Annotated in this window: 101 protein-coding genes (1 of these 101 running past the window's edge); 52 read left to right on the top strand and 49 right to left on the bottom strand. The window is 33.9% G+C overall.

Translation table 11 applies throughout. The features are described from left to right. The 3 genes from ERX46_RS07105 to ERX46_RS07095 all read left to right on the top strand — a co-directional run. Positions 1-930: the 3' portion of a lamin tail domain-containing protein gene (locus ERX46_RS07105; protein WP_130093146.1), read on the top strand. It extends 636 nt beyond the left edge of the window; 930 of the gene's 1566 nt are visible here — the last part of the coding sequence; its start codon lies beyond the left edge, outside the window; the stop codon is at positions 928-930. A gap of 352 nt (positions 931-1282) precedes the next feature. Beyond that, positions 1283-1909 (top strand): hypothetical protein, encoded by a 627-nt coding sequence (locus tag ERX46_RS07100; protein ID WP_130093145.1) that lies wholly within the window; start codon positions 1283-1285, stop codon positions 1907-1909. A 16-nt stretch (positions 1910-1925) separates the two neighbouring features. After that, complete coding sequence (locus tag ERX46_RS07095) at positions 1926-2516, top strand: hypothetical protein (protein ID WP_130093144.1); 591 nt, start codon at positions 1926-1928, stop codon at positions 2514-2516. 136 nt (positions 2517-2652) lie between these two features. Here the strand turns inward: ERX46_RS07095 and ERX46_RS07090 are convergent, their stop codons facing one another. From ERX46_RS07090 to ERX46_RS07060, 7 genes are all read right to left on the bottom strand, one after another. After that, the gene (locus ERX46_RS07090) at positions 2653-4086 is read right to left on the bottom strand and encodes a trypsin-like peptidase domain-containing protein (RefSeq protein WP_130093143.1); all 1434 of its coding nucleotides are present in this window, start codon (positions 4084-4086) and stop codon (positions 2653-2655) included. An 8-nt stretch (positions 4087-4094) separates the two neighbouring features. Beyond that, a complete protein-coding gene (locus ERX46_RS07085) occupies positions 4095-4880 on the bottom strand; it encodes a hypothetical protein (RefSeq protein WP_130093142.1) in 786 nt (261 codons plus the stop codon). A gap of 304 nt (positions 4881-5184) precedes the next feature. Then, entirely contained in the window at positions 5185-6396 is a 1212-nt protein-coding gene (locus tag ERX46_RS07080) for a hypothetical protein (protein ID WP_130093141.1), read from the bottom strand. 111 nt (positions 6397-6507) lie between these two features. After that, positions 6508-7230, bottom strand: a complete 723-nt coding sequence (locus ERX46_RS07075) for an SIMPL domain-containing protein (RefSeq protein ID WP_130093140.1) — start codon at positions 7228-7230, stop codon at positions 6508-6510. Between the two features lie 189 nt (positions 7231-7419). Further along, positions 7420-9300, bottom strand: coding sequence for a WG repeat-containing protein (locus ERX46_RS07070; protein ID WP_130093139.1), 1881 nt, complete (start codon positions 9298-9300; stop codon positions 7420-7422). A gap of 117 nt (positions 9301-9417) precedes the next feature. Further along, the gene (locus ERX46_RS07065; protein ID WP_130093138.1) at positions 9418-10320 is read right to left on the bottom strand and encodes a T9SS type A sorting domain-containing protein; all 903 of its coding nucleotides are present in this window, start codon (positions 10318-10320) and stop codon (positions 9418-9420) included. A gap of 270 nt (positions 10321-10590) precedes the next feature. Continuing rightward, positions 10591-11070 (bottom strand): hypothetical protein, encoded by a 480-nt coding sequence (locus tag ERX46_RS07060; protein WP_130093137.1) that lies wholly within the window; start codon positions 11068-11070, stop codon positions 10591-10593. A 321-nt stretch (positions 11071-11391) separates the two neighbouring features. On the opposite strand from ERX46_RS07060, the gene ERX46_RS07055 reads away from it, so the two are divergent. The 7 genes from ERX46_RS07055 to ERX46_RS07025 all read left to right on the top strand — a co-directional run bounded on the left by ERX46_RS07055 (position 11392) and on the right by ERX46_RS07025 (position 17191). Then, entirely contained in the window at positions 11392-11790 is a 399-nt protein-coding gene (locus ERX46_RS07055; RefSeq protein ID WP_130093136.1) for an OsmC family protein, read from the top strand. 131 nt (positions 11791-11921) lie between these two features. Next, complete coding sequence (locus tag ERX46_RS07050; RefSeq protein ID WP_130093135.1) at positions 11922-12320, top strand: OsmC family protein; 399 nt, start codon at positions 11922-11924, stop codon at positions 12318-12320. Positions 12321-12409: 89 nt separating this feature from the next. Beyond that, positions 12410-12811: a hypothetical protein gene (locus ERX46_RS07045; protein WP_130093134.1), complete on the top strand. Its 402-nt coding sequence runs from the start codon at positions 12410-12412 to the stop codon at positions 12809-12811. A gap of 185 nt (positions 12812-12996) precedes the next feature. Continuing rightward, a complete protein-coding gene (locus ERX46_RS07040) occupies positions 12997-14637 on the top strand; it encodes a bifunctional metallophosphatase/5'-nucleotidase (RefSeq protein ID WP_130093133.1) in 1641 nt (546 codons plus the stop codon). Between the two features lie 56 nt (positions 14638-14693). Continuing rightward, positions 14694-15122 carry a DoxX family protein gene (locus tag ERX46_RS07035; RefSeq protein ID WP_242494544.1) on the top strand — a complete coding sequence of 143 codons (429 nt, stop codon included), beginning with the start codon at positions 14694-14696 and terminating at the stop codon, positions 15120-15122. A 4-nt stretch (positions 15123-15126) separates the two neighbouring features. Next, on the top strand, positions 15127-15555 hold the full coding sequence (locus tag ERX46_RS07030) for a DsrE family protein (protein WP_130093132.1): 429 nt from the start codon (positions 15127-15129) through the stop codon (positions 15553-15555). 340 nt (positions 15556-15895) lie between these two features. Then, a complete protein-coding gene (locus ERX46_RS07025; RefSeq protein ID WP_130093131.1) occupies positions 15896-17191 on the top strand; it encodes a glycosyltransferase in 1296 nt (431 codons plus the stop codon). 50 nt (positions 17192-17241) lie between these two features. Here ERX46_RS07025 and ERX46_RS07020 read toward each other — a convergent pair whose 3' ends face one another. From ERX46_RS07020 to ERX46_RS07005, 4 genes are read right to left on the bottom strand one after another with little or no spacing between them, the layout of a single operon-like run. Beyond that, complete coding sequence (locus ERX46_RS07020) at positions 17242-18549, bottom strand: TolC family protein (RefSeq protein ID WP_130093130.1); 1308 nt, start codon at positions 18547-18549, stop codon at positions 17242-17244. Beyond that, positions 18546-21638, bottom strand: coding sequence for an efflux RND transporter permease subunit (locus ERX46_RS07015; protein WP_130093129.1), 3093 nt, complete (start codon positions 21636-21638; stop codon positions 18546-18548). Before ERX46_RS07015 ends, ERX46_RS07020 begins: the two co-directional genes overlap by 4 nt. Then, the gene (locus ERX46_RS07010) at positions 21635-22678 is read right to left on the bottom strand and encodes an efflux RND transporter periplasmic adaptor subunit (protein ID WP_130093128.1); all 1044 of its coding nucleotides are present in this window, start codon (positions 22676-22678) and stop codon (positions 21635-21637) included. The genes ERX46_RS07015 and ERX46_RS07010 overlap by 4 nt, the downstream gene beginning before the upstream one ends. 7 nt (positions 22679-22685) lie before the next feature. After that, positions 22686-23171: a MarR family winged helix-turn-helix transcriptional regulator gene (locus tag ERX46_RS07005; RefSeq protein ID WP_130093127.1), complete on the bottom strand. Its 486-nt coding sequence runs from the start codon at positions 23169-23171 to the stop codon at positions 22686-22688. A 173-nt stretch (positions 23172-23344) separates the two neighbouring features. Here ERX46_RS07005 and ERX46_RS07000 point away from each other — a divergent pair, with 173 nt between their 5' ends. After that, positions 23345-24124: a S1/P1 nuclease gene (locus tag ERX46_RS07000; RefSeq protein ID WP_130093126.1), complete on the top strand. Its 780-nt coding sequence runs from the start codon at positions 23345-23347 to the stop codon at positions 24122-24124. Between the two features lie 402 nt (positions 24125-24526). Here the strand turns inward: ERX46_RS07000 and ERX46_RS06995 are convergent, their stop codons facing one another. The 6 genes from ERX46_RS06995 to ERX46_RS06970 form a co-directional block, all read right to left on the bottom strand. Further along, entirely contained in the window at positions 24527-25927 is a 1401-nt protein-coding gene (locus ERX46_RS06995; RefSeq protein WP_130093125.1) for a TolC family protein, read from the bottom strand. Next, the gene (locus ERX46_RS06990) at positions 25927-27279 is read right to left on the bottom strand and encodes an HlyD family secretion protein (RefSeq protein ID WP_130093124.1); all 1353 of its coding nucleotides are present in this window, start codon (positions 27277-27279) and stop codon (positions 25927-25929) included. The genes ERX46_RS06995 and ERX46_RS06990 overlap by 1 nt, the downstream gene beginning before the upstream one ends. A 1-nt stretch (position 27280) precedes the next feature. Further along, positions 27281-28987: a peptidase domain-containing ABC transporter gene (locus tag ERX46_RS06985; RefSeq protein ID WP_130093123.1), complete on the bottom strand. Its 1707-nt coding sequence runs from the start codon at positions 28985-28987 to the stop codon at positions 27281-27283. A 3-nt stretch (positions 28988-28990) separates the two neighbouring features. Beyond that, positions 28991-29674 (bottom strand): helix-turn-helix domain-containing protein, encoded by a 684-nt coding sequence (locus ERX46_RS06980; protein ID WP_130093122.1) that lies wholly within the window; start codon positions 29672-29674, stop codon positions 28991-28993. 1085 nt (positions 29675-30759) lie between these two features. Further along, positions 30760-31224 (bottom strand): hypothetical protein, encoded by a 465-nt coding sequence (locus ERX46_RS06975; protein WP_130093121.1) that lies wholly within the window; start codon positions 31222-31224, stop codon positions 30760-30762. Continuing rightward, on the bottom strand, positions 31187-31918 hold the full coding sequence (locus ERX46_RS06970; protein ID WP_130093120.1) for a 3'-5' exonuclease: 732 nt from the start codon (positions 31916-31918) through the stop codon (positions 31187-31189). The genes ERX46_RS06975 and ERX46_RS06970 overlap by 38 nt, the downstream gene beginning before the upstream one ends. A 388-nt stretch (positions 31919-32306) precedes the next feature. On the opposite strand from ERX46_RS06970, the gene ERX46_RS06965 reads away from it, so the two are divergent. From ERX46_RS06965 to rlmH, 9 genes are all read left to right on the top strand, one after another. Further along, positions 32307-32507: a hypothetical protein gene (locus ERX46_RS06965; protein ID WP_130093119.1), complete on the top strand. Its 201-nt coding sequence runs from the start codon at positions 32307-32309 to the stop codon at positions 32505-32507. 319 nt (positions 32508-32826) lie between these two features. Then, on the top strand, positions 32827-33015 hold the full coding sequence (locus ERX46_RS06960) for a hypothetical protein (protein ID WP_130093118.1): 189 nt from the start codon (positions 32827-32829) through the stop codon (positions 33013-33015). A gap of 141 nt (positions 33016-33156) precedes the next feature. After that, positions 33157-33363, top strand: a complete 207-nt coding sequence (locus ERX46_RS06955) for a hypothetical protein (RefSeq protein ID WP_130093117.1) — start codon at positions 33157-33159, stop codon at positions 33361-33363. 257 nt (positions 33364-33620) lie between these two features. Next, entirely contained in the window at positions 33621-33854 is a 234-nt protein-coding gene (locus tag ERX46_RS06950; protein ID WP_130093116.1) for a hypothetical protein, read from the top strand. 614 nt (positions 33855-34468) lie between these two features. Further along, positions 34469-34828: a YraN family protein gene (locus tag ERX46_RS06945; protein WP_165366174.1), complete on the top strand. Its 360-nt coding sequence runs from the start codon at positions 34469-34471 to the stop codon at positions 34826-34828. Positions 34829-35366: 538 nt separating this feature from the next. Beyond that, complete coding sequence (locus ERX46_RS06940; protein WP_130093114.1) at positions 35367-36260, top strand: pseudouridine synthase; 894 nt, start codon at positions 35367-35369, stop codon at positions 36258-36260. Then, the gene (locus ERX46_RS06935; protein WP_130093113.1) at positions 36261-36980 is read left to right on the top strand and encodes a hypothetical protein; all 720 of its coding nucleotides are present in this window, start codon (positions 36261-36263) and stop codon (positions 36978-36980) included. An 85-nt stretch (positions 36981-37065) separates the two neighbouring features. Beyond that, a complete protein-coding gene (locus tag ERX46_RS06930) occupies positions 37066-37449 on the top strand; it encodes a DUF4783 domain-containing protein (RefSeq protein ID WP_130093112.1) in 384 nt (127 codons plus the stop codon). Next, positions 37446-37919 carry a 23S rRNA (pseudouridine(1915)-N(3))-methyltransferase RlmH gene (rlmH, locus tag ERX46_RS06925; RefSeq protein ID WP_130093111.1) on the top strand — a complete coding sequence of 158 codons (474 nt, stop codon included), beginning with the start codon at positions 37446-37448 and terminating at the stop codon, positions 37917-37919. The genes ERX46_RS06930 and rlmH overlap by 4 nt, the downstream gene beginning before the upstream one ends. A 188-nt stretch (positions 37920-38107) precedes the next feature. Here rlmH and ERX46_RS06920 read toward each other — a convergent pair whose 3' ends face one another. The 4 genes from ERX46_RS06920 to ERX46_RS06905 form a co-directional block, all read right to left on the bottom strand. Continuing rightward, positions 38108-38497, bottom strand: a complete 390-nt coding sequence (locus ERX46_RS06920; RefSeq protein WP_130093110.1) for a hypothetical protein — start codon at positions 38495-38497, stop codon at positions 38108-38110. 515 nt (positions 38498-39012) lie between these two features. Then, on the bottom strand, positions 39013-39285 hold the full coding sequence (gene rpmA / locus ERX46_RS06915) for a 50S ribosomal protein L27 (protein WP_130093109.1): 273 nt from the start codon (positions 39283-39285) through the stop codon (positions 39013-39015). Between the two features lie 47 nt (positions 39286-39332). Beyond that, positions 39333-39644, bottom strand: coding sequence for a 50S ribosomal protein L21 (gene rplU, locus ERX46_RS06910; protein ID WP_130093108.1), 312 nt, complete (start codon positions 39642-39644; stop codon positions 39333-39335). Positions 39645-39714: 70 nt separating this feature from the next. Further along, entirely contained in the window at positions 39715-40641 is a 927-nt protein-coding gene (locus ERX46_RS06905; protein ID WP_130093107.1) for a DMT family transporter, read from the bottom strand. Between the two features lie 189 nt (positions 40642-40830). Between ERX46_RS06905 and ERX46_RS06900 the strand changes: the two genes are divergently transcribed. Then, positions 40831-41334, top strand: a complete 504-nt coding sequence (locus ERX46_RS06900) for a heavy-metal-associated domain-containing protein (RefSeq protein WP_130093106.1) — start codon at positions 40831-40833, stop codon at positions 41332-41334. A 743-nt stretch (positions 41335-42077) separates the two neighbouring features. On the opposite strand, the gene ERX46_RS06895 is transcribed toward ERX46_RS06900, so the two are convergent. The 3 genes from ERX46_RS06895 to ERX46_RS06885 form a co-directional block, all read right to left on the bottom strand. After that, entirely contained in the window at positions 42078-43670 is a 1593-nt protein-coding gene (locus ERX46_RS06895; protein ID WP_130093105.1) for a hypothetical protein, read from the bottom strand. 584 nt (positions 43671-44254) lie between these two features. Then, complete coding sequence (locus tag ERX46_RS06890) at positions 44255-44905, bottom strand: hypothetical protein (RefSeq protein ID WP_130093104.1); 651 nt, start codon at positions 44903-44905, stop codon at positions 44255-44257. A 238-nt stretch (positions 44906-45143) separates the two neighbouring features. After that, positions 45144-45809: a hypothetical protein gene (locus ERX46_RS06885; protein ID WP_130093103.1), complete on the bottom strand. Its 666-nt coding sequence runs from the start codon at positions 45807-45809 to the stop codon at positions 45144-45146. A gap of 370 nt (positions 45810-46179) precedes the next feature. Between ERX46_RS06885 and ERX46_RS06880 the strand changes: the two genes are divergently transcribed. After that, positions 46180-47721: a glycine--tRNA ligase gene (locus ERX46_RS06880; protein ID WP_130093102.1), complete on the top strand. Its 1542-nt coding sequence runs from the start codon at positions 46180-46182 to the stop codon at positions 47719-47721. A gap of 286 nt (positions 47722-48007) precedes the next feature. Here ERX46_RS06880 and ERX46_RS06875 read toward each other — a convergent pair whose 3' ends face one another. The 6 genes from ERX46_RS06875 to ERX46_RS06850 form a co-directional block, all read right to left on the bottom strand. Then, positions 48008-50647 carry an HYR-like domain-containing protein gene (locus tag ERX46_RS06875; protein ID WP_130093101.1) on the bottom strand — a complete coding sequence of 880 codons (2640 nt, stop codon included), beginning with the start codon at positions 50645-50647 and terminating at the stop codon, positions 48008-48010. Between the two features lie 2 nt (positions 50648-50649). Continuing rightward, positions 50650-50985 carry a hypothetical protein gene (locus ERX46_RS06870; protein ID WP_130093100.1) on the bottom strand — a complete coding sequence of 112 codons (336 nt, stop codon included), beginning with the start codon at positions 50983-50985 and terminating at the stop codon, positions 50650-50652. A gap of 146 nt (positions 50986-51131) precedes the next feature. Continuing rightward, positions 51132-51380, bottom strand: coding sequence for a hypothetical protein (locus ERX46_RS06865; protein ID WP_130093099.1), 249 nt, complete (start codon positions 51378-51380; stop codon positions 51132-51134). Between the two features lie 87 nt (positions 51381-51467). Further along, complete coding sequence (locus tag ERX46_RS06860) at positions 51468-52355, bottom strand: sterol desaturase family protein (RefSeq protein ID WP_130093098.1); 888 nt, start codon at positions 52353-52355, stop codon at positions 51468-51470. A 384-nt stretch (positions 52356-52739) separates the two neighbouring features. Continuing rightward, positions 52740-53579: a prohibitin family protein gene (locus ERX46_RS06855; RefSeq protein ID WP_130093097.1), complete on the bottom strand. Its 840-nt coding sequence runs from the start codon at positions 53577-53579 to the stop codon at positions 52740-52742. Between the two features lie 589 nt (positions 53580-54168). Further along, the gene (locus ERX46_RS06850) at positions 54169-55074 is read right to left on the bottom strand and encodes a hypothetical protein (protein ID WP_130093096.1); all 906 of its coding nucleotides are present in this window, start codon (positions 55072-55074) and stop codon (positions 54169-54171) included. Between the two features lie 377 nt (positions 55075-55451). Between ERX46_RS06850 and ERX46_RS06845 the strand changes: the two genes are divergently transcribed. Continuing rightward, on the top strand, positions 55452-61205 hold the full coding sequence (locus ERX46_RS06845) for a YDG domain-containing protein (protein ID WP_130093095.1): 5754 nt from the start codon (positions 55452-55454) through the stop codon (positions 61203-61205). A 199-nt stretch (positions 61206-61404) separates the two neighbouring features. Here ERX46_RS06845 and ERX46_RS06840 read toward each other — a convergent pair whose 3' ends face one another. The 4 genes from ERX46_RS06840 to ERX46_RS06825 form a co-directional block, all read right to left on the bottom strand. After that, complete coding sequence (locus ERX46_RS06840; RefSeq protein ID WP_130093094.1) at positions 61405-63561, bottom strand: lamin tail domain-containing protein; 2157 nt, start codon at positions 63559-63561, stop codon at positions 61405-61407. A gap of 382 nt (positions 63562-63943) precedes the next feature. Further along, on the bottom strand, positions 63944-64852 hold the full coding sequence (locus ERX46_RS06835; RefSeq protein WP_130093093.1) for a hypothetical protein: 909 nt from the start codon (positions 64850-64852) through the stop codon (positions 63944-63946). 173 nt (positions 64853-65025) lie between these two features. Then, the gene (locus tag ERX46_RS06830) at positions 65026-65940 is read right to left on the bottom strand and encodes a hypothetical protein (protein WP_130093092.1); all 915 of its coding nucleotides are present in this window, start codon (positions 65938-65940) and stop codon (positions 65026-65028) included. Positions 65941-66156: 216 nt separating this feature from the next. Beyond that, positions 66157-67695: a YifB family Mg chelatase-like AAA ATPase gene (locus ERX46_RS06825; protein ID WP_130093091.1), complete on the bottom strand. Its 1539-nt coding sequence runs from the start codon at positions 67693-67695 to the stop codon at positions 66157-66159. A 269-nt stretch (positions 67696-67964) separates the two neighbouring features. Between ERX46_RS06825 and ERX46_RS06820 the strand changes: the two genes are divergently transcribed. Then, the gene (locus tag ERX46_RS06820) at positions 67965-68225 is read left to right on the top strand and encodes a hypothetical protein (RefSeq protein WP_130093090.1); all 261 of its coding nucleotides are present in this window, start codon (positions 67965-67967) and stop codon (positions 68223-68225) included. 53 nt (positions 68226-68278) lie between these two features. Here ERX46_RS06820 and lpcA read toward each other — a convergent pair whose 3' ends face one another. Beyond that, positions 68279-68842 carry a D-sedoheptulose 7-phosphate isomerase gene (lpcA, locus tag ERX46_RS06815; protein WP_130093089.1) on the bottom strand — a complete coding sequence of 188 codons (564 nt, stop codon included), beginning with the start codon at positions 68840-68842 and terminating at the stop codon, positions 68279-68281. Positions 68843-68953: 111 nt separating this feature from the next. On the opposite strand from lpcA, the gene ERX46_RS06810 reads away from it, so the two are divergent. Further along, positions 68954-69403, top strand: a complete 450-nt coding sequence (locus ERX46_RS06810; protein ID WP_130093088.1) for a hypothetical protein — start codon at positions 68954-68956, stop codon at positions 69401-69403. A 152-nt stretch (positions 69404-69555) separates the two neighbouring features. Here ERX46_RS06810 and rsmG read toward each other — a convergent pair whose 3' ends face one another. From rsmG to ERX46_RS06795, 3 genes are all read right to left on the bottom strand, one after another. Continuing rightward, positions 69556-70179, bottom strand: a complete 624-nt coding sequence (gene rsmG, locus ERX46_RS06805; RefSeq protein ID WP_130093087.1) for a 16S rRNA (guanine(527)-N(7))-methyltransferase RsmG — start codon at positions 70177-70179, stop codon at positions 69556-69558. Between the two features lie 510 nt (positions 70180-70689). Beyond that, the gene (locus ERX46_RS06800; RefSeq protein WP_130093086.1) at positions 70690-71295 is read right to left on the bottom strand and encodes an RNA polymerase sigma factor; all 606 of its coding nucleotides are present in this window, start codon (positions 71293-71295) and stop codon (positions 70690-70692) included. Beyond that, positions 71286-72422, bottom strand: coding sequence for a glycosyltransferase (locus ERX46_RS06795; protein ID WP_130093085.1), 1137 nt, complete (start codon positions 72420-72422; stop codon positions 71286-71288). The genes ERX46_RS06800 and ERX46_RS06795 overlap by 10 nt, the downstream gene beginning before the upstream one ends. 76 nt (positions 72423-72498) lie before the next feature. Here ERX46_RS06795 and tgt point away from each other — a divergent pair, with 76 nt between their 5' ends. Further along, positions 72499-73629, top strand: coding sequence for a tRNA guanosine(34) transglycosylase Tgt (tgt, locus tag ERX46_RS06790; protein WP_130093084.1), 1131 nt, complete (start codon positions 72499-72501; stop codon positions 73627-73629). A 6-nt stretch (positions 73630-73635) separates the two neighbouring features. Continuing rightward, the gene (locus ERX46_RS06785; protein WP_130093083.1) at positions 73636-74724 is read left to right on the top strand and encodes an LptF/LptG family permease; all 1089 of its coding nucleotides are present in this window, start codon (positions 73636-73638) and stop codon (positions 74722-74724) included. Between the two features lie 184 nt (positions 74725-74908). On the opposite strand, the gene ERX46_RS06780 is transcribed toward ERX46_RS06785, so the two are convergent. Continuing rightward, a complete protein-coding gene (locus ERX46_RS06780; RefSeq protein ID WP_130093082.1) occupies positions 74909-75508 on the bottom strand; it encodes a NifU family protein in 600 nt (199 codons plus the stop codon). Positions 75509-76254: 746 nt separating this feature from the next. On the opposite strand from ERX46_RS06780, the gene ERX46_RS06775 reads away from it, so the two are divergent. The 16 genes from ERX46_RS06775 (at position 76255) to ERX46_RS06700 (ending at position 98041) form a co-directional block, all read left to right on the top strand. Next, positions 76255-76692, top strand: a complete 438-nt coding sequence (locus tag ERX46_RS06775) for an HYC_CC_PP family protein (protein WP_207214129.1) — start codon at positions 76255-76257, stop codon at positions 76690-76692. A gap of 84 nt (positions 76693-76776) precedes the next feature. Further along, entirely contained in the window at positions 76777-79017 is a 2241-nt protein-coding gene (locus ERX46_RS06770) for a TonB-dependent receptor (protein ID WP_130093080.1), read from the top strand. Positions 79018-79096: 79 nt separating this feature from the next. After that, positions 79097-79447 (top strand): heavy-metal-associated domain-containing protein, encoded by a 351-nt coding sequence (locus ERX46_RS06765; protein WP_130093079.1) that lies wholly within the window; start codon positions 79097-79099, stop codon positions 79445-79447. A gap of 200 nt (positions 79448-79647) precedes the next feature. Then, entirely contained in the window at positions 79648-81150 is a 1503-nt protein-coding gene (gene atpD / locus ERX46_RS06760; protein ID WP_130093078.1) for a F0F1 ATP synthase subunit beta, read from the top strand. 12 nt (positions 81151-81162) lie between these two features. Next, a complete protein-coding gene (locus tag ERX46_RS06755) occupies positions 81163-81453 on the top strand; it encodes a F0F1 ATP synthase subunit epsilon (protein WP_130093077.1) in 291 nt (96 codons plus the stop codon). Positions 81454-81865: 412 nt separating this feature from the next. After that, a complete protein-coding gene (locus ERX46_RS06750) occupies positions 81866-82609 on the top strand; it encodes an isoprenyl transferase (RefSeq protein ID WP_130093076.1) in 744 nt (247 codons plus the stop codon). A gap of 1 nt (position 82610) precedes the next feature. Continuing rightward, positions 82611-85118, top strand: coding sequence for an outer membrane protein assembly factor BamA (bamA, locus tag ERX46_RS06745; protein ID WP_130093075.1), 2508 nt, complete (start codon positions 82611-82613; stop codon positions 85116-85118). Between the two features lie 73 nt (positions 85119-85191). After that, a complete protein-coding gene (locus ERX46_RS06740; RefSeq protein WP_130093074.1) occupies positions 85192-85710 on the top strand; it encodes an OmpH family outer membrane protein in 519 nt (172 codons plus the stop codon). Positions 85711-85743: 33 nt separating this feature from the next. Then, positions 85744-86274: an OmpH family outer membrane protein gene (locus ERX46_RS06735; RefSeq protein ID WP_130093073.1), complete on the top strand. Its 531-nt coding sequence runs from the start codon at positions 85744-85746 to the stop codon at positions 86272-86274. A 208-nt stretch (positions 86275-86482) separates the two neighbouring features. Further along, positions 86483-87307, top strand: a complete 825-nt coding sequence (gene murI, locus ERX46_RS06730; RefSeq protein ID WP_130093072.1) for a glutamate racemase — start codon at positions 86483-86485, stop codon at positions 87305-87307. Next, complete coding sequence (locus tag ERX46_RS06725; protein WP_130093071.1) at positions 87307-87831, top strand: gamma carbonic anhydrase family protein; 525 nt, start codon at positions 87307-87309, stop codon at positions 87829-87831. The genes murI and ERX46_RS06725 overlap by 1 nt, the downstream gene beginning before the upstream one ends. A gap of 186 nt (positions 87832-88017) precedes the next feature. Continuing rightward, on the top strand, positions 88018-91785 hold the full coding sequence (locus ERX46_RS06720) for a carboxypeptidase regulatory-like domain-containing protein (RefSeq protein ID WP_130093070.1): 3768 nt from the start codon (positions 88018-88020) through the stop codon (positions 91783-91785). A gap of 20 nt (positions 91786-91805) precedes the next feature. Next, entirely contained in the window at positions 91806-96008 is a 4203-nt protein-coding gene (locus tag ERX46_RS06715; RefSeq protein ID WP_130093069.1) for a T9SS type A sorting domain-containing protein, read from the top strand. 33 nt (positions 96009-96041) lie between these two features. Continuing rightward, positions 96042-97100: a PorV/PorQ family protein gene (locus ERX46_RS06710; RefSeq protein ID WP_165366173.1), complete on the top strand. Its 1059-nt coding sequence runs from the start codon at positions 96042-96044 to the stop codon at positions 97098-97100. 78 nt (positions 97101-97178) lie between these two features. Further along, positions 97179-97655, top strand: coding sequence for a transcription elongation factor GreA (gene greA / locus ERX46_RS06705; protein WP_130093067.1), 477 nt, complete (start codon positions 97179-97181; stop codon positions 97653-97655). Beyond that, positions 97652-98041 carry an HIT family protein gene (locus ERX46_RS06700; RefSeq protein WP_130093066.1) on the top strand — a complete coding sequence of 130 codons (390 nt, stop codon included), beginning with the start codon at positions 97652-97654 and terminating at the stop codon, positions 98039-98041. Before greA ends, ERX46_RS06700 begins: the two co-directional genes overlap by 4 nt. A 2-nt stretch (positions 98042-98043) precedes the next feature. Here ERX46_RS06700 and ruvC read toward each other — a convergent pair whose 3' ends face one another. Continuing rightward, positions 98044-98619 (bottom strand): crossover junction endodeoxyribonuclease RuvC, encoded by a 576-nt coding sequence (gene ruvC, locus ERX46_RS06695; RefSeq protein WP_130093065.1) that lies wholly within the window; start codon positions 98617-98619, stop codon positions 98044-98046. Positions 98620-98684: 65 nt separating this feature from the next. On the opposite strand from ruvC, the gene ERX46_RS06690 reads away from it, so the two are divergent. Further along, positions 98685-99575: a lysylphosphatidylglycerol synthase domain-containing protein gene (locus ERX46_RS06690; protein ID WP_130093064.1), complete on the top strand. Its 891-nt coding sequence runs from the start codon at positions 98685-98687 to the stop codon at positions 99573-99575. After that, positions 99568-100677, top strand: coding sequence for a glycosyltransferase (locus ERX46_RS06685; RefSeq protein ID WP_130093063.1), 1110 nt, complete (start codon positions 99568-99570; stop codon positions 100675-100677). The genes ERX46_RS06690 and ERX46_RS06685 overlap by 8 nt, the downstream gene beginning before the upstream one ends. A 98-nt stretch (positions 100678-100775) precedes the next feature. Here ERX46_RS06685 and ERX46_RS06680 read toward each other — a convergent pair whose 3' ends face one another. The 9 genes from ERX46_RS06680 to ERX46_RS06640 form a co-directional block, all read right to left on the bottom strand. After that, entirely contained in the window at positions 100776-101993 is a 1218-nt protein-coding gene (locus ERX46_RS06680) for a hypothetical protein (RefSeq protein ID WP_130093062.1), read from the bottom strand. Between the two features lie 6 nt (positions 101994-101999). Further along, entirely contained in the window at positions 102000-102782 is a 783-nt protein-coding gene (locus ERX46_RS06675; protein WP_130093061.1) for an ABC transporter permease, read from the bottom strand. Further along, on the bottom strand, positions 102775-103482 hold the full coding sequence (locus ERX46_RS06670; RefSeq protein WP_130093060.1) for an ABC transporter ATP-binding protein: 708 nt from the start codon (positions 103480-103482) through the stop codon (positions 102775-102777). The genes ERX46_RS06675 and ERX46_RS06670 overlap by 8 nt, the downstream gene beginning before the upstream one ends. Continuing rightward, the gene (locus tag ERX46_RS06665) at positions 103479-104723 is read right to left on the bottom strand and encodes a nitrous oxide reductase family maturation protein NosD (RefSeq protein ID WP_130093059.1); all 1245 of its coding nucleotides are present in this window, start codon (positions 104721-104723) and stop codon (positions 103479-103481) included. Before ERX46_RS06665 ends, ERX46_RS06670 begins: the two co-directional genes overlap by 4 nt. Continuing rightward, positions 104724-105158, bottom strand: coding sequence for a nitrous oxide reductase accessory protein NosL (locus tag ERX46_RS06660; protein ID WP_130093058.1), 435 nt, complete (start codon positions 105156-105158; stop codon positions 104724-104726). Between the two features lie 27 nt (positions 105159-105185). Next, on the bottom strand, positions 105186-105800 hold the full coding sequence (locus ERX46_RS06655) for a hypothetical protein (RefSeq protein ID WP_130093057.1): 615 nt from the start codon (positions 105798-105800) through the stop codon (positions 105186-105188). A gap of 118 nt (positions 105801-105918) precedes the next feature. After that, complete coding sequence (gene nosZ, locus ERX46_RS06650) at positions 105919-107880, bottom strand: Sec-dependent nitrous-oxide reductase (protein WP_130093056.1); 1962 nt, start codon at positions 107878-107880, stop codon at positions 105919-105921. Positions 107881-107912: 32 nt separating this feature from the next. Continuing rightward, positions 107913-108443 (bottom strand): c-type cytochrome, encoded by a 531-nt coding sequence (locus ERX46_RS06645; protein WP_130093055.1) that lies wholly within the window; start codon positions 108441-108443, stop codon positions 107913-107915. 457 nt (positions 108444-108900) lie between these two features. Beyond that, a complete protein-coding gene (locus tag ERX46_RS06640) occupies positions 108901-109440 on the bottom strand; it encodes a c-type cytochrome (RefSeq protein WP_130093054.1) in 540 nt (179 codons plus the stop codon). A 286-nt stretch (positions 109441-109726) separates the two neighbouring features. Between ERX46_RS06640 and ERX46_RS06635 the strand changes: the two genes are divergently transcribed. The 7 genes from ERX46_RS06635 to ERX46_RS06605 all read left to right on the top strand — a co-directional run bounded on the left by ERX46_RS06635 (position 109727) and on the right by ERX46_RS06605 (position 115074). Continuing rightward, entirely contained in the window at positions 109727-110164 is a 438-nt protein-coding gene (locus ERX46_RS06635; protein ID WP_130093053.1) for an RrF2 family transcriptional regulator, read from the top strand. A 105-nt stretch (positions 110165-110269) separates the two neighbouring features. Further along, positions 110270-110626: a hypothetical protein gene (locus ERX46_RS06630; protein WP_130093052.1), complete on the top strand. Its 357-nt coding sequence runs from the start codon at positions 110270-110272 to the stop codon at positions 110624-110626. A gap of 7 nt (positions 110627-110633) precedes the next feature. After that, positions 110634-111536, top strand: coding sequence for a tryptophan 2,3-dioxygenase family protein (locus ERX46_RS06625; RefSeq protein ID WP_130093051.1), 903 nt, complete (start codon positions 110634-110636; stop codon positions 111534-111536). Positions 111537-111674: 138 nt separating this feature from the next. Next, positions 111675-112151: a hypothetical protein gene (locus tag ERX46_RS06620; protein ID WP_130093050.1), complete on the top strand. Its 477-nt coding sequence runs from the start codon at positions 111675-111677 to the stop codon at positions 112149-112151. Between the two features lie 99 nt (positions 112152-112250). Next, a complete protein-coding gene (gene lhgO, locus ERX46_RS06615) occupies positions 112251-113471 on the top strand; it encodes an L-2-hydroxyglutarate oxidase (RefSeq protein ID WP_130093049.1) in 1221 nt (406 codons plus the stop codon). A gap of 156 nt (positions 113472-113627) precedes the next feature. Then, a complete protein-coding gene (locus tag ERX46_RS06610; RefSeq protein WP_130093048.1) occupies positions 113628-114080 on the top strand; it encodes a DsrE family protein in 453 nt (150 codons plus the stop codon). A gap of 256 nt (positions 114081-114336) precedes the next feature. Then, on the top strand, positions 114337-115074 hold the full coding sequence (locus tag ERX46_RS06605; protein ID WP_165366172.1) for a DUF4294 domain-containing protein: 738 nt from the start codon (positions 114337-114339) through the stop codon (positions 115072-115074). Positions 115075-115343 lie beyond the last annotated feature (269 nt).

Raw genomic sequence — 115343 nt, 5'->3', positions numbered from 1 at the left:
GGGAATGATACGTATACTGCAAGCGGATCTTATATGGATACTATCTTGAATGCTGCGGGTTGCGATTCAGTTATTACAATTAATTTGACAATCAATAATTCGGTAACTGGAACAGATTTTCAAACTGCATGTGGAAGTTATACTTGGATTGATGGAATGACTTACACTTCATCAAACACAAATGCAATGCACACAATAGTTGGAGGAGCGGCAAATGGATGTGACTCAATTGTAACATTAGATTTAACGATTAACAACGTTGCAACAGGAACAGATGTTCAGGCAGCTTGTGGAAGTTATACTTGGATTGATGGAACGATTTATACTGCATCAAATAACAACGCAACTTTTACAATTTTAGCAGGAGCAGTAAATGGTTGTGACTCAATTGTAACTTTGGATTTAACAATTAACGCTTCAAATGATGCAGGTGTTGACTCTTCTCTTACTGTTTGTATGAACGAGCAAATAGATTTTGATACATTAAGTAGTTTAGGTACAGCAGGAAATTGGTTTGATTTTACGAATACACCAGTTTCTGGAGTAGTAGCACTTTCTTCAATTCCTGGTGATTATGAGTTTAGTTATATTATTTATACCTCTAGTAATTGTCCAGCAGATACAGCAACGTACACCATTACAGTTGATGGAACTTGTGATTATCTAGCTATAAACACAGAATCAATGATTGATGTTTCGGTTTACCCAAATCCAGCTTCAAGTATTTTAACAATTCAAAATTCTTCTAATACAACTTCATTAAAAGTTGAAATGTTAGATATGAATGGAAGAATAGTATTGGTTGAAAATGATGTATTCAAAAACTCAAGTAATGCGAATTTAGTAATCGATCACCTTAATAAAGGAATCTATACACTTCGTATTTATGATGAAACATCACAGAAATTATTCAAAATTGTAAAGCAATAAATAGAAGATATTTAAATATTTTTAGAAAAGCGTTTCTCGATTGGGGAACGCTTTTTTTGATTGTTATTTTTTTTAAAATAGATGAATGTTAGTTAGAGAATTCTAATCTATTCAATAGCGCCTCATTGCTCCTGATACCTATAGGAAATGCACTGTTAGGATCTTTGTTTTAAGAGAGAATTTGTTTTTAAGTTTGTTTATGAAATTTAATATTTATCAAATTAATTGTAGAAAAGCTGCCTTTGATAACGGTAGATGTCTACTTCTTTTGGAGAGGGATTAAGGGTGAGAACTTATGAATTCCGTTATTCTCATAATCAAAAACTTATATCTTTACAGAACACTATTTATAATGAGCAGAATAAAAAGCATCTTGGCATCCAAAGTAACTCGAAATATTGGGAAAGTTATTTTTATTTTACTTTGGATTATTGTAATTACTTTTTCTTTTAACTTCATTACAGAATCACTCAGTAATTATTTTGATCCAGAGCCTGACTGGGATAAAGTTGGAATCTCAACTATTGGAACTGTCAGCAGTATTAAAACGGGTCGACCAAACTACACAGATTTTACTTTCGAAGTAAATGGAGAAGAGTATATGGCTCCATCGTCATTTAGTCCCTATGGATTGACTTACACAGAGAAGTATGAGATACTATACAGTAAAGAAAATTACGAAAAGATCAAGGTGATAGAATGGAGACCTATTATATTAGAAGATGAAGAAATTGATTTTCTAGAAATAGAAGCAAAGGTGACAAAATTGATAAATTCTAATCCTTTTAGCTTAGACTCTGATTTTTCAGGTATAAGATTTGAATTTAACTTAAACGGGAAAACAGTCGATAAAACGCAAAGTCTACCTCCCTACTTTAGAGAGCTATATCCAAATATTGAAAAAGTTAAAACGTGTAAAGTTAAGTATTGGAAATATGATCCGCAAAGAGCTATACTGTTACTGGACGAATGTAGATAAGAAATATTAAAATGATATGAGTTTAATTATTAGAATAGGGTTACTACTGATTTTTGGCTTTTCTTTTTTTTCATGTTCAATTGAAAAAGATAAAACGGAAGTGGTTTTAAATGAATTAAAGCAGTCAAACATTTCAGGGTATATAGATTTTGAAAAGGAAATTACATTTATGGATTCCACTTGCTTAATTCAATTTCGAAATTCACTTCATAAAGTCATTTGGGATAAAGATAAGGTCAATTTAGAATATGGTATTTTATTCAGCCCGACAAAAGTTGAGAATAAATACTATTCTGAGGCTCATGAGAATAAATTTATTCTTTTCGAATTGAAAAAGATTACGAACAACTTAGATTCAACAGCCGATACAAATTACATGTTTGAAGCTTATTATTTAAGCTCTTATTCTGAATCAATGAAGCCATGTTATTTCACCGAAAACAATACTTTATTTGTAGATAGTATTGTGGATATTTCACCCAGAACTGAGTTTTTAAAAGGTAATTGTATTATGAAATTCACGAGACCGGATAATGTTCCAGGTGTATTTAAGTTGTATCAACCAGATTCAAATGAAATAAAATTAATTGATAGCCTTCTGCCTTGAATTTAGTTTGAGTTTTTGTAATCTAGTTGAAGGAATTACTTCATTATTTAAAATTCTCAATATTAAAATTTACAAGAACTTCGTCTAAATCAACATCCTGAAAATTCGTAATTCGTAATTTAAAATTCCTAATTGATTAATATACAATCCTCAAAACCTCCAAAATCTTCTCCGTAGGAACAGCAAATGCAATTCCTTCTATTCCTTCACCAATTAATTTTGATGAGATAATTCCAGTTACTTCTCCGTTTTCATTGAGTAATGGTCCGCCACTATTTCCTGGGCTCACAGATAAATTGAGTTGATTGAAAACCTTTCCATCAATTTCTCTCAATCCACTCACCACACCTTTCGATAAACTTTGACCGAGCTCAATGTCGGTTGGTGTTCCGATTGTTGAAACATCTTGTCCTAATTCAATAGGCAAACTATTTAGCTTTAAAGGTTGATATCCGCTCCCAGGAATTTTGATTATTGCAACATCAAAGGCTTTATCTTTAGAAATCACTTCAGCATCGAAAGTCATTCCGTTTTTTAAATGAATTTTTAGTTTGTTGGCATTTTCTATGACATGATAGGAAGTCATAATTAGTCCAGATTTATCAATGAAAAATCCGCTTCCATGTCCGTTTTCTGTTTCAATGGTAACACAAGATTTACTTGCATATTTTATCATTTCAGAAAAACTTGAGAATTCATTTGTCGCCAAAGAATCAATCGTTAATTCGTCTAAGACAGTAGCGATTTCTTTTTCAGGTTTGGTGCTTTTCAATAATTCATAAAATTCGTCATTGCTCACAAAATCAACCGTAGCATCTTCTAGCGCTGCATAATTTTCCTGACTTATTGAAAAGTATCTGCTTCTGCTTTCAATTTCTCCTGTATTTTTATAATCTAATACAATTTTATCTGTCGCTCTATCTTTGACTTTCCAATTGAATTCAATCACAATATTGTTGTCAAAGTATCCTTTCCCATTTATTATTTTTATATCCAAATCAATGATTTCAACACCTACCATAAATCGAGGATTTAATCTTTTGTTTTCATCATTAAAAAGCTTTGAAACTTGATGAATTGGCGTGTTTATTCCTGCATTGTTAGCAATTTCATAAAAGAGTTCTTCAACTTTTTCTGATCCAATTTTTGTTGATCCAGTCCAATTTATCGATTTTGTTTTGTCTGTTCTGTTTTTATAACTTCCAAGTTCCTGACCGTCTTTGAAGGTCACAATTAGTTTATCGAAAATTACCAAAGGAGTAAGCGTGTCAAACTTTAATTCTGGATAAATTCTTTTCAGTTTACTGTTATAGCTGAAATCAAAATCTCTTGGTTTCTTAGTCAGCGTATCGCTCCAAGGATAAAAACCTTCTTTTTCAACAGAAAACACCAATTGATTATTTTTGGCTTCCCTCCAGTAGAAATCATATTCGCAAGGAGTTTTACAAATCTCTTCATTGTTCATTTTTACTGAAGCATTAGAAGGGAAAGTTTCAAAAGTATATCGAAATTGAGAGAAATATTCTCCAGTAAAACTAATGATGAGTATAAAAGATAAAATGTATTTCATAATAGTATTTAAAAGTAAAAACCTATACCTAGACTTGTAGAAAATATTGTTTTTAATCCGCTCGCTTGACTTTCAAATATCACATATTGGTGAAGATTATCATAATTGCCATAATCATAAGGAACCCTGTATTCAAAACTAACTTTATCAAAAAGTATGAAGTTTACGCCTATTTTGAAATCGAGATATAAATGATCTGTAATGTGAGGTGATAAACCAAGTCTTAAACCCGGTGAAATAAGGCTGTACTCTTCAGTGTAATTTATATTTTCTGCTGGAATTTCAGGTATGAAATTGTTACCTGATCCATAAGAAGAATAATAAGGCCTAACAAATGTGAATGCTTCACTAACCTTTAAATTAGATACATTTACATCAGTATAAAAATTCAAATAACTATCAAAGTAAATCCTTCCGAACAACGATATTATACTTTGATAGGAAACATTATAATTATATTGATAAGCAAAATAGCGGTTAAATTCATCATTAATAAGAATATCTGTAACCTTTTTTTCAAAAAAAACACCGCTACTTGTTTCTGAATTTTTGAATGAAAAGTCAAAGTTTTGACTTATTGGTAATGAAAATTCAAAACCAACTCCAAAATGACGTTTAAAACGACTAATTGCAGAAACTGATGCTGTAAAAGACTTCACTCCCGTCAGGGTTGATCCAGCATTAGAATATAATGAAAGTCCTTCATAACCTCCGCTAACATTAATATAAGTGAATTGGCTTCTTGCGTTAAACAGGAGAAAAACAAAACATATAAATAAATAGAACTTTTTCAAAAGCTAAATTTTTAATGAGTATTTAATTGATATTCAAATTTATGAAAAAAATTAAAATAAGCCATGGTTATTTTCCTAGTGCTGTAACTCATAAATAGCGATGCTTAAATTTAGCTTAAATTTTTTCTTTAGACAAGGCAAAATTTTCAAGCATAGCCATAGTTACGGTTTAAAATTTTAACGAAGGATAAAGTAAAAAGAGGAGTGAACCGCAGCAAAGCAAGCTCATGAAACCCTTTTAAAATTTTTATGATTGAATAAATAAGCGATGGTATTTATGAATTAGAGCACGAGTCAAAAGCGCTTACCTATAAAATGTATATTCATATTTTTCAACTAAAGTGGTATTTATTTTTTCTTCAAAAATATATTTTCTCTTTTCCATAAAATAATCATCTGTGTTATAATTGTAGCTTGTTTTTTCCTTTAAGAGACCATTTTCATATTTTTTTTCAATCACTTTTTCTCCTTCATCTTTATAAAACCACAATCTGCTGATTTTGCCTGTTTGCAAATCTGTTTCTATAAAAGGTTTTCCATTTTCTAAGTATTCATAAGAATAATTATTTGTCACATATCCCTTTACTATGTGGTGATACTTTGTTGTTTTTAATTTATTATCAGGGTAATAAGTGAATTCCCTAATAAACCAATTTTCGGCATGTTTTAATAAATTCCCTTTATAATCGTAGGCTGTAAAATAACCATTAATCAATTCATTGCTGATTTTCGATTGGTATCCTTGCGTAACTTCATAATATGCTTTATGATAATCATGGATGTATGCATAAATTTCCACAGTATCTTTTTCTGAATATTTTAATAAAGATTTACTGATGAGATTACCTCTTTCGTCGTAAAGAAAAAACTTTTTATGTGGAGTGCCAAAATTATGTATTGGATAATCAATTAACACAATTTGATTTTGATCATTGTATTCATAAATGGCCTTAAAAACAATCTGTTCATCTCTTTTTCTTGTTCTACTGGTTAATAAGTTTTTATCATTGAAAGTCTGATAAACATAATGATAAGTTTTTTTTGAAAAAATGTTCAATTTATCTGTAGTAAATTCTTCAATTATATTGTCGTTAGAATCTCTAATGTAGTGGGTGAAATTCTTTCCATTCAGAATTGATTTATAGATTATTGAGCCTTTTTCATTGTATTTTAATGTAGATATAAGTTTACCATCAATATAATTGCGTCGTTTATTACCTTTTATTTTGTAGTTCAAAACTTGCGTTTCAGGTTCCCACTTGTAAATTGTATTTTCTATGGTGTCTCCAGATTTATCAAATTTTGTTTCTGATACCATCCTTCTTCTTATTAGTGAATCTCCATAATAGAGAATTTGCTCACATTTTACTTTTTTTACATTATCAAGTTTAAAATCAAAATCTGTTTTAACATAAGTGTTTTTTGGAAATTGAAAATAGCCATTAGGTTCATCTTGTGATAAGGAACTTCCGATAAATAGTGAGACAAAAAACGTAAGTACAATTAGTTTATTCATGTTTTATTGGTTATTAAATGGCTCTATTTTTTTAAAAATTATTAAAATAACTTTTAGCTATTATAAATTCAAATACTTTTCAATTCTATAAACCTCAAAAAATTCATTCATTTATTTTACCTCAAACTTTACGTAAATCGTTGATTCTAATTTGATTTTTCTAAACTGAATTGTTCCTAAGTATTTCTCCTGCTTAGGTTCTTCGTAAAGGTAATTGTTTGAACTTCTTGATCCTCGAAGTTGAATGGACTCACTTGCAAAATCGGGTGAATTTGAACCTCTGTCATTAATAATAAGTGCTGTTCCTGTCTTTTGTCCGATGGCCGTCAACAAATAATCTGCTTTAGATTTTGCATTTTGAATGGCTTCAATTTCGACTTCTTTTTTGAATTCTTTGATTTTTGAATTACTTACTTTTGAGATATAAGCATTGTCAATTTTTAAATCGTCCAGCTTTTCAAAAACGGAAGCTACTTGCTGAGCTGAAGCTAGTTTAAGTTCATATTCACTTTGAGAAATAACATCTTTCACTGTCCATTTAACTCTTATGTAGTCAGCTTGGGCGTCTGATACGGTTAGATTTTCAAGAGGGATTTTCAAATCTGTAAGTGCTTGTTTGAGTTCCTTTTCTTGTTGTTCTACAGAAATTTTATCACGACCTGACTCCCTTTCGCGAATAGTAATAGAAACATAAATTTCATCAGGAATTATTTTCTTTTCAGCATAACCAATTACTTCAATGTAAGGTTTCTCTTCAAAGTTCTTTTGCTCTTGTCCGTATAAAAAATGTGTTAGGAAAGTAACTGCTAAAAGGAGTGTTGAAATCAGTTTCATAGTTTTAGATATTTGAGTTTTAATTGTTTTTTAGCGTTCTTAAAGTTGTTAATAATCCTGATAGTTTACATTTCAGGTAATAGTCTTTATTTATCTTGTCACAATTATAAGTAATAATTGCAGAACCTGCTTAATTTAAACTTTAACATCAGTACTGAAATAACAAATGATCTCACATTTTTAAAATGATCAATTCTCAATTCTCTCCCCTTTTTTATCAATCATAAAAAACTCATTATCCAAAGTAACCCTCAACTTTCCATTCGTGAATGTTTGTTGACTTTCTTCATGGATGATTGAAATTACAATATTTCCAAGCGGATCAATGTAACCCCACTTTCCGTTTAGACTTATGCGATACATTCCACTTTGGTATAAACGGTTAAGGATTTCATCGTATTGACAAGGAACTTCTATTTGAGTTGATGAGTAATAAATCCCCCATAATCCATTTTTCATCACCTTATAAGAATTGAACCCCAATTGTATGAATTTTTCGTATCGAACAGGAACTATTTCTATACCATTCGTATCAATTAAACCATAAAGATATTCTTTTGATTCTTCAATTTTCTTTTTAACAGTAATGTGATTATAATAAGGTTCATCAATGATTAATCCGTCTGGAATAGCAATTTGATTTCCACGTTTATCTATTAACTTCCATTCATTGGCGTTTGGTAAAGGTGGATTGTTAGAATAAAATTCTTTTATCTTCTCCCTAGTAAGCATTCCTCTGGGTTTTGCAATTGTATCTCTCACGGCAAAAATATTTTCTCCAATCAATCGAAAATCGGTGAACTGTCCAAGAATCTTCTTGTTCTGCTGAAGGTCGAAAAGAGATCGATTTGTATAATAGATTGAATTGTCTTGTTTAATATTATCAAGTCCGATTTTTTGCCATTCATATTGTTCATATTTCCCTAAAAGTTCACTGAAAGCATAGTATCTGCTATTTAATTGAACAAGATATTCGAATTTCTTTTTGGTTAATAGTTTTCCATCTTTATCTGATAATTCATAGCCTTTAAAGTTATTTTCAAATACATTTATTCCATTATCTCTATTTGGATTTTGTTTTACCGTGATTATTGAAAAGTCATCATGGAATTGAATGTCATCATATTCACATGCTTTAATCGTTTTTCCTCTATAATCAATTATTCCCTTTTTATTATTCATTTCAACAACCACTTTGTCATGACCAGGAATTGGTGATTCTGAATATCCACGTTCGGTCTTTGCGTAACGAATTTTATCAAAAACGGGAAGAATTATCTTTTTGAAATTCCAATCGTATGCGCCCCATTTATTACCAATCGAAACCAAAATAATACCTTTAGTATCCATGAGAACCTGATCATATTTACATGGAATCACTTCGTTTCCTTTGAAATCTATCAGACCATTTTTAGATCCATCATTCACAATTGCATAACAACTATCTTTTATCTGATGAACATACTCGTACTTTAAAGTCTTCGTTATTGTGCCCAGCGTATCAATAATATGGAACTTTCTATCCTTTTGAACTATCGCATAATTATTTACAAAAGGATAAGCTTGTTTGTAGCCATCGTTAAGAATTATACTATGACTTTCGTTAATATAAACCATCCATGGAGAACGATAAGTGGGTTGCAGGCCATCATTGAAATCCCAACCTATACCAGGAGCATTATAAGAAAACACTCTACCATTTGTGTCAACATAAACTCGGTTTTCATTGAAATAGGCAAAAGCAACATTGTTTTCAAATGGATGAATTCTTTCGTATTTGACTGGAGTAACTGGTTGACCTTTTTTGTTAATCAATCCCATTTTTCCATCCAATTCCACAATTGAAAAATCGCCAATAAATTGATTTATTCGATCATATTTTGGTTTACAAACAATATTGTCGTTAGAATCTATCAAACCATAATATCCTTTGTCAAGAATAAGCTCAAATCCATGACCTAATGGATGATAAGATTCCAATTTAAAATAATTATTTTTAACCAGAGAATCTTGCGATAAACCAATAGGGCAGAGGAGAAGTAGAAAGAATGTTATGAATAAATAGCGCATAATCTAATTGTTTACCTCTTGAAGTACATTTTTAGAGATTTAAGGTTCATTTGGAATTATTTTCTTTTTTCGTTAGCTATTATAGCATTTAAACAATTTTTAAATACGCTTTAAACCTTAATTCTTCACTACAAATCTTTTTATAGAATATCCTTTATCATCTGAATACCTTAAAAAATATACTCCATTCTCAAAGTTTTCAATATTTATTGAGTTTCCTACAAAGTTGGTATTGTCATAAATAAGTTGACCTTGGTAGTTTGTAATTTGAATGGCTTTATTAAAACTAACTTTTTCTATTTCTATAAAAAGTTCATTTTTAGCAGGATTAGGAAAAATAGAAATAAAATTGTCATTTTGATATTCATCCAAATCTTCTACGTAGTCATAAAATTGGAAGTTGTCAAACATTAACCCATCTCTATTGGTTTCAACTCCATCACTGATAAATGTAAATCGGTACAACACAGTATCGCCATACGTGATGTTGAATATTGGGCCTAAGGCTTGAATATTCACTTTGAAAGTTTCCCATCCGTTGGAGTTTCCTGTAAAGGTTGGTGTGTACCCATTCCAATAAATTGATGATGCATAAGCACCGGTATCATCTAATAAATTAACCCAGGTAATTCCATTGTCCGGTGAAAACTCAAAGTTTCCATAGTCAGTCAAAGTATCTGAATCTACAAAGTATTTAGCAGATATTGATACAGTATGTGGCCATTCAAAACCCATTCCGACGGCAACATTTGTGATGACAAAAACAGATGTGTCATTAATAGGATATGTATTTAGAGTGTCTGTTACAATTGCGTTTGGCGCAGAAAAAGCGTCTGTAAAAAGTGTTTTTTGTGGATGACCAATTTGCCAAATATTATTAGGATTAGAAATGGTGTCAATATTTAGTGTTGAAGGTCCAAAATCATTCTCAAAATTAATATCGTAATTGGATTCTTCCCATTGTGCAATTATTTGCGTTGAAATTATAAATAGCGAAATGAATAATGTAAAAATTTTCATAGTCTCGTAGTTTACTTTTATGTAATGGTCTCATAAAGAATAACTAAATCAATAGTGCTCATTCTTAATCATCTAACTAAGTTACTTATAATTTGGGATGTACCAAAGTGTTTTGCTTTTTTGCAGCGTCATTTGTGCGTTAAAAAAATATTTTTCACCATTGATTGAATTTTAAGAATCACAATTACACTGTAATTATCTTAAACACGAATTCGAATCTACCGCAAGTTGCCGGTAAAGTTCCATTGTTCAACACTCTCTCTTTTCAACTTATTCACTCTCCTCAATATCTATCTCTTCATCAGATGAGTTGATTGAAGCATAAATGATGAAAAGAAAAGCGGTTTTGTGGTAGAATGCTTTGAAATTAGGTTCAACACGAATGAATTCATTGTCTCTAATTTGAAGCTTTCCATCGGCTGTCCAAACCAACTTTGTTGAAGAATCTATTTCTATAGCATCGTTTTTATCTATTTTTCCAATGGTTTGATGAGTTTTAGAATAAACAACACCCTCAGCATTTTTATATGCAAGTGTGTCGTTTTTAAGATCAGTCAAAACTCCGTCATTTCTTAAGAAACCAACTTTTTCTCCAGTAACAATTACTGCACCGCTTCTTTTCACTTTCATGATTTTAGTCTCCTCTTGTGAGTAAACTTTAAAAGCTACTTTGTCTTTTTGAGTCGAAGTTGCACATGAAGAACCAATTATTAGAAGTAAGGTAAAGGGAAATATAAATTTTGCTTTCATAGTTTTTCTTGAAAAGTATTGGTGTGCTCTAATTTATAATAAATGTAAAACAAATTAATTTAATAAAACAAATCGTTTATATTCATTCAGGAATCTCAGCGCTTTAGTGACCAAGTGCATCGATCGATTCAATAGCTTCCTTCTCTCTTGCTTATGCTTTGACACCTGTTCAAGGAATACACAATACATAATTCTTTTATTCCTGATTTTTTAATTATCTCATTTAATTCTTAACTTCAAGATTATATTTATAACTTTTCATTTTAACTTTTTAATTCTTCATCCGATTCCTATCGGATTTTCATTTTAATACAAAAAATCATGAGCTCCATAAAAACAAAAACCCAAAACGAAAATTACGAGATAGAAATTAAATCAGCATCTGGACACACCATAACTGCTGATGAACCCAAAGAATTGGGAGGTCAAAATAAGGGAATGTCTCCAAATGAATTAATCATGGCAGCTTTGGCAGCTTGTACTTCAGCAACATTAAAAATGTACGCCCAAAGAAAAGAATGGGATTTGAAAGAAGTGCATACGGAAATTAAATTCATTAGCGGAGATAAAAAAGGAGACTTACCAACAATTCACCGCGACATTAAATTAGAAGGCGATTTAGACAGAGAACAAAAAGAACGTTTAATGACAATCGCCAACAAATGTCCAATTCATAAATTACTAGCTGGAGAAGTGGAGATTAATTCTTCGTTAATGTAAAAGTTTCTTAAACCTAATCCACGAGTTTAATACTTGAAGCAGCTTGTTTTAGCATTAAAAATTAACCATTGATATTTGACCATTAATTGATTATGTTTAGCTAAAATAATAACGAATTAATTAAATAGAAAATGACTTCAATAGAATCCCAAACAAAAAAATCAAACTACGAAATTGAAATAAAGTCTGGATCTGGACATACTGTACTCGCAGACGAACCTATAGCATCAGGTGGGAAAAATAAGGGCATGGCACCAGACGAATTTCTTATCGCTGGATTGGCAGCATGTATTTCAGCAACCTTGGAAATGTATGCGCAAAGAAAAGAGTGGGATTTACAAGTTGTGCATACTTCGATAAAATTTATTGATGGAGAGAAGTCAAACGATATTCCATCAATTCAAACCGATATTAGACTTGAAGGGAATTTAGACGAAGATCAGAAGAAAAGATTAATGGTCATTGCGGGAAAATGTCCAATTCATAAAATGCTTACAACAGGTATGGAAATAAATGCTTCGCTGACGTAAAAACGTTAATAATTAATAATTTACCATTAATCATTACAACTGTAACATTAGTCACCCTTATTCTAGAACAGTTCCCCTATCTTTGAATTGTGAATCAAAAAAAGAGAGAAAATAATTATTTACTGTATTTTCAAGTATTGGCTTTCGGGCTGATACTTGTTTTCTCGCCTTGTTCTGTGCGAAATTCTATACAGGATTCTCTCAGCTTGAGTCAAACTGGAGTTACCAATAAGAGCAAAACCACAAATAACTTTGAGGAGCTTTGTTCGACATTAATTGTAGATGCTACTGGAGATCATCCAGACGAAATCAGCAATACAACTCCTGAATTCCCTTCATTTGGAACAGCACAAGTTCACAACTCACGAATAAATTGGGAAATTGAACAAGATTTATCTTTACGTCAATACCAATCTCCTTCTACAGTAAAAGACAAAACCCCTTTATATCTTTTACATCAACAATTTAAAGTCTACCTGCAAGCAGTTTAATTATTGCGAAATTCACTTCGCATGAATATAGGTCTGAAGAACCTTTCCGAATTATTAACCAGATTTGGATTATCCCTTCAAAGAAAAACAATACATTAATAGAGCTTATATTAAAGCTCAACATAATTTGAAATAACTCAATTGAATATTGAAGTGTTTCAAATTTTAATAAAAAAACAATTAGAATGAAAAAGATATTTTCGATCCTAATTGCAGGTGGTTTTTTAACTGCTTGTGGATCATCAACAAATGAAACAATGGAAGCAAAAGTTGTTCCTGACAATAGTGGAGATACGATTACAATTCTTCAAACAGCAGATATACATGGTCAGATGGAAGTTCATGACGAACTTTTCTGGGAAAACGAAGAAATTACTTTCAGACGTTTAGGTGGAATGGCGAATATGAAAACGCTATTTGATACAGAGCGAAATAAAAACCCTGAGGGAACAATTATTTTGGACGGTGGAGATCTAATTCAAGGTGGAGCGGTTGCCGCACTTTCTGAAGGACGTGCTTTCTCGAATGTTGTAAAAGCGATGAATTATGACTTTTTAATTCCTGGTAACTGGGAAGTAGTTTATGGAAAAGAGAAAATGATTAGCGTTTTAAAAGCTTACGATACTCCTGTTATTGCAGCGAATATGTATGACGATGAAACGAATGAATATATTTTCCCTCCGTACTTTATCAAAGATGTTAAAGGAGTAAAAATCGGATTCATTTCATACAACGATCCAGATATTCCAGTTCGCCAAAATCCATCTTTCAGTAAAGGAATTCGCTTTGATCAAGTGCATGAAAACTTAGCCGCTTTGGTAAATGAATTAAAAGACGATAAAAAAGTAGATGTCCTGTTCTTGGTAACGCACATCGGAATTTCAAAGCAATTTGATTTGTCGAACGATCCAACGTTGAGCAAAGTAGATTATATTTTAGGAAATGATACACACGAAAGAATTCGTGAACCATTACAAGGGGAGTTCTCTAAAGTTACTGAACCTGGAGCTTTTGCTTCATTTGTAGGAAAACTTCAATTGGTAGTTAAAGATGGTAAAATCACTTATGAAGGGTATGAATTGATGGAAGTAGATCCTGAAATTTATGCACCTGACGAAAAAGTAGCTGCAGTAATTAAAGAAGAAACAGCTCCTTATAAAGAGAATATTAGTCGTATTTTAGGATACACTTCAACTCCTATGTACAGATATTTTGTAGTGGAAAACCCAATGGATAACTTCATTACAGATGCTGCAAGATGGAAAACTGGAGCTGATATTTCAATTTCTAACGGATTCCGTTTCAGTCCACCATTAGTGCCAGGAAAAGACGGGAAAGCAGCAATTACTTACGAATACTTGTGGAATATGCTTCCTGTAAATGAATACATCAAAACAGGGAAAGCATCAGGTCAACAAATTCATGATTGGATGGAACAAGAAATTCACAACGTATTTGCTAAGGATCCAAAAGAGAAATTTGGTGGATGGTTAGTTCGTTTCTCTGGAATGACTTTAAAATTCGATTCAAGTAAAGAAAAAGGAGAGCGTGTAATTGAAATCAAAGTAGGTGAAGAGCTTTTAGATTTGAAGAGAATTTACACAGTTTCTGCATGTCGTCGAGAAGGAGAACCTGATCACATGTTATGTAGGATGCCGAATTTAACGGATACTGAAGTGAAAGAATTTACAGCTCACGAAGTATTGGAAGAGTACCTTAAGGAAAAAGGAACAATTTCACCAGTTAGAGATGGACGTGCGCAGGCAGTAGATTTAGGAGATAATGTATTGTCTCAATTGCCAGGTACAGATTATCATTTCCACTAGGCAATTTGCAATTGATAATTAACATCCGATAGCTATCGGATTGATAATTAGAAAACATGGATCAAAAAACAACAACATTCGAAGTAAAAAAGTCTTCGGTAGTTATTTTGCGAATGATGTTAAGTGGAATCTTTATTGTTGCGAGTTTGAACCATTTATTTAATGTGGAGAAAACCGTTTCAAGAATAGAGCAAGCCAATTTTGGAGCGATCGGTGAACTTCTGGGTTCGCCAGAGGTTGCCGTTATCGCCTCGGGAATAGTAATGCTGATTGCAGGATTAGCGCTTTTAGTTGGCTTTAAAACCAAATGGTCAGCCATATTGCTTATCTTGGTTTTGATTCCAATAACTTTAACCATTCAAGTTGGACAAGTTCAATCTATGGAACCTTTGTTTAAAAACATCGGACTCGCTGGTGGATTATTGTTCTTCGCTATGAATGACATTCAATTCCGAAAAAAATCGGAATCAACTTTAAATAAATAGAATTATGAAAAATATAATAACAATACTTACCCTCGCTTTTGCATTTACTTTTGTGCAAACAGCAGTTGCTCAAAACTTGGACAACATAGATACAAACAAGAAAAACTATATTGTTTTAACCAAAAAAGTTGGTCAACTTAAACCAATAGTTCTAGCCGCGGAAGAAATGAAAAAAGAAGACGGGGCAGATTATGGGGTTTTCCATGTTGTGTTTTGTGGAAAAAGCATAGGCGATTTAACAGACAAAAAGAAAATGGAATCACACTTAGAACGATTAAATAAGAGCGGCGTAAAGCTTATCGCATGTGGATTCTCATTAAAGAAATTTGGTGTAAATCCAAAAGACCTTCCAGCTGGAATCGACATAGTTGACAATGGAATTGCGTATAGTCTGAAATTAAAGAAAAAAGGTTTTTACGGAATGGAATTGTAGAAGTTAGAAAGTTTAAAATTGAATCCAGTTTCTCTTAAAGATAGTAATCACTGTTTTCCTGAGGAGCTGGATTTTCTATTTTTGGGGCTGCCCTAGATTTTCTTTTTCTTTAAAAGAAAATCTAGGTCGGGTCATCCGCTATATCTTTTTTTTCAAAAAAGGATGCCGCTGCTACCCCTCAGCCGAAACGAAGCTAACGTTCTAACCCGTAAGCGACCAATATATGTTTTACGCTACCGAGAGCTTGTAACTCGTGAGCGTAAAAATTATCAATTATCAATTATGAATTGTCAATTGACATTTCATTTCTTATTTTTGAACCTCCACATCATTCAAACCAATGGATTCAAAGAAAAAAGTACTTGTTATCGCGTATTACTGGCCGCCAAGCGGTGGAGCAGGAGTGCAACGTTGGTTGAAACTAACAAAATACTTAGCCAAACTTGGACACGAAGTACATGTTTTATCTGTTGATCCAGAAAAAGCGAGCTATTTTAATTTGGACGAAAGCTTGAAAGAAGACATTCATCCAAATGTAAAAGTTCATTTATCAGATTCTTTTGAACCTATAAATATGTACAGCCGACTAGTTGGAAAAAAGAATGTTCCAACAGCTGGTTATTCGAATGTCGATGATCAACATTGGAAGCAAAAACTCGTAAGCGGAATTCGAAGTAACGTATTTATTCCAGATCCGCGAATTGGTTGGAAAAACTTTGCTTACAAAAAAGCAATGGAGATCATTCAAAATGAAAACATTCAGAATGTAATCACAACTTCTCCTCCACATTCAACGCAATTAATTGGACTGAAACTAAAAAGGAAATTAAAAGATAAAATAAAATGGATTGTCGATTTTAGAGATCCTTGGACAGATATTTATTATTATAATCTACTTCAACATTCTAAAATTTCGCACAACATAAATCTTAAATTGGAGAGACAAGTTGTTGAAGAATCTGATCGAATTATAACTGTTGGAGAAGGTTTTAAAGAATCATTCTTATCCAAAACAAATAAAGTCACACCAGATAAATTTGAAATAATCTCCAATGCTTTTGATCCAGATGATTTTAAAATGAAAGATGAGGTTCATCCAGATAAAGATGTTTTCTTGGCTTCCTACATCGGAACAGTTTCAGATAAATACGAACCTGATGTGTTTTTTGAAGCACTTGGCCAACTCGCTAAAGACTTTCCAGATGCACCAATTCAATTTAAAGCAACTGGAGTTGTATCAGAAAGATTACAAGAATTAATTACTTCACATCTCGGCGATAAAGCATCATTCCATGCGCCAGTTCCTCACGAGCAGGCAGTACATGCGATGTTGAAATCACGTGTGCTTTTATTAATCACACCAGGAATAGAAGGTACTATCCCAGGGAAAACATTTGAGTATTTAGCATCAGGTCGACGAATCGTCAGCATTGGAAAAGGAGACAGTGCAAAAGCAATCATAAAATGTAATGCTGGAGCAGCATTCGAACGCTCAGAAAAAGAAGCTGTTTACGCATATTTAAAATCTGCGTTGATGGATTATCAAAACAATATTCCCTTCGAAACAGATTACGACGAACTCAAAAAAATGTCTTGGAATTACAAAGCAGCTCAGGTTGCTGAACTGCTTCGATAAGTTTGCGGCTAAATAAATATTTAGCCGTTTGTGGCGTTAAAACCTATTTCTTAAAACAATTTCTGAAAACCACCGCTCAACAAAGAAATATTCAACCTTGCCGTCTGATATTCTATCTGGGACTGCAATAATCTTCCTTCTGCTTGAATCGCGCTGTATTGAATTTCTCTTAATTCCAAAGGCGTAATACTTCCCGCAACTAAAGCTGTTTGAGAAATCTCAATAATCGATTCTGTCTGAGAAATATTCCTTTGTTCAAATATTAACTTTTCCTCAGCAAATTGCATTACTTGATAATAATTTCTCAAGTCTGCCAACGCATTAATTGAGTCGTTTTGTAAAACCAATTGGGAGCGTTCTTCATTCAATCGGCTATTTCTCAATTCTGTTGCTCGTGATAAGTGATTCAAAATACTCCACTTTGCGGTGATTCCAATACTCGGTCCATGACTTCTATTTGATGCCAAGAAACCAACTTCATTCACAGAGTTCCCGTAATCATAAGCTGCATAAAAACTCAACTGAGGATAAAATCTACTTTGTGCTTCTTTCGTTGATAATTTAGAAATAGCAATGTTCGATTTTGCTTGCATGATGGATGTGTTTTGCTCCATGAATTGTCCAGCAATTGCCTCCCATTCTTGCTTTTCTTCTCTTGCACTTAAATTTCCTTCTACGATGATGTCGTCCGTTACAGAAAGTTGTAAAATCTTACTTAAATCAGCTTTTACTTGTGCTTGAGATTGTTGATTCGCAATATATGCTGCACTATCAGCTGTTAAATCCAATTCTGCTTGCATTAACTGAATTCTATTTGCTGCTCCACTATTGAATCGATTTTGAGTATAATTTTTACGCATTTTTGATAATTCAATTGCGCCAGTGTACACTTCTTCCATTTCTTGTAAGGAAAGTAAAGTGTAGTAATTTACAACCGCTTCATAAATTTTCATTTCCATTGAAGCACGCAAATTTAACTCGCTGTAACGTTCCAATTCATCTAATTTTTCGTCAGTAGCAAACATCTTGAATCCATCAAAGAAGGTCCAATTCAGCATCGCACCAGCACTAAAAGCCCTGTTATTTGCGTTTGTCGCTTCATTGATGTCTCCACTAATAAATTCTTGTCGTGCGGTGCTAACAGTGAAATCTTGAGTTGCTTGAAGATCAATTGTTGGAAGATATCCAGCTGCTCCGATGTTGTTTTCGTTCTTTGCTATTTCAGTATCGATTTTTGCAATCTGAATCCCAAAGTTTTGTGTCAATACACGATTAACTACTTGTTCTAAACCGAGCTTTTCTTGCGCGATTGTCAATGAACTAAGTAATAATAAACTACTTAAAATTAGTGCTCTCATGATTCTATTGCTTTAGTTTCAGTTGTTTCTGAAGATGCTACTGATTCCTTCTGTTTTGCAGAAATATAAATGTAAAGACCTGGAATGATATAAAGCGTCAATACCAAAGAGAAAGTTAATCCTCCGATGATCGCTAATCCCATTGGAACACGGCTTGTTGCTGCGTCACCCAAAGCCAATGCAATTGGTAGCGCTCCTAAAATCGTTGCCAATGATGTCATCAAAATCGGTCTAAAACGTTCTGATGCAGCATCAATAATTGCAGATTTTAGTGTCAAACCAGCCTTCTTCCGCTGATTCGCAAACTCTACAATCAAGATCCCGTTTTTGGTTACTAAACCGACCAGAACTATAATTCCAATCTGACTAAAAATGTTCAATGTTTGATCAAATAACCAAAGAGTAAGAACTGCTCCAGCCAATGCCAAAGGAACGGTTAACATAATGGTGAATGGATCTCTAAAACTTTCGAACTGCGCTGATAATACTAAGTAAACAAGTATTAAGGCCAATCCAAATGCGAAGATTAAACTTCCTCCACTTTCCATAAACTCTTTCGATGTTCCAGAAAGTGATGTGGTAAATGAAGCGTCCAATAATTCTTCAGCGATTTTATCCATTTCCGTAATTCCATCGCCAATGGTCATACCTGGAACTGGCGCTGCAGAAACTGTTGCAGAAACATATCTGTTGTATCGGAACAATTGTGGTGGACTTGATTCGTCCTTAATATCCACTAAATTGCTCAATGGAATTAACTGTCCACTTTTACTACGTACATTAATTTCCTGTAAATCACTCGGCTCATTTCTGAATTCCTTGTGTGCTTGACCAATTACTTCATATTGTTTTCCGTCCTTTATGAAATATCCATAACGCTGACCAGAGAAATACAATTGCATTGTTTGAGCAATATCTAAAACAGTAACCCCAACAGTACTCGCTTTTTCACGGTTAATTGTAACCTGTAATTCTGGTTTGTTGAATTTCAAGTTAACGTCTACCATTTGGAAAACCGGACTTTGACGTGCTTTGTCCATAAAGTCAGGAAGAATTTCTTCTAACTTCTCTAATGTTGGCGCTTGAAGAACATATTGAACCGGAAGTCCAGACATTCTACCACCACCAATTGTTTGCTCTTGAACCACGAAAGTTCTAGCAAAATTAAAGTCTTTTAGTTTACCACTAATTTCGTTGGCTAAATCATTTTGACTCTTTTCACGTTCACCTTTTGGTACTAAATTCAAACGAACAAAACCACCGTTTGTAGAAACTGAAGATCCAAATCCTGGAGCGGTTACTGAAAGAATATCTTTTCTTTCTGGAAGCGTATCCACTAAAGCAATCAACTCTTTCTGAAATTCATCCATTCTTTCAAATGAAGTTCCCTCAGGCGCTGTACTCATAATCATTAATCGGCCTTTGTCTTCCATTGGTGCCAATTCAGATTGTAACTGACTTCCAAAGACGAAAATTGACGCAATGATTATTGCCATATAAATTAACGCTTGCCAAGGTCTTCTCATAAATGCAATCAAAGAACGCTTGTAACCTCTCGTTAATCCATCAAAAAATCTTTCAGACCTTAAGAATATTTTACTTTTATTCTCTGTCTTTTTCAACATTCTAGACGACATCATTGGTGTTAATGTCAAAGAAACGAATGAAGAAATAATTACTGAACCAGCGACGACGACCCCAAACTCTCTAAATAAACGACCCGTTAATCCATCCAAGAAGATGACCGGCATAAATACGGCTGTTAATGTAATGGTTGTTGCTAGAATTGCGAAAATTATCTCGTTTGATCCTTCAATAGCGGCTTGCTTAGGCTTCATGCCTTTCTCAATCTTGGAATAGATGTTTTCCATCACAACAATAGCATCATCGACGACCAGTCCTGTGGTTAAAACGATTGCTAAAAGTGTTAAGATATTGATTGAGAATCCCATCAAATACATGATGAAGAATGTACCAACTAATGAAATTGGAATAGCAATAATTGGAACCAATGTTGTTCTCCAGTTTCTTAAAAAGAGGAATACAACCAAAACAACCAATAAGAAAGAAATGATTACCGTTTCTTTTACTTCGTCAATAGATTTACGAATATTCTCCGTCGTATCCATTGCTACACCTAAATGAATATCATCTGGTAAATCGGCACTGATCTCGTTGATTTTCTCGTAAATCTTATCCACGATTTCAATATAATTGGCTCCCGGTTGTGGTTGAATAGCAATACCAATCATGGGTACACCTGCATTTCCACGTAAAAGTGTTCTTTCGTTTTGTGGACGCATTTCTGCAGATCCGATATCTTTAAATCGAACAAGTTCACCGTTTTCTTCACGTATTATAAGGTCATTGAATTCCTCAGCTGTTGATAATCGACCAAATGTACGAATGGTCATTTCTACATTATCTCCTTCAATTCTACCAGATGGCAATTCGATGTTTTCGCGCAGTAAAGCAGTTCTCACTTCTGTTGCTGTGATGTTTTTTGCCGTCATTTTGTTTGGCTCCAACATCAATTTCATAGAATATTTCTTCTCTCCCCAAAGGTAAATTCTACTAATTCCAGTAATGGTTTGTAAACGCTCTTTGAAAAGATTGGTTCCGATATCTGTTAATTCCAACAAACTTCTACTGTCCGATTGAACTGATAAAGTGAAAATTGTTTCCGCATCAGCATCCGATTTCGCTACGATGGGAGGATCTGCATCATCTGGTAAATTTCTAATTGCTCCAGAAACTTTATCTCGAATATCATTGGCAGCATTATCTAAATCTAAATCCAAGTTAAATTCGACAGTAATTGTACTACGGCCATCGCTACTCACGGAAGTCATGGTACGAATTCCTTGAACTTGATTCACCGCTTCTTCAAGTGGTTCAGTAATTTGAGATTCAATAATATCGGCATTCGCACCGGGATAGTTGGTGGTTACCGTAATAATTGGTGGATCTACAGAAGGGAACTCGCGCACTCCTAAAGATGAAAATCCGATTGCACCGAAAATGATAATAACAATGGACATCACCATTGCCAGTACCGGACGGTTTATACTTAACGTTGAAATACTCATTTAATTTCGTTTTTCGCTTTGATTGACATACCTACTCTCATTCCTAAAAGTCCTGTTAAAACAATGGTATCATTCTGTTTTACTTCGCCAAAGATTTGAACTTTATCACTAGAACGGTTTCCAATATTCACTTTTCGTTGAACAGCTTTTCCATTCTCAAAAGCCCAAACAATTTGTCCGTCAATTACAGAAACAATTGCAGAAGTTGGGACACTAATACTGTTCGGTATTTCACCTAAGTTATAGTCTACATTTACGAATCCTCCAGCAACAATGTTTTTTCCGTTGTTGACTTTTGCTCTAACGTTTAACATTTGTGTGTTCTCATTAATAATCGGACTCGTTGCATAAACTGTTGCACTAACTGGAGTCGGATTTAAAGAATCTGATGGCGGGCGTAAAGTTACTTTTTGACCTTTTTCAACTTTATGAGCATAACGCTGTGCAATTGAGAAATCTACCTTTAATTGATTTGTTTGCGCTAAAACAGTGATTAAATCATTGGTTGTTATAAATGCTCCTTTACTTATTCCTCTCAATCCAACTGTTCCTTCAAAAGGAGCTGTGATTCTTCCTTTTCCAATTTGAACGTCCAAAGATTGAATTTGTGCTTTTAAAGAATTTGTGCGAGATTCAGATTGTTCCAAAGCTTCTTGCGTTCCTGCTTCACTTTCTAAAAGTGTTTTTTTACGCGTTTCATCTTTTTTTGCCAATTCTAAATCAACATTCAGCTTGTTTCTTTCTGCTTGAAGAATATCTGTATCAACTGTAACTAAAAGTTGACCTTTTTTAACTAGATTTCCCTCTTCAAAGTGAATTTTCTTCACTCTTCCGTTAACTTCACTGTAAAGACTTACCTGTTCAAAAGGCATAGTTTTCCCAGGAACTGTAATGATTTCCTCAAAAGACTCAAGTTTAGTCACGAAGTAATCAACATTGATGTAGTCGATTTGTCTATCGGTATTTTTTAATCCAGGTTCTTCGCCACATGAAAAGACTAGGAATAGGGGAAGTGAAAAGATAAGCGCTTTTATTTTCATTTTCTATTTATTTAAACTTTTTTAAATTCTTGTAATCCAATAAAATTCTCTCACAATTAATTGGTTCAACCTTATTTGATAAACTGGTTAACTCAGAAAGAAATACCTCTTTGTTTTCTGGATTAACGTACGCTATAAATTCTTGGTCAGTCTCTTTTATTGCTTTTTCAACTGCCGAAACGTATTTTTTTCCTGTTTCAGTAACATGCAATAGGAACGATCTTTTATCATTTGGATGTTGTATCCGTTCAATAAATTTATTGTCGGTCAAATGTTTTAAAATACGCACCACCAATACTTTGTCAGTATGTAAAATTTCCGCTAATCTTTTGGAAGTGATTTCCCCGTCATTTTCAGAAATTACCCAAAAAGCATAATAATATCTGTCTATCGGTAAAGAACTAAGTTTATCACTATAGACACTAATGTATTTTTTCGTTAAAAGTGCAAACAAACTTCCTATTGGAGTTATCTGCTTCTGAATTTTGGTCATTGTTTTGACTTTATTTTAAAAGTTTACAAAGTTAACCATTAAACAGACTGAATTGAGTATTGTTTAGATAAGTTCTAAATTAAATGTTAAAATTTTGACATGAAAGGGAGCTGACAGAAAAGTGAGATTTAGTTTTAATATTTCTCCTAACTTTACCACAAAATTCAAACAAAATGAAGCATTTATTTTCTATTGTATTAGTTATCCTTTCTCTTGCAATTTCATTTGAGGGAAAAGCTTGGGGAATGTTAGGTCACCGTGTAATCGGAGAAGTGGCAAGTAAGCATTTGAATGAGGCAACAAAGCATAAAATTCAAAGTGTTTTGGGAAATCAAACTTTGGCTGAAGTGAGTAATTGGATGGATGATATTAAATCGGATAAAAAATATGATTCTTTAAAACCTTGGCATTATGTTACAATTCCAAACGGGATGAAATACAGCGAAACAAATGTCAATCCAAAAGGAGATGCGATTTCAGGAATAAATTTTGTAATTGAGCAACTCAAAAAAGAAGGATTAGATCCACAACTAGAAAAGGAATATTTAATGATTCTGATTCATTTAGTAGGAGATATTCACCAACCGTTGCATGTTGGAAACGGAAATGATAAAGGAGGAAATGATGTTAAAATGTCTTGGTTTGGCGGAAGTTCAAATCTCCATAAAATCTGGGATAGTGAAATTATCGATGGTAAAAAATACAGTTATACTGAACTAACTGATATTATAAATCATCCCACACATGAAGAATTGGTAAACTGGCAATCAGATAGCGTTGATGATTGGGCACATCAGTGTATGCCTTTCCGTGACGGAATTTATGAATACGAAAGTGGCTACGCTTGGGAATACAAATACCAATATGCACACTGGGGAACAATGAAAAATCAACTCCTTAAAGGTGGCGTAAGATTAGCGGGAGTCCTGAACGATATTTATGGAAATCTCTAATTATTAATGTTAAATGGTTAATTATTAATGGTTAACGCGTTAGGGGTTTTGTAATTATTAATGTTAAATTATTAATTATTAACGTGTTAGGGTTTTTGTAAATGCGTAACGCCATGATTTTGTAAAACCAAATGTGACTGGATTACGAAATTCCCATCTCAGAAATCTCGTGCATTGAAAATCTAATACCCAATATAAAAATTCTAGTATTTGTTTAATGAAAAAGATATAAGCCAATTGAAAAGCCCTTTTTTTGCGTTAACAATGAACCATTTTATTCCACGTTTTTCAACCCAAATTCACCTGCGCCTTATAGTCTTAATCAAAAACCAATAACCAATCGAAAAACCTCTTTTTGCGTTAATAATTAAACATTTATAATTAATCATTAATTAACCATTATCATTCCAACCTTCCCAACTGGTATTCAATATTCATAAATGCTTTTTGTGATTTCATTAATAAATCTACAAATTTCACTTGCGTGTTGATGTAACTCCATTCTCTCGAATTAACCAAGAATAATGAACTTTCTCCTGCTTCAAATTTTTGTTGTTCAGCTTGTAATAATCGGTTTGTGCTCTTCACAATAGTTGAATAACCGCTCAATTGTTCTTGTGTCGTTTCCCAAATATTCAATGCGGCATTCACATTTAAACCTATAGTTCTCACCATTTGGTCATTGGCGTATTGCTGTTCCATAATATGTATATTCGTTTTTTGAAGCTGACCTCTTTCTTTTCTTAGGAAAATTGGCATTTTAAATGAAACTCCCCAATTGTAATTGTTCATAGAATAACCTTGAACTATATCTCCATTTAAAGGTTCATTTATGGCATTGTATTTTAGATCGAATTTTGGTTTTAATCTCTCCAAGTCCAGTTTTCTTTGAATATTTAATTGGTCTAAATACAATTCGTTTTTTGCCATTTTAGGATGATTACTCAACAAAGAATCCAAGTGTTTTCTCATTAAGTTAACGTCAAGTGAAGAATCAAAATCATCAGTTTGTGGAGGTGAAACATTTACAGATAACTCCAACGGAATACCATCTTGATTCCAAAGAAAAACTTCCAATTGTGCATTCGCATTGCGATAATCCAAAACTGCATCTTGTAAAGAAATTGTTCGGTTTTGATATTCAATATAAGCTTCAAGTGTATCAATGGCTGGACTTTCGCCAATCATTGCTGCTCTAGTAATTGCTCTGTATCTTGTTAATGCAAGTGCTTTTCCTTCTTGATAAATTGTATATTTTCGAGCGGCTCCAACCCATTCCCAATACGCTGAAATAGCATCTTTAAATAAATCATTCAACAAGATTTGCTGCTCAGCTTTTGTTATTTCTTGATAAACTTGTGCTTTTCTTAAATCTGCTCTTCGTTGATCTATAAATAAATCCTGTCCTATTGGAATCGATATCCCGGCATAAACCAATCCGTTGGCTGGTGTTCCTCTTTGTGGATTTACGAAATTTCCATCCGATTGTTCATATCCAGCATCAATCTCAATTCCAAACCAAGTGGGTATTTTCATTCCAGCATTTAATAAATCGTAATACTGTTTGTCATCAAAATATTTTTGGTAAAGATCTCCATAAACATAAGGATCGAAAGCTCCACGATTGGCTTTCAAATTTTGTTCTCCGTATTCAATTCTAAGATTAGCTTGTTTTCCCAAAGGATGAAATGCTCTTACGATATTAAGAAAGTCAGAAAGTCCCAAAACTCGGGATGAATCTTGTGCAGCTGACCATTGAAAGCTGAGAGAAGCTAAAACGATAAGTAGAATTAACTTTTTCATTATTGATCTTTTACCTTTTTCTGATTAGCTCCGTTGGTGTAATAATCTGGTGGAAAACCATTGAATTGACGCCATAATTCATACCAAATAGGAACATCCGAAAGCAGAATCATGCTGTTGGCTCCTCCACCAATACTTAGTACTGGAGGCCATTCTTCATTCGTTGTATCTGGTTCTACCAATATTCTAAATGTACCATTCGGTTGAGCAAATCGATCAATTGCATAAACTGTTCCTCCAAATGTTCCAGAACTTTTGTTGGGCCAGCCAGAAAACACAATTGCAGGCCATCCATCAAATTGAATTCTTACTTGTTGTCCTTTTTTGATTAATGGAATATCAATTGGTTCAACATACATTTCAACTGCTAAAGGCGCATTGGAAGGCATGATACTCACAATTTGGTCACTTTCTTTGATCAATTCTCCAATTCCTGTTGAAATCGATTGTGTAATATAACCGTCTTGTGGAGCGGTAACATAATAGAATCCTTGACGTATTTTATAATTCGCCAATTTGTTCTCCAAATTTCGCACTTCTTTTAATGCACTCATTTGATTCGATTCTGTACTGAATTTCTCTGAATTAATCTTCGCAATACTCATATTGTTATCATTGCGAATAGAGTTTAATTCAATCTTTGCATTGAACACATCGTTGCGAGAAACAAGTAAATCATTTTCTGCGCCTATTTTTTCAGCAACAGTCTTTTGATATTTTAATTTTCTATTTTCAAAATCAGTTTGAGATTTTAGTCCATCGTTCAACAAAGTTTCAAAACGACCCAATTGATTTTTAGCAATTTCTTCATTCATCTTTGAAGCTTCAAACTTTATACTGTCACTTTGTACTTTAAGATGAGCTTGCTTAAGCTTGTTTTTTGCTTGTTCTAACTTCAGCTTTAAAATTTCTCGTAGATTTCCAACTTGGTCGTCCAAGGTTTTTACTTTGTCTGAATAGGCTTCAACCGACTTTTCTGATGCTTCTACTTGGTCTGATGTTCGCTCTAATAATTGAGGGTCAAAATACTCAGCTTTAATCTCTGAAATCTTGATAATCGTATCTCCTTTTTTTACGAAATCTCCTTCTTGGACAAACCATTGATCAATTCTTCCTGGAATTATAGAATACAACATTTGTGGTCGAGAAGATGGAGAAAGTGCCGTCACATTTCCACTTCCGCGAATGTTTTGCGTCCAAGGAACAAAAAGAAATATAGTAAAAATGATCAACGCAACTGAAAGGATTCTAGGCAGAACTCTATTGGCTACTCTTCCCTCAACTGTGAGGAGTGCACTAAATCTCTTATTGTGTATTTTTTGAGTGATGGACTCTTTAGATAAGTTCAGCATATTAATTATTATTTAAATATGATTTAATCTGCTCGTATTTTCCTTGTCCTTTTATTCGACCTGAATCCATTACGACTACTTTATCACAACTTTGCATCAATTCCTCATCATTAGTTATGAAAATGATGGTCCATTGATTGCTCTTGTCAAATAGGAACTTAATAATATTGTCTTTATCTATTTCATTCAATTGAACAAATGAATTCTCGAATAATAATAGACGCGGTTTGTCAACTATGCTTCTCGCAATTAATAATTTTTGAATTACATCCTTAGGCAATGTTTTTCCATTGGGCAAAATCATCGTATTGTATCCCAAAGGAAGTTTTCCAATGAATTGGGTTAAGCCAACTTTTTCAATAGCCCACCTCACATTTTTTGGAGTTGCGGACTTTCTTCCAACCATTATGTTTTCAATAATTGTCCCATAGAAAAGGTCTTCTTGTTGTAAATAGGAACCCATTACGCTCCTCAATGATTCTAAATTCAAGCTTCCAATAGATAAATCATTGAATGATATATTTCCATGGTCTACTTCATAAAGTCCAGCAATCAATTGCAATATTGTTCCTTTTCCTGAACTTATACCGCCAACTAAAGCAATTTTTTCATTGCTTTTTACTTTAAAATCAACATCAATTAATGTCGAAATGCTGTTGTTAGGATAAGTAAAAGTTAGATTATTGATATTAACATTCAAGCCACCTTGAGGAAGATTCTCTCTCAGATCAAACCCATCATCATTCTCTAGTGGCATATCTGTAACTTGCGCAACTTTCTCAATTCCTGTCAGTACGTCATAAATTGTATCAATATCACGAATCAATTTTTCGACTGAGTTTATAATCATTACAATGATAATTTCTGCTGCCACGAATTGACCAATATTCATTTGTTGCTCCATTACTAGAACTCCACCAATAATCAATAATCCAGCAACAATAAGCACTTTGAAAATTACCAGTAATGAATATTGAGAAACCAGTACCTTAAAATGTTTTTCTCTGGCATTGAGATAATCTTCCGCATGGATATTTGATCTCTCTAAAGCATAATCTGTCTTCCCTGCAAGTTTGAAACTTATGCTTGTTCGTCCAACTTCTTCCAGCCAATGCGCCAATTTATATTTGTGGGTTGATTCTTCTAAACTTGTATTTAATCCTCTTCTTCCCATGAATTGAAACATGAAATACAGAATAGCCAATAGCAAAAAACTAAATATGATAAAGAAAGGATGGTAAAGAGAAAGTAGAATTAAGCCCAAAAACACAGTGATTCCTGCCGTTGAAATGGAGGTCAATAATTTCGACATTCCTTTTTGAATGGTCATTACATCAAAAAACCGATTGACTAATTCTGGAGTATATGTTTTAAATAGAGCTTCTAAACGGATTCTAGGTATGCGATATGCAAACTCAAAAGCGGCCCTTGTAAAAATGCGTTGTTGTATATTTTCCGTAATTCGAAGTTGCAATATTTGAAGAATTCCTTTTACAGCAAATCCCAGTACCACAATTATCACCATCACTATCCAAGCAGAATTGATTCGACCAATTTGAATAAGGTTAATAATTGATTGAATCCCTAAGGGTAAAGTAAGACTGGTTAATCCAGCAAAAAATGAATAGTAATAAACATTTCTAATTTCTTTACCGTCTACTTTAATAAGTTGCCAAAATCGTTTCGTTATTGAAAGCCTTTCTTCCATTTTTTAAGTTTTAATGGTTTTAAAAGCTAAATCGATAAAGAATTCCTGAACTACATCTGAGTCACTGTTCGTTTTCGGACTCGTTAATCCTGGCAGATGGTCTACAAAAAACCGCTGTAAATGTGTTCCTTCTATAATAGTAGAAACTAGCATTTTTGGATAAGGATAGTCAGGATTGATTTCTAAAATAATGTCACTTACACGTTGTATTACTGATTTGTAGTTAGCGAAAACGCCATTCTTGTTTTCATCATCAACTAATTTGTTGATGTAAGCTTTTGCAGATTCGTCATAAACTACTTTTTGAAGTTTACGCTCGTTCATATCTTTAAAACGTCTGTCTTCTAAAACATCTTCAGTAATTATTGTAATTGCTTTTTTGAGTTTTAGTTCTTTGTCTTCAACATTAGTAATTGCAAACACAAGTTTAGACTCTGTCCATCCCCAGAACCAAATCGTTAAATACAATAAGACTTTATTTTTATTTTCAAAATATCGATAAATGGAAGCTTCGGTAGAATTGATTTCTTTAGCCAATTTTTTAAAAGTGAAAGCTTCAAATCCTATTTCATGCATTAACTCTACGCTTCCTGAAATTATTCTCTTACCCAACTCACTGCTTGAAGGGTCTTTTAGAAATAGGTAATCGTTTACCTTGATTTGAATATTTGAAAGAAATTGTTGCATGTCTATTATATTTACCGCAAATATAATAGTAAAGCTATCAATAATGTATTTATTACTATTAATATTGTGTTAACAAATTGACACAATGTGATTAAAAGGTTATGTTGATTGGAGGAAATTCTATTAATTTGTTGATTTAGGAAAGGGATTTATAATTATCAATGGTTAACGCGAAAGTACTTTTGTAATTATTAATGTGATACGGTTCTTGCGCTCAGTTCTAATCATCGTCACATTTTACCTAGATGATAATTGAATTAAAAGGCTTCAATTTAGATAACAGTTCGGATCTGTAATCTTTGATCAAATATGAAAAGATTAATCCTTTAATACCAGCATGATCTCTCATTAAAATTCATGGTTCTACCCTGATTTTAATGGTTTATTGAAATAACAAGCTTTATACAAAATGAAAAACCCAAGAGCTTTGATTGATCTTTTTGGTTGCGCTGTAATGGAACGCGGATGACCGCGGATTTTTTCACCTGTGGTGTTTTCTGATAATCGCGGATTTTATAAAAGTATATTACTAGAAAAGTCTTTAAGGTTTATTCTCAATGGCATGCGATATTCCACTAAATTCGTGGTAGAACCAAATTCATTTGCAACAAGTTGATAAAGGAATTCTAATATGGGAAGACATCACTACAACCCAAACCCGCCTTAGTCCCGTCATCCTTTAATCAAAAAAATATGTGACTTTAGTGATTGAAGGATCTTGTTGGAGAACGGTGTGTTTTTGCATTTTATTGCTCGAGGCGAGCTTGTCTAAGTGAAAGTTTAATCATCAATTTTGTTACGATTGCTAGAACTTATCCTTATTGACTTAATCAAAGACCAATAGCCAATCGAAAAACCTTTTTTTACATTAATAATTAATTGTTATTTTTCAATGGTTAATGCGGTTTAGAATTGAATCCCTACTGCTCAGGAATTGAGGTTGATTTATCAAGGAGTTACATGCATTTTTTTCATCTTTGGTCAAATAACACAGAGAAGAAGTATTGAATTAATCAAAGACCAAAAGCCATTCGAAAAACTTCTTTTTTCGTTAATAATTAAACATTTATAATTAACAATTAAAATCACTCTTGTCCACGCAATCGCACTAAAAACAACCAATTCAAAGTCGGATGAGGCTCGATACTCAAATCTAAAATCTCCAAATCATTCAATTTTTTACGCCAAACTTTATAAGTAGCTATTTGCGTTGATTCATCCTGACTCAAATATGTGCTTTCTTCAAAAGCTTTAAAATCACTTTTGTTTTTAGCCGTAAACCCGAAAGCGCTTGGTTCATAATCATTTGAATAAGGCAAGAAAGTAAGTGATGAATCCATTTTACTTATTTCGAATCCTAAACTGTCTATTATAGGAATAGATTGATTATTCCAATTTTGAATCTGAATAAAAAAAGAGGAAATCAAATCTTCTTTAGAAATAGCTTTTTCTTGTTCGATTTCTGATTTGCTGCGGACACTTTCGCATGAAGTCAGAGCAATAAACAAAGCACTAAGAATAAATAATGTCACCTTCTTCAACCAAACCATCACCCTTCATTTTTAAAAATAACTGAATCAACGCTACCACGTCTTTTTCGCAATATACTTTTATTCTTTCAAGGTCCTTCTCTTCATAGTAAACTCTTGCAACATCAGCTCCCGAAATATCATCTTTCGGTGTTGGAATTTTAAAAATGTGACACAATAATGGGAGGGAAGTATAGTGTTTGTAATCTCCGAATTTCCATAATTCAAGCGTATCAATGTGATTTACTTCCCAAGGTTTTTTACCTGCAATGTCTAATGGCAAAGGCAACTTTAATCCATGAATTAACATGCGACGAGCGATATATGGAAAGTCAAACTCTTTTCCATTGTGAGCGCATAATACATGATATGGATCACTGTAATAATCATTTAATAAGTCAGCAAAATTTTTCAATAAAGTTTCTTCATCATCATGATAAAATGATTTTAGTTTAATCTTTTTATTAACAATAACACCAGATTTAGGTTTGTTAATATACCCGACTGAAATACAAACGATTTTACCGAATTCAGCCAAGATACCTCCACGTTCACCATAGATTTCTTCCACCGTTTTTCCATCCTTCTGTTGAAAGCGTGTTTTTTGATTAAATAATCCAGCAGTAGTTTCATCTAAATCCTTGAAGTCATAAGTCTGTGGAACGGTTTCTATATCAAGAAACAATATCTTTTCTAAGTTTACTTTATCGAGCATCTGCGTTTGTTTTAATCTAAGTTAGATATTATTGTTAAAATAAATACATTCAATAGGAAGTATTTTTAAATTTATTGATCTCAGAAATAGTTAAAAACTTGCGCTTTAATGCATCTCGCTTTAGCTTCTACAGCCTTCATATCAATCATTAGATTTTGATATTAGAGTAAAGACAAAGAATCTAATGTCTGACTTCTAATTATTTTGATAGTTATAGAATTTTATTCTCATCTAAACCTATGGTACTTTATTCAGTCCATATTGGTGCAGTAATAATAACTAATGATTAACTTATATTTTGAGACTTTAAATCATTTTAACAATTGACTACATAAAGTATATATAATTTTATCTCTGATTAATATTATTTAATATACACTGAATTATTATGAAAAAAGTATTGTTTGTAGGGATGGTTTTTGGAGCAATGGCTTTAACGTCTTGTAAGAAAGATTATAAATGTGAGGTAGGTTCTGGAGACACCAAAATTGTTACAGAATATAAAGATTTAACTCAAAGTGAGGCTGACGCTCAGGAAAAAGATTGTGAAACTGGGATTATCAAAGGAACTTGGTCATTAGATCTTTAATAAACCATTCGATAAAAATATTAAGGAGCTCTTTTGAGCTCCTTTTTAATTTCATATATTTTTTAAATTAGGTGGAGCTCCCAAAAAAAAGCTAAAGCACTAAAAACAGTAGACTTAAACATGTTTTTCAATAATATATCGTCTGGATATAAAGTATATGGAATGAATTAAGCGAATGTAACTATTTTGTTTTTAGTGTTTTGAGATTTTTTTTGTTTGAGAATTAGTTTTTTGTTTTAAAAAAAGTTAAATGTTTAAATAAAATTATATAGATTTGCCGATAATTAATTTATTGAATTACTAAAAATACCCTATTGTTATGAAAAAAGTATTATTTATTGGAATGATTTTCGGAGGTTTAGCGTTAACTTCTTGTAAGAAAGATTACGTATGTAAATTTGATTCTGCATTTTTCGCAGATGTTGAATATCCAGACCTTAAGAAAAGTCAAGCTGATACAGCTGAAACTCAGTGTAAAGCTGCAGGTGGAACTTGGACAACTAAGTAATTAGTTTACAGCATTAAAAAAGAGGAACTCATGCGAGTTCCTCTTTTTTGTGCTTTATATTTTGAAAAATGAAACTATATTATTAGAAGTTAATTGTTTGATTTTGTTATTGGTGTAGATTCTTTATTTAGTTTTGATGTTATGAAAAAAATACTTTTTATTGGAATGATTTTCGGAGGACTGGCTTTAACATCTTGTAAGAAAGATTATGAATGTGTTTATTCTTATCCAAATGGATCAGGAGGGACTATCACTGAATCTCACCCTTATGATAATGTTAAGAATTCTGACAAAGCTGCAGCCAAAGCAAATTGTGATTTAGTGCAGGGTACTTTCTCTGTAAAGTAACTTCATTCCACATATAGTCAAGAATATCTTTAAATCTCACATTGCTTGAGGCGAATGTCTTGTCGAATCAGCCATTATTTCCGAACTCAATATCAACTCAAAATCAAAATGTATTGATCATCAAATAATTAAGTTGCTTAGGGGCGTGCAAAGCTTTCCGTTTTTCAAGTTTCTGGATATTCATTTTAAAATTTGTTAAAGTTTCTAGCTTTTATTATATTCGTACATTATTAAAAAATTAATTTAAATTACTAATTATGAAAAAAGTATTATTTGTTGGGTTGTTATTTGGTGCTATGTCTTTAACTTCTTGTAAAAAAGATTACACTTGTGAGTGTATAACTTCTACAAACATGGAAGGTATCGCAGATTCTTCAACTTCAGTGACTATTAATGATAAAAAAGATGATGCAAAAGATCAGTGTGAAAACATGTCTACATCTGTTACATCTGGAGATTATAAAACCTCAACTGATTGTAAAATCAAATAGTAAGGAATTTATTACAAATATGTATAAAGAGAAAAGTCAGTTTTTAAACTGACTTTTTTTTATTTTTAAAAAAATGAAATAACAAATTCATGATAAATAACGTATTTCCGTTAACTTCTCCTTACTGCTCAATTCTAATAAAGGTCACAAATCAAAAGAATTAGTTTAAAATGTCTTTTAATATATTTTGATTTAAATTTTTCAGGAGTTCTTCGAAGCTTTTCTATAGCCTTACATTTAGAAGATCAAGTAATTTTCTCTAAGTTTATTTTCTTACTAAAAGCGCACTAGGAAAAAATTGATTTTACCGCTTTCGATGTTAATAGGATTGTCTTTGACCTCTTGTTGGAAGGACTATTATTGTTCATTTGAGAGTATTGGTAGATCAGGCAATTGGGAAATACACGAAGACTTAAGCAGGTCAGACGCAAAAGATTATAATAGAGTTTGTCAAGATATTGGAGGGGATTGGTTGGAAGCGGATTAAAATTAAAATAATCCTAAAGTTTGAAAGGCTAAATTGTAATTAAGATTAGAAAATGAATTTTAATACAAATACCTTGTTTCTTTTGATAATGTTTCCGAACTTAATGTCAACTTTAAATCAAAATATCATGACCACCAAAGAATTAGGAGACCTCGGAGAGCTAAAAGCCCTTCAGTTTTTAAGAAAAAACGGATTTAAAATTACAGACACAAATTATCGATTCAACAGAAATGAAATTGATATCATCTACTCATTGCCTGGAAAAGTTGTATTCGTAGAAGTAAAAACAAGACAAACTGCTGAAATCGGGCCGCCGTGGAAATCAGTAACGCGTCATAAACAGCGCCAGATTATAAAATGTGCCCATCAGTATATTGTTTCACGAGATCTCGATATTGAAGCACAATTTGATATTATTTCTATAGTTCATAATTCACATGGAACATTTATCGAACACATAGAAGAAGCATTTTATCCGCGATTGTAAATAAAAAACAGTGATACCTATGTTTTAATACGATTTGCTAATTAACAAATCCTCAAATCTCTGAATCTCTGAATCCTTGAATTTATAATTCCATTATTGAATAATCATTATTGTGTAGGACGAAAATATCAATATCACGAACGTTTTAAGGCGATTCGCTATTCGCCACTAGAATTGGTTAAAAAAGCGTGTCATTCCTCTCCCGAATAATTCGAGCAAGCCATCCATTTTTTAATGGTCTGAAAATTAAATATATTCTTAATAAATGAAGAGCTTAAATACCTTTTGTCATCTAACATTTTTTTGCATCTCGGAAGAATATAACCTTTCCGAAAGCTTAGTTATTTGATTTAAAGGCGCAACACTAAAATCCACAGATCTACAAATTCCCAAATCCACAAAATAACGAATCAACAAATCAACAAAACCACGATTCCACGAATTATTACAATCTATTGAACTACAATTCTTCATTATCAATTAACAATTATCAATTGTCAATTATCTTTCTCTATCTTTGCACCATAATTATTAGAATATGAGTAAAATTAGTGGAGAAAATCCAAAAAGCAGGGATACACGTGGAAAAGGGAAGTCTAAATACGACGGTAAACCGAGTAAATATTTATCGAAAGATAAGGGGAAGGCAAAAGTTTTAGAAGGTGCAGCAGGATTACCGAAAAAGAACCGCAACAACCAAGGGGAGCCTATGCCAAAGTTTGATGACAAAATAAGATTAAATAAATATTTATCCAATGCAGGAATTTGTTCTCGAAGAGGGGCAGATACTTTAATTGAATCTGGAACTGTTAGTGTAAACGGAACAGTGATTACTGAATTGGGATATAAAGTGAACCCATCTGATGTTGTTCGTTATGATGGCGCTGCGATAAAACGCGATGTTAGAAGATATGTTTTGGTTAATAAGCCAAAAGATTTTGGGGTTAGATACAGCGATGATCCAGCTAAAAAGTCTGTTTATAACTTAATCCAAAAAGCAAGTAGAGAAATGCTTGACCCTGTTGGGAAAATGGATAGATTAGCTTGTGGATTGATTTTGTATACCAATGATGCAGATATGGAGAAGAAATTGATGCATCCAAAGTTTAAGGTTTCACAATTGTTCCATGTTGTTTTGAAAACAATAATGTCAGAAGAAGATTTGGAGAAATTAACCAAAGGTTTGTTTGTTGATGACATGATGTTTAGTGCTGAAGAAGCTAGTTTCATTAATGGAAAAGGACACAATGAAATTGGGGTTAAAATCTTCTCAAATAAGAGCAATAAAGTGAAATTAATGATGGGTAAGATGGGATATGAAATCGTCAAGCTTGACCGTGTTGAATTTGCTGGATTAGATAAAAAAGATTTGCCACGTGGTCAATTTAGACACCTAACAGAGAAAGAAGTTTCTTTTTTAAAAATGAGTTAAATGAAACAGTTTTTATTTATTATTAGTGCTCTTTTGTTAATTGTTTCTTGTGAATCTAGTGTTGATGAAAAAGAGCAAATCGCAGAGTCAACTTATGCCAATTTCTTCTATCCAACTGATAGTTTGATACCTTATATTTATGTTTTTTCAAATGTAAATGAGCCGTTGGATGAAAAAGTTCTTCGTATTTATCGTACAGAATCTGCTACAGACACTTCATTGATTGTTGAGTTCTATAATTCAGATTTGAAGATTACGGAAGGATATACACATGATCTTACAGAAAACTTTAAAGTTGTGGATCACATGATTGTAGATGGTGATGGTTTGAAGAGACAGGCTAAATTGAGTTCTTTCACATTTTTCCCAAAAAACAATGAAGACAAAACTCAGTTTATTTCCGATTTCCCATCTCATTTAGATTCTATTTCTATGATTTATCAATCTAAGCGACGTGTTTTAGAAGAAGATAAAATGGTGAACGTTTTAGGTGATAATGTTCCTGCAATCATAATTGAAGATTCTGTGAAAGTTTTGTTTGCTAATCCTTTTACAAAAAAGAGTAGTGCGCAAAGTGTGATGATAACAAGAACGTTCGCTAAAGGTTATGGAATGGTTCGTTGGTCGGCAGATAACGAGAAAATAGTTTACGAATTAACTAAGATTCTGCCTAATAAATGGTGGGATGAATTTGGACAATCGCCGCAAATAAAGCTATAAAAACTTATCGGACTTTGCGCATAGATCAATGTGTGATTTTATAGGCATAAAATTTGTAGCTGGGTGAAGGAACGAATAGAAAACAATGAATTATATAATTACATCTATCTTAAGCTTATTCTTTGCGTTTAATGCAATTTTCACTATTCCTTACCAGGAGGTAGAATCTGCGTTTGCGCAAGGAAATGCAGCGAAAATAATGAACTTAGGAACTACTAAAATGCTAATTTCTATTGAAGGAAGCGAAGGAATCTACAGTAAATCTCAAGGTACTCAAGTTTTAAATAACTTTTTTAAAAATAATCCTCCCAAGTCTTTTTCCTATGGTTTTAAAGGTAAAGACAGCGGAGCATCCACTTTTGCGATGGGCGAATATCATTCCAATAGTGTTTTTCGTGTGAGTATTAAGTTTAAGAATGTAAATACACAACATCAAATAGAATCTATAACGATTACCCCTCAGAAATGAAAATCAAGTTGATTTATGTTGGTAAAACAAGTAAAAAGTTTCTCGAAGACGGCGAAAAAGAATACACGAAAAGAGTAAAACGTTACGTTCCGTTTGAAACTGTTGAATTGCCAGATATTAAAAACGCCAAGAAACGTTCAGAAGACGAAATAAAAAACTTAGAAGCCGAAACCATCCTCAAAAACATTAAACCAAATGATGTTGTGATCTTGCTTGATGAAAAAGGCAAGGAAATGACCTCTGTTAAATTCTCAAAATACATCCAGAAACAATTCAACTCCGGAAGTCAAGGTTTGGTGTTTGTAATAGGAGGACCGTATGGCTTTAGTGATTCTGTCTATGAAAGAGCTAACGACAAACTTGCATTGAGCAAACTCACTTTCTCACACCAAATGATTAGAATGTTCTTCATTGAGCAGTTATATCGCGCTTTAACCATTCTGAAAGGAGAACCTTATCATCATGAATAATTGAATAATTATTCATGTTTAAGGTTTAATGCTTAATGTGGTTTGACTGGTTTGTCTTCTGGAAAATATAACCTCAATTTTTACGCAGTAGAAATTCGATATAAAGCCGTTAAGCATTAATAATTAACCATTAAACATTGAAAACCTCTCCCCGTTAACCCTTAATAATTAACCATTAAACATTATAATTAATACTTAAAATACCTAATACTATCCAAGCTCAATTCCCATTTTCCAAAATCATTAATAAAAGGTTCTTGTGTTACATAATGAATTTGAGAAACTGAATTTCCAAATTGAATAGCTTTTGTTGATTTATTGATCTTCACTCTTCCTGTTTGAAAGAACAGACATTCTTCAAAAGGATCATTTTTATCGCATGCTACACCAAAACCACCGTCTCTTCCATCTACATTTAGAAAATTCCGAATTGAATCTGCTTTTGTTGGCGAGTAGTAGACTTCTGTGCGCCATTCTCCTTTGAAATCTTCATTGTATTTCTCTATGCTTTTAACATTACAAGAGACGATTAATAAGAGTAATGATCCAGATAAAATTATGGCAATCTTGTTTTTCATTTTCGAGGAATTTATAAAATTAAAGTTATGAAAATAATTCGAGATTATTTGCGCAGCCTGCTTTTAATGCCTTTTCTTTGTTGACCAGCCTGGCGAAGATATCGAAAATATCTTCGGAACTTGTTGCTTTCAACAGTCAACGGATTGCTCTTTTGGGAATTATTAAATAAATGATAGAAGATTGAGTGTTAATAATTTAGCTTATTATAATATTGAAATGTTTTTTGACTACTTCATGCTCCGGTGACTGAGTATTCTAAGATATAACCTAATTATTTTGATGTCTTTTACATTCTTTTCAAAACGTTTTTCCTTTTGCCTAAATTGCTTTAGACAGTCAACGGATTACTCTTCGGTGACTGAGCTTGTCGAGAAGGCACCGAAGTCATCGAAGGCGCGCGTTCCAGCATCTCGAAGTTCCGTTACAACGATATTTCATCTCATGATAGTTTGTGATAAACCAAAAAATGCCATTCGATTTCTCGAATGGCATTTGTAATAAATGTATACCTTAATTATGCTTCAGTTGTTTCCTCTAAAGGTGTAACTGATACATAAGAACGGTTATTTCTTTTCTTTCTGAATTCAACAACTCCTGTTGTTAATGCAAACAAGGTGTGGTCTTTACCAATCCCAACGTTTACACCTGGGTGGTGTTTAGTACCTCTCTGACGAACAATAATGTTTCCTGCAATCGCAGCTTGTCCACCAAATATTTTTACACCAAGGCGTTTACTTTCCGATTCACGACCGTTTTTCGAACTTCCGACTCCTTTTTTATGCGCCATCTTATTTAGTTTTTTACAATTAAAGAATAAAATTCTTTAATCAAGGTTTATGCTTTAATTCCTGTAATTGTCAATTCTGTGAATTGTTGACGGTGACCATTTTGTTTCTGGTAACCTTTTCTTCTCTTCTTTTTGAAGACAATTACTTTATTTCCTTTCAGGTGACGTTCTACTGTTGCAGAAACAATTACACCATCTATAGCTGGGGCGCCAACGTTAATTTTGTCATTATCACCTGTCAATAAAACACGGTCAAAGTCGATTTTGTCTCCTTCTTTAGCGTCTAAACGGTGAACAAACAAACGTTGATCTTTTTCAACTTTGAATTGTTGCCCTGCTATCTCTACAATTGCGTACATAGCTAATTTAATTAATTATTAATATTCTATAAAAATTCGGACTGCAAATGTAATGAATTATTTATTAAAATCATAAACCTTCGCTTTTATTTGCATTTTGTTTTTTCATCCGATTCGCTGTAAATATACCCAATAAAATAATAAGCATTGCAACAACTTGAATCCAACTTAAAGTTTCTCCATCAGAAAAGCCTATAATGACCGCAACGATTGGTATAAGATATGTAACACTGCTGGCAAATAATGCTGAGGTTTTACTGATTAGGTAGTTGAATAATATCAATGAAAGCGCTGTTCCAACAATTGAAAGTATTAAAATATATCCAAGTGCTTTATATGCATGTTCATTTTCTATTATCGTGGTCGTGGTGTCAAAATAAAAGAAACAAATTACAGCTGGAATAAAGGCGAAAACAAATGCTACAGAGGTGACTTTAAGTGGATGTAAATGACTTAAGTTATAACGCATTGTGTTTGTGCTTAATCCATAACAAACCGTTGCGAAAACAACCGCCATTACATGTAAATATGTTCCGGATGTGTCCACTACTGAAACTCCATTTACTAAAATAATGATTCCAATTGTTCCTATCAAAACTCCTATAACTTGCATTTTCAATAACTGCTGACGGAAGAATGATGCACCAATAATCAACGTAAAAATAGGAACAGTACTGTTTAACATTCCAGCATATCCTGAGCTAATTCCCGTTTCTGCATATGTGAATAGAAATGCAGGTATAAAACTTCCAGCCAAAGACACAACAGCTAAACTGATTCCGATTTTATAACTTGTGATGATCTTTAATGAGCGCAATCCCATAGGAAGTAGTGCGGTGGAAGCAAATAACATCCTCAAAGTTCCGACTTGATTACTACTGAAAATTAGATCTCCAGTTTCTTTGTCGATCATTCCTCTTTTCATCAAAATAAATGAGCTTCCCCAAACAATTGAAAGTAAAATAAGGATTGCCGAGTACTTTAAATTTGCTCTCATTCTGCAAAATTAGTAGATGATTTTAATATTTGTTCAATTAATCCTTTAAATACTTTTTAGTGCCTCTTCTCGTTTTCACAACCAATTGGTATCTAAATATTTTGATTATATTAGTATTTATCTGAACTAAAATAAAATTGATTTGTTGAGTTGTAAATGTTTTGTTATTTTTGTTAAAATATGTTACCTATGAGACGAACGATATTTTTAATCATGTTACTGTCTTTTCTTTTGGGATGTGAGAGCAAAGAGGCTGCGCAGCAAGAGGTTGTGAGTAAGGAGGATATCGCGCCAACACACATGGCTACCTTTGAAGTCGAAGGAATGATGTGCCAAAAAGGATGCGGTGCAGCCATCAGAAAAAGTCTTTATGAAACAGGTGGTGTATCAAAAGTAGAAGTTGCTTTTGCTGAAGAAAATCCTGCAAGCGAAATCAAAGTGTATTTCGATATAAAGAAAACATCTACTGAGAAGATGATTGTCGTTATTGGAAATATGGCAGAAAGTCGTTATTCAGCAAGATTGAAGAAGGTGACTGAGTCAACCATTTCACCAATGAAAGTTTTTAACGATGATAAGTCTTCTAATAATAAATTAAAGAATATTTCAACCAGAGAGGTTTCTAATGAAGTCGCTACAGAAAGATTCACTTTCCCAAATCTCACAAAGTTATTGAACGGACTTATAAATTAAGCTTTATAATGGTTGATTATTAATTTTTGATTTATAACGGTTTGACTTGTTGGTGAATAGTTCGTTGTGGACTTGTTTTTATTTCTATCAAAAAATCTGTTTTGGGATTCACTACGCAAGATGTTTAATTGTTAAACGTTTTTGAGATTTAAGTGGTTAACCCTAATTGTTATTTAATTTTTAACGGTTTGATTGGGCGGTCGATAAATCCTTTTGAACTTATTCTTTTTTCAATCAAATACTCTGTTTTTGATTCCCCTAAGAAAGTTGTTTCTAATCTTTTCAATGTGCTTTAATCAACAGATTCACAGTTGTTTTCCCCGTTAAATATTAATGGTTTATTGTAAATAATAAGCTTTATGCAAGATGAAGATCCAAGAGCTTTGATTGATCTTTTTGGTTGCGCTGAAATGGAACGCGGATGACACAGATGCATCGACAAGCTCAGCAGAACTGCAAGCAACGCGGAACTTGTTCCGCATTTTAATCGGGATGATCGCGTATTTTTTCACCAGTGGTGTTCTCGGATAATCGCGGATTTTAAAAAAGTATATTACTAGAAAAGTCTTTGGGGTTTATTCTCAATGGCAAGCGATATTCCACTAAATTCGTGGTAGAACCATATTTATTAGAAAAAACACTAATCACGATATTCCTAGTTTTCCTAAGAAGCTCGTGATTAGCATTTTAAAGTACCTACACCGTTAAACATTAATAATTAAACATTAACAATTATAAAAACCCTATCTCAATTTGACATTAATAAATCTGTTCTTTTTCTTAAGATTTGAGTAAAGTATAATATCATTAGATTTTCCTTTTGGACTTAATCCAGGAACAAGTAATGCACTAGATTTTTTGGCATTGATTAATGGCGTTTTTGTTGCATTTCCGTCATTATCGAATTTAACCAATACGGTTCTAATTCTTTTGTACTTCATTTTACCTTTGTTGTCATGGTCCACCACATTCGCATTATCACGGTCATCGTTAAACAAAATGTTAAGTGAGTTATCGTTGTTTAATCCCATTACAATTCCAGAATAGTACCCATTATCATTTGTCGTATATTGATATTTTGGAACCCTTGAAAACCAAGATATAGAATTGTCCTCCAGTACATTAATCACCATCAGGTCATTATATCTGTAGTGATGCGTTACTCTAGTGTTTCCATTCGCATCTGTAGTGGTAGTTGTGGTATGAAGATAAAATTCAGCTACCATATAAAAACCACCACCTTCTTTCATTACTAGATCTCTAACTTTGTAATAATAGAGTCTTTCGTATGGGTTCTTTTCTTTGTTTTTTGATCTTTTACGGTCTTTTTTTCGCACTTGTCTGTCGGACAAAAACTGATTCAAGTATTCATCTGTAAATTCTTGTGATGATACATTACTGATTTCTTTCGTACTAGGATCTATCGTAAATACAAATACTCCTTTTGTTGAATTTCCTTTTCTGTCTGAGTAAAATCCAGCACATTGAAGTCTGCCTAGTTTATCAGTTTTCATTTTTATTTGACTGATAAAACCAGCATCTTCATTTAAAAAATTGATTTTATACTCTTCTACTGCTGTAGCTCCTTTGTAAAGTGTAAAAACACGTGCTTCTCTTTCTTCATTTCTGAAAAACGAACTTCTTTTTGATTCTTCAATTGCTATTTCACAAAGCATGTGGATATTTCCCATTGGGTCCATGTGCGAGCGAGCAACTCTGAAATCTCTCTCTAAGAAAGGGAAATCTAATTCAATATTATCAACTTCATTAAAGTCTAAATCTAAAACGATAAATTGTCTCTTTGCTTTTTGTTCCTTACCTATTTCTGGTGGAGAAACCATAATTACAAACTTGGATGAATCTGCTGAAATATCTGTGAAGAAATCGTTTGTTTTTCTTCTCTTTTCAACTTCGAATTGGGTGATTTCAAAAATGTCTTTCTCGAACTTACCATCTTTTGAAAGTATGGTTCCGTAGATGTAATTTATTTTACTTTTTTTATCGTATTTCTCCATGAAGAAATAAATCTTACCATTGAGGTAAGTCATTTCTGAAAACTCAATATCTCGGTCTGGAAGATCGATTTCATTTCGACTCACAAAGTTCATGTTGTTGTCAAAAATCTCTAGGTAATAATCTGGTCTGCCTAAAAGTGAATACTTTCCTTTAAGAACAATTATGCCATCATCACCACGATGAACTGATGCAATAGTTTCTTTTCTATAAGAACGAATTTCTTCTCCTATAAGTACTTCTATATCTTCTTGTGCGTAGAAATTACTGCTAAATGAAAAAAGCATAAATAGCAGGGTTGTCTTTAAAAAAATTCTCTTCATGTTAAATTGTTATTTGGTTTTTATTGTTATTCTCTAATTTTCAAGCTCTAATATACGTAATCAATTTTTAAACCAATGTCAAAAAGTGGTTTCGTGTTTGTTTATTCTTTTATTTTTTCTGTTTCTATATTGTTAAAGGTTTTGAGCCATAATTTATTCCTAAACTTGCTTCAAGTGTTAACTTATTGGGTAAAACTCATTCGTAATATAATGGATGTTCTCTTGTAATACATTCAAAAAGATTAAACCCAATAGCGCTTTTTAACACTTTTCCATTGCACTCACTTGTTGTCTCAGGTTAAAATGGAACAACATTTAGTTACGCTTGAACAATAGTAGAAAGTGAAACTTGGAAGAAATAGTGTTCTCATAAATGTAGTTTTATACAAAAGAAGCAAAAAGAAATAAGTAATTAACGTTTTTTTTGAATTTATGCATAAACGCATTTTGGTTTTTTTTAATCTTCTTCAAGTTATTGAATGATTTTTTCAGTCACATTGCTGAGTTAAAAACATCATAATTAAGAAATATAGAAGTAATTATTTTTGAATTGAAATTGGAAAAGAACAAGGTGAAAAGGGCTTTTAAAAAATGAACCCTATTTTGAATCCTCCATTTACCTTTGGACGTGGACTTAACTTATTTACCTCAATTTGTGACGTGAATGGGTTATAAAGTGTTTCAGTTCGACTATTAATTCCCATTCCAAAATGAAAGTCGACAAATACATACTCGAATAGATAGACTACATATCCAAATGTTATTCTTGGAATAGAATGAACTCTGCTTTCATCTGCTCTGACTCCATCCACATCCGTAAATCCAAAATAGTTCGAGAATTCTCTGTTCCAATTGTATTTTCTGAATTTGTATTCCGGTGCAATGTAAAATTGGTTAAGTATCTCTGATGGATAGAAGCGTATTGCAGCTGTAAAACTATAACCTAATTTATTATCAGGATTGATTGGGCCGTTTGTAGTTGGTGAAGATATATGACCAATATCATCTGCAAATGTAAGTCCTATTCCAACTTCAGCACTTATTTTACTAAAAAGAGCTTTTTCGTAGTAAAGTGAAAAATCGGACGAAGTAAATTCAAGTAAGTGCAGTTTAATTGCATTTGACTCTAGATAATCTGATTTTTCTAATTGTTCTGAATCAACTGTTATGGTTCTTGGTTGAGAATGTATAAAAGTGAAGGACAGTGCGAAAATAAATGTAAGTATTGTTTTCATATTTTACAGTGTTGTTATTATTTAGTCTTTGCAAGAATACTCCAAATACTGGGTTATGCTTGTTTTTAATTGCAGTCCCATCGACAGGCTTACTTCGACAGGCTCTGCACAACGCAGGGCATCGCATTTATAAATTTAAACTCCTGACAATTCAAAAATTTCACAAGCCTTGTCTTTGAATTTTTCTTATCAAAGACTTAAAAATCTTTAGTTTTCTTGCGGACACTATTTGAGTCTTTTAAAAAAGATAGCCTACTTTTATTCCTATACTAACACGAGGAATAATCGGTAAATTTATATTTTTAACTTGATTGGCTTCGTACGTATAAACATTTTCAGTGCGCTTGTTAACTCCAATTCCGAAGTGAAAATCCCAAGAGAAGTTGTTGTAGGTGGTGGTGAAAAACCCAAAATTTATACGTGCAATAGTGTGGGCTCTACTTTCTGCAACTGTTATATATTGATCAGGATTGAAATTATCTTCACTAGGAATGGATATATCATTTTCCCAATTGTATAACCTGTACTTAAATTCTGGAGCAGCGTAAAAGCCATCAAACACCTCACTAAAATAAAAACGAAGCGCTCCAGAAAAACTGTAACCTAATCTTTTGTCTAAGCCTATATTATCTGAAATCTCAGGTGTGGGTGTAAAGAAGTTTCCAATAAAATCTCCATAAGTAGCGCCTGCACCCACCTCAAATGATAATTTATTGTGGATCTTTCTTTCATAATAAAAGGAGTAATCTGAGGAAACAAATTCAAGAATAGAGAATTTTAAATTATTAGATTCTACAAAGGAAAATTTCCTGTCTTCTGACTCTCCACCAAATGTAACAACCTTGGGTTGAGCAAAAGTATAATTTATAAAAAGGGTAAAGACTACAAGTAATAGAAATTTCATTTATATATTTTTCTGTAAAAGTATTATTCTTTTTGAATCTCTCTAATTCGTAATTGATTAATTCCCAATCGAAATACTATTAATTTATTGTTCCTCTTTTTCGTAATTGACTAGTAAAAGTAAATTGAAACGTCTGGAATCTCTTTTAATAAGTTCTGGTTTTTATAACAATGCCGAGGAATCCAGTCATCTTATCTAATAGTCAAACACCTAAAGCCTTAACAATTTTTAGTCTAGCATCTAAAGGTCTATTGTCTAATATCTAAAAATCTAACATCTAAAAGTCTAGCATCTAAATATTCATAATTTGTTCCGTTTATCATTCAACATTCATCACTCATAATTAGGATAAATTGTTTAATTTTGCCCCATGAAAAAGAGTGAAGACAAGCTAAAAGATGTTATTTCCCACGCAAAAGAGTATGGGTATGTATTTCCATCTTCTGAGATATATGACGGTTTATCGGCAACGTACGATTACGGTCAGTTGGGTGTTGAGTTGAAAAACAACATTAAGAAATATTGGTGGGCTGCAATGGTTCAAATGAACGAGGAAATTGTTGGTTTGGATGCTGCCATTTTTATGCACCCAAAAACTTGGAAAGCTTCTGGACACACTGAGGCTTTTAACGATCCGATGATCGATAATAAAGATTCTAAAAAACGTTACCGTGCGGATGTTCTCGTAGAGGAATATATTGAGAAATACCGTGAGAAAATCGCAAAAGACGTCGAGAAAGGTAAAAAGCGCTTCGGTGATGACTTTGATGTAGAGCAATTCTTGGCTACTAATCCAAACGTGAAAAGAAATCAAGATAAGATTGATGAATTAGAAGGTCAATTGGAGAAGATTTTTGACGCTGATGATTTAGGAGCGTTGAAAAGCATGATTGATGAATTGGGTATTGCCTGTCCTGTTTCTGGATCTAAAAACTGGACGGAAGTACGTCAATTTAATTTGATGTTCTCAACGGAATTAGGTTCTGTAGCAGATGATTCTTCAACAATTTATTTGCGTCCTGAAACTGCACAAGGAATTTTTGTAAACTTCTTGAATGTTCAGAAAACGGGTAGAATGAAGATTCCTTTTGGAATTGCGCAAATTGGTAAAGCGTTCCGTAACGAAATCGTTGCACGTCAATTTATCTTCCGTATGAGAGAGTTTGAACAAATGGAAATGCAATATTTTGTGCGTCCAGGAGAAGAACTTAAATGGTACGAACACTGGAAAGAGAAAAGAAATAAATGGCATAAAGCATTAGGTCTTGGGGAGGAATTCTACAGAGATCATGATCATATTAAATTGGCACATTACGCAAATGCTGCCTCTGATATTGAATTTGATTTCCCAATGGGCTTTAAAGAGCTGGAGGGAATTCACTCAAGAACAGATTTTGACCTTAAAGCACACGAAGAGCATTCTGGTAAAAAGCTACAGTTTTTTGACCCAGAATTGAAACAAAGCTATGTTCCTTATGTAGTGGAAACTTCTGTTGGATTAGACCGTATGTTCTTGGCAATTTTTAGTGCTTCATTGAAAAATGAAACCTTAGAAGATGGTTCTGAAAGAGTTGTTTTATCAATTCCACCAGCTTTGGCTCCATATAAAGTTGCGGTTATGCCGTTAACGAAAAAAGATGGTTTGCCTGAGAAAGCAAGAGAGATTATAGATGAATTGAAATTTGATTTCAATTGTCAATATGATGAAAAAGATTCAATAGGAAAACGTTACCGTCGTCAAGATGCAATTGGAACGCCATTCCATGTAACCGTGGATCACCAATCATTGGAAGACAATACAGTTACTATTCGTGATAGAGATACAATGGAGCAAGTGCGTGTAGCAATTGCAGATTTGCATGACATTATCGAAGAAAAAGTAAGCTTAAAAAAGTTACTTCAAAAAGGATAAGAATTAAAGATTATAATCTTTCACAGTAGTGAGGGAATATAAGGAATTAAGATAAAGAAAAGCCTCGACGATTTGTTGAGGCTTTTTCATTTTAGAAAGTGTTGACAGAGGAATTTTCCATATTTACTTGACCATCCCATAATCAAAAAACTTCATGCTATAAATATTCAGGACATCATAAATCTAAGTTTTAGGCATAAAAAAAAGGATTAAAAAAGACAATGCAATACATCTTCTTTTTTAATCCCCTTCTTTTAAATTCAGGTTTTTCTATGAATAGAAAAGTTTATCTTATTAAGATGAAATTACCTGATATCACTTCTCGGCTGTCATCAGCTTCTAAACCAAATACAATTTTGTAAACAAAAGTTCCTTTTTTCAAGATTTCACCCTTAAAGGTTCCGTCCCATCCAACTTCATGATTGTATGATTCAAAAAGAGTTTCTCCCCAACGATTATAAACCACGAAATGATATTCATTTGGGTTAAAACCAGATGTGAATATTGGTTTAAATGTTTGGTTTAACTCATCATTATCTGGTGTAAATGCATTTGGAATGAAGTAAAGTAATTCCTGAAAAACACTTATTCTAATATAGTTACTGTCTACACAACCATATTCAGATGTTGCAGTAAGCCAAACTATATAGTTTGTTGTAACGCTATTGTCGAATAGGTGAGTAGGATTGAAATCATTACTTGGTGGAGAATTATCCCCGAAATTCCAACTGTAGTACATTGCACCTGTAGTATTGTTATCAAATTCAACTAATCCTGAACTCAAATCATCAAGTATAGTTGGATCAGCAGTGAATGAAACGTCTGGAATATTATCGCCAATTATAAATTTACGTGTAACGAGAGTTACATTTCCACAATCATCGGTTACACTATAAGTTCTGATCACATTTTCTGGACAGAATCCATTGTTTGTATTATCTCCTACCCATTCCACAACTGGAATTCCACAGTTATCAGCAGCATCGGTTACTACAGATATGTCAGCTGGCGGTAAAACTGGCAATTGTAAAGTTTGTAAATTACTTGCTGTTGGAGGAGTAATGTCGTTAATGATAATCATTTGCGTTTCTATACTCGTATTTCCACATCCGTCTGCTATTGACCAAGTTCTAATGATCGTTTCTGGACAAGTTTGACCATCTGAAATTTCTACTCCGTTGAGAACGCCGTTTCCGTCGCAATTGTCTGTCCAATTAAGTGGACCCATTACCGGTAAGTCAGAATAGCATTGTATTGATAAATCAGCAGGCGACTTTTGAATTACTGGCGCAATGGTGTCAAATATCGTAATGACTTGCGTTTCAGTAGCGGTGTTTCCACAAGTATCTGTTACGGTCCATGTACGTGTTAATACTTCTGGACATGTTGTACCACTTGAAACTTCCATACCTAATTCAATTCCTGAACCGAGACAATTATCTGTCCAGTTAAGCGAAACCATTAAAGGAATTTCTGAATAACATGAAACGAATACATCAGCAGGAGCAGGGTCCATTATTGGAGCTACAGTGTCATGAATTATAATAATATGTTCTACTTCTATAAAATTAGCGCAAGAATCTAAAACCCTATATGTGCGGGTTAAAGTTTCCGGACATAAATTCCCATCAGAAACCTCTCCTATATAAACTACTGTAGGAGGTATTGTATGGTCATCAAATTCATCAATAATAATTGCAGGATCAGCTACTGGAATGTCTGCATAACATTCTAAAAATGTTGTGTCTGGCGCAGAAGCAGAAGGAAGTGAATCAATAACTACTGCAACTGGATAAGGACAAGTAATATTAGCCGTTGTCCATCCACAATTTAACAGCGGGTTAAGTACGTTTAAAGAACTGGCTTGACAAATAAAGTCTGCTGCAGTGTCTGTGTCTGAATTCCCTGTACGTGAATGGCTATAAGGAGTTCCTGCTGTAGTTTGACATGCTGAGTTACACCCATTTCCAGACCATTGCGTTCCCATTGTAACGCTGAAACCGTTAATAGTTGGATTGAATGCAGCTATTTGAGCGGCTGTCCAACCCCACGCAATAAAGTCAACGAGGTTTCCAACATCATCCACGACCGCAACCCATCCAGGTTGTCCTGATGCCCAAATAATGTTGTTTCCCCAATAGTTTGTTTGACCACCCACATCTGTTTTCGAAAGTATAGAACAAGGAGAAAATGAAGAAGGTAAGTTCCAAATTATAGGATTTACTGTATTAATATTTCCGTAGGTGTGACTAATTGCGACTACCCATCCTGTAGTATTTACAGAATTTGCATAAAGGTTTGAGATTTCAACATAATCGGCAGATGTAGCCCCAGGAAATCCTTCTAATCCAGCTTCTGTAATTAGAATTGAACCCTGAGTTGTATTACTGGTAACTGTTCCAGCTACTTGCATAAATACTGTATCATTCGCTGTCATTGGTGGAGAAGTGTAACTTGGTGTTGCCGAAAGTTGTGTTCCTCCGCTTTCACTATCCCACCAAGACATATTTCCAGGATCAGGTCCTGTAGCTAAAAAATTTACGTTTGTACCATAACAAACGAAAGTATCAGCCACAATAACAGGCTCAGGAATAACTTCAATTAAAATTGTGTCTGAAACGATTGTACTAGGACATGTCGTACACCTTGCAAACACACTAAGTACATCCGTTGAATCAGGCGAGAATCCATATTGATCATTGATAGACCATGGTTGAAGAACAACCAGAGATGATGTTGTTACTTGATATTCCCAAACTCCAGGACAAGTTCCGTTTCCAGCAAAGGTAATAGTGTCAGAAGTTCCTTCACATACTCCTAATAATTCAGGTGTGATTTCAACTTCATTTATTATACATTGCGCTGATAGAGAGTTGACTGTTCCAACTAAAAGTATTGAGATAAATATTTTTATTAGTGCTTTCATAATTAGTGGGTCATTTTAGAAATTTCCTCAATGTTATATTGAAACATGGAGAGATTTAAGTTTAATTCATTTGCTTTTCTAAGAGCTTCATTGAAATCTAGAAAATATTGCTCACGGTTTGGGTCTGTGGCCTCACCTTTAGAAATATGGTCTAAGGCTACAAGAAAATCATGTAAAATAATTCTTGCATCTTTTACAATTGGATCGTCAAAATCAAAAGATTGTTCAATCATGACTTCATCAATAACATTGTCATATTTTGAAGGAGTAGTTTCGTATTGCTGAGAAAAAGCAACAGAGCACATTAAAATAAATAAAGATAAAATAGTAAGCTTCATAATTGTTGTTGTTTAACTTGTGAATACAGTTCACTGAGCTAGTAAATAAACGACAATCAAAATACAAAGTTGCTTTTTTAGGTGGTAAATTTTATAAAATCTTAAAAACCTTTGCCCAAGGTAGGCTGTAACTTTAAGAAATCACATTACTTGGACTTACTTTCTGGAGTAGTTTTTTTACTCAATCCAAATCTAATAATTTCCACAATCAACCAAATCCAAGGAGCACCATGCATTAACAAATCAAACCAATCCATTGGTTGCATTCCATTTGCTCCGCCAAAAACCCATTTTAATTTTCCGAAAAGATGAGGTTCTGGAGTAAAAGGAGCCAAGCCTAGAGTCAATGAGGCAAGTAATGCTAAAACGATATTGTTGTTCTTCTTTTTATTCATGATTTTATTTTATTTCAGTATAAGGTAACCAGAAATTAGTTTAAAGCACTTCTCAATACTCACAACTCAATATTCCTTGCTTACTTACTATTTTTCCTTTTGGAAAGGAGCAATAAGTTGTTGGAAGAATCCTTTAGGATATTTTTCGTCATCGTTAAAACCTATTTCAATATCTCGACCATCATAAGGAATGTAGTTTGTTCTGAAAATATAATCCCAAATACTTAGTGAAATACCATAATTCATTCCGTAAGGATGTTCCTTAGGCAATTCTTTAGCGTGGTGCCAAATATGCATTTTAGGATTGTTGAAAATGTATTTAAGCGGACCGTAATCCCAACCTAGATTCGCGTGATTCAAATGTCCAATAGCAACTGCAGATGCATAAACGATAAATGCTAATTCTAATTGGAAACCGAAAATCATCGACAAAGAAATATATTTGATTGAATTATAAACGAATGTTTCACCGAAATGGTAACGCATGTGAGCAGCAAATCCCATTTCTTTAACTGAATGGTGAACTTTGTGAATTTTCCAAAGGAACGGAACATGATGCAACATAACATGAACGCACCACTGTACGAAATCTGCAATTATAAAGAACAAGAAGAGTTGTAAACCCCAATGTAGATTTGATAAGTCAATTAAATGTCCGCCTTCATAGCCCAAAGGAGCCAATAAATTATTTAGGAATTCAACGGTAACTGAGGACAAAGCAATGTAGAGTAGGAGGTTGAAAATGAAGAAATTGAAGAACATATAAAATCCATCCAACCAGAAATCTTTCCTGAATGCCTTTTGTTCTTTTCTCCAAGGAGCGAGCAACTCTAATCCCCAAACGACCAAAGAAATGATAATTACGAAATAGAAGAAATTAAAATCTCCCTCGGTAAATGGAGTTTTGATCGTCTTCCAAAGGTAGTTCGCATAATTGGTGTAAGTCTTTGAAAATAATTCTATATACTCGTTCATGTGATAAAAATAAACTTATTTAAGGACAAAAATACAGAATTGTAGTTTGTATTTGTGTAACAGAAGTGACTTAAGTAGTTATGAATGATGAACTATGAATGATGAACTTGTATAATCGTTAGATTTCTTTTGAATTGATAATTATCACTTCTTTCTTTTCTCTCTGAATCATATTCAACAAGCTCAATGCAGTGCTCTGCTCTACGTAACTCTGCGTAATTCTTCCTTTCTTTCTTCCCTTCTTTTCTCTGCGAATCTCTGCTCCTCTGCGAATCTTTGCGTAATTCTTCCTTTCCTTAAACCAAAAAAAAAGCGACCTACCTAAGTAAATCGCTTTTCAAATATTCATTAAATTCTTGAATCTTTCAATCCTTGAATTATTTCTTAGTTTGACTTTAAAATCGAAATTGCCTTATCTCCAAACACATTACTGTTTCCATAAGGAGAACCAACACCATCCCATTTTTCCCATTTTTTCAATTCAATGTATTGTGGGTTTTTAGAAATTTGCTCAGCCTCTAAACGAATTGCTTCCGCTTTAAAGATTGCAGAAACGATCAAAGATGAATCTCCTCTTGCTTTCTCAATTCTAGCATTCGCTAAATATTCTTGCTCTTTTTGCTTTTCCTTAGCTGTAAGGTTTCTTTGTTTCTGAGTTTCTTTTTCCTCAATTTGAGCTGCAATGTTATCTGGTAGATTAACGTCTGCAATCTCAACATAGTTTAAGTTCAAGAAGTTTCCTTCGAAATCTCTTTCTAAAATAGCTTCAATTTCTCCCTCTAATGCCTCTCTTTTTGTAGAGTAAACCTGCTCATAAGTATAACGTCCAATAACGTCCTTAATCGCACCTTTTGATTTATCATCAATGAAAATTGTGTAATTCTCACGGTGTTTTATGTGCAAATTCGCAACTTTCGCTGGAATAATGTTGTAGTTCACTGAAACTTCAACTGTAACGTCTGTACCATTGACATCCATTACTTTTTGAACATATTGTTTTGACTTGTTAACTACTTCATAAGTAATCATTTCATTCCATGGAAGAATAAAATACGTTCCTTCTACAAAAGCATCCTTTTCAGTGATACTTGGTGTGTTGAAAGGCTTAAAAACAAATCCTTGCTCACCTGGCTCAACATCTGTCCACGAATTAAAAAATATTACAAATACAATTAAAGCGACTGCTCCAATTGCTACATACCTTACCATTTGTTTAGTTTCCATACCTGTCTTTTTTACCTTTTCTTACGATGTAATCGATTGTTAAATATATAACTGCAATCAATGCAATAAGCACCATTATCTTTATAAATGGTGGTGAATTAAACAAAAAGCGAATAGAAACATAGATGGAGCCCCCTATGATGACGGAACCAAAAAGAATTCTAAAAATTTGCCTATTTCTAATGTTCATTGATAGTTATTACGATGTGCAAAGATAGCTTTTTTCAATTGATAATTAACAATTAACAAATGACAATTGTCGTTATTCCTTCAATTAAAGATGTTTTCTTTCTATGGAGCAATCTCAATCATCAGAATGATTTCTTTTCAAGTCGTTATTTTATTTGAGATTGATGTTCTCTTTTAAAACTTCCTCCTTAAATGTGCTGTTTTTAATTCAAAAATTAACAATTACGAATTACGAATTGTTGTTTGTCCTTTAATTACGAATGTTTTCTTTCCATTCAACAATTATAGAATTCCTTTTTAACGTTTAATTCTTAGTCAAAATATCAAAACCATTGATCGAAGGAGAATCTCTCTTAATTCGTAATTAAAAAATTCGTAATTCGTAATTTCCCACTTCGGTTTACCCTTTTATTTTCCTGTAAAGAGAAAATAAAAGCTTAAACCAAAGTGGAGAGCCGTCCCAAGTGTAATTATAATAATCTACATCTTCTCCACTAAATCTTTGATTAAAAAATTGAATTCCTTCAACGCGTGAACCTCCAAAATCAATTGTACAGTTTTGACTTAATCCATGATTGATAAAATGATTCATCAATGCATACATTGCGCCATCTTGTTGAAGATTCTCTAATGCTGTTCCTTTTAAGTAGAGTAATTGACCGTTGAATTTTAATCCGATTAAACCACCTTTCAAGATGTCTCCTTCAAAAACTCCAACTTTGTAAAGGAGTCCTTTTTCTTCTGCCTTTTTTACAACTTCAAATAAATGTTGAACATCTTTTGTACCGTATAATGGCAATTTCTTAGAAAGTTCTTTTGCTATTAATTTAGAAAGTTCTTCGGTATTGATATTCTCCTCACGAATTTCGTAATTGGTTTGACCAAAACGTTTGATCATTCGCTTGGCTTGGGTTTTTAGCTTGAAACGTTCTTTGTCTACAACTTGATGAATGTAATTGGTAAATGGAGTATTGGGTAGAATTGCTGATTTAGCTTGTAAATCTCCCTTAGGAAAACGTTTCAACAAAGATTTCTCAAATGCATTCCAATTTATTTTCGAAATATCGCCAATCGGTTCAATATATCTCTGAAATAGGGGAGGGTAAACCCTCGTAATTCCTCCTTTTCTAACAACACCAACGGGAATTGCAAACGAAAAATCATCCGCAACATAAGCTTCCCATTCGATTGCCGTTGCATCAAGATAAAAAGAGCTAACATAAATACTGGAATCTTCAGTTTTTCCAACTAGATTATCCCAATCCGCTCTGTTTATATCTTTTTGATTTACCCACCGTGTTTCCATGAAATATTTCTTCAATGGCGAAGATAGAAATTTCTATGCGTTAATGAGACGGGAGTATTAAAAAGTCTTTTGCGAATGTGTGAATAGAAAAGTAAAAAGAATGATGTAAGGTGAGAATTTCATGAATACATATTTTTCTGTTTAAGAATTAGATGTTTTCACCTATGTATTGAATGAAGTTACTCCCAATTGTGTTCACGAATGTTTACTTATTTATTATGGATTCTAATTTTAGAACCATTTGATTAGCCGTGAAGTATATAGAATTCAAGTAGTCTAGTGTAATGATATAGAGATTAATAATTATTTAATTTCAAATTAATATTTGATATGTTTTTTTGAAGTATATTGCGTGTGCTAACTATATTAAAATACTTATGTTAACTATCTTATTTAGAAAGAAATTACTGCGGTTTTCGCTTATTTTGTTGTCTCTGTTTTTGATGGGGAGTGGGGTTGCTCTTGGGCAAGGAAACGAGAACTTCACAAATATACCTGCAAATAACGGGAGTTATAGCAGTCGTTCATGGACAGGTACTGATGGGGTGGATTGGACAGCAGATAATGCCAGGACAGACCAAACTTTAAATTCGAGGGCAATTTGTACAAAAGCAGGAAAAGTTACATCTCATTTATATACAGGGGGAATGGGATCACTAACGTTTGAGTATGTTAGAGGTTTTACTAGTAGTAGTGCCAGGGGGATAAAAGTGTTTGTCAATGGAGTTCAAATCGGTTCAGATATAAGCGTTAGTAGTTCGTCGAATACATCTGTAATATATTCTCAATTAGTGAATATTACCGGAAGCGTTGAACTAAAACTACAAACCACAGGTGCCCAAGTTATAATAGACGATATTTCTTGGACATCATACTCTGCCACATCCTGTACCGAACCAACAACCCAAGCAACCGCAGCATCTTTCTCATCTATCACCAACAACTCCATGAATTTATCTTGGACTGCTGGAGATGGAACAGCGGGAAGAATTGTTGTTATGAAAGAAACATCAGCATTTAGTGGTTCTCCAACAAGCGGAACTTCATACACAGCAAATTCTACATTTGGTTCTGGAGCAACAATTGCAACAGACGAATTTGTTGTTTATAAAGGCACTGGAAACTCAGTTACTGTAACTGGTTTAGATTGTGGAAAAACTTACCATGCTAGTGTTTTTGAATACAATACTACAGGAACTTGTTATAATGTAACTTCTCCTGCAACTGCTAATGAAACCACAACTTTAACCACTACACCAACACTTCCATCTTCCACGCAATCTTGTGGTTCAACTGTTTTTGCAGCTACTCCAAATGCAGGAACAAATAGCACTTATTGGCAAACAAGTTCTTCAGGTGTTTCAACTTCTGACCCTGCAAATGTTACCAAAACAGTAACTACGAATACAACAATATATTTAAGAACACAATCTGGTCAAGGATGTTGGTCGGATGCTTTAACAGTAAACCCTACTGTTATTCTTGCTCCAGTTATTTCAGTACAACCAGCAAATCAATCTGAAAGTGCAGGACAAGACGCTACATTCTCTGTTACTGCAAGTGATGCAAGTTCATATCAATGGCAAGTTTCTACAAATAGCGGAGGAAGTTGGGCAAATATTTCAGGGGAAACATCTGCTTCAATAACATTGACAAGTGTTACATTAGGTATGGATGGAAATCAATATCGAGTGAATGTTGGGGCAAATTCCCCGTGTTCTAGTGTGACTTCTAGTGTTGGAACATTGAGTGTGGTTAATGGGCCTTGTTTGGATGAGGCTAACTTTACATCAACACCAGTAGGTTGGACTGAAACATCAATATCATATTCATCAAATGAAGCAAATTTTGGGAACACCAGTGGAGAACTCACAACTTTACAATTATCTAATCCGAATCAATTAACCTTTGATTTAAGAAGATCAGGTAATTCAAATGCAAAATCTTTATTAATTGAGATTTCGACAACAACTCAAGGTGGTTCTTACACCATTATAGCAACTTATGATCATTCTACTACAACTTCTGGATCTACCACAAGTTGCACAGTTGATCTATCTGCGTACTCATCTAATCCTAATGTTTATATTAAGTTTAGAAAGGTTTCCTCTACAGCTTCGCCATGGTACTTAAAAAATGTCCAAGTCTTTTGCGGCCCATCTTCCCCAACTCTAACAACCACACAAACAACCTTATCAAACTTAGACTACACTGTTGGTTCAGGACCATCCGCTAATCAAACATTTGATTTAACAGGAAGTAATCTAGATAATACAGATGTAACACTTTCATTAAGCAATACAAACCATGAATTCTCTTTAGACAATTCAACATGGTCAATAACAACTCTTTCTTTACCTTCTTATTCTGGAGCTGCTCAAACAGTTTACGTTCGATTAAAGTCAGGATTATCGGTGGCCAACTATACAAGTGTAATTTCAATTTCAGGTGGTGGAGTTGCTACTGCAATTACTGTTAATCTTTCAGGAGATGTTCAGGCAGTTTTTCCACCGGTTATAACAAGTGCAATAACTCAATCAGTTGTTTACGGAAGTTCTACTACTTATTCAATTATTGCTTCACAAAGTCCAACTTCTTATGGTGCAACTGGATTGCCAACAGGACTGTTTTTTAATGCATCTACAGGTATTATTTCTGGAACTCCAACCGCAAATGTTGGTACAGTTACTTCCACAATAACAGCAACAAATGCTGGTGGAACTGATTCAAAAACTTTAGTTTGGACAATTACCCCAAAACCACTTACAATGACGGGGATTTCAGGGATGAATAAAGTTTATGATGGCAATACTTCTGCGAGTCTATCTGGTGTTGGTTCTGAAGTTTTAGTAGGTGTTGTCGGATCAGATTTTGTTTATTTACCAGCTACTGGTATGCCTTCAGCAACTTTCTTGAATAAAAATATAGGTACAGGAAAAAGTTTAACGGTAACAGGGTATAACCTTGTTGGAACTCATGCGGGTAATTATACCCTAACAATACCTACCCTAACTGCAAATATCACCCCATTTGCTTTAACCGTTTCAGGCTCTACTGCAAATAATAAAGTGTATGATGGAACAAATTCTGCAACTATTTCAGGTGGAACATTGTCAGGAGTAATTTCTCCAGATGTTGTAACACTTAATGGAGGCGGAACATTTGCAAATGCGAATGTAGGAAACGCAAAAGCTGTTACAGCAAGTTTGTCTTTGAGCGGAGGAGGTGCAGGAAACTACACACTGAATCAACCAACAGGTCTGACTGCTAATATCACAAAAGCAACTCCTGTTTTCACTACTTCAGCAATAAGCATAAATCTTGGAGGAACTTATGTTTTACCAGGGTCAAATGTTTCATCTACATCTCCTGGAGCCTTTTCATACAGCATCACAGGTGGTGGAAATGCAACTTTGAGTGGAACAACAATTACAGGAGTTGTTGTTGGAACAGAAACTTTAACTGTTAACCAAGCGGCAAGTATAAATTTCATTGCTGGAAGTACAACAGTAGCAGTAAATGTCACCTCTTTTGCTTATTTAAATGGAGATGTGAGAACAACTGCTGACTATACTGGTTTGTCTTACAATAGCGATTGGGAAGAGTTTAATGGAAGTACGTGGGCGGCACGAGCTAATTCTCCACAAAGTAATGTGCCTAGTGGACGAATTATTATTGAAAATCAATCTATTGATGGTGGTGCAAACGTATCTAGTGGTTATAATGATATTATTATCAAAAGTGGTGGAAGCTTAATTCTAAGCGATAACCCAGGAGCATTTGTTGATTTTATTAAAACGGGTAAAACTTTAGAAATTAGGGATGGAGGTAAATTAACTTTAAATGGAGAAATTCAATTGAATTCTAACGCTAATTTAATAGTGCGCAGTGGCGGAATACTTGAACTTAATAATGATGCGATTGATAATACACATCCTTTGTGGAATGGAAAAGAAAACTTCGAACAAGGCTCTTTTGTTGTAATTAATAACTGGAATTGGACGGTAGGATCTCCTGGAAACTTATCATTGTTAAGTAATGGATCATCTCAAATCTCAAACAATATAGGAGGATATAAATTTGGAAACTTATCAATTGAAGCAGAACTACCAGACAATTGGACTTTAATTTCGGGGAGTACTAGTCCATTAGTGCCTTTATGTGAAGATGATTTAGAAATTTTCAATACTTCCCCTACCTTTTTTATATCAGGAACAAGTAATAATTATTCAGGATTTATTATAAATGGTAACCTCACCATTTATGACGGCTGGTTCAATTTTGGAACTAAATTTTCAGGTACAAATGGTTTCTCAAATAACTATGTTGTTAGAGGAAATTTCGTTTGTTTAAGTGATGATAAATTAAAACTTCATGAAATTTACGATGGTGTTACAACATCTACTGGCAGCTTAACTGTTCATGGGAATTTTGAAATTGGTGATCAAGTGCCGAACTTCACGAATCATGGAACTAAAAAAATCATCCTTAAAGGCGGAACGGCAGGAAGTTCAAAATACATTGATATAGCAACTTCGGTTCTATATATTCCAATTGAAATTGAGGATGGATCCAGAGTATTGAAAAATAATGACTTGACATTTGGTAATAATAGTTCATTACTTGTGAAAAACGGAGCAAGCTTAGACTTTGGTTTTAATTCTTCTGGAGGTGCAAACCAAATCTTAAGTATTGGAACAGGAGACTCTTTTACCGCTCAACTGCAAAGTGTATTGTATCTTACCTCTCCTGCTGGAATCATGTCATCCGGAGCAACAGGAAACGTTCAAACTAGCACCAGAACATTTGCTTCAGCTTCTCCTTATGGTGATTATCATTACATAGGAAAAGCAAGTCAAAATACAGGGACTGCTCTTCCAACAGACGTAAGAAACTTATTTATAAATACTGAAACAGCAACACATAATGTTACTTTAACTCAAAATGTAATCGTAAATAATACATTAACAATGTCAAGTGGAAATATCCAAACTGGTGCGAATCTTCTTGAATTAGGTGAAAGCACAACAAATAAAGGAACACTTACCCACACCAGCGGATTCGTTGTAGGGAAAATGCGCCGTTGGTTTGCTGGAACAAACTCTGGTGATGCATCAGGATTATTCCCTATGGGGTTTGATGATGGAGGTTTGAAAAACAGAAATGCGAAAGTTGAGTTTAACTTAGCGCCAATTGGAGGGCATTTGACAGTAGAATACATTAATTCACCAATGATTTCAATTGGGAGTTATGTTGGTCTTCCCATTTTAGCTATTAATACTGGTGGGGCAGGTTTTGATGTCACCACAACAGAAGACCAAGGGTATTGGAAAATAGATAATGAAGCTGGGAAGTTGATACTAGCAGCTTATACTATTAGTTTGACAGGTCAAGGTTATGCAACTGTAAATGATTTAACGAACCTGACCTTGTTGAAGCGTGTGGGGATTGGAAATTGGCTGGCACCAGGAACACATATTGCAGCATCAGGAACTACGGCTATGCCAACAGTTTCTCGTTCGGGAATTATTGGTTGGTCAAACTTTGGTTTTGGAGGTGGCTCCAACAATGCATTGCCAGTTACCTTAACTACTTTCGAAGTTGTTTGCTCTGCAAATGACAAACAAATGGATATCAATTGGAGTACAGCAAGTGAAACAAATTCGTCACACTTTACGGTAGAAAAAAGTCGTGATATGGTAAATTGGGCTACTATTTCTAAGGTTGAAGCTGCTGGGAATTCAAGCCATAACATCGATTATAAAGAAATAGATAAAAATCCATGGAATGGCATTACTTATTATCGCTTATCACAATTCGATTTTGACGGAGAAATTGAAGCCTTCGATCCAATCAGTGTCTCATGTGTAGTTGGTGAAAATAGTGTAGTCGTATATCCAAATCCATCGAATGGAGAATTCACTCTAGAAATTACTTGGACAGAAAAACCTATAAAGACACAATTAGAAATAATAGACGTAACAGGAAGAACAGTTTTATCGCAAGATATTAAGCTCGAAGAAGGAGTGAAGCAAATTTATTTCAATCAAATTGATCTACAATCAGGAACCTATTTAATTGTCTTCCCAAACACAGAATTAAAGCCAATTAGGGTTTTAATTGATAATTAACAATTGTCAATTGTTTGCTTCACTGCGTAGTGATAAGATTGCATGAATCACTGTTTGTAGAGTGGGAAAGAGTGTGAGAGCGAAGTTTGTAGAGCTAGAAAGAGTGCGAGAACGAAGAAAGAAACCAACTAACCTCAATCAATACGCAGTAGAGATTCAATACATAACACGTTAAACATTAATCCTTAAACATTAATAATTAGATAACAATCTTCGTCACAACACCACTTTCTGCATTATAAATCAAGAAAAAGCCCTTTTTAGAAAAAGAAATTTGAGCTTTGTTTTCTGCTTTAAAAATTTTTTGACCAGAAGTTGAATAAACATGATACTCTCCTTTGCCAGGGAAATGTAAAGTTTGTGTATTGGAATCATAATGAATTTCGTCTCTTTCGATTTGAACTGAAATTGTCCCGTTTTCATGAATTTTACCATTATAATCAACAGACTTTAAACGATAATAATGAATCCCAGAACTAGAGTTTCTATGCTTAAAATTATATTCTTTTGGTGAATTAACAGTTCCATGTCCATCTATTAGGGCAATGGACTCGAAGTCATATCCTGTTTTTGAGTGAAACAATTCGTAATAGTTATTATTGAGTTCTGTAGCTGTTTTCCAGTATAACTCGACTTCTCTATTAATGAATTCTCCTTCAAATCTCAACATCTTCACAGGCAATGCCACTAAACCGCAACTTCCTGTTGAAGACCTAAGCATATCAATCCATCCTTGATTTGCTGAGTTGTTTGCCGCTCCTGGAGTTTCATCGGTTGTGGTTCCATCATTAGTAGCGTCCCCAACGCTCCAATTATTTATATTCCTAAAATCTCCTGAATTGAAGTAAACGTTTTTCTCTGTTAAATCTGAATTGCTGATTTTTGTATTGTCAACTCCACCATTATTCCCGACACCATAAGAAATTCCGAAAAAATAATCGCCGTTTGGTTTACGGGTTTGTGCGACATCAGCAATGTTGTTAAAACCAATTCTGTTTGTAAAATTAGTTAAGTTAGGTGGAGGATTCACATCGGGGCTGTAGGAATTATCGGATGAATTAGGGAACTCATTGGCTAAGCTTAAGTAAGTTGGGTCGTTGAATGGAATAATATAAACTAAATCAGCGTCAGAGTCAGTTAAATCATCCAAGGATATATGAGGATTTCTTTCACCTGTCGAAGAGTTGTAAACTACAATGATAGAACCTACTTCAATATTGCTCCATTGCGCATGATTGCTTATTTTTAGATGACCTGGAGCAATACCTCCTGATCCAAAATCTCCGTTATTGTCATCAATTATATAGCCTCTAATATCAGTTGTTTCACCACATTCTCCTGCAACAACTAATTCATAATATTCTTGTGAACTAGATGGCCCATTCGAAAATTCGTTAATGATAATCCCACCGAAATCTGGAATGGTTGGATCACAAGGAGAAGAATTTATTATTTCAATATCATGTCCATTGTTTGCTCCGTTAACTATTGGGTCTGTGCTCACAACTCTCATTCGGTACTCTGTGCCTGAATAGTAGTTAGCAGGAACTGTTATGGAAATTGAATTAGCAGGGTCTGTTCCGCTTTGGCTAATTGAACCGATAACTGTTGGGTTCGAAAAAGAACCACTTAAATCAGAAATTTGAACACTAAAAGTATTACCAGAGTTATAATCACCATTCGAATTGAAGGAAACTGTTCCTGTATAACTTGTGATACAAGCGACTGTAAAAGTTGTTGGTATAAATGATGTTGTAATAAAAAGAGGCGAGCAAGCAGGAGAGTCTCCGAAACCTGTCGTGATGACTCCATTAGAAGTTTTTTCAAATCTTAAGCTTGGGTCAGTTAATGGAGCTGTTGATCCAGAACAAATTCCAGGTTTTATTGAAATATTTTGATCAGCAGTGCTAACACCGCTTCCACTCCAACTTGACCCAGGGTCTGAACCACACTCTCCAATTACATCCATTAAATCCCCATCGAGATATAACTCTATTGCATCATTGCCATTGAAGTTAAAGCCGTAGGTTGTTGATCCCCCTAAATTACTTCCTGTGGATGCTGCTGTTATTAAGTCTGATGTACCTATTACCCAGACCTCATTTGGTGCTAAAGTCCCAGAAGTTATTTTAGCGCCTGTTAGACTTGCACAAGGGTTTCCATTTGAACCTAGGTAAACCTCTAGATTTTGAACAGAGAAATCAATTGTTGAAGCGCTGTGGTTATAAACTTCAATGCCTTTTGGTGTTGTGCCAGAATCTGTGTCTATATATTGACTTATCATCACCTGACCACTTACTGATATGGCAGTAGCTATGAATATTACTAAAAAAGTGAAGTATTTAATCAGTTTCATAAGCTGGTGATTAAGCTAAATGTTTTTATGTTTCTACTAAGATAAGAAACCATCAAACAAAATGACGGATTACAACAAACATATAAAAATTACTGTAATGCCATAGGCTTATGTGCTTTATTAATAGTTTAAGCTATTTTCTGCTTCTATAATCACTTTCCACTCGACTCACCCAACTCACCTAACACTTTCTTATTTTTAGATCACTTTATAAATATCCATACATCAATTCATCATTGCCCTAATTCAATACTCCTCCTTTAACCATCCTAATCTATCAGATTCCCAATTGACTAACTTGTATAAGCCATCCAACAATTCGCAATTCCCCAAATTCGTAATTGATTGTGCACTGCTGCGCTTCATTTTTTTACGTTTAGCATTAAAGATCTTCTTTAGCAAGTACATCTTCTCCAAATCGTTCATAATTTACCAACCAAGCAGCTGCATTCTTAACATATCTATCTGTTCCTGCTGAGTCCCATTTATAATACAGGCGTGTAAATCCCCCGTCAATAATTAATCTTTTTCCGTCTTTTTCATAAGTTGCAGTAACAAGATTACCTGCCGATCCGTAAACAATTGGTGTCAAATCTTTATGATCTGCAATTGTTGCAATTGTACCACCTTCATAAATGTTTTGAAGTCCAGTTGTAATTAAATGATTCGGCATTATCCCCGATTTACTTCCGTTTTGAAGAATTCCTACAGTTTTGTCCCCTGGTATATCGCCATCCATTTTAGCGTTTATCAATTGGTCTGCAATGAAATTTGCATCAGCATAATAAGGTTGATTGTCGCCCCAGAGATAAACTCCTTTTCCGCTATCAAAAAACTTTTTAATTACTTTGGCGTGTTCCAAATTCAGCCTTTGTGAGCTGGAAGAAATAATCCACAATTGACAAGATTTGGACAATGCAGAATCTAATGCTTCAGGTGAAGGAGGGTTGTTAATCCAACGGTAAACAGAGAATCCTTTTTCCTTTAACGAAGCAGTTGGCAAAGAAAAATCAAATCCTCCACCTGTGTAAAAATGCAATACTGCAATAGTTTGGCCTTCAAAAGCGCCATCAACAGCCAAATCATATTGATTTCCTGCAGCGTTTCCATAGCTGTCAGCACTAACCTCCCTTGTTTCTGTTACAATTTTATGGGTTTGTGTTTGCGCATCATAAACTGATCTGCTTACATCTTCGTTTACAATGTTTTGACCCGCACTTTTATTGTATTGAGATTGAACTCCTCCAATAAATAGTAAAGTAAATAATCCTGATAATATTAACTTTTTCATAATTCTAGTTGTTTAATTTTCTGTCGAGCCTGATCTATTTTTTCTTGGCTTTGTTAACTCTAGTTCGCTACTATGGCTATTAGGCTTCTGCGAGTTTTTAATTCGTGGTCCTTAATCGCTATAGTCGGTTTCTAGTTTTCACGTAGCCCGAGTTTTTAACTCTTAATTCATAATTATTCACCTTCTTTTTCCGCCAAAACAGCATCACCAAATCGCTCATAATTTACCAACCAAGCCGCAGCGTTTTTAACATATCTTCCTGTTCCTGCTGTATCCCATTTCAAGAATAAACGAGTAAATCCTCCATCTACCAAAAGACGTTTCCCATCTTTTTCATAAGCCGCTGTTACCAAGTTTCCGTCAGAACCATAAATTATTGGAGTCAAATCTGGATGTTGATCAATTGTAGCAATTGTAATTCCTTCGTAAATATTTTGTAATCCTGTTGTGATTAAATGATTTGGCATAATTCCAGACTTGCTTCCGTCTTGCAATAGCCCAACTGTTTGGTCACCCATTACATTTCCTAGCATTTTATTTCCAATAAGATGATTAGCAATGAAATTTGCATCGGCATAATAAGGCTGATTATCTCCCCAAATGTAAACTCCTTTCCCACTGTCGAAATACTTTTTAATCACTTCAGCATGTTTCAAATTAAGTTTTTGAGTACTCGAGGAAATAATCCACAATTGACAAGATTTAGCCAATGCAGAATCTAATGCTTCAGGTGAAGGTGGGTTATTAATCCAACGGTAAACAGAAAATCCTTTTTCTTTTAATGAAGCGGTAGGCAAAGAAAAATCAAATCCTTCTCCAGTGTACAAATGCAAAACAGCAATCGTTTGACCTTCAAAAGCACCATCCACAGCTAAATCATATTGATTTCCCTCAGCATTTCCATAAGTATCAGATTCAACCTCTCTTGTTTCTGTAACAATTTTGTATTCCTTGGTGTCCTCGTCATATCTTTCAACCTGCACCTCTTCGTTTATAACATTTTGTTTTGCAGCTGCATTGTATTGTGAATGGACTCCACCAATAAACAACGTCACAAATATTCCGGATAATAAAATAAGCTTTTTCATAATTAATTGTTTTAGTTTTCACCATGTACAACTAACTTTGAAAAACGTTCATTTTGAATTGATAATTGAAAATTAACAATTGATAATTTTGTATTTCCCTTTAGAAATTCATGATTTACACTTCAATTATTAGGTTTGATAAATCATCAGAACTTTCTGGTTTCATGAATTAAACTTGAGTCTACCAATTGTCAATTATCAATTGTCCATTGTCAATTATTTCGCCCAATCCTCCCTATCCAAACTCCTAAACTGTATAGCCTCAGAAATGTGCGCCGTTGTTATTCCCTCCGCTTGTTCTAAATCGGCAATTGTTCTTGATACTTTCAAAATTCTATCATAGGCTCTTGCGGAAAGTCCAAGTCTGTCCATCGCTTGTTTTAAAATTGCGTTGCATGCTTCATCAATATTGCAATACTTCCGCAATTCCTTGCTAGACATTTGTGCATTACAATGCGTTTCTTCTGATTCTGCAAATCTTTCCTCTTGAATTGATCTCGCTTTTACCACACGTTCTCGAATGTCTTTACTTCCTTCTTCAGGTTGATGATAAGCCAATTCATCAAAGCTGACAGGAGTAACTTCAACGTGTAAATCAATTCGGTCGAGTAGTGGTCCACTAATTTTATTCAAATAGTTTTGGACAATTCCTGGGGCGCAAACACAATCTTTATCGGGGTGATTATAATAACCACACGGACAAGGATTCATTGCTGCAACCAACATAAATCCTGCGGGATACTCTACCGTGAATTTAGCCCTTGAAATCGTTACATATCTATCTTCAATCGGTTGACGCATGACTTCTAAAACTGAACGTTTATATTCAGGAAGTTCATCCAAGAATAAAACACCGTTGTGCGCCAAAGAAATCTCTCCGGGTTGAGGATAACTTCCTCCTCCAACTAAAGCGACATCGGAAATCGTATGATGAGGTTTTCTAAATGGTCGTTCTGTAATTAATCCAGCTCCAGCCTTAACTTTTCCAGCTACTGAATGAATTTTAGTTGTCTCCAAAGATTCATTGATACTCATTGGAGGTAAAATAGTTGGTAAACGTTTCGCTAACATTGATTTTCCAGCTCCTGGAGGGCCAATTAAAACCACATTATGTCCGCCTGAAGCAGCTATCTCAAATGATCTTTTAATGTTCTGTTGACCCTTAACATCTCTGAAATCAACAGCGAATTCATCCAATTTATTATAGAATTCTTGACGAATATCAATTTTAGTCGGCTCCATTCCTGTTCCATCATTCAAGAAAGTAATGACTTCATTAATAGTTGAAGCTCCGTAAACATTTAATCCATCTACAATGGCGGCTTCCCTAACATTTTCTAAAGGCAAAATTATTCCTTTAAAACCCTCTTCTTTTGCTTTTAAAGCGATGGGTAAAACTCCTTTCATGGGTTGTAGACTTCCATCGAGAGACAATTCTCCCAGTAAAATATAATCTCCTAAAGAATCCGTTTTAACTTGTTCGCTTGCTGCCATAATTCCAATGCCAATCGGCAGATCAAAAGTAGACCCTTCCTTACGAATATCGGCCGGAGCCATATTCACTGTAATTTCTTTCATGGGATATTTGTAGCCGTTATTAGAAAGTGCTGCTTTTATTCTTTGCTGACTCTCTTTCACTGCGCTATCTGGCAGTCCGACCAATATAAAACTGATTCCTTTATCGATATTTACTTCGATGGTGATTGTGGTGGCTTCAATGCCGAAAACGGCGCTGCCAAATGATTTGACTAACATATTGATTTAGGTTTTAAGTAACTATTCTAAAAATTATGATGCCTTTATTCTGTAAAATGCCTCATAACTCTAAATTAAGATAGTGAAATAATTGACATCAGATGTTACAATTGAAAAAAAAGATCAAATCTGTAAAAAGATAATTGTAATTAGTGTAAGGGCGATTAGTGTAAGGGCGATTAGTAAATCGCCCCTACACTAACTCTTCGCCCATTTGTCTTTTAAAAGTCAAAACTTTTTATTAATTTTAAGAAACTTAAATAAATAAAATGGGTTATTACAAAACAATTGACGGAAAAAAGTATGATGGTGAGTTATTAGAACTAGCTGAAAAGTTAACATCTGGTGCAGGAGATGGTAGACTCTCAAAAGATGATGCTGCACAATTATTTAAAGCTGTAATTGACGGTGATGCTTACACAGACATCGAAAAAGACACAGTTTCTTATGTAAGAGATAATTACAAGTGGACTGATGCCGCTGACGAATGGTTTCGAACTGAAGTTAGAAAATGGGCAGCAACAAAATAAAGAACAAATATTTATTTTTAGAGGGATTTTTGCATGGGTGATTTTATATCGCCCTACAAATTCCTTTCGATGTAATCAATCAAGCTATGGATCACTTTAATGTGAATTTCCTGAGCGCGATCTGCATAGTTCGCATGTGGTGCACGAATTTCCACATCACACAACCCCGCCATTTTGCCGCCGTCTTTTCCGGTTAATCCTATAACTTTTATTCCTTTTTCTTTAGCTACTTCAATTGCTTTAAGGATGTTTTCGGAGTTTCCACTGGTGGAAATAGCCAATAAGACATCTCCTTTTTTTCCTACACCTTCTACAAAACGAGAGAAAATATATTCATAACCGTAATCGTTTGCAACACAGGTTATATGAGATGGGTCGGAAATAGAAACGGCACCGATTGATGGGCGATTGTTTCGATAGCGCCCTGTTAATTCTTCAGCAAAATGCATCGCATCACACATAGAGCCACCATTGCCACAACTGATCGCTTTACCTTCATTTTTAAAACTTTGAACTAATATGTTACCTGCAGATGCAATGGCACTATAGTTCTCTTCAGTGTTGAATTTCTTTAAAGTTTCTAGTGCTTCATTGAATTGGTCTGCTATTTGTTTCATGGTTCCTGCTTTAAGTTCAAAATTAGAAAAAATAAAATATAAACATCATCTGAATTGAAGCATTTTATTATATTTGAAAACCCGAGTTAAAACTTTGCTAAACTTTACAGAATGAAAAAAACTTTATTACTTGCGATATCAGCTTTTTTACTTTTTAGTGTTGGAAACACTTTTGCACAAGAAGAGGAACAAAAAGAGTTGAATTGTTTTGAAAAATATGATGAAGCGTTTAAGGAACGTGGTGCTTACACAATATCAGATAACATTTATAGAAACGTAATGATTTCTTTTTTCGAAGGGAAGGAAGTATTCTGTGTTCGTGGAAAAGTGCGTGTTGAAAATGGATATGTGAGTGCTATTTTTTATTACTATGATGATAATAGTGAAGAACTTTATGATAAAAAGTTTCACAACTTAAATGGCGAACCAGCTTCAGTAACTAATGGAATCTCTGAAATGATTATTAATGCAGACCGTGAGAAACTAAGAGTTGTATTTATTGATAAGTTGAAACCAAAAAGAAAGAAATTACAGAAGATGTCTGTGCCAGATGATATATAAATTGAATCTTGGTTAAAATACTTGAAGACTGTCTGTAATGGACGGTCTTTTTTTATGGGTTAGTATGAATGTGCACAGGTGAATGTGTTCGGGAGATTTTGTATAGAAGATTTTGTAAGGGTGATTTGCAAATCACCCCTTACATAACCACCCTAATAAACTTGAACATAAACAACCTTCTTCGTCTCAAAAAACTCCTCTTCAAAATATTCAGGAATATCGAAATACTCATGAAAAGTCTGAACTGTGCTCATTTCCTCAGTCAGATCACCTCCTTTAAGATAAAGAATTCCATTTGGAAGAGCGTTGTTGTGCTTTTTATTTATTTTCTTTCTCACCCATGAAATGAAAACAGGCATTTTAGTAACCGCTCTACTCACGATAAAATCATACTTGTCCTTAACTTCTTCAGCTCTCTTATGACTAAAGTGAACATTTTTTAATTCCAAAGCTTCTACAACTGCCTCTACAACCTTAATTTTCTTTCCAATTGAATCTACCAAATGGAATTTACATTCAGGAAACATTATAGCCAAAGGAATCCCTGGGAATCCACCTCCTGTACCAACATCAAGAATTTTGGTTCCTGGATTAAAACGGATAGCCTTCGCAATCGCTAAAGAATGTAAAACATGTCGCTCATAAAATTGATCCATGTCTTTTCTGCTAATCACATTGATTTGCTGATTCCATTCCTCATAAAGTGGACCTAATCGCTCAAATTTAGAGATTTGATCTTCTGTTAATTTCGGGAAGTATTTTTTAATCATTTCCATAATGCAAAAATAGTATAATCCAGCATTCTTGTTAATTCAAACATCAATTAAATATCCGTAATCTACTGCGTTTAGAAAATAAACTTTTAAAAGATGTTTTTTCAATTCTTGAATCATATTGAATTCTAATTGCATTGGTGCGGACGATTTGCAAATCGTCCCTACATTGCAACTTCGATTAATATTTTCCCAAAACACGAATTTTTGATTTCTTCAATCCTTGAATCCTCCAATATTTGAATCTTTAAATCATATTGAATCCTAATTGCAGTGGTGCGGACGATTTGCAACTTCGATTAATATTTTCCCGAAACATGAATCTTTGATTTCTTGAATCCTTGAATCCTCCAATATTTGAATCTTTGAATTCTTAAATCTTTCAGCTAAATTTCTGAATTAGAAAGTTCTCTATCAAGGCACGCATAATTTATAAATCCAAGGCGTTGACTCTTGTCAACAACTGCTTTATAAACTTTGTGTAACGCAAATAGTGGACTTTATAAACAGAAATCATATAGTGTCACGCGTCTTTTTCATAACATTCGCCAAAAACTCCCTGGCCCTAAACAATTGAGCCTTCACAGTCCCCAACGGCAAGTCTAATTCCTCAGCAATTTCATCATAAGACAATTCTTCAAAATACCTTTTTATGATAAGTTCTTTGTAGCGTGGTTTTAAACGATCCACAATATCGCGCATCGCCTTTACTTTCTGTTGTTTTATAAAGGTTTCCTCTGGATCTAAGAATCCGCCATCAACTTGCATGCCTACAGATTCACCATTTTCATTGGTGTACATGTGATCAATTGAAGTTAAAGAGATTCTTTTCTTACGAATATGATCAATGCAGTTGTTGGAAGCTATTTTGAATAACCAAGTACTAAATGCATAATTTGGAACATATTGTTCAATGCGATTGAAGGCTTTTCCGAATGCTTCAATGGTAAGATCTTCTGCATCATCAGTGTTTTTAATCATCTTTAAAAGCATGAAATAAACAGGCTCACGATAACGGGTCATCAATTCCGCAAAAGCAGCTTGATCACCTATTTTTGCGCGATTTACAATAATTAAATCCTTCTGACCTTTTTCTGATAAGTTGTTTCCTACTTCCATTTTGTCCCTGTTGTTTTTTCAGAGGTATAATATAATATTGGAGTAAAAAGCACATAAATTATGTCCCACAACAGAATCGTCCAAACAAATGAAGGTTGTTCTAGTTTTTTCATAGCCAAACCGAAAATAATCCACTTAGAAATGAACACTAGGGCAACAACTCCCAATGAAATCCATGTCATACCACCAATAGCTATCAAAGTAACTAAAGTTATCGCTAGTAAAATCAGTGTTAACGGATATATTCCTAACAATAGTTTCTTGAAAAGTGAGTAGCGACTAGATGTGCCGTAGTGTCTAGATTTTTGGATAAATAATTTTGACCACGTATCTTTCCCATCTGAATAGCAAAAACTAAGTGGAGACAATGAAATACTGTAGTTTCTCTTTCTAGCAACTTCTTGAATAAATAAATCATCATCTCCTGATGAAATTGAGTAATGAGATTTAAAGCCACTATTTTTTAAGAAAAGCTCTTTTGAATAGGCTAAATTTCGACCAACTCCCATGTAAGGAATGCCTGCTTTTGCATAAGACAAGTAATTCAAAGCAATCATTGAAGTGTCCAAACGAATAAATCGATTGAGTAATCCTGGCGCTGAATTATGAGGGCCATATCCTAAAACGATTTCTTTTTTTTCTGTAAATTGACCTGCCATGGATTTTAGCCAAAGTTTAGTGGATGGTTTACAATCCGCATCTGTGAGCAATAAATGATCATACTTCGCCCCTTTAATACCTAACGTTAATGGAAGTTTTTTCCCCATTGCGAGGTGATGATTGCGCTCAAGATGGATAACTCTTAAGTGTGAATATTTATTTTCAAATGCTTTTAGAATGTAAGCTGTGTTATCAATAGATTGATGATTCACGACAATTACTTCAAATTTATCATATTCTTGCTCTAGAATAAATGGAAGTAGTTCAAAAAGATTGTCCTCTTCATTTCTTGCAGAAATTACAATGCTCACGGGAGGTAGTTTCTCTATATTGGCAGCTTTTTCTCGGTGAAAAGCGATCCTGCTGTAAAAGAAAAATATCCAAAAAAGCTGAATAAAAGCCATTGCCCATAGTACAATAGATACAATGCTTTGTAGAAGATCAGAAAAATCAGGAATAGAATCCATTTTTTATAGTTTTATGCAAATATGGCACACTTGTTTAAATACCGTTATCTTTGTGCTTTTATTTTTCAACATTTTTATGCACTTCGAATTATTACATCAAGATAAAAACTCTCAGGCAAGAGCTGGGAAGTTGGTTACAGACCATGGCGAGATTGAAACTCCGATCTTTATGCCTGTGGGAACAGTAGGTTCTGTAAAAGGAATTCACCAACACGAAATCGAAAACGAAATAAAAGCCCAAATCATTTTGGGAAATACATATCATTTATTTCTTCGCCCTGGAACAGAAGTTTTAGAAGCAGCGGGTGGATTGCACAAATTCATGAACTATAATCGTCCAATTTTGACGGATAGTGGAGGTTATCAAGTGTATTCAATGTCTGGTTCTCGTAAAATTACTGAAGAAGGAGTGAAGTTCCAATCACATGTAGATGGTTCTTATCACTTTTTTACGCCAGAACGAGCAATCGATATTCAGCGTTCAATTGGGGCTGATATCATAATGGCTTTTGATGAATGTACACCTTATCCATGCGATTACCAATATGCGAAACGTTCAATGAAAATGACGCACCGTTGGTTGGATAGATGTTTTACACAGATGAATAACACAGAACCAAAATATGGTTATGAACAAGCTTTATTTCCAATTGTTCAAGGAAGTGTTTATACGGATTTAAGACAAGAATCGGCGAAGTATATCGCGGATACAGATTCTTTAGGAAATGCAATTGGTGGACTTTCTGTTGGAGAGCCTGCTGAGGAATTGTATGCTATGACAGAGGTTGTAACAGCAATTCTGCCAAAAGAAAAACCACGCTATTTGATGGGAGTTGGCACACCAATTAATTTATTAGAGTGTATTGCACTCGGAATAGATATGTTTGATTGTGTAATGCCTACACGTAACGCCCGACACGGAATGTTGTTTACGAGTGAAGGAATTATAAATATTAAAAATAAGAAGTGGGAAAAAGATTTTTCTCCAATAGATCCAAACGGAACTTCTTCTGTTGATACTTTTTATACGAAAGCTTATTTAAGACATCTTGTAAGAACAAAAGAAAGTTTAGGATTACAAATTGCGTCAATTCATAATTTAGCGTTTTATTTGGCGTTGATGAAAGAAGCAAGAACAAGAATCATCGATGGAACATTCACAGAATGGAAAAATAAGATGGTAGTAAAATTAGGACAAAGACTTTAAGTACTTATGCTCAAAATACTCGATCGATATATCATTAAAAAATACTTGGTTACTTTCTTCTTTATGTTGGGAGTGATCATGATTTTGGCAATGGTTTTTGATATAGCCGAGCGTGTAGGGGAATTCATAGAAAAAGATGCTCCGCTGAGTGCAATCTTATTTGATTACTATTTCAATTTTATAATCTACTTTGGAAACCTGTTTTCTCCTTTAATTGTATTCGTGGCTGTAATTTGGTTTACAGCTAAAATGGCCCAAAACAGCGAGATTATTCCAATGTTGAATAGCGGTAGACCGTTTCGTAGAATTTTGAGACCTTATATGATTGGAGCAACAATCTTAATGCTGATTTCATTGGGACTGAATCATATTGTTTTACCAGAATCAAATAAAGTTCGCCTGCAATTTGAAGAAGATTATTACAGAAATGTAAGGACGGTTTTAGATTATTTTGCTGAATTTCCAGGAAAGAAAGTAGTCTATTTTGATTCATATAGATCTGATAAAAGTCGTGCATTAGGTTTTGTCATGGAAAACCGAAATGAGAAAGATGAGTTGGTTTCTATCTTGAAGGCAAATCAAGTTTTTAATCCCGATAGTACAGATGTTTGGCGCTTACATGATTATCATATCAGATACATTGGAAATCCAAATGATAAATTGATTTATCCAGAAAATAGTGGGGATTATTTGGATACCATTCTGCCATTCAAACTAAGCGAAATGGCACAACGAAGCACTGTTGTTCAAACTATGGGCTACACTGAATTGAAGAATTTTATTAAGTTAGAAAGAGAAAAAGGTTCGTCAGATATAGCTTATTATGAAATAGAATTCTACCAAAGAACTTCCTTTCCTTTTGCCACCTACGTACTCACACTAATCGGATTATCTGTTTCCTCAAGGAAATCTAGAGGAGGAATAGGGGTGAACATAGCTGTAGGCTTACTCTTAGCATTTATTTACATTTTCGCAATGAAAGTAACCTCCGTAGCAGCAGAAAATGTTGGCTTCCCAAGTATTGTTGCGGTATGGATTCCTAACATAATATTCGCTGTGTTGGGCTTGATCCTTTATAGATTAGCACCAAAGTAGTTAATTACGAATAAGGGAATTACGAATTACGAATAAAAAAAATGCGCTGTAGTAAAACTACTGCGCATTTTTTTATCCAAGATCCCCGAGTCTATGACTTATGGTCTTGGTTTTGATTCGTAATTATTAACCCGTCAAGCCCGTTAACCATTAATAATTAGCCATTAAACATTAAAACTAACCATTACTCTGCAATTACCTCTGTAACCTCAGGAATGTGTTGTTTCAATATCTGTTCAATCCCACCTTTCAAAGTATTTGTTGACGAAGGACAACCAGAACAAGCACCTTTAAGCACAACAGTAACTACACCTTCTTTAAAGTTTCTGAATTCAATTGCTCCACCATCGCCCTCTACAGCTGGTCTAACATATTGATCCAATAAATCTTTAATCGCATCATCGAATTGAGATGGTGAATAATTTGTTGTATCTATTGTTTTGTCCTCTGCTTCTGGAGCTGGTCTTTCTTCAGGGATTTTAGTCACAACGATTTTTCCATCAGCGATATAATTACGAATGTAATCACGTAATTCTGTGAGAACGTAATCCCACGCTAGCGTATCGTCTTTGGTGATCGAAACGAAATTATTAGCGAAATAAACACCTTTAACAAAAGGAAAAGAGAATAGCTCATCTGCCAATGGAGAAAAACCTTTCGTTTCTTGTTGTGTCTTGAATTCTGCTGTTGCTGAAGGATCAATTAAGTAATTGTTGGCAACGAATTTCATTGTATTTGGATTCGGTGTCATTTCAGCATATATAGTAACCGGTATCTTGGACATATTCTTTGTTTTTGTAATTACAAAGTTAACAAGGAATAAGTGATTAATGTTTATTTCATGGAAAGATTCTATTTTCTGTTTAATTGATAATTTAAGATTCTTTAAAAGAGTAAGCTTAATTTTACAATTTTCAACATTTATAAAGCGCTCTCCCTCGACTCAAACAAGAAAATGAAAAATCTACATTAATTACGTAGATACTTTGATTTTATAGCCAAAGAAAGCTAACCAATTATCTTTCTTTCTTTATTTCTTTATTTCTTTGCTTCTTCTTTGCTTCCTTATCCACCACAGGTGAATTAAACTTTGCGATCTCCGCGAAAACCTTTGTAATCTTTGCGGTAAAAACCCCTCAATTTCCACACCGTAGAAATTAAAATACCCTACATTCAACTCCAAACAATCAAAACCAGCATTCATCAACTTTCTCATCCTCCCCGAATTCATCATTATTTCAATATCCCACTTCTTTTTTCTTTGCTTCCTCATTCCCCCACAGCTAAATTAAACTTTGCGATCTCCGCGAAAACCTCTGTGACCTTTGCGGTAAAAACCCCTCAATTCCTACACAGTAGAAATTAAAACACCCTACATTCAACTCCAAACAATCAAAACCAGCATTCATCAACTTTCCCATCCTCCCCGAATTCATCCTTCATCATTAATCCAATCATCCATATAAGTCTCATTTGTTATTTCCTAGTTATTTGTTTTATTATGAATACTTAAATGTTTATTTTCGTATCGTGAAACAAAAAACGAACATTTTTCTTTTATTTCTCGTAGCGCTTTTTTTCGTGAGCACTACTGGAGTAACAGTCTACAAGCATTATTGTAGTCATGGTGGAATGTTCTATGGCGTTTATGTTGACGTTGCTCATGGTTGCGAACCAGAAGAAACGGAAGAAGCTGTTACAGCTCATGATTGTTGCGCAACATCAGGTGAGTCGGGTTTGAAAGTTGAAGAAGATTGTTGCACAAGTGATGTGCGCATGTATCAAATTGATACAGATCTTGCAACCAATGATGTGAAATTTGAATTCGTAAATAATTTCACATATTCTTTTTCAAATTCAGTTCTTTTTTCAATTCCTGAATTCAAAGAGGTTTCAACTTTAAATAAAGCACCACCTGTCTTATCCACCCTAGAAAGACTCTCCCTTATCCAAATGTATTTGATCTAGAATTTATTGTTCTCCATGTTTTGACCTTTTAATAAAGCGTCAACATGAAATATTCAATAATAAATAGGTCAAATTATATTAGAAATGAAAAACAGTTTAATTTTATTAGTAATTCTATTGAGTGGATTTGCTTACGGACAAAAAGTAAGTATCCAAGGAACAATAAGCAGTTACATAGATGGTAAAAATACCGAACCTTTATTTGGTGCAGAAGTATTTTTGAAAAATGCCAAAGAAGGAGATATTTCCGATGAAAAAGGAAAGTTTTCTATTAAAGCAGGAGCCAATACAGTAGATACTTTGATTATTCGTGCGTCTGGTTATTATTCTGATACTGCGATAATTAATAGTAACGAATCAGTTAATCTCAGAATAACACTTTTTCCAGAATTTGTAACGGAAGAAGTTATTATTAGAGCAAAAAGAGATAATTCAAGTGTTCTTCGACTAGATCCTCGTAATGTCGAAAATCTAACGCAAGGTGAATTAAGAAAAGCTGCCTGCTGTAATCTCTCAGAATCTTTTGAAACAAATGCCACAGTTGATGTGAGTCTAGCAGATGGTGTTTCAGGATCTAAAAGGATTCAAATGATGGGATTAAATGGAAGATATACACAACTTCAATTCGAAAACATTCCTTTTATGCATAATCTAGACCAAGCTTTTGGATTAGCATCTGTGCCTGGAACATGGATTTCGTCAATTCAAATTACAAAAGGTGCGGGAACAGTAACCAATGGTTATGAGTCTATGGCGGGATTAATCAATCTAGAATACCATAAACCAGACAATATAGAACGTCTTTTTGTAAATGCATATGGAAGTATTCAAGGTCGTGCAGAGCTGAATCTCCACGGTGGAAAACAAGTGAATGATAAATGGAGTTCTGCTTGGTTTGTTCACGGTGCTTCTGTTAAGGTTGAAAATGATAGAAATAAAGACGGTTTTAGGGATATGCCTCTTGGAGATAATCTCATCTTAATGAACCGTTGGAAATATGCAACTGAACTTTTTAGAGGTCAAATTGGTGCTAAAGTGAGTTACTCAGACCAACAAGGTGGGCAAGTTGGGTATAACCGATATGAAAATCAATCAAGTCAAGGACTTTATGGTGTCGGAATTAGAAACACTAACGTAGAAGTTTTTGGTAAAACAGGTTTCTTGTTTAAAGAAGATTTGTTTAGTTCAATTGGTGTAGTTTATTATATGAAATACAATGAATTAAATACTGTTTTTGGAAACAGATCTTTGGATGCAACCGAAAAAAGAGGATATGTTAATGCAATGCATGAAACGATTCTTGGAAATACAAATCACAAATTGAAATCAGGATTGAGCTTTGTCTATGATGATTTAGTTCAAACTATGGAGGATAATCTTCCAAATGATACAACAATCAGAAATTTCAACAGAACAGAAATAGTTCCAGGCGTTTTTACTGAGTATACTTTCACAGGTTCAAGATCAATTGTCGTTTTAGGAGCAAGAGCAGATTATCATAATCTTTACGATTGGCAGTTTACGCCGCGTGCAAATTATAAATTTGATTTAACAGAACATATGGATATCCGATTAACAGCAGGAAGAGGTTTCCGCGTTTCGAATTATGTAACAGATAATTTATCTTTGATGGCAACAAACCTTCCATGGTATGTTGATAATGATATCGCTCCGGAAGTTTCATGGAATTTTGGTGCTAGCTGGTTGTGGGATTTCAAACTGTTCAATAGAAAAGCAACTTGGACAGCAGATATTTACCATACTTTATTTGAAAATCAATTAGTAGTGGATAGAGATGAATCAAGTGATTATATCAGAATGGGGAATCTAGATGGGGAATCTTTTTCAAATGTTTTCCAAACAGATATTAAATTCGAACCTTTAAAGCATTTCGAAATTAAAGCAGCTTATAAATTCTTAGATGTTCGTGCTACAACAAACGGAGTATTGAGTTCTGTTTTAATGGTACCGACACACCGTGGATTTGTGAATTTCGCTTATGAATCAAGAAATCACAGGTGGTTATATGATTTAACGCTTTCTGTCTTTGGAGCACAACGTTTGCCTGAAGTTATGCGTCCAGATGGGACCTTAACAACAGACAATACGAGTGAAGTTGTTCCAATGTTGTCCGGGCAAATAACGCATAAATTCAAAAAGTTTGAAATCTATTTAGGTGGAGAAAATTTATTGGACTACAGATTAGACAATCCAATTATAGACACAGAAAACCCGTTCAGTGAAAGATTCGACGCCACAAGAGTCTACTCTTCAATTTTCGGTGTAAACGTCTACGCAGGTTTTAGATTCGACATAGGAAAATAATAAAAACCCCGGAGGGGTGATGTAACTCAGTTTATAATCCAACCACAGGATTTATCCCATGGTTTAAAATAAAAAAAATATGAAAAATACAATAATGATAATCGTCGCAGTAATAAGTTTATTAACAAGTTGCGCAACGTCAAAGAGTGGTGAGACATCAAAACCAACAGCATTTATTCAAACCAATGCGCAGTGTGGAGATTGTAAGGAAAGAATAGAAGGTGTTTTAAATTTCGAGACAGGAATCATTTATTCAAATATGGATTTGGATACAAAAATTGTAGAAGTAAAATACAATACCAATAAAACATCATTAGAAACAATTAGAAATACAATTGCAGCAATAGGGTATAATGCTGATGATGTACAAGCGGTTCAGTCAGCACAGTCTGCATTGCCAGGGTGTTGCCAGCCAGGTGGTCATGACTAATGAGTTTTTAAAATAAATGCATTAAATACGTCAGTTGACAGATGGTTTAAATAAGTCGGGGAATTCATTCTTCGTTTAAGGAAATAAAAAGTAATTAACAATCATATTTCAATTGTGGAAAAAAATAGTTTAATATTCGTCGGGTACGAAATAAATAAACTATCTTTGCGCCCGAATTGAATAACTTAAAAGACAGAATAATGTCGGGAATCAAAGGACAAGTTTTACAGGTGATAGGCCCTGTAGTTGACGTAAGCTTCGAAAAAGGTGTCGAGCTACCAAATATTTACGACGCATTGTATGTGCCGAGAGCAGATGGTACTAGAGTCGTTTTAGAAGTGCAGTCTCATGTAGGAGAAAATGCTGTAAGAACTGTATCTATGGATACAACTGACGGATTTAGTCGCGGAATTGAGGTGTTCTCTACTGGAGACTCAATCCAAATGCCAATCGGAGATCAAGTAAAAGGACGTTTATTTAACGTTGTAGGAGATGCTATCGATGGATTGCCAGAAACTGACCGTACGGTTGGGATGTCAATTCACAGAGAAGCGCCACGATTTGAAGATCTTTCAACTTCTTCAGAAGTTTTATTTACAGGTATTAAAGTAATTGACTTAATTGAACCTTACTCTAAAGGTGGGAAAATTGGTCTTTTCGGTGGTGCTGGAGTAGGTAAAACTGTTTTGATCCAAGAGTTGATTAACAATATCGCAAAAGCTTACGAAGGATTATCTGTATTTGCAGGTGTTGGTGAGCGTACGCGTGAAGGAAACGATTTACTTCGTGAGATGTTGGAGTCAGGAATTATTTGCTACGGTGATGATTTCATGAAATCAATGGAAGAAGGAAAATGGGATCTTTCAAAAGTAGACATGAACGTAATGAAGGAGTCAAAAGCTGCTTTCGTTTATGGTCAAATGAATGAGCCTCCAGGAGCACGTGCTCGTGTAGCATTGTCTGGACTTACTTTAGCTGAATACTTCAGAGATGGAGAGGGTGAAGGAGCTGGAAGAGATATTCTTTTCTTCGTCGATAATATATTTAGATTTACACAAGCTGGTTCTGAAGTGTCTGCACTTCTTGGACGTATGCCATCAGCAGTAGGTTACCAACCAACGTTGGCAACCGAGATGGGTGCGATGCAAGAGCGTATTACTTCAACTAAGAACGGTTCGATTACTTCAGTTCAAGCGGTATACGTACCTGCGGATGATTTAACTGACCCGGCTCCAGCAAATACATTTGCTCACTTGGATGCTACAACAGTATTGTCAAGAAAGATTGCAGAACAAGGTATTTATCCAGCGGTTGACCCGTTAGATTCTACTTCTCGTATTCTTTCTGCTGCTATTTTAGGAAATGAGCACTATAACTGTGCACGTAGAGTTCAATCTACTTTGCAACGTTATAAAGAACTTCAAGATATTATTGCGATTCTAGGAATGGATGAACTTTCTGAGGAAGATAAATTAGTTGTACACAGAGCACGTCGTACGCAACGTTTCTTGTCTCAACCATTCCATGTTGCTGAGCAATTTACAGGTTTGAAAGGAGTATTGGTAGATATTCAAGATACAATCAAAGGATTCAATATGATTCTTGATGGTGATCTTGATAAGTATCCAGAGGCAGCTTTCAACTTGAAAGGAGATATTAATGATGTAATTGAAGCAGGTGAGAAAATGCTTGCTGAAGTTTAAAACGATAGATCTATGTGGTTAGAAGTTATTACTCCAGAGAAAAAAATGTTCGAAGGCGAGGTTGATGCTGTTCGTTTCCCAGGAATCGACGGAGCATTCCAAGTTTTAAAAGGACACGCGCCAATTATATCTTCACTTACTGAAGGTAAAATTAAAGTTGACATAGCAAATCATGAAACAGATTTTGATGAGTTTTCAGGTTCTTTTGAACCAGATTCATCTAACTCTCGTGTTATTAGAATGACAATTAATGGCGGAGTAATGGAGATGCAAAATGATAAAATTATCGTACTTGCAGATTAAGCTTAAAATAAATATTGAAAAAGGGAGTTGTATAAAGCAATTCCCTTTTCTTGTTATAACTTGTTAAGGGAATGCTTGCTTTTATTGGTCTCAGAATTAGTTAAAACTGCGCACTTTAGTGTATCTAGCTTTAGCTTCTAAAAACCTTTATATCCAACATTAGATTTTGATGTTAGAAGAAAGACAAAAAGTCTAATATCTAAATATTTCGCTAGATATAGAATTTTATTCTCAAATGAACCTATGGCATTTTTAGTCCCTAGTGGTTCAGTTGAAAACGTGTAACGCTGATCTAGGTTTTAAAAAATTGAAGATTTAAAACAATACGAGGTGTTAAACTACGTTAAGGTTCTTTTGATTTTTGTGTAAAAATCGTTTTTGTTATTGTAAATTCGTCGTCTTGTAAAATATAATGAGTCTATTAACTAAAATAAATCTTGAGAAATGTCCAGAGCATATTGCCGTCATTATGGATGGGAATGGTCGCTGGGCTGAACAACAAGGTGAAGTGCGTTTATTTGGGCATTCTATTGGAGTAGAAGCTGTAAGAGAAGTTTTAAAAGCTTGTGTTGACCTTGGTGTTCGCCACCTTACATTATACGCTTTTTCTACGGAAAATTGGAACCGCCCTCAGGAAGAAGTAGATGGACTGATGAATTTGATGGTGGAAACTATTTCAAATGAAGTTTCAGAGCTAGATGAGAACAATATAAGACTCAGAAGTATTGGTGATAAGTCAAGACTGCCTGATGCTTGTAGAAATGAATTGAACAGCGCAATGGTTGCGACAGAAAAAAACAATTCACTCGATCTTATTTTAGCCTTAAACTATAGCGCACGATGGGAAATTGTCGATGCAGCAAAAAGATTAGCACAGAAAGTTGAAGCAGGAACATTGAAGTCGGAAGACATTGATGAAAAAGCTTTTTCAAATGAAATGTGTATCAATGATATTCCAGATCCTGAATTGTTGATTAGAACTTCAGGAGAATGTAGAATAAGTAATTTTATGCTTTGGCAAATCGCTTACTCTGAATTATATTTTACCGATACCTTATGGCCAGATTTCAAAAGAGAAGATCTCTTTAGGGCTGTTTTAGATTATCAAAATAGAGAAAGACGTTTCGGTCAAGTATCAGAACAATTGAAAAAATAATATGAGACAATTTACGATCGTATTTTTATCAATCCTATTGTCCACCTTTACATTTGGACAAACTATTGATTATGAAACTCCGCAAACTTATGAAATTGGACCAATTTCTATAAATGGTGCAGATAACTTCGATCACCAAGCCATAAAATTAATAGCTGGACTCAAACAAGGTTCTAAAATTGTTATTCCTGGTGAAGAAATAACAAAAGCAATTAGAAACCTTTGGGATGAAGGTCTTTTCTCAGATGTTAAAATTAAATTAGAGAAAACTGTAGGTGAAATCGCTTACATTTCAATAAATCTTCAGCCTAGACCAAAACTTTCTCGTTTTAAATTTGAAGGAGCAAAGAAAAAAGATGCCGACAATATTAGAGAAGAAATTAATCTTTTTTCAGGAAAGAATATTACCGAAAACCTTATTTTTAATACAAGAGCAAAAGTTGTCGGTTACTACAGAGAAAAAGGATTCTATAATGTTCAGGTAGACATACAACGCGTAAACGACTCATTAATGAATAATTCTGAAATATTTATTATTCAAATTGATAGAGGTGAAGCTGTTCGTATCGCTGAAATTAATATTTATGGAGCTGAATCAATTAAAGAAGGAAAATTGCGTCGTAAAATGAAAGACACCAAACAAAAAGCATTTTGGCGTTTTTTCAAAAGATCTAAATTTACAGAATCAGCTTTCAGTAGAGATAAACAATTAATGCTTCAAGAGTTTAAAGAAGTTGGACTCAGAGATGCAGAAATTGTGAGTGATACTGTTTACAGAAGAGATAATAAAAACCTAATTATTGATATTAATATTGAAGAAGGTGAAGAATATTACTTTGGAAGTATTACTTGGGTGGGGAACGCAAAATATACTTCTGGGTATTTAGATACCATTTTAGGAATTAAATATGGTGACCTTTATAATAAGACTTTATTAGATACACGACTTTTCCAAAGTATGGATGGTAGAGATATTACTTCTTTATATATGGACAAAGGACATTTGTTCTTTCAAGCAACTCCAGTTGAGGTAAATGTCGAAAACCACCATATCGATTATGAAATTAGATTAATCGAAGGAAAAGAAGCGAGAGTGAAAGACATCATTATCAAAGGAAACTTTAAAACCAATGATTATGTAATTCGCCGTGAGATTAGAACTAAACCCGGAGATTTATTCAATAGAAATGACATTATTCGAACACAGCGAGAATTGGCACAATTAGGATATTTTGATGAACAAGCTTTTGAAATTAATCCTTTGCCAAATCCAGCTGACGGAACAGTAGATATTGAATATGTTGTAACTGAAAAATCTTCAGATCAAATTGAATTATCTGGTGGTTACGGAGCAGGAAGAGTTATCGGAACTTTAGGGTTGACATTCAACAATTTCTCTATTCAGAATATGTTCAATAAAGAAGCATGGCAACCACTTCCAACAGGAGATGGTCAGACGCTTTCTATTCGTGCACAAACAAATGGTTCACAATATCAATCTTATAACTTAGCTTTTACTGAACCATGGTTGGGAGGTAAAAAACCAAATGCTTTTTCTGTTTGGATGAACCATTCAAAATATGGATATGGAACTGATAAGACAAGTGAAAATTATACAAACGTTTCTATTACAGGACTAGGAGTAGGGCTTCAAAGAAGAAAGAAAATTCCAGATGATTATTTTAGTGCTTATTATGAACTTTCATACAGCTATTATGATGTAACTAATTATGCAGAGTTTGCCTTTAAAGACGGATATTCAAATGATATTGCTTTAAAATATATTTTAGCAAGAAATTCAGTTGATGCACCAATTTATCCAAGAAGTGGATCACGTTTGTCTTTTACTGCAAAAGCAACTTTGCCTTATTCACAATTTGATGGGATTTCTGATTACAGTACAATTTCTACACAAGAAAGAATTAAATTTACTGAGTACTACAAATTGAAATTTACTGGTGAATGGTATTTACCTCTTACACCAGATAAGAAATTGATTTTGATGCCTAAAATTGGATTTGGTTTCTTAGGAGGATATTCAAAAGCAAAAGGTTTATCACCATTTGAAAGATTCTATTTAGGTGGAAATGCATTGACTGGAGTTGGAAGAATGGACGGACGTGAAATTATTTCTCTTCGTGGTTATGAAGATTCTGAAATTTCATCAAGAACAGGTGACCCTTTAATTTCACGTTTTACACTTGAGTTAAGGTACCCAATTTCATTAAATCCTTCTGCTACCTTCTTCGTCTTAGCATTTGCTGAAGCAGGAAATACCTATACAGGATTTGATACTTTTAATCCATTTAATGTGAAAAGAAGCTTAGGGGGTGGAGTAAGAATATTTCTTCCAATGTTTGGAATGTTAGGTTTCGATTATGGTTGGGGATTCGATACTCTTGATCCGCACAGTAAAGGTTCTGGTATTGGAAATGACCTCACCCGTATGGGAGGTAAACCAATTGGAGCATTCCAATTTATTATCGGAGCTAATCTAGGAGATTTATAATAATTTTGTAAAAGATGGTTATACTTCATTAATAATGAATCATATATAACGAATTCATAAAATCAAAACTACAATGAGAAATTTACTTATAATTATAGCCCTTGTTTTTGGTACGTCATTTGCTTCGTACGGTCAGAAATATGCTTATATCGATTCAGACTTCATTCTAGAAAGTATGCCTGAATATAGTGAAGCAAAAGATGCGCTAGATGGTTATGCTACAAAATGGCAAAATGAAATCGATGAGCGCTATAAGCAAATTAAAAAAAGAAAAGAAGAGTTTTTGAGAGTAGAGGCAATTCTACCAGTTGAGGAAAGAGCAAAAAGACAAGAGGAAATTGAAACAATGGAATCAGAAGCTTTAGAAATGCAACAATTAAGATTTGGAGTGAGCGGAGATTTATTTGCTAAACGAAAAGAATTAATTGAACCAATTCAAGATAAAGTTTTTGAAGCACTAGGAAAAGTAGCAAGCAATAGAAATTTCTCCTTCGTTTTTGATAAAGCAAACCAATCAAATCTTATCTTTGCTGATCCGAAATTTGATATCAGTAAAATGGTGTTGCGAGAAATGGGAATTAATGCACGATAATTTTAAATAAGAATATAAACTACAAATAGAATCATGAAAAAATTAATGTTAATATTATTAATGGCAGTTACAACTTTAGGTGCTGCTTACAGTCAATCTTCAATCGCACACGTGAACACGCAAAAAGTATTAGATACAATGCCATCACGTAAAGCTGCGATGACAGAGTTGGAAAATTTTGAAAGAAGAGCTGTAAAAGAATTGCAAGAAACGCAACAAAAATTACAAGGTGATTATACTAAACTTCAACAAGAAAAACCAACAATGAGCCCAACAGCTTATAAGTTTGAAGAAGAACGTTTAATGAAAAAATCTCAAGAATTTCAAACACGTCAACAGGAATTAGATGAGCAAATTCAAATCTTAAGTCAAGAATTGAATGCACCTATTCTTAAAACAGTGCAAGATGCTGTTGCGAAAGTGTCTAAAACAGAAAAAGTTGATTACGTAATCGATGAGTCTTCATTATTGTATAGTGGTGGTAGAGATTTAACAATGGCAGTGATTAAAGAAGTACTTAGAATTGAAAAAGAAGCTTCTGCAAAAACTACTGAAGGAAAATAATTTGTTGGTTATAGATATAGTTAAGAAGATGTTCCCGATAAACCATCGGTATTAATTCTTCTTTTTAGTATTTAAACTCCTTAAGATATTCGACTTAGTGTTAGTAAAAAGGCAAACGGCCTAATACCTAACATTCAATGTCTAAATCTTTTAATATTTATCAAAAGGCCGTTATGACTTCATAACGGCTTTTTTTGTACTTTTGAATATGAATAAATCGAATCCAATTGGTTTTTTTGATTCAGGCTACGGAGGATTAACCGTGCTAAAAGAAGTGCAAAAATTATTACCAGAATACGATTACCTTTATTTAGGCGACAATGCCAGAGCTCCTTATGGAACCAGAACTGCAGATGTTGTTTACCAATATACATGGGAAGCAGTAAAAACGCTATTCGATCAAGGGTGTTTTCTCGTGGTTCTAGCTTGTAACACAGCTTCAGCAAAAGCACTACGTAGAATTCAACAAGAAAATTTATCTGACTTTCCGGGTAGGAGAGTGCTTGGAGTAATCAGGCCAAGTGCCGAGGTAGTTGGTGATTTTAGTAAAAATAAAAATATTGTTGTGCTAGGAACTGAAGGAACTATAGCTTCAAATACCTATGTCGATGAATTTAAGAATTTAAGTCCTCTAACTAAAGTTAATCAATATGCTTGCCCACTTTGGGTTCCACTTATTGAAAATGCACAATACAATACTAAAGAAGGAGAAGCATTTATTAAAAATGATCTTAAAAAGATTTTAAAATCATTTCCAAAAGCCGATGTAATTCTTTTGGGTTGCACACATTATCCAATATTACAGTGTTTTATCGAAAAAAATGTTCCAGAAGGAGTATTGGTAATGAGTCAAGGAGAAATTGTAGCCACTTCTTTAAAATCTTATTTATTACGTCATGAATGGCTAGATAAAGAAATTTCAAAAAATAACAATTCAAGGTATTTAACCACAGAAGACCCTAAAGTTTTCGAAGTTTTGGCTTCTACTATATTAGGAATAGATGTGAATGTAGAACATATTAAAATTAAATAATGGCTTTAATAAAAGAATGTCGAGGTTTTACGCCTCAATTTGCAGAAGATTGTTGGTTGGCGGAAAATGCCACAATTGTTGGTGATGTGAAAATGGGGAAAGGTTGTTCCGTTTGGTTCTCTGCCGTTATTCGTGGAGATGTCAATACCATTGAATTCGGTGATCATTGCAATATCCAAGATGGAGCTGTAATTCATTGCACTTATGAAAAATCAAAAACGATAATAGGAAACAATGTATCTATAGGACACAATGCAATTGTTCATGGTTGCAAAGTTGGACACAATGTGCTTATAGGAATGGGAGCAATTGTTATGGACAATGCAATAGTTCAGGACAATGTACTTATTGCTGCGGGTTCTGTTGTCTTAGCAAATTCTGTTTTAGAATCCAATTCTATTTATGCAGGTGTACCTGCTAAGAAAATCAAAACTTTATCTGCCGAAACTTTTGAAGGAGAAGTAAAACGCATTGCCAAAAATTACGGTATGTATGCGAGTTGGTTTTCTGATGACGAAATATAGACTTGTATATTTACGAACTACTTTACAGTTTAACAAATATTTTAATTTGAATTAACCAATTACCTTTGTTAATGACAAATATGTAAATCAGAATAGTTTTTTTCTTAGATGTTAATTTTTCTAAATGAATTTTTTCTATATTTACACTTTTCGAATAAAATGAGTAAGAATAAATAACAATAACTTATGATACGTAGATTCTACTTTTTGTTTTTAAGCATCGCATTGTCGGTAGGTACTGTATTTGGACAGGCCGGAAATGGAACTATTAAAGGTTCCGTTCTTGATAGCGAATCAAATGAACCAATTCCTTTTGTTAAAGTTGTATTATACCAAGGTGGTATTATCAAAGGAGGTACTGAGTCAGATTTTGATGGAAAATTTCAATTCCCATCAATTTCATCTGGTTCTTATGATGTCGAGTTTCGATCGCAAGAATACCAAGCGATGAAAATAGAGAATGTTTCAGTTTCAGCTGAAAAAATTACATTCTTAGATAAGACGAAGTTGTCAAAGCCAGATGATGTGCAAGAAATGGATGAAGTCCAGATTATTGCATATAAAGTGCCTTTGATTAATAAGGATGGTGGAGCACAGGGTTCTACAGTAACACGTGAAGATATTTCAAAACTTCCTGTTCGTTCTGCATCTGGTGTTGCATCTACCGTTGGTGGTGTGAATCAATCAGAAGGTTCTGGAGAGATTAGCGTTAGGGGTTCTCGTGAGGGAGCTTCATACTATTATATAGATGGTATTAAAGTACGTGGTTCTTCTAACCTTCCGAAATCAGCTCTTGAAGAGGTTCAGGTAATTACAGGTGGAGTTCCTGCTAATTATGGTGATGCTACAGGAGGGATTATCTCAGTAACAACAAGGGGCCCTACGGCAGAGTACTTTGGTAGTTTGGAAGCAGTGTCTTCTGGTTTCTACTTTAAAGGAGAAGATGAATTAGGGTATGACGGAAAAGTAATTGGTTTAGATCAATTCGGTTATAACTTAGTGGAAGGAATGATTTCTGGTCCACTTTTGATGAAAAAAGATTCAAATGGTAGAAAAACAGAGCCAATTTTAGGTTTCTTGCTTTCTGCATCTTTTAATGATCAAATAGATTCACGTCCTTTTGCTGATGGTTCTTATAGAATTACAAAAGAAGCAAGACAATCATTATTAGATAATCCACTAAGACCTTCAGCAGATGGAACAGGTTATTTTAATAACTCAGATTTCTTGAGAAAAGATAATTTTGAAAAAACAAACTACAGAATGAATGCACGCCGTAGAACTATTTCTGCTGCAGGTAAAATTGATGTAAACACTGGACCAACTGTTAACTTAACTTTTGGTGGATCTATGAATTATAGTGGTGGTAAAAATTACAACTTTAAACAATCTCTTTATAATTTTGAAAACTTTGGTAACCAAAGTGATTTTGACTGGAGAGTTTATGGTCGTTTAACACAAAGATTTAGAAATGATACAGAAGGATCAAGTTCTAAAGTAAAAAGCTTCTATTATAACTTAATGGTAGATTATTCAAAATCAACTAGAAAAGTATTTGATGAAAAGCACGAGTATGATGTATTTAACTATGGTCACGTAGGATTCTTTAACTCTACTTTTAGACCAACTTATGAGTTTAATGATACTCCAGATAGTTTAATTCACAATGATTTTGAATCTATCATAGTTGACTTTACTCCTTCAGATCTTAATCCTACTTTATCTGCAATTACGAGTCAATATTATGCTTTGAATCCAGATCCAAATGGTAGTTACCAAAACATTGAGCAAATCAATAAAGGTGGTGGACTAAGAAATGGAGATTCTCCAGGAGAAGTTTACGGTATTTGGAATAACTTAGGTACTCCTTATAACGCATTCTATAAAGGTGAAGAAGAACAATTACGTATCACAGGTTCTGCATCAATTGTAATTGGTGGACACAATATCTCATTAGGTGTTGAGTACGAACAACGTTGGGACCGTGGATGGGGATCAGGAAACTATTTCTCTAGAGCAGGTAGTGGACCAATGGGGATTTGGGAAATATCTCGTTTGTATATGAACAGTCATATCGAAGAGCTAGACTTGAGTAAACCATCTTATGACTTTTACGGAACATATCCTCGTGTAACTTATGAACGTTTGAACACAAGTTATGCTGCAAATGAAGGAAATGGTGAGTATGGAGGTGTTGAACAAAATGATGAACAATATTTCTTTGACTATAATTTCAGAAAAGCTATTGGATTTGATCCAGCAGGAACTGACTATGTAGATATCGACCGTTATGATCCAAGTATCTTTAATTTAGATATGTTCTCTCCAGATGAGTTGTTTAACCAAGGTCGTAATCTTATTTCTTACTACGGTTATGATCACACTGGTGAAAAAGTTTCTGGAGCTACTGATATTAACAAGTATTTTAATGATACAGATGAAAATGGTAACTACAAAAGATTTATCGGTGCTTTCCAACCAACTTATGTTTCTGGATACATCATGGATAAATTCTCTTTTGATGATATCGTATTTAACGTTGGAGTTCGTGTAGATGTTTTCGATGCGAATCAACCAGTTTTAAAAGATCCATATTTATTCTATAATTCACGTTCAGTGGCTGAAGCAAAATCTTTAAAAGCTAGTGATGAAGGTACATACGGTTGGGTAAATATTCCTGAAAGTATTGGTGAGGACTACGTTGTTTATGTAAACGATGTAACTAATCCAACACAAATTAACGGATTTAGAGATGGTGAAGTTTGGTTCGATCAAGATGGTACAGTTACACAAGATCCTTCTACATTAAGAGGAGCTTCAGGTATTGCGCCTTGGTTGTTGAAACCAGAACAAACTTCTATTTCAGCAGATGCTTTTGAAGATTATAAAGTTGCGATTAACGTTATGCCACGTATTGCATTCTCTTTCCCGATTTCTGATGAAGCAAACTTCTTTGCTAACTACGATATCTTGACAAGTAGACCTTCTACAGGATTGCGTTTTGACCCAATCGATTATCAATACATTACAGCAAGAAACATTGTAATCAATAATGCGAATCTTCGTCCAGATAAAACGATTGACTACTCATTCGGTTTCCAACAAGTATTAACACGTACTTCTTCTTTAAAAGTAAGTGCTTTCTACCGTGAGTTGAGAGATCAAATTCAAGTAAGAAATGTTTTTGAAGCTTACCCTGTAACATATAAGACTTATGGTAACCGTGACTTTGGTACTGTTAAAGGTTTGACTTTAGAGTATGACCTAAGAAGAACAGGTAACTTAAGAATGACAGCTAACTACACTTTACAGTTTGCTGAAGGAACTGGATCTGACGCTCAATCTGCTTTGTCATTTGTTAACTCAAATCAACCAGATTTACGTGTTGTTTATCCTTTCTCTTATGATCAAAGACATGCTTTTGCATTCACAGTTGACTACCGTTACGGATCAGGAAAAGATTATAATGGACCAGTAATTAAAGATGTAAACATTTTTGAAAATACAGGATTAAACGTTATAACATTAGTTAATTCGGGAACTCCTTATTCAGCTCAAAAGAATATTACTCCAGCAGCTATTACTGCAGGTACGCCTCAGTTGACAGGTGGATTGAATGGATCACGTAAACCATGGACTTACCGTTTAGATCTTCAAGTTGATAAGACTATCGATCTTGAATTTGGAAAAGAAAATGAAAAGAAAAAACGTGCTTATTTAAATGTTTATGTTCGAGTTACCAACCTTCTTAATCAATTTAACGTATTAGGTGTATATAGAGCAACTGGTGTTGTTGATGACGATGGTTACTTAGCTGCTGCGGAATGGCAATCAACTATTCAAAATAAGTTAGATGAGCAGGCGTACAGAGATTTGTACAGTATGAACATGAATAACCCATACAATATAAGTCAACCAAGAACAATAAGATTGGGTGTTAAATTTGATTTTTAATAGATTAAAACAAAAAGATTATGAGATTATTATTAATAGTATTGATCGGGTTTGGTTTCGCATTTGGAACAAACGCCGCCATTGATCCAACTGCTGATTCTGGTAAATCGAAACCTTTAGGTGGAGAGCAGAATTATAATAAGGCAAATTGTCCGCCTTCAGATGGATTACTTTTTATGCAATTTAATGATGTGAAGGCTTTGGTTGAAGTCGGTGGATCATTATGGCAAAATCGCCAAACGAGTGTACCTTCTTACGAAGTGCCTATTGATGGTGGTAACCACGTGTTGTATTCTGGTTCAATTTGGATGGGTGGAGTTGACGTTAATGGTCAACTGAAGCTTGCAGCTGTTTTGTTCCGTACTAAAGGAAATGACTTTTGGGCAGGACCTTTATCAGTAATTCCATCAAGTGGAAATTACGATCCAAGTCAGCCTGTTGGCGATAACGCTATTAGACCTTTTGGTTTAGCAACAATCGATCCGGAAACTTGTAAAGAATACGATAAGTTTTTCCCTATTAAGAAATCAGAGGTGATTAATTTCACTCTGACTTATGAATGTGGATTAGATCCAAACTGTAATGATGTTTTTCCATTAACAAATGATGCGATTCAACGAATTAACAACTGGCCAGCTCATGGTGACGATGTTAATAAAAAGCAAGATTATTATTTAGCTCCTTTCTATGACTATCCTTCACAAGGTGGTGCTGGAGATGGAACGTATGACCCTAACCAAGGTGATGTTCCATGGTTTGACGACATTCTTGGAAGAGATGACGTTAAATGTGGTTTTGACAGACGTGTTACCTTATTTGGTGATGAAACGAACTGGTGGGTATTTAATGACAAAGGAAACATTCATACTGAATCAGGAGCTGATCCTATTGGAATGGAAATTCGTGCTCAAGCTTTCTCTTTTGCAACAAATGATGAAGTAAATAGAATGACTTTCTATAACTATGAAATGATTAACCGTAGTTCAACTGTATTAAAAGACACTTACTTTACACAATATGCTGATGCAGATGTAGGATTTGCAGAAGATGATTATGTTGGTTGTGATGTTTCTAGAGGTTTAGGTTATGCTTACAACGGTGATAACTTCGATGAAGGTGGAAATGGTGCGCCAGGATATGGTGAAAACCCTCCTGCTGTAGGTATTGATTTCTTTGAGGGACCATACCAAGATGCTGATAATATTGATAATGTTGGTCCACGTATGGAAGAACAACAAGACGGTACTTTCCTTTATGTAGTTCCTTCAGTAAACGAAGCAATTGCAGGAAAAGGTATTGTATATGAAGGTATAGGTATTGGTTATTCTGATGGAATTGTTGATAACGAACGTTTCGGAATGCGTAGGTTTAATTACTATAATAGAGGTGACCTTGGAACTCCAGCAACGGATGACCCTTCAAGCCCTAGTGATTTCTATAGCTATATGACAGGTTTCTGGAAAGATGGTTCGGCTTTCATTTATGGAGGTACTGCTTACCAAGGTTCTACTGGAGGTACAAATGTACCTGCTGCTTATACCTACCCAGATGATACAGATCCATTACATTTTGGAACAAATGGTCAGGATATGGGATGGAATTGGTCAGAGATTAATGTAGATGGTAACAATACTTCTAACCCAATTGGTGATAGACGTTTCTTACAATCTGCTGGTCCTTTTACATTAACTCCTGGTGCAGTGAATAACTTAACTGTAGGTGTTGTTTACGGTCGTGCTTTTGAAGGTAACGGATTTGCTTCTGTTGAGGCTTTACGTAAAAACGATACGAAAGCACAAGCGTTATTTGATAACTGTTTTGAGATCTTAGATCCACCAACTGCTCCAGTTCTAAAAATTGTAGAATTAGAAAATGAGTTGGTATTGATGATCGACAATCCTTTCGGAAATAACGTTGATGAAGTTTATGCTGAAGAAGATAATATCAACATTGTTGACCCAATTGATGGTTCTGCAATAGATAAAGTTTACAGATTCGAAGGTTACCAAATTTACCAAATGGTGAATATTGAAGCAGGTGTTTCTGATATTGGATTGAATGATAAAGCTAGACTTGTTGCTCAAAGTGATATTAAAAATGATGTTGATAGATTGATTAACTTTGAATTTAACGAACAATTAGGTTTTGCTCAGCCGCGTATTATGGCTGATGGTGGAAACACTGGTATTCGTCACTCTTACCAAATCAATGAAGATGCATTTACAGGAAAAGCATTAGTGAATCACAAAACGTACTATTACATTGCGATTGCTTATGCTCATAATGAGTTTAAACCTTATGATCCTTCTGATGCAAATTTAATTGATGGTCAAAAATTACCTTACATAAGCTCTCGTTTGTCAGCTGATGGAACAGCAATTAAGGCTGAAGTAGGTATTCCTCACTCTCCAAAACCAAGATTTGACGGTACTATCATAAGTTTGCCTTATGGTTCATCTCCTGAGATAACAACCTTAGATGGTCAAGGAAATGGGAATAGAGTTGTTGATTTAACAAAAGCGACAGAAGATTTCATCGTGAAAAATGGTTCTGTTGATACACCAACTTACCAACGTGGTAAAGGTCCAATTGACGTGAAAGTTGTAGACCCTTTAAACTTAGTTGATGGTTACTTTACATTAGCATTTGATAAATATTCTAAAATTGATACAGCTAGCTGGACAATCAATAGATATGCTTCAAAAGGTGGTGCTTTTATTGAAAAGGTATCTTCAAGAAGAACAATCAAAGACAATAACGAGCAATTGATTCCAAAATGGGGTCTTTCAGTATCTATCTTCCAGGATCTATATCCATGTGCTAAAGATATAGCTAACTGTAATTTTAGAGATAGAATAGCAATGCCAATCGAAACAACGTTAGAATTTGCTGATAGTTCAAAAAGATGGTTGTCTGGAATAGAAGATGTTGATTCTTACGATCCAAGAAACTGGATTTATTCAGGAGATTACTCTCCAACACAACCTGATGACTGTTTACCTGAAGCAGGTTTGAATAATCCATGTTGTTATGGTGACTTCGTAGGAGCTGATCCTGATAAAGTATTTACAAAAATACTTGGAGGTACAGTAACATTAGGTCAAATGGCGAGAATAAATGACTGTGGTTTCATGACTATTGGGATTTCTAATACAAACGGAATTTCAACTGGATCATTTACTTCACTTAAGACGCTTAAAATGCCATCTGTTTATCAAACTAGTGTTGATATCGTAGTAACAAGTGATAAGTCTAAATGGACACGTTGTCCAGTTATCGAACTTGGTAAAGACGCAAACTTAAATGTTAATGGTGGTAAAGCTGGTTTATTACGTATGAGTCCTTCAATTGACAAAAACGGAAGACAGTTAGGTGACGACGGTTATAAAGCATCTGAAGCAAATCCTGATGGAACAACTCCTACAGGAATGGGATGGTTCCCAGGATATACAATTGATGTTGAAACTGGTCGAAGATTAAATATGGCTTATGGTGAGAATTCTTTCTTAGTAGGTGAAAACGGTGCTGATATGATTTGGAACCCAACTTCAAAACTAGTGAACTCTACAAGTAGCCCATTATTCGGTGGACAACATGTTGTTTATGTATTCGGTAATGAAGATCAATTGATTCCTACTTATGATAAAGGAAACTATGTTTATCAGAAATTAGCACAAGAAACACAAGCTGCATACAAAGATGTATATGGTGGTTTATCATGGGTAGTTAATCCAATTTTAGCTGCTAACAGTAAATTGCTTGAAACTGATGTTAGAATGAGAATCAGAATTAATAAGCAATATGCTAATTACAATCAGTCTGGTGTCTTTGGTGGAAAACCAACTTACGAGTGGTCAATGGATGACTTTAGAACAATCAAAAATGACGCAGCTACTTTAGCAAGTGTTCTTGATATGATCAATGTTGTTCCTAATCCATACTATGGTTATTCTGAATACGAAAGAGGAAGATTAGATACACGTGTTAAGATTACAAACTTACCAGAGCGTTGTAAAGTTAGAATTTACAATACTTCAGGTAAATTAATTAGAGCTTACGATAAAGACAGTCCTATTACATCAATTGATTGGGATTTGAAAAACAGCGATAATATTGCAGTTGCTGGTGGAGTTTATCTAATTCACGTTAACGTTGAAGGTATCGGAGAAAGAGTTGTTAAGTTCTTCGGTGGATTGCGTCAATCAGATTTAGAGAATTTATAAGCAACAGACACTTAACTTTAGTAAACAATGAATATGTTAAAAACGATAATAAAAGGTACAATGATTGTGGGAGCTCTAGCTATGAGCTTCCCAACATTGGCCGGTAACGAAGATCGAATCGGTTCTGCAGGTGCTAGTGAAATGTTAGTAAATCCTTGGGCCCGTTCAACGGCTTTTGGAACTGCTGGAATTGCATCAACTGATGGATTAGAAGCACAATTTGTAAATATCGCAGGTTTAGCCTTCACAGATAAAACTCAGATTAAGTTTAATTATACTAACTGGTTAGGTGATGCTGGAATTTCTTTGAATTCTGCCGGTATTGCACAACGAGTAGGTGCTCAAACAGTAGTCGCTCTTTCTATTCAAGCATTTGGATATGGAGATATCGATATTACAACTGTAGATTTACCAGAAGGTGGAATAGGTTCATTTAGTCCAAGAAAAAACATCATTAACATTGGTTTTGCACGTGAGTTTTCTAACTCTATTTATGCAGGATTAAACATTAAAGTGATGAATGAAAACATAGCTAACATGAAAGCTTCTGGTGTTGCTTTTGATGCTGGTATTCGTTATGTGACGGGTGAGCAAGATCAAGTTAAATTTGGTATTACTTTGAAAAACGTTGGTACGCCAATGAAATTTGAAGGGGATGGTTTATCTAAGGAGATTTTCTATCAAAGTGCTGGAGGAGTTGCAACTATGGTTCAACGTTCTGCATCTTTTGAAATGCCTTCTTTATTAGCAATGGGATTCTCTTATGATTTCATCTTTGATGAGACGAGTAAGTTAACTGCAGCAGCAGCATTTCATGCTAACTCATTTACAAATGATCAATTCAACGTAGGTCTTGACTATGGAATGGCTTTCAAGAAAGCTGCTTTCAATGTAAGAGCTGGTTTTGTTGGTGAAAAAGCAATTTTTAACCGTGAAGAATCTACAAGTAGTTTAACCGGTTTAACTGCTGGGATATCTGTTGATGCTTTACTAGGAGACAAAGGTATACCATTAGGTTTTGAATATGCAATGCGTACTTCAAACCCATTTGGTATTATTAATACTTTTGGAATTACACTTAGTTTGAAGTAATAAAAATTTTAGTTACATTTGTGGAAACGAGAGGGTCATATGGCTCTCTTGTTTTTTTGTTTATCAATATTTTTTAAAATGACAAAAATAAATTACTATACAGAAGCTGGACTTAAGAAATTAAGAGACCAGTTGCAGGATATGGAGCGTGTTCAACGTCCTATCATCTCTGCTCAGATTGGTGAGGCTATCGATAAAGGAGATTTATCTGAGAATGCTGAATATGATGCTGCAAAAGAAGCGCAAGGGCTCCTAGAAATGAAAATTGCTAAATTGCAAACTGTAATTATGGGTGCTCGTCTAATCGATGAAACAAACATTGATACTACAAGAGCGCTAATTCTTTCTAATGTGAGAATAAAAAATCTTTCGAATAATACGGAAGTTACTTATACGCTTGTAGCAGAGAATGAATCTGATTTAAAAGAAAAGAAAATCTCAGTTGATTCTCCAATTGGAAAAGGTCTTTTAGGTAAATCCTTAGGAGATGTAGCAAACATTGAAACCCCAAGAGGAGTTATACAATTTGAAATATTAGAAATCACTAGATCATGAGTTCAATTTTTACAAAAATAATAAGCGGTGAAATACCAAGTTATAAAGTAGCAGAGAATGATAAGTTCTTAGCTTTCTTGGATATTCAACCTATTGTAAAAGGGCATGTTCTAGTAATTCCTAAGAAGCCGATTGATTATATCTTCGACATTGAAGATAATCTTTTAGGTGAGTTCATGAGTTTCGCTAAATCTGTAGCCAAGCAAATGGATAAAGTATTCGATTGTAAGAAAATTGGAATGACTGTGATCGGTCTTGAGGTTCCTCATGCTCATATTCACCTTATTCCTATTAATGGAATAGCAGATATGGATTTTGGAAAGGCAAAATTGAGTTTACCGTCTGAAGAAATGGAAAGTATTGCCAAAATGATTAAAGAAGCTTAAGGTTATTTCTTTTTTGCTTCTGGACTCTTATTGCGTTCTGGATTTTGACTAATAAAGGCTTTCCAATTGGAGGCCTTTGTTTTATTATGCTCACCTATACCTTTAGAATAGTAATGACAAATTGCCGCCGCCAATCCATCCGTAGCATCTAATTGCTTAGGGATTTCTTTTAAACCTAATAAACTTTGAATCATAGCAGCAACTTGTTCTTTACTTGCAGATCCTTTTCCTGTTATGGCTTGTTTAATTCTCCTAGGAGCATATTCCTCAAATGGAACGTTAAGGTTTAATGAGGCCGCTATACATACGCCCTGTGCTCTTCCAAGTTTCAGCATTGATTGAACGTTTTTCCCGAAGAATGGCGCTTCAATTGCCATTTCATCTGGTTTAAACTCTTTGATTAAACCGTCAACTCTTTCAAAAATTCTTTTTAATTTATCAGGATGAGTTGCTAGCTTTGCAAGATGAATCACACCATAAGTAACAAGAGACATTTTCTTGTTTTTGATGTGAATAATTCCATATCCCATTATCGTAGTTCCGGGGTCAATTCCGAGAATTATTTTATCTTCAACCATTATTAAATGTGAGCGTGATTAAAAACATAAAGGTACGAAAGACTTTCGTCTGGACATTAAAACTAATGCTCTTTATCGGTGTGTTGTATTTTTTCGTGCAGCAATTATCGCGTATTGAATTTAATCAGTTTCAATCTTTAAAAATTGAAAACCCAATTTGGTTTATTTTAGTTTTATTCTTTTTACCATTAAATTGGGGGTTAGAATTATTCAAATGGCAAAGAATCTTAAAAGTAAATCAAATTTCTTATAGTTTAAAAGATCTCACACATTCTCTTTTCTCAGGGGTAACCACTGGAATAATTACGCCGAATAGAATAGGAAATTTTATTGGTAGAATGTTATTCTTTAAAGGTAAAGTGCGTGGACAATTAATCTTAGGAACGCTTTACAGCAATTTTGCTCAATTTATAGTAACGCTAATATTTGGTGGAATAGGTTTTTTATTTCTCTTTGATTTCCTCTTGTCTTCATTTGGAAATGCAATTGTGAGTGTGTTAATTGTAATATTCGTTCTTTCTATTCTCTTCTATTTTGCTGTACCTTTTGTTCCATTAAGTAGAATTAAGTTTCTCAATAAAAAGCAGAACATTTTGATTCAGTTCCAAAAGCAATCTATATATCTTGTATTTCCATTGTTAACGATAAGTGGAATGCGTTATCTTGTCTTTTCAACACAGTTTCTATTCATGCTTATGGCTTTTGGAATATCTCCCTCATTTATGCTTTATGCTGGAATATTTTTGGTGTATTTGGTGAGCACGCTTACCCCAAGTTTACTCTTTGGGAAATTAATTATTCGTGAAACGGCAGGACTTATTATTTTAAGTCTTTTCGTTGAAAACGATGCAATCATTGTAATTTCCTCGTTGCTTTTGTGGTTTATAAACCTTGGAATTCCGTCATTGCTTGGTTTAGTCTTTATCATTAGGAAAAAAACTATAGTCAATGCCTGAGTTTTATCTACTGTTTCTGCTTTTCAGTTTCTTGTTATTTACAGGAATAAAGTTCTTTTCCTTAGGGATTAGAAAACCAAAGTTAGAAGGAATAGAATTATCTAAAATATCAGTTGTTATTCCTTTTAGAAATGAAGAACAAAATTTGCCTCAATTATTAGCTTCAATTTTAAAACAGCAACATATCCCCAACGAAGTTCTGTTTGTAAATGATCATTCTAATGATAAATCTGAAGCAATTATTCATTCATTTATAGAAGAACATAATATTGGATTTCTGTTTTCATTGCCACTCAATCAATCAGGAAAGAAAGCTGCTTTAAATTATGGAATTGAAAAAGCTAATTCAAGATTCATTTTAACATTAGATGCAGATGTTGTTTTGAACGAAGATTATTTTCAATCCTTTTCGTCATTATATGCTGAAGGTCTTTCATCGCTGCCTGTAGTAATGAAAGGAAAAGGGTTTCTCGGTAAATTATTCAGCACAGAATATTCATTTTTTAATGCTTTTAATTTTTTATTTTCTTCTATCTGGCCAATTTCTATTAGTGGAGCAAACCTTATCTTTGATTCTAAATCTATAGATTATAAAGAACAATTAAAATCTCATCAACATTTAGCATCCGGAGATGATTATTTTCTTTTAAAAGAATTCAGAAAGAACAGTCTTCCAATTTATATCAGTAATGCATATCGAAATAGTGTTGAAACAGATGCCCCAAAGTCGTTGAAAGCTTATTTTGATCAAAGGGTGCGTTGGTTAAGTAAAAGTAAATTCAATATGGATTGGATTGATTCTTTGATTGGATTATTTGTTTTTATCTATTTTATTGGTGGATTTGCAGCATTATTGTTAGCTGCAATCTCAGGAGGTTGGTTGGTTTTTGGCAGCATTTTTTTAATTAGATTATTGATTGACGCATTGGTTTATTTGAATTATGCTCAAAAATTGAGAGATTCAAAGAATGTATTGATGTTGCCATTTTTCCAAGTGATTTATCCTGTTTTGTTCTTGGTCGTGGGGATTTTGGCAGTATTTTATAAGCCGGCTTGGAAAGGACGGGTGACAGAAAGAGAAAGAGAAAGAGAAAGAAAATGAGGTTGAACACCAGAATGAGTATGAAAAATTGTACCGATAATTCTTGGGAATGATCGAATCATCGCTTCCTTCCAGAATTAGCTTAAATTACTAAAACTCTAACTTCGATCTTTTGAATTTTTACCCATCTGAAAAATCAGAATAGAGGTAATCCCAATCACCATTAATATACTTGCTACAAAGAGTAACCAATCGTATTGTGGTAAATAGGGGAATCCTAAAATTTGTTCGGCTGGTTTGTAGAAAATAACTAATTCAGTGAGTGCAAAACCTATAACATACAAGCGAATATTTATAGGATTTAAGCGAATGAGTTCTGCTTTTTGAAGCAATGCCAATAATCCCATGGTGACAACACCAAGGAATACCCAATGCAAGAATCCAATGGTTAAATAGGTATTGTTGGTGATTAAATCAGCTGTGTATTGAAATGATCCCAATAATTGCATCAACATTTTTATCAATAACAAAAAGAAAGACCAACGCATTAATTGCCATCCAATTTTCCCGAAAACAAGACCTATATCTCTGTAGTAAGTACGAATAAATTTTAACAGAAGGAGCAAAGCAGCCAATTGAATCATTGATCCAATAACAGATAAGACATAAGCAGAAATGTGTGGTTCAGTAAAAAGAATTGAAATGAAAAAGGTAAGAATCACTCCAGAATTAAAGGTGATTAAAAATCGTTTAAACAGTGTTTTATCAATTCTAATGTCATGATTTTCTAGTACTTTTAAGAATATTCCAATAACTCCTAAAATCATCCAAGCATTGTATTGAAAATGGAGGTAAAAGTAGATTGAAGTTCGGTACCATAATGATTCAGGGCCTAAAGTTGCCATTACACCGCCAATTGTCCATGGTCCAATGCTTGAAATGAGTAAATAAATCACAGCATATTTTACGGTTTTGTAGGCTGGAGAATTCTTTTGTCCTTTTGGTGTAAACTTAAAAAATGCCCAAGCATAGAAGTAACTCGCAAATAAAAACAACGTTGAGAAGATGATGGAGAATAGGGCATAACCCGTAAAAGGAAAAGTCACCATCATTCCAACAACAGTAATCATTGTAAAACCAAAGATACTATTGTAGATTTTCTTTGGTATAGCATCTTTTAGAAAATAGTGACCAATTAAAGTGATCAATGCAAAGTATACCCAACCTAAAAGTGCTACATGTGAATGCGCGTGAACGACATATCTGTATTCGAATTCGATTGAAGAAACAGCAAAATAACGCAATAGTAATCCTAAAGTAGCTGCCGCTAGAAAGAAGATAAGGGCTATTATTGCATGTTTCCTAAATTGTATCATTTATCACTAAAAATCTTTTTTCTGTGCTTTTCGTTTAATGTTCCAAACGGGTAATATAACCCATAACGTTAACATTCCCAAAGCAGACATTAGTCCTAAACTTGTTCCGAAAAATTGGTTAAAAATTGCTCCTGTGTATCCAAGTAATGCAGAGATGTCTAGTTTTAATAGAATCAATATTCTCGATAAATCTATAGGATTGAAAACCGTGGCTATCAATGTAAATTTGTCTAATGGATATGTTTCAAATATAATTAATGAAAGTAAAAATAATCCATCATAAATTACAGCGAGGAAAAGCCATAATAAGATTGCATAACTGAATCCTTTGATTTTGTTTTCATTGTACAATGCTATATTAAATGCCAATGCCGTAAAAATTAATGTTAGCATTGCTCCAGTAACCAGCAGCAAAGAGAAATCCCAAATTGCGGAAGATTCAAACAATCCGTAAAGGACAAAGGGGATTCCTAACCCTAAAACGAGGCTCATCACAAGTGATAATGCCACACCTAAATATTGTCCGATGAAAATGGACGAACGCTTGATGGGTTGGGCGAGGAGGAGCTCGGTGAACTCTTTGGAGTTGTAATAATACATGACCCCGAATATTGTTCCGATTAATGGAACCAAAATAATAATTACGTTCATTAAAGTAATGACAGCTTTACTGAGGTCATTATTTAAGAAAAGCAATACGAATCCCAATAGAAGATAGAACGCGAGATAAACATAACTCCATCTACTTCTGATTAAATCGTAAAAACTATATTTGAGTATTTTAAGCATTGTTTTCTGTTAAAATGTTAGCAATTGCGTGTTCTAAATCTACCTCACCCGTTTTCTCTCTCAATTCCTGAATTGTTCCTTTAAAATAGATTTTACCTTCTAAAAGGAAAACAATCTCATCTGAAATTTCTTCAACAAAACTCATGATATGAGAAGTGACTAGAATCGTTTTTCCTTTTGCTTTCTCTTTCGCAATAAGTCGTTTTAGATTTAGCATAGCCACAGGATCTAATCCAGATGTTGGTTCATCCAAAATTATAATTGGACTATCAAACATAAATGCTAAAACGAGATTTACTTTCTGTTTTGTTCCACCAGAAAGGTTGCTGAGCTTTTTATCTAAATAAGGAGTTAATCCAAAAAGTTGAATTAGTTCCTCCTCATTGGCTTTTGTTCCACGTAAATCTTTAATCATCTTGATTAACTCCTTTACGCCAAGATTTCCTGGGAAATTTGCGATTTGAGGTAAATAATCAAGGTCTTTACGGTATAAACCATTCGGGTGAGTCGCTTTTCCATCAATAAAAATCTTTCCCTTTTCAGGAACAACCATTCCCAAAATAGATTTTATCATTGTGGTTTTTCCAGATCCGTTGGGTCCTAGAATAGCGAATATACCTTTCTCCGGAATCTCTAAATCAACTCCAGTAAGAATTTTATTCTTCCCGTATTTTTTATGTAAGTTCTCTATTTTAATCATTTCACTTGCTTCATTAATGGTCTTTCATCCATCAAGTTATCAGGAGTAAAGGCCGGAGATACGCTTTCCGAGAAATCTATAATATCTACGAATAAGCTTCGCATTAAGATAATTGTATTGGGTGTGCGGTTAACAACGTAGCTAAAAAGTTTGACAGGACGGTAAGGAATATCTCCAAAACCATTTTTATCTAAATCATATCCTGTGTAACCACTCCAAAAATTTTCGTTGAATGTGTTGTTGTTTATTCTGCTGTTGTAACTCACATCGAATGAGTTGTATAAGAAGTTGTTATGTGTAAAAACATTTTCATAACATGCACCATTCACTTTTATCGCCCAACCATTTCTTTTGAAAGTGTTGTTTTTATAATTAATTCGATTAGTACCTTCTACGTTTATTCCGATAGTATTTTGTTCGAAAGTATTTCCAATAATTTCAGCATCATTGATTTCTTTAAGTAATAACCCATAAGAGGCCGATCCCCAATTGTACTGAAAATGGTTGTCGATCATTTTAATTTTCTTGGAAAACATTACTGCAACACCAGCGCCGTTGTTTTCAAAAGTGTTGTTTCTGTATTCATCTCTATTTGAAAACATAAAGTGAAGTCCATAACGAATATTTTCTCTACTTATATTATTAGAAATAACACAGTCGTCTGAAAATTCTAAATAAATTCCATCTCTAGATTTGATGAGTGTATTGTTGTCGATTAAAACATGGTTTGAATGCCATAAGTGAATAGCATTTCCTGAGTTATGTTGTTGTACGGCATCACCAAAGACCTTAATGTTTCTAATGGTTCCGTATTTAGATTTTGCTAGCATAATGCCAAAGAAAATCTTTCTTAATTCTAAATTCTGGATTAAAAAATGAGAAGATCTATCTACTCGAATTGCTGAATAATCTGTTGTGTGACTAGATCCAACATGAATGATATGAAAACCATCTATTGTTACACTATCAGCGAAAATTTGAATAATATCTCCTTTGTTTTCACCATCGATAGTTGCTTTTTCTTTAGTGATTAATGTTAATGGTTTGTCAATGATAAGCATGTATTCCTTATACACACCTTCTTTAACAATAATTTTTTGATGTGGTTTAGCTTGTTTAATTCCCTCTTTAATTGTTTTAATAGGACAAGTTTTACACACTTCTATTTGTGCGAATCCATTAGAGAAACTAAAAGATATAAACACAATGAATAGAAAACGAAATAGAGCTGCTTTTGTCATTTATTTATTGCTTTGCTGCTGAACTAACTCCTCCCAAGTGTACAGCTTTCCTTCTAGTTCTTTTTGCGCTTCTTCTGCGGCTGTTTTACTTGCGAAAGCTGTGATGAATTCACCCATTGGACTAGGCAGTTTTTCGCTAATTATAAAAGTAGCTCCCTCTGCGGATATTAATTCTTTGGGTGTGTGATAATGATTGGTAAGGAACAACATAGGCTGTTCCTTACTCATTTCATTTTTATAGTCAATCAGACATTCTACTGCGTCAAACTTGTAGACTTTTCCTTTATCAGTAACGATTTCAGCACCGTGAATTTGATCAACAATACTCATTTTACAAAAATCACATGCATCAGCGCCATAAGTAATAGGCTTTGCTTCGATGCTACAACCTACAAACAAGCCCAATAATAGAACAAATAGAATTAACTTTTTCATTTTATATACTTTTTCTAATTTATGAAACTAAGCCTTCTTTGCGTTGAATTTTTTTCCTACAAGAAAGGAAATGAAAGTCAACAACATTCCTATACCTAATAGAATTCCTCCCAAAGAAGGAAATGAATCCGCTGTAAAATTTAAAATGTCTTTTGAACCCAATAATGGTGGTTTGTAACTCAGTGGATTTCCAGCATCATCTGTCATTTGCAAGATGGCTTTTGGGTCAAGATTTGTTCCGTAATCAGTCATCCATGCGTTAAAGTCAAACATTCCCATGACTCCTAAAACCGTCATTAAAACGAACCAACCCATAAACCATTTATAAGCTGAGTTTTTAAAGAATCCGAAAAAGCCAATAATAATTCCTAGTATAGCCATACCACCAACTACTATTGGGAATACCGTAAATTCCCACATCTCTTCTTTTGTTGGCAACGTTTTCATTCCTATATAATGGTTTAATCCATCAATATTATGAACATCGTGTTTCGTATATCCAACGATTCCGTCTATGTTAATGTGCATCCCTAATCCTTGAGGATATTGAGGAGCTTGTAATTCAACATGCCATAATGGGAAGAGGAACAACCCAAAAAGTAATGCGGAACCAATTATCATTATTGTACTTGCTAATTTCATAACACTTATTTTTTATGAAAAAGGATGAGCTTTTTAATGTTGCTCATCCTTTTCTTATATCTAATTGTAAACTAAAATTTACCTTTTTTGATTTGAGTAGATTTGGTTTTCTACTTGTTTAGTCATCACCTAAAGACCAAGACAATTCAATGTCAGAATCTGTTGGAGAAACGCGGATATAACCTTGCATCTCTTGGTGAAGCGCTGAACAGAAATCTGTACAGTAGAATGGCCAAACCCCCACTTTTTTAGGATACCAGATACTTGTTCTAGTTTGTCCTGGCATGATCAATAGCTCAGCAGAGTTTTGACCAATCATTGCAAATCCGTGAGGAACATCAAAGTCTTGCTCTAAGTTAGTAACGTGGAAGAATACCTTGTCACCTACTTTAATTCCTTCAATGTTGTCTGGAGAGAAGTGACTACGGATAGTCGACATATAGATATGTACTTCATTTCCTTTTCTTTCAACACGTGTATCTTTTTCAGATTTAACAGCATGGTTGTGCTTGTTTTCATCTAATTCATAGATTTGTTTTGCATTGCCTTTGATCACATCTGCTTTAATTGCAGCAGCATAATGAGGTTCACCGTGAGTTGGGAAATCTAAAATTAGTTCCATTTTTTCACCTGAGATATCATACAATTGTGCTGAGTGTTCTAACTCTGGACCAACTGGTAAGTAGCGGTCTTTTGTAATTTTGTTCATTGCAAACATGTATTTCCCAGTTGGTTCTCTTGAGTTTCCTCCAGGGATAGTTAAGTGACCAACAGAATAATAAGTTGGTTTTCTATCGATTACTTCCCAAGTTCCTAATTTCCATTTCACTACCTCAGAAGAGATGAAGAAAGTTGTGTATGCATTACCTTTGTCGTCAAATTCAGTGTGAAGTGGGCCAAGACCTGCTTTTTCAACTGATCCAGCGTGGATATCATCAAAGTTTAAGATTGGAATACCATAAGCTTCTCCATCAAATTTCTTGTTTTCAATTGCATCAATCATTTTAGTAAATGAGTGAACAGTTAAGTCAGTAGATAATTTACCATTTCCAACGATGTACTCACCATCTGGTGAAACGTCACAACCGTGTGGTGATTTTGGAGTAGGTAAGAAATAAACAGCTCCAGGAACTTCAGAAGGATTAACTACACGAACTTCTTTTTTCATTGTTGAAGTAGCAGAATGTGTATGGTGATCATATACGTTGTGCGCATATTCAGCTGGCATCATTGTACCTCCACCATTTTTAACATATTCCTCTATCACTTTCCAGTTTACTGCTGCAATAAAATCTTTATCATTTTGAGATGCATTCACCTCTAATAGAGAGTTTGCTTCCTCAGTATTGTAAGTTGTAAAGAAGAACCAACCATGTGATTTTCCACGACCTGGGTGAGATAAATCATAGTTGAATCCAGGCATTAACAGTTGGAAGTCGATTTCCATGCTACCTGTTTCTTTATCAACACCAATGAAAGACAAAGCTCCTTTAAATTCACCTTTGTAATCTTTGATGCTCATATCTCTTTGTGGTACTGGAACAGAGAAACGTGTTCCTGCAACAACATACTCTGTGTTTTCAGTAACGAAAGAAGAACTGTGATTTCCTGCACTGTTTGGAACCTCAATGATTTCAACAGTTTCGAAAGTCTCTAAATCAATTCTTGCAATACGTGGCGTATTGTTTTCGTTGATGAAAACCCATCTTCCATCTAAAACACCCTCAGTTTGAGAAATGTCTGGATGGTGTGAATCTCCCCAAGGAATAAATCCATAAGAGGTATTCAACATTGGAGTTGTTTCCTCAGAATAACCATATCCGTTTGTAGGGAATTGGCTAAATACTGGGATTTCTTTAAACATACGGCCAGATGGCAGTCCGTAAACAAGTAAGTTACCACTGTATCCTCCAGAAATAAAGGCATAATATTCATCATGCTCACCTGGTGCTACATAAACTTTCTCAGCATTGTTTTTATTCAAGGCACCATCAGTACCGTTTTTGTTTCCGGAACCTCCACAGCTTGCTAACAGCGTCGCAGCTGTTAGAAACCCGATTCCTAATTTTAGAATTTTCATACGTCTATTTTTATTAATGATTACTTATTTGTTTATAAAGTCCTGATATACTCTAAGATGGCACGAGCATCATCTTCAGATATACCTTGGTTTGACATTGGTGATCCGTTAAATTCGATTAGTAGATCTTTTGCTAAAGCATCTTCTTGAACCATTATGTCAGGATTGATAATCATGTTCATTACCCATTCTGGCGTTCTGCGGTCAAGAATATCCTTTGGTGCAGGACCGATATGTTTCTTGTTTGGTTTATGACATGCAGTACAGTTTTTTTCATATACCTCAAGTCCTTTCGCAGCTAATTCTTGATCGATAGTTTCAGGGATTGTAACACTTTTTATTGGTCCAACTCCTTTATTAACTAAATCAACACGCTTTGATGCTGGCACTTCTTCTGCTTCTGTTTTTTCTACATCAGAGGATGCCGTTTTGTTTGGATTATTTGGGTTGTTTGGATTAACAAGCACTTTTTCTTCTTTAGCGCTTTCAGCCTCTCCACCACCTCCACAGCTGTAAAGTGAAACAGCTAGGAAAAGTAACCCGAGTCTAAGATAATTTTTCATAATTTATTCTTTTGGTTTTATTTATTAATACAAAAATAGACGTATGAAATCTATATGAATGCAAGTTAGCAAAAAACTACAGCATATATGACAAAAATCATATAAAGACCTTAATATCTTTTAATCAAAGTGATTTTATACAGGAAATAATTAATTACGAATTGAGAATTTACAATTACGAGTTGTGATTATTGATTTTTATGATTTTGGGAATAGATTTAATGAGGGGGATAGTTAATTACAAATTACAAATTAACGATTGGGTAATTAATGATTTTTTGGATTGATCAATTCTTTTATGAAAAAGGGTGATTTTGGTTGGTGTTTAAATTGGGAGATAATAAAAAAAAAACGGTGCTGAAGGAGGTTAAAATATTTGATTAGTAATTTCAAACATTTTAACTTTTCTTCAGCACCGTTTTCAAAAATAACTTAAAAAGTTATATAGAGTTTTTGATTACAAAGTACGGATGTACTCCAAAATAGCTCTTGAATCATCTTCAGAGATACCTTGGTTTGACATTGGTGATCCGTTAAATTCGATTAATAAATCTCTAGCTAAAGGATCTTCTTGAACCATTTTGTCAGGATTGATAATCATATTCATTACCCATTCTGGAGTTCTTCTTTCAAGAATTCCTTTTGGTGCAGGACCTATGTGTTTTTTGTCTGGTTTGTGACATGCAGTACAGTTTTTTTCATATACTTCTTGTCCTTTCGCAGCTAAAGCTTGATCGATTGTTGCAGGAATAGTTACGCTTTTTATTGGTCCAACTCCTTTGTTTACTAAATCAATACGTTGAGAAGCAGGTACTTCATCTGTTGCTCCTGCATCATCTGCGTCATTAGATGAAGCAGTATTGTTAGGATTGTTTGGGTTGTTAGGATTAACAAGTGCTTTTTCTTCTGTTTTGTTTTCAGCTCCTGCATCACCACCTCCACAGCTGTAAAGCGAAACAGCTAATAGAAGAACTCCTAGTTTAAAATAGTTTTTCATAATTTGTTTTTTAGTTAAGTAATTCAAAAATATAAATAAATTAAATATACATGCAATGTACTAATATATTTTTGTACTGATGCGATGAAACATAGTAAAATCAGTATGCGTCATTATTGGTACAAGTCGTTTAGATGAAAATATAATAACTGAACAAAGGATTAACTTATTGATTTAAAAAGTAATAATTTTTAATAGGACATTTAAATCCTTTATCTTAATGTTATTTTTTTCAATAAAAATAAAGTAATTTTGCAGACTCTATAAATTAACAAAAGATAAAAAGATGTTTTCTAAAGCATGTGAGTATGGTATTAAAGCAACATTGTACATTGCTGAACAAGCTTTAAAAAGTGATAAAAAAACGGGTGTTAAAGATATTTCCAAAGCAATTGATTCACCAGAAGCTTTCACAGCTAAGATTTTACAGATTCTTACAAAAAAGGGAATTATTAACTCCGTAAAAGGACCTTCTGGAGGTTTTTTTATTCCAAAAGATAGATTGGAGTTAATAAAATTAAGCGTTATTGTTAAAGCTATTGATGGTGATCAAATTTATATTGGCTGCGGTCTTGGTTTGAATCAATGTAATGAAGAAAAACCTTGTCCAGTGCATAATCAATTTAAAAAAATTCGTGATGACTTGGCTGATATGCTGAAAAATACGAGTTTACTTGAGTTGGCTACAGGATTAGATTCGGGATTGACTTTCCTTAAAAGATAAGCACACAATTTTTTTGATGTTTTTATAATTTTTATTTACTTTAGCATTGTAAAAGATAAAAAGGTCTTTTAGTATTCTAAATCTTTTAATTAAAAAATTAGAGAGATGGGATGGTTAAAATTTCGTGCTCCAGGAGTAAACTTAGAAATTGGTTTAGGTATTGGTAAGCTGTTTTTTTCGGCATTAAATAAAGTAGAATGGACGCTTGCTTTACTAATAAGTATTGTGTTGTTAATTAATTTAGAACACCATTCCTATTCTATTTTGGGAATTGTAGTTTTGCCCCTTTCTCTTTTAATGTTTCAAACGACTTATCTATTGCATAAATTAAAAGGTATATCAAAAGATAAAATTGAAGGTATAAATAGTCTAAAATATACAATTCATATTTATTACATTATTCTTGAATTGATTAAAGTTGTTATTTTAGCATGTTTAGGATATATGCTATTCAAAATTTAAATAAACCATGAGCGAAGAAAACAAAAACCAAGATTTGATTGATAAATTAAATAAGAAATATGAAGATTTGGGGGAGAATCCAAACACATATTTAGAAGGTTTATTGCAGGCAAAACCAATTTCTTATTGGGATTATATTGAAGTTGAAACTCTTTTTTCATTACAAAAACCAAGAACAGATTTCAAGGATGAGAAAATCTTTATTATGTATCACCAAGTTACAGAATTAGTGCTTGGAATGATGACTCATGAATTGAAACAATTGGTAAATGAAGACCTTTCTGATGCTATTTGGATAGATAAAATTAACCGTTTAAATCGCTATACTTCAATGTTGATCACTTCGTTTAGTGTAATGAGTCACGGAATGGATTATGACGATTATAATATTTTTAGAAAGACATTAGCTCCGGCAAGTGGATTCCAAAGTGTCTCTTTCCGTTATATTGAAATTTACTGTACACAGTTAAATAATTTATTGAACGAAAAAGGTAAAGAGCGTATTTCTGAAAATCCAACTACAGAGGAATATTTTGAGCATATCTATTGGAAAGATGCAGGAATGGACAGGAAAACGGGCAAGAAAACTTTGACTTTGAGAATGTTTGAAGAGAAATATCAAGATCAATTGATAGCCAAAGCAAATGAATTAAAGGGTGAAAACTTAGCGCAGAAATTTGCTAAAATGAAAAATCCTTCTCCAGAATTAGTTGAGATTTTAAAAGAATTTGATCAATTGTACAATGTTAAATGGCCAATGGTGCATTTAGAAACAGCGCAACATTATTTAGATAAAAAAGGAGAAAATCAAGCAGCGACCGGAGGAAGTGAATGGAAGAAATATTTGCATCCTAGGTATCAACAGCGTAAGTTTTTTCCAGAGATTTGGGTTGATAATTATGAAGACTAATTAATTAGGAATTACGAATTTTTAATTACGAATTTGGTGAGATTATCGCTGATTTAGTTTCAAAATTGTTGATTTGAATATTTGATTAATATTTATCATTTATTTGAACCGATTTCATGTTCATCTATACGAATAGTCATGCGCTGTGTAATTCTCTTTTCGACTTTATCTTTTGTTTTACTATTTAATTCGGTCTCAGCTCAAAACTGGTTTACAAAATCTTACTCAATAAAGTTTACCAATATTAGTTCTAAAGAACTCATTGATAGTATAGCTTTTTTCGCAGTAGAAGGTTCGAGAACAGCTGATTATAACATTACTATTGATACTTCTCTATTAAGTATGCATTTTTCATTTTCAACAATGGGAGGAGAAGAAGCTTCTTTAATTATGGAAAAAGAAGATAAAAGAATGGTGATTGTATTTAGGAAGCGCTTTTTTACCAAAGGATTTTATGCTGTCAATGAACAGTCTGTGATCGGTGAATTTCAAAATGGATATTTTACATTTATGGATGTAAATCTTGTAGAATTAAATGAAGAAAATAGATTGTTATGGAAAGCATCATATCAAAATTATGAATTAGTTATAATCATCCCTGATTTGATTAACTAAGTAGTGAAATTATTCTTTGACTAGTAATTCCGCGTTAACAATTAATAATTGACAATTAACCATTAACAATTTTACTACTTTTGTACAAAATTATTTCACGTGGAGAATCAAGTATACGACATCGCAATTATAGGAGGAGGAATCGTTGGTGCAGCAACATTTTACAAGCTTCAAAAACGCAATCCAGAATTAAATATCATTTTAATAGAAAAGGAAAAGCGTTTTGCTGATCACCAAACTGGAAATAATTCTGGCGTGATTCACTCAGGCTTGTATTATCAACCGGGTTCTCTTAAGGCAGAAAACTGTGTAAAAGGTCGTCATGAATTGGTGGCTTTTGCAAAAGAGAATAATGTTCCTCATGATGTTTGTGGAAAAGTTGTTGTCGCTACTAAAAAATCTGAGCTTCCTTTTATGGACAAGATTTTTGAAAATGGTTTGAAAAATAACACCGAAGGAATTGAAAAGATTACCGCTGAGCAAGTTACAGAACACGAACCTTTTGTAAAAGGAATCGCTGGAATTTGGGTTCCATGTACTGGAATCATTGATTATAGAGATGCAACTGAAAAAATGATAGCCAATGCAGAAGGAATGAATTCTAATTCTAAAACTGTTTTGGGTGAAGAAGTAATAGGAGTTGAGAAACATGCTGATTACTCCACTGTTGTTGGAGCGACAAAGAAATTTAAAGCAAAACATTTAATCTTTTGTGCTGGTTTACAAGCCGATCGTTTGGCACGTAAAGATGGCGTAAAACTAAAAGAACAAGTCGTTGGATTTAGAGGAGATTACTACGAACTTACAGATCAAGCAAAACATAAAGTAAAGAATTTAATTTATCCAGTTCCAAATCCAGATTTCCCATTCTTGGGCGTTCATTTCACAAGAATGACCAACGGACATACCGAATGTGGACCGAATGCGGTGTTTACTTTCAAACGTGAAGGATACGGTAAAACGGACTTCAGTATGAAAGACACTTTTGATGCTTTGGCGTATAGCGGAACATGGAAACTGTTTTTCAAAAACATGAAATTTGGAGTAGATGAATACAGAAGAGCATTCTCTAAAAAGTTATTCTTAAAAACACTTCAAGGTTTAATTCCGTCATTAGAAATGGATGATTTACGTCCAGGTGGTTCCGGAGTAAGAGCGTTGCTTTTAGGTCAAGATGGTGATACAAGAGACGATTTTAGAATTGAGTATCATGGACATTCTATTCATGTCTTGAATGCTCCTTCACCTGCTGCGACCGCTTCTTTGGCTATTGGAGGTCAAATTGCGGAAAAAGCGGAGAAGCATTTTGCTTTGAAGTAGATTCGGTAGTAAATCTCTAGTAGTTATCTATAACACTGAATCAGTAGTTGATTTAATAAAAGTATTGTAATTCAAATGATGTAGAGTGTAACAATTGTCACGGCTCAACTTTGTATTTAGCGTTAACTTTAATTTTTAACCAAAATAAATAGAGAGATGATGAAAAAAACTTTTCAATTTTTGAGTTTAGTTGCAGTAATGCTTTTTTCTACTGCTGTAATATCACAAAACAGTTCAAATACAATTGATAAATCAGTTGTAAAAACCCTAAATAAAACACCTAATCTTGGGTTTGGAGTTTCCGAAGAGCGTCCATTGCGTTCTGCATTTATGATGTATGAACAATTGAAGCAAAGCGAAGTGAAATTTGATAACTATGAGATTGTTGTTTGGGGAATGGTCGTTAAAGACATCAAAGAGAATAAAGAATTATTTGATTTTATTACAAAGTACATGGATGATGGACTTACGGTTTCTATTTGTGCCGTTGCTTTAGATAAATTGGGTGTAACTAAAGAAGATTTACCTAAAGGTTTCAAAGTGGTCGATGATGCTTATGTAAGAATTTTTGAATTGCAAGCCTTGGGATATAATGTTTTGATTCCTTAGGTGGAGGGTAGAGGTTATTAGACTCCGTATTTGAAAGGGATTTCATTTACGGAGTTTTTTATTTATTAAAACTCCCATTATTTGATGAGCTTATGCTTAGCTTAAATCTGATTTTCTGTATAAATCACATTTGAAGTTGATAGACTTTTTCTTGAAGAAGCTACTTTATAGGTTTGTTTCTACTCAAACAATAAATTCTCTCATTCATGGCAAAATATTTGTATCTATCCATTCGTTAATACAAATAATGAACAAAATGTATCAAAATATAAATTCAATTTCTAAAGGACTAATCCTCTTATTGTTCACTTTTTTGGTGAGTGGATTTGCTAATAGTCAAACCGAAAATGAGGATACTACTTACGCAGATTCCGTTATAAGGAGGCTTCAAGTTTATGAAAGCTTTGATGTTCCCAGCGACTTTAAGAATCAATACAGGAATGCTTTGCGTCGAGTTAGACGAGTTTATCCATTAGCATTAGAAGCAGCAAGAGTTATAGATTCATTAGATAGAGAATTGGAGCATATCGAAAAGAATCGAAAGCAAAACAAGATGATGCGAAAAGCACACAATTCTTTAAAGGATGACTTTAAGTTTCTGCTAAGAGATTTATATGTGTCAGAAGGAATCGTACTCACGAAATTAATTTATCGTGAAACAGGAATGACAGTAACAGAAATCATCGCAAAATACAAAAGTGGAATGCAAGCCTCTATTTATACTGGATTGGCTGGCTTCTTCGAACAGGATTTAGATGCAGTTTACTATCCAAACACTGAAGATTTTGTAATTGAATGTGTGATTAACGACATCAAAAGCGGAAAAGTAGCCTTCGATCCTACGTTTGATATTTTAAGTAAAGCAGAATTTAAAAAGGAAAAGAAAGAATATAAAAAGAGTAAAAAGCAAAACAAGGAAAAACTAAAACAATTGGAAGAAATGGCAAGACAGAAGCAAATCGAAAATGAAAAATTGACAAATAATAATAATTGACAATTGACAATTGACAATTGGTAATTTGTGATTCTCAGTGGTTATTTAGGAATCTTTTTTTTTCAATAGGGCAGAAGGAAAGATTAGTTATTTCTCTCCTCCTTTTTGATTAAACACGTTAAACCATGCGCTGCATAGCGATGTGCTAGCCTGTCTAAGGCAACAATCGAAATGAAGAATCCATTTATCTCGGTACCTTCGGCAAGCTCAGTCACTGATGAACATTCCAATTTCGAAGAGTAATCCGTTGACTGAGCCTATCGAAGGTA

Source organism: Brumimicrobium glaciale, assembly GCF_004152935.1.
Classification (GTDB): domain Bacteria; phylum Bacteroidota; class Bacteroidia; order Flavobacteriales_D; family Crocinitomicaceae; genus Brumimicrobium; species Brumimicrobium glaciale.
The sequence above is the reverse complement of the archived record's forward strand: the minus strand, read 5'-3'. Positions and strand labels throughout refer to the sequence as shown.

Excerpts from the sequence above, each read along its gene's own strand:
- ERX46_RS06740 (WP_130093074.1), top strand. The coding sequence starts at position 85,192 with ATGAGAAATTTACTTATAATTATAGCCCTTGTTTTTGGTACGTCATTT.
- ERX46_RS06940 (WP_130093114.1), top strand. The coding sequence starts at position 35,367 with ATGAGTAAAATTAGTGGAGAAAATCCAAAAAGCAGGGATACACGTGGA.
- ERX46_RS06890 (WP_130093104.1), bottom strand. The coding sequence starts at position 44,905 with ATGAAAACAATACTTACATTTATTTTCGCACTGTCCTTCACTTTTATA.
- ERX46_RS07060 (WP_130093137.1), bottom strand. The coding sequence starts at position 11,070 with ATGAAAGCAAAATTTATATTTCCCTTTACCTTACTTCTAATAATTGGT.
- ERX46_RS07095 (WP_130093144.1), top strand. The coding sequence starts at position 1,926 with ATGAGTTTAATTATTAGAATAGGGTTACTACTGATTTTTGGCTTTTCT.
- ERX46_RS06955 (WP_130093117.1), top strand. The coding sequence starts at position 33,157 with ATGAAAAAAATACTTTTTATTGGAATGATTTTCGGAGGACTGGCTTTA.
- ERX46_RS06900 (WP_130093106.1), top strand. The coding sequence starts at position 40,831 with ATGAGACGAACGATATTTTTAATCATGTTACTGTCTTTTCTTTTGGGA.
- ERX46_RS06710 (WP_165366173.1), top strand. The coding sequence starts at position 96,042 with ATGTTAAAAACGATAATAAAAGGTACAATGATTGTGGGAGCTCTAGCT.
- ERX46_RS06905 (WP_130093107.1), bottom strand. The coding sequence starts at position 40,641 with ATGAGAGCAAATTTAAAGTACTCGGCAATCCTTATTTTACTTTCAATT.
- ERX46_RS07035 (WP_242494544.1), top strand. The coding sequence starts at position 14,694 with ATGGATCAAAAAACAACAACATTCGAAGTAAAAAAGTCTTCGGTAGTT.
- ERX46_RS06750 (WP_130093076.1), top strand. The coding sequence starts at position 81,866 with ATGAGTCTATTAACTAAAATAAATCTTGAGAAATGTCCAGAGCATATT.
- ERX46_RS06865 (WP_130093099.1), bottom strand. The coding sequence starts at position 51,380 with ATGAATAAAAAGAAGAACAACAATATCGTTTTAGCATTACTTGCCTCA.
- atpD (WP_130093078.1), top strand. The coding sequence starts at position 79,648 with ATGTCGGGAATCAAAGGACAAGTTTTACAGGTGATAGGCCCTGTAGTT.
- rsmG (WP_130093087.1), bottom strand. The coding sequence starts at position 70,179 with ATGGAAATGATTAAAAAATACTTCCCGAAATTAACAGAAGATCAAATC.
- ERX46_RS06810 (WP_130093088.1), top strand. The coding sequence starts at position 68,954 with ATGAAAAAAACTTTATTACTTGCGATATCAGCTTTTTTACTTTTTAGT.
- ERX46_RS06875 (WP_130093101.1), bottom strand. The coding sequence starts at position 50,647 with ATGAAAGCACTAATAAAAATATTTATCTCAATACTTTTAGTTGGAACA.
- ERX46_RS06845 (WP_130093095.1), top strand. The coding sequence starts at position 55,452 with ATGTTAACTATCTTATTTAGAAAGAAATTACTGCGGTTTTCGCTTATT.
- ERX46_RS06975 (WP_130093121.1), bottom strand. The coding sequence starts at position 31,224 with ATGGTTTGGTTGAAGAAGGTGACATTATTTATTCTTAGTGCTTTGTTT.
- ERX46_RS06620 (WP_130093050.1), top strand. The coding sequence starts at position 111,675 with ATGCGCTGTGTAATTCTCTTTTCGACTTTATCTTTTGTTTTACTATTT.
- ERX46_RS06885 (WP_130093103.1), bottom strand. The coding sequence starts at position 45,809 with ATGAAATTTCTATTACTTGTAGTCTTTACCCTTTTTATAAATTATACT.
- ERX46_RS06920 (WP_130093110.1), bottom strand. The coding sequence starts at position 38,497 with ATGAAAAACAAGATTGCCATAATTTTATCTGGATCATTACTCTTATTA.
- ERX46_RS06690 (WP_130093064.1), top strand. The coding sequence starts at position 98,685 with ATGCTCTTTATCGGTGTGTTGTATTTTTTCGTGCAGCAATTATCGCGT.
- ERX46_RS06670 (WP_130093060.1), bottom strand. The coding sequence starts at position 103,482 with ATGATTAAAATAGAGAACTTACATAAAAAATACGGGAAGAATAAAATT.
- ERX46_RS06870 (WP_130093100.1), bottom strand. The coding sequence starts at position 50,985 with ATGAAGCTTACTATTTTATCTTTATTTATTTTAATGTGCTCTGTTGCT.
- ERX46_RS06960 (WP_130093118.1), top strand. The coding sequence starts at position 32,827 with ATGAAAAAAGTATTATTTATTGGAATGATTTTCGGAGGTTTAGCGTTA.
- rlmH (WP_130093111.1), top strand. The coding sequence starts at position 37,446 with ATGAAAATCAAGTTGATTTATGTTGGTAAAACAAGTAAAAAGTTTCTC.
- ERX46_RS06830 (WP_130093092.1), bottom strand. The coding sequence starts at position 65,940 with ATGAAAAAGCTTATTTTATTATCCGGAATATTTGTGACGTTGTTTATT.
- ERX46_RS07015 (WP_130093129.1), bottom strand. The coding sequence starts at position 21,638 with ATGAGTATTTCAACGTTAAGTATAAACCGTCCGGTACTGGCAATGGTG.
- ERX46_RS06635 (WP_130093053.1), top strand. The coding sequence starts at position 109,727 with ATGTTTTCTAAAGCATGTGAGTATGGTATTAAAGCAACATTGTACATT.
- ERX46_RS06725 (WP_130093071.1), top strand. The coding sequence starts at position 87,307 with ATGGCTTTAATAAAAGAATGTCGAGGTTTTACGCCTCAATTTGCAGAA.
- greA (WP_130093067.1), top strand. The coding sequence starts at position 97,179 with ATGACAAAAATAAATTACTATACAGAAGCTGGACTTAAGAAATTAAGA.
- ERX46_RS06970 (WP_130093120.1), bottom strand. The coding sequence starts at position 31,918 with ATGCTCGATAAAGTAAACTTAGAAAAGATATTGTTTCTTGATATAGAA.
- ERX46_RS07075 (WP_130093140.1), bottom strand. The coding sequence starts at position 7,230 with ATGAAACTGATTTCAACACTCCTTTTAGCAGTTACTTTCCTAACACAT.
- ERX46_RS07005 (WP_130093127.1), bottom strand. The coding sequence starts at position 23,171 with ATGACCAAAATTCAGAAGCAGATAACTCCAATAGGAAGTTTGTTTGCA.
- ruvC (WP_130093065.1), bottom strand. The coding sequence starts at position 98,619 with ATGGTTGAAGATAAAATAATTCTCGGAATTGACCCCGGAACTACGATA.
- ERX46_RS07040 (WP_130093133.1), top strand. The coding sequence starts at position 12,997 with ATGAAAAAGATATTTTCGATCCTAATTGCAGGTGGTTTTTTAACTGCT.
- ERX46_RS07065 (WP_130093138.1), bottom strand. The coding sequence starts at position 10,320 with ATGAAAATTTTTACATTATTCATTTCGCTATTTATAATTTCAACGCAA.
- nosZ (WP_130093056.1), bottom strand. The coding sequence starts at position 107,880 with ATGAAAATTCTAAAATTAGGAATCGGGTTTCTAACAGCTGCGACGCTG.
- ERX46_RS06765 (WP_130093079.1), top strand. The coding sequence starts at position 79,097 with ATGAAAAATACAATAATGATAATCGTCGCAGTAATAAGTTTATTAACA.
- ERX46_RS06820 (WP_130093090.1), top strand. The coding sequence starts at position 67,965 with ATGGGTTATTACAAAACAATTGACGGAAAAAAGTATGATGGTGAGTTA.
- tgt (WP_130093084.1), top strand. The coding sequence starts at position 72,499 with ATGCACTTCGAATTATTACATCAAGATAAAAACTCTCAGGCAAGAGCT.
- ERX46_RS07030 (WP_130093132.1), top strand. The coding sequence starts at position 15,127 with ATGAAAAATATAATAACAATACTTACCCTCGCTTTTGCATTTACTTTT.
- ERX46_RS06930 (WP_130093112.1), top strand. The coding sequence starts at position 37,066 with ATGAATTATATAATTACATCTATCTTAAGCTTATTCTTTGCGTTTAAT.
- ERX46_RS06840 (WP_130093094.1), bottom strand. The coding sequence starts at position 63,561 with ATGAAACTGATTAAATACTTCACTTTTTTAGTAATATTCATAGCTACT.
- murI (WP_130093072.1), top strand. The coding sequence starts at position 86,483 with ATGAATAAATCGAATCCAATTGGTTTTTTTGATTCAGGCTACGGAGGA.
- ERX46_RS06880 (WP_130093102.1), top strand. The coding sequence starts at position 46,180 with ATGAAAAAGAGTGAAGACAAGCTAAAAGATGTTATTTCCCACGCAAAA.
- ERX46_RS06640 (WP_130093054.1), bottom strand. The coding sequence starts at position 109,440 with ATGAAAAACTATTTTAAACTAGGAGTTCTTCTATTAGCTGTTTCGCTT.
- ERX46_RS07000 (WP_130093126.1), top strand. The coding sequence starts at position 23,345 with ATGAAGCATTTATTTTCTATTGTATTAGTTATCCTTTCTCTTGCAATT.
- ERX46_RS06855 (WP_130093097.1), bottom strand. The coding sequence starts at position 53,579 with ATGGAAACTAAACAAATGGTAAGGTATGTAGCAATTGGAGCAGTCGCT.
- ERX46_RS06950 (WP_130093116.1), top strand. The coding sequence starts at position 33,621 with ATGAAAAAAGTATTATTTGTTGGGTTGTTATTTGGTGCTATGTCTTTA.
- ERX46_RS06825 (WP_130093091.1), bottom strand. The coding sequence starts at position 67,695 with ATGTTAGTCAAATCATTTGGCAGCGCCGTTTTCGGCATTGAAGCCACC.
- ERX46_RS07100 (WP_130093145.1), top strand. The coding sequence starts at position 1,283 with ATGAGCAGAATAAAAAGCATCTTGGCATCCAAAGTAACTCGAAATATT.
- ERX46_RS06850 (WP_130093096.1), bottom strand. The coding sequence starts at position 55,074 with ATGGAAACACGGTGGGTAAATCAAAAAGATATAAACAGAGCGGATTGG.
- ERX46_RS06605 (WP_165366172.1), top strand. The coding sequence starts at position 114,337 with ATGTATCAAAATATAAATTCAATTTCTAAAGGACTAATCCTCTTATTG.
- ERX46_RS06995 (WP_130093125.1), bottom strand. The coding sequence starts at position 25,927 with ATGAAAAAGTTAATTCTACTTATCGTTTTAGCTTCTCTCAGCTTTCAA.
- ERX46_RS06610 (WP_130093048.1), top strand. The coding sequence starts at position 113,628 with ATGATGAAAAAAACTTTTCAATTTTTGAGTTTAGTTGCAGTAATGCTT.
- ERX46_RS06735 (WP_130093073.1), top strand. The coding sequence starts at position 85,744 with ATGAAAAAATTAATGTTAATATTATTAATGGCAGTTACAACTTTAGGT.
- ERX46_RS07070 (WP_130093139.1), bottom strand. The coding sequence starts at position 9,300 with ATGCGCTATTTATTCATAACATTCTTTCTACTTCTCCTCTGCCCTATT.
- ERX46_RS06990 (WP_130093124.1), bottom strand. The coding sequence starts at position 27,279 with ATGCTGAACTTATCTAAAGAGTCCATCACTCAAAAAATACACAATAAG.
- ERX46_RS07090 (WP_130093143.1), bottom strand. The coding sequence starts at position 4,086 with ATGAAATACATTTTATCTTTTATACTCATCATTAGTTTTACTGGAGAA.
- ERX46_RS06965 (WP_130093119.1), top strand. The coding sequence starts at position 32,307 with ATGAAAAAAGTATTGTTTGTAGGGATGGTTTTTGGAGCAATGGCTTTA.
- rpmA (WP_130093109.1), bottom strand. The coding sequence starts at position 39,285 with ATGGCGCATAAAAAAGGAGTCGGAAGTTCGAAAAACGGTCGTGAATCG.
- ERX46_RS07050 (WP_130093135.1), top strand. The coding sequence starts at position 11,922 with ATGACTTCAATAGAATCCCAAACAAAAAAATCAAACTACGAAATTGAA.
- ERX46_RS06685 (WP_130093063.1), top strand. The coding sequence starts at position 99,568 with ATGCCTGAGTTTTATCTACTGTTTCTGCTTTTCAGTTTCTTGTTATTT.
- ERX46_RS06660 (WP_130093058.1), bottom strand. The coding sequence starts at position 105,158 with ATGAAAAAGTTAATTCTATTTGTTCTATTATTGGGCTTGTTTGTAGGT.
- ERX46_RS06780 (WP_130093082.1), bottom strand. The coding sequence starts at position 75,508 with ATGTCCAAGATACCGGTTACTATATATGCTGAAATGACACCGAATCCA.
- ERX46_RS06700 (WP_130093066.1), top strand. The coding sequence starts at position 97,652 with ATGAGTTCAATTTTTACAAAAATAATAAGCGGTGAAATACCAAGTTAT.
- ERX46_RS07055 (WP_130093136.1), top strand. The coding sequence starts at position 11,392 with ATGAGCTCCATAAAAACAAAAACCCAAAACGAAAATTACGAGATAGAA.
- ERX46_RS06770 (WP_130093080.1), top strand. The coding sequence starts at position 76,777 with ATGAAAAACAGTTTAATTTTATTAGTAATTCTATTGAGTGGATTTGCT.
- ERX46_RS06980 (WP_130093122.1), bottom strand. The coding sequence starts at position 29,674 with ATGCAACAATTTCTTTCAAATATTCAAATCAAGGTAAACGATTACCTA.
- ERX46_RS06630 (WP_130093052.1), top strand. The coding sequence starts at position 110,270 with ATGGGATGGTTAAAATTTCGTGCTCCAGGAGTAAACTTAGAAATTGGT.
- ERX46_RS07020 (WP_130093130.1), bottom strand. The coding sequence starts at position 18,549 with ATGAGAGCACTAATTTTAAGTAGTTTATTATTACTTAGTTCATTGACA.
- ERX46_RS06680 (WP_130093062.1), bottom strand. The coding sequence starts at position 101,993 with ATGATACAATTTAGGAAACATGCAATAATAGCCCTTATCTTCTTTCTA.
- ERX46_RS06935 (WP_130093113.1), top strand. The coding sequence starts at position 36,261 with ATGAAACAGTTTTTATTTATTATTAGTGCTCTTTTGTTAATTGTTTCT.
- ERX46_RS06665 (WP_130093059.1), bottom strand. The coding sequence starts at position 104,723 with ATGACAAAAGCAGCTCTATTTCGTTTTCTATTCATTGTGTTTATATCT.
- ERX46_RS06655 (WP_130093057.1), bottom strand. The coding sequence starts at position 105,800 with ATGAAATTAGCAAGTACAATAATGATAATTGGTTCCGCATTACTTTTT.
- ERX46_RS06860 (WP_130093098.1), bottom strand. The coding sequence starts at position 52,355 with ATGAACGAGTATATAGAATTATTTTCAAAGACTTACACCAATTATGCG.
- ERX46_RS06645 (WP_130093055.1), bottom strand. The coding sequence starts at position 108,443 with ATGAAAAATTATCTTAGACTCGGGTTACTTTTCCTAGCTGTTTCACTT.
- ERX46_RS06945 (WP_165366174.1), top strand. The coding sequence starts at position 34,469 with ATGACCACCAAAGAATTAGGAGACCTCGGAGAGCTAAAAGCCCTTCAG.
- ERX46_RS07010 (WP_130093128.1), bottom strand. The coding sequence starts at position 22,678 with ATGAAAATAAAAGCGCTTATCTTTTCACTTCCCCTATTCCTAGTCTTT.
- ERX46_RS06625 (WP_130093051.1), top strand. The coding sequence starts at position 110,634 with ATGAGCGAAGAAAACAAAAACCAAGATTTGATTGATAAATTAAATAAG.
- rplU (WP_130093108.1), bottom strand. The coding sequence starts at position 39,644 with ATGTACGCAATTGTAGAGATAGCAGGGCAACAATTCAAAGTTGAAAAA.
- ERX46_RS07025 (WP_130093131.1), top strand. The coding sequence starts at position 15,896 with ATGGATTCAAAGAAAAAAGTACTTGTTATCGCGTATTACTGGCCGCCA.
- ERX46_RS06800 (WP_130093086.1), bottom strand. The coding sequence starts at position 71,295 with ATGGAAGTAGGAAACAACTTATCAGAAAAAGGTCAGAAGGATTTAATT.
- ERX46_RS06835 (WP_130093093.1), bottom strand. The coding sequence starts at position 64,852 with ATGAAAAAGTTAATATTATCAGGATTATTTACTTTACTATTTATTGGA.
- ERX46_RS06755 (WP_130093077.1), top strand. The coding sequence starts at position 81,163 with ATGTGGTTAGAAGTTATTACTCCAGAGAAAAAAATGTTCGAAGGCGAG.
- ERX46_RS06895 (WP_130093105.1), bottom strand. The coding sequence starts at position 43,670 with ATGAAGAGAATTTTTTTAAAGACAACCCTGCTATTTATGCTTTTTTCA.
- ERX46_RS06675 (WP_130093061.1), bottom strand. The coding sequence starts at position 102,782 with ATGCTTAAAATACTCAAATATAGTTTTTACGATTTAATCAGAAGTAGA.
- ERX46_RS06985 (WP_130093123.1), bottom strand. The coding sequence starts at position 28,987 with ATGGAAGAAAGGCTTTCAATAACGAAACGATTTTGGCAACTTATTAAA.
- ERX46_RS06720 (WP_130093070.1), top strand. The coding sequence starts at position 88,018 with ATGATACGTAGATTCTACTTTTTGTTTTTAAGCATCGCATTGTCGGTA.
- ERX46_RS06795 (WP_130093085.1), bottom strand. The coding sequence starts at position 72,422 with ATGGATTCTATTCCTGATTTTTCTGATCTTCTACAAAGCATTGTATCT.
- lpcA (WP_130093089.1), bottom strand. The coding sequence starts at position 68,842 with ATGAAACAAATAGCAGACCAATTCAATGAAGCACTAGAAACTTTAAAG.
- ERX46_RS06785 (WP_130093083.1), top strand. The coding sequence starts at position 73,636 with ATGCTCAAAATACTCGATCGATATATCATTAAAAAATACTTGGTTACT.
- bamA (WP_130093075.1), top strand. The coding sequence starts at position 82,611 with ATGAGACAATTTACGATCGTATTTTTATCAATCCTATTGTCCACCTTT.
- ERX46_RS07080 (WP_130093141.1), bottom strand. The coding sequence starts at position 6,396 with ATGAATAAACTAATTGTACTTACGTTTTTTGTCTCACTATTTATCGGA.
- ERX46_RS06715 (WP_130093069.1), top strand. The coding sequence starts at position 91,806 with ATGAGATTATTATTAATAGTATTGATCGGGTTTGGTTTCGCATTTGGA.